This window comes from Vibrio sp. R15-SG3-ISO1B, assembly GCF_059833835.1.
Window position 1 is genome coordinate 1 of the sequence record NZ_JCBDGG010000034.1, and the last position, 115343, is coordinate 115343.

A 115343-nucleotide genomic window follows, 5' to 3' on the forward strand; every position below is an offset into this window, starting at 1 on the left:
TTTGAGGTGAGACTTTCAGGTCTGACCAGGGAATGCGATCGGGATCCGTTACCCTGTTTTCAGAAAAATCGCGGTTGAATTCAGAAAAATGTCATCTCACCAAGGTATCGACGGTGGATAGACTATGCTTTGATGTTATTCGCTTCGTTTCATTTGTATGATGACTCAATCAAGTAAAGTGTGATGCGTGGCACGTTTTTGCCCCATCTGTTTCTCTTTTGTAATTGGTCATACCAATTTGATTGATGTTTTAATTATGAGCTGTTATCAAACTGTGACCGCATTGGTCGTTCTATGATTTGAATCAAATTTTGGCTGGAAGTTGCGTTTTAATTATGTTAATTTCCTCGCCAACATAAAATTGGTATTACCAATTGACTGCAAAGAGAAAGAAGAATAACAACTATGGCTTATCAAAGGATTCGTCAGCCAAAACTCTCCGATGTGATTGAGCAAGAGTTAGAAAGGTTGATTGTGGAAGGTACACTTTCGCCGGGGCAACAACTGCCACCCGAGCGCGAACTGGCGAAGCAGTTCGATGTGTCTCGTCCGTCTATCCGTGAAGCCATCCAGCGCTTAGAAGCGAAACGTCTTTTGACCCGAAAACAAGGGGGAGGGACGTTTGTCAGTGAAACGATTTGGACCAGTTTTTCGGATCCTTTACTCAATCTCCTATCGAGTCATTCTGAGACTCAATTGGACTTGCTGGAAACGCGTCACGCGATGGAAGGGATTGCCGCTTATTTCGCAGCTCTACGTGGTACCGAAGAAGATTTTGCTCGCATTCAGGCTTGTTTAGAGATCATCTCACAAGCGCAGTCCACAAAAGAAGTGGACGCGGAAGCTGCGGCGGTGGTGCAGTTTTTGATTGCCCTAACCGAAGCCGCGCACAATGTGGTGTTGCTGCACATTATTCGCAGCCTTGCGCCTTTGCTTGAGCAGAACGTATTACAGAATTTAAAACTATTACACCGCCGCGATGAAGTGGTGGAGAAAGTAAGTAGACACAGGGCTAATATCGTGGATGCGATTGTTTCAGGCCAACCTGAAAAAGCGCGTGAGATGTCCCATTCGCATTTAGCTTATATCGAAGAAACATTGTTGGATTTGACTCGTGAAGAGTCGCGCAGAGAACGCTCTTTGCGTCGAATTCAGCAAGGTAACGATGCTAACTAAAACCGTTACTTAAATAAGTAGATCCAACCAACAGAAGGATAGATCGCCATGTCTGACATGAAGCATGACGTAGACGCACTTGAGACTCAAGAATGGTTACAAGCTCTTGAGTCAGTAGTTCGTGAAGAAGGTGTAGAACGTGCACAGTACCTACTAGAGCAAGTTCTAGACAAAGCTCGCCTAGACGGCGTTGATATGCCAACAGGCATCACAACCAACTACATCAACACGATTCCAGCGAACCAAGAACCAGCTTACCCTGGTGATACTACGCTTGAGCGCCGTATCCGTTCCATCATCCGCTGGAACGCAATCATGATCGTTCTACGTGCATCTAAGAAAGATCTAGAGCTAGGCGGCCACATGGCGTCTTTCCAGTCTTCTGCTGCGTTCTACGAAACCTGTTTTAACCACTTCTTCCGTGCACCGAACGAGAAGGATGGTGGCGATTTGGTTTACTACCAAGGTCACATTTCACCAGGTATCTACTCACGTGCATTCGTTGAAGGTCGTCTAACTGAAGAGCAGCTAGACAACTTCCGTCAAGAAGTAGACGGAAAAGGTATTCCTTCATACCCGCACCCTAAACTGATGCCTGAATTCTGGCAGTTCCCGACAGTATCGATGGGCCTAGGTCCAATCGCTTCTATCTACCAAGCTCGTTTCCTTAAGTACCTAGAAGGCCGTGGTCTTAAAGATACGTCAGAGCAGCGCGTTTACGCCTTCCTAGGTGACGGTGAGATGGATGAGCCAGAATCACGTGGTGCTATCTCTTTCGCTGCGCGTGAGAAACTAGACAACCTATGTTTCCTAATCAACTGTAACCTACAGCGTCTAGATGGCCCTGTCATGGGTAACGGTAAGATCATTCAAGAACTTGAAGGTCTGTTCAAAGGTGCTGGTTGGAACGTAGTGAAAGTCATCTGGGGTAACAACTGGGATTCACTACTCGCCAAAGATACGACGGGTAAGCTTCTTCAACTGATGAACGAAACCATCGACGGCGACTACCAAACATTCAAATCTAAAGATGGCGCGTACGTACGTGAGCACTTCTTTGGTAAGTACCCAGAGACAGCTGCACTTGTTGCTGACATGACTGATGACGAAATCTTCGCACTTAAGCGTGGTGGTCACGAGTCTTCTAAGCTATACGCGGCATACAAAAACGCGGCAGAAACGAAAGGTCGTCCAACAGTAATCCTAGCTAAGACTGTTAAAGGTTACGGCATGGGTGAAGCGGCTGAAGGTAAGAACATCGCGCACCAAGTTAAGAAGATGGACATGACTCACGTACTACACCTACGTGACCGTCTAGGTCTTCAAGACATCCTAACTGACGAAGCAGTGAAAGAACTTCCGTACCTGAAACTTGAAGAAGGTTCAAAAGAGTACGAATACCTACACGCTCGTCGTAAAGCGCTACACGGCTACACGCCACAGCGTCTACCAAAATTCACTCAAGAATTCATCGTTCCTGAGCTAGAAGAATTCAAGCCACTACTAGAAGAACAGAAGCGTGATATCTCTTCTACTATGGCATTCGTACGTGCGCTAAACGTTCTACTTAAGAACAAGAACATTGGTAAGAACATCGTTCCTATCATTGCTGACGAAGCACGTACATTCGGTATGGAAGGTCTGTTCCGTCAAATCGGTATCTACAACCCGCACGGCCAAACTTACACACCAGAAGACCGTGGCGTTGTTTCTTACTACAAAGAAGCGACTTCAGGTCAGGTTCTACAAGAAGGTATCAACGAGCTGGGTGCGATGTCTTCATGGGTTGCTGCTGCGACTTCATACTCGACAAACGACCTACCAATGATCCCGTTCTACATCTACTACTCAATGTTCGGCTTCCAACGTGTGGGCGACATGGCGTGGATGGCTGGTGACCAACAAGCACGTGGTTTCCTACTAGGTGCAACTGCGGGTCGTACAACGTTGAACGGTGAAGGTCTACAGCACGAAGACGGCCACTCGCACATTTTGGCGGGTACGGTTCCTAACTGTATTTCTTACGACCCAACATTCGCGTACGAAGTAGCAGTAATCATGCAAGACGGTATCCGTCGCATGTACGGTCCAGAACAAGAAAACGTGTTCTACTACCTAACGCTAATGAACGAAAACTACGCAATGCCAGCAATGCCAGAAGGCGCTGAAGAAGGCATCCGTAAAGGTATCTACAAGCTAGAAACTTACACGGGCGACAAAGCGAAAGTTCAGCTAATGAGCTCTGGTACTATCATGAATGAAGTACGTAAAGCAGCTCAAATCCTAAGCGAAGATTACGGTGTTGCTTCTGATGTTTACTCTGTAACGTCATTCAACGAACTCACTCGCGATGGCCAAGATGCAGAGCGTTTCAACATGCTTCACCCAGAAGCGGAAGCGAAAGTACCTTACATCCAAACAGTAATGGGTACTGAACCTGCTATCGCAGCAACTGACTACATGAAGAACTACGCAGAGCAGGTTCGTGCATACATTCCTGCTGAGTCTTTCAAAGTTCTTGGTACTGATGGCTTCGGTCGTTCAGACAGCCGTGAAAACCTACGTCGTCACTTCGAAGTGAACGCAGGTTACGTAGTAGTAGCAGCGCTAACTGAACTAGCAAAACGTGGCGAAGTTGAGAAATCTGTAGTTGCAGAAGCAATTAAGAAATTCGACATCGACACAGAGAAAACAAACCCGCTATACGCTTAATTAAGAAGGTAGATAAGAAATGGCAATCGAAATTAATGTACCAGACATCGGTGCGGATGAGGTTGAAGTTACTGAGATTCTTGTAAGCGTTGGCGACAAGGTTGAAGAAGAGCAGTCTCTGATCACAGTTGAAGGCGATAAAGCTTCTATGGAAGTGCCTGCATCGACAGCGGGTATCGTTAAAGAAATCAAAGTTGCAGAAGGCGACAAGGTTTCTACTGGTTCTCTAATCATGATTTTCGAAACCGAGGCGGCCGGCGCTTCGGGTGCAGCTGACGCTGCACCTGCTCCTGCGGCAGAAGCAGCTCCAGCAGCTCCAGCTCCAGCAGCAGCGGCAGAACTAAAAGAAGTTCACGTACCAGACATCGGTGGTGATGAAGTAGAAGTGACTGAAATCATGGTTGCCGTTGGCGACAGCATCGAAGAAGAGCAATCTCTTCTAACTGTTGAAGGCGACAAAGCGTCTATGGAAGTTCCAGCGCCATTCGCAGGTACTCTAAAAGAGATCAAAGTTGCAGCAGGCGATAAAGTATCGACTGGCTCACTTATCATGGTATTCGAAACAGCAGGTTCAGGCGCTCCAGCAGCACCAGCACCAGCGGCAGCTGAAGCTCCTGCGGCAGCAGCTCCAGCAGCGTCCGGGACGCCGGCCGCAGCGGCAAAAGAAGTGAACGTTCCAGATATCGGCGGCGACGAAGTTGAAGTTACTGAGATCATGGTTGCGGTTGGCGACACAGTGGAAGAAGAGCAATCTCTAATCACTGTTGAAGGTGACAAAGCTTCTATGGAAGTGCCTGCACCATTCGCTGGCACAGTTAAAGAAATCAAGATTGCAGCTGGCGACAAAGTGTCTACTGGCTCACTCATCATGATTTTCTCTACAACGGAAGGCGAAGTAGCGGGCGCAGCACCTGCTCCGGCAGCGGCTCCAGCTCAAGCGGCAGCACCTGCAGCGGCAGCGCCTAAAGCAGAAGCACCAGCGGCAGTAGCTCCAGCAGCTGGCGACTTCCAAGACAATGATGAGTACGCTCACGCGTCTCCAGTGGTTCGTCGTCTAGCGCGTGAATTTGGCGTTAACCTTTCTAAGGTTAAAGGCAGCGGTCGTAAGAGCCGTATCCTGAAGGAAGACGTTCAGAACTACGTGAAAGAAGCGCTTAAGCGTCTTGAGTCTGGCGCAGGTGCAGCCGCATCTGGTAAAGGCGACGGCGCGGCTCTTGGTCTACTCCCATGGCCAAAAGTGGACTTCAGCAAGTTCGGTGAGACAGAAACTCAGCCGCTATCTCGCATTAAGAAGATCTCAGGTGCAAACCTACACCGCAACTGGGTGATGATCCCGCACGTGACCCAATGGGACAACGCTGACATCACTGAGCTAGAAGCGTTCCGTAAAGAGCAGAACGCCATCGAAGCGAAGAAAGACACGGGCATGAAGATCACGCCACTTGTGTTCATCATGAAAGCGGTAGCGAAAGCACTTGAAGCGTTCCCTGCGTTCAACTCTTCTCTATCTGATGACGGTGAGAGCCTAATTCTGAAGAAATACGTCAACGTAGGTATTGCGGTAGATACGCCAAACGGCCTGGTTGTTCCTGTATTTAAAGATGTGAACAAGAAGGGCATTTACGAGCTGTCTGAAGAGCTGATGGTCGTGTCTAAGAAAGCACGTGCTGGCAAGCTCACAGCGGCTGACATGCAAGGTGGATGTTTCACTATCTCAAGTCTTGGCGGTATCGGCGGTACAGCGTTTACGCCAATCGTTAATGCTCCCGAAGTCGGTATCCTTGGCGTGTCTAAGTCTGAAATGAAGCCAGTGTGGAACGGTAAAGAGTTTGAACCGCGTCTACAGCTTCCACTGTCTCTCTCCTACGATCACCGTGTGATTGATGGTGCAGAAGGTGCACGTTTCATTACTTACTTAAACGCGTGTCTGTCTGACATTCGTCGTCTAGTATTGTAATTCATGACTCCCCTTTACCCTCGGTGTAAAGGGGAGTCACTTTTTCTATATTCAGCAGTTCATTCGTGAATTGTTGTCTAGCTCACAGGCTAAATGGATTTACTTTTCACACCATTAACATCTCTGTAAACTGTTGGCGGTCTGAAAATAATATTGAAAAACAAACCATTCGTTGAACGATAGATTCCATACTCACTCAGCCTGTTAGGGATAATGACTACAAGAGGTCAAAATGAGCAAAGAAATTAAAGCCCAGGTGGTAGTACTTGGTGCCGGTCCTGCTGGTTACTCCGCTGCATTCCGTTGTGCAGACTTAGGTCTGGACACTGTTCTTATCGAGCGTTACAGCACCCTAGGTGGTGTTTGTTTGAACGTGGGTTGTATCCCATCAAAAGCGCTTCTACATGTGGCAAAAGTGATCGAAGAAGCGAAAGCTTTGGCTGAGCACGGTATCGTGTTCGGTGAGCCACAAACAGACATTGATAAAATTCGTCTGTGGAAAGAGAAAGTGATCAACCAATTGACTGGCGGTCTTGGCGGTATGGCTAAGATGCGTAAAGTGAACGTGGTGAACGGCTTTGGTAAGTTCACGGGTCCTAACTCGATTGAAGTGGAAGGTGAAGACGGTAAAACGGTCGTTAACTTTGATAACGCTATCGTTGCTGCGGGCTCTCGACCTATCAAACTTCCATTCATTCCGCATGAAGACCCACGTATTTGGGATTCAACGGATGCACTTGAGCTAAAAGAAGTACCAGGAAAGCTGCTGATCATGGGCGGTGGTATCATCGGTCTAGAAATGGGTACGGTATACCACTCTCTGGGTTCTCAAATTGACGTGGTTGAAATGTTCGACCAAGTTATCCCAGCGGCAGACAAAGACATCGTTAAAGTTTACACCAAACGTATTAAGAACAAGTTCAACTTGATGCTTGAAACTAAGGTGACCGCTGTTGAAGCGAAAGAAGACGGTATCTACGTATCAATGGAAGGCAAGAAAGCACCAGCGGAGCCAGAGCGCTACGATGCGGTTCTTGTGGCTATCGGTCGTGTGCCAAACGGTAAACTTATCGATGGTGAGAAAGCTGGGATTGAAATCGACGAGCGCGGTTTCATCAATGTTGACAAGCAAATGCGTACCAACATCCCACACATCTTCGCGATCGGCGATATCGTTGGTCAGCCAATGCTAGCGCACAAAGGTGTGCATGAAGGTCACGTTGCAGCAGAAGTGATTTCTGGTAAGAAGCACTACTTTGACCCGAAAGTCATTCCTTCGATTGCCTACACTGAGCCAGAAGTGGCGTGGGTTGGTAAGACTGAGAAAGAAGCGAAAGCAGAAGGCATCAACTACGAAACGGCTACTTTCCCGTGGGCGGCGTCTGGTCGTGCTATTGCATCTGACTGTGCAGACGGTATGACGAAGCTTATTTTCGATAAAGATACCCATCGCGTTATCGGTGGTGCGATTGTCGGTACTAACGGTGGTGAACTGTTGGGTGAAATCGGCCTAGCTATCGAAATGGGTTGTGATGCAGAAGATATCGCACTGACTATCCATGCTCACCCAACTCTGCATGAGTCTGTCGGTCTAGCCGCGGAAGTGTTTGAAGGCACCATTACTGACCTTCCAAACCCGAAAGCGAAGAAGAAGTAATCCTTCTTAGACTGAAATAGAGAAAAACCGCTGATAAGTCAGCGGTTTTTTTATGCCTGTTCACTTATGCCTATTCACTTATGCCTATTCACTGTGCTCGCTCCTGTACGTTAAAGATCAGGCATAGCGAATAGGCGTAGTTGGCGAGCGTATTACTGATCGCGCTTGTAAATACAGAGCATGTTTAAGTGGCTGTTGGTCAGTTTCTCCATCGCTTCAGTATCTTGAATACGATTGGCTTGAATGAACAGCGAGTAGAACATGCCGTGGAACAGGGTCGCGAGATCGACAGGATCGTGTTTGTCACACACTTCATCGCGTTCGATGGCTTTCACAAACATATTTTGCACCAGCAGTTGGTTGGTGCTGTTGGTGGAGACAAACAGCGGCCAGACTTCATCACGAGTCGAGGCGCTCCATTCGAACCACACTTTGAGCCAGTGACAATCATTGAGCACCAACTCAACCATCGCAGAGGTCAGATTGTGCAGGTTCTCTCTCGCGTGGAGGTCTAGGTCAATATTGTCGGTGAGGAAGTTGGAGAACTGTCTGACGACATAGTTTAGAACGTCATCGACGAGATCTTCTCGGGTAGGAAAGTAATTAAACACCGTCGCCACAGAGACTTGTGCGATCTCTGCAATGTCAGCGTGGCCGCCACGTCCAATTCCGCGGCGAGCAAACACTTCCAAGGCGATTTCCATCAACTGCTGTTTGCGTTTTTGTGGAGAAAGGCGTGTACGGGGTCGTTTCGCTATAGAATCCATAGTTCATTTCCTTGCCAATTGAGTTGTCGTTGTGGGCTGAGCCCTATTTAGTATTTTATTATTTGCCGTAGCATTGATGAGTGTACTGGTGCATATGCTTTGGGTCAACGTTTTGAGGTGATTTAATAATCAATTTTGTTAGTTACTAATATTCCATTTTTATCAGTCCCTGGGTTTTCATCCAAGCAAACGTTTAAGAGTGAGCGCTCAAGTGTTAGACTACGCGCTTGATCATTTAGCAGTACCGGCGAGTCAAACGGCTCGGAACGGGCACATAGGCGCGAATACGCTATCCTTCAGGTACTGGCAAAACGAAAGACGAGATGGGTATGAAACATACAGTAGAAGTGATGATTTCTGAGCAAGATGTTCAGGCGCGAGTAAATGAGCTGGGCAAGCAGATCACCGAGCACTACCAAGGAAGTGAAGACTTGGTGTTGGTTGGATTGCTGCGTGGTTCGTTTGTCTTTATGGCCGACTTAGCGCGCCAGATTGACCTGACGCATCAAGTGGATTTCATGACGGCTTCTAGCTACGGCAATACCATGGAAAGCTCACGCGATGTTCGCATCTTGAAAGATCTCGATGACGACATTAAAGGCAAGGATGTGCTGATTATTGAAGACATTATCGATACAGGCAACACACTCAACAAAATCAAAGAAATTTTGTCGCTGCGTGAACCTAAATCGATCGCCATCTGTACGCTGCTTGATAAGCCTTCGCGTCGCGAAGTCGAGGTGCCTGTGGATTGGATTGGTTTCTCAATCCCGGATGAGTTTGTCGTTGGTGTTGGTATTGACTACGCGCAAAAGTATCGCCATCTTCCATACATCGGTAAAGTGGTACCACAGGAATAAAGTGGTCACACATAAACTGGCAACACGACATTGAACAATGCCCGCGATTGCGGGCATTGTTGTTATTAGGCTATGTGTGTCAATGAACTTAGCGACACAAGAGTTTTTGTTCTGGGTTTAGGATCGCTTCCATCGCTTTCTGATAAGAGTCATCGACCGATTCTCTTGAGCTTGAACGCACGCCCAAATACTCCAGTTTACCGTCGCCAATCCCATACACAACACCGTGGATTTCCACGTCCTGACCGCGCTCCCACGCATTTTGCATAATGGTCGAGTTGCCCAAATTGTACACTTGCTCCGCAACGTTGATTTCACCCAGCTTGTCCGCTTGATCCTCTAACGGCATGCCATCAAGGTAGTGACGATGCTTAAAGTAGAGATCGCGAATATGCAGTAGCCAGTTGTTAATCAGGCCAAGTTGCGGATTGTCGATCGCCGCTTTCACCCCGCCGCAGCCATAGTGACCACACACGATAATGTGCTTCACCTTCAACACATCTACCGCGTATTGCACCACAGACAAACAGTTGAGGTCGGTGTGAATGACTTGGTTTGCCACATTTCGATGAACGAAGAGCTCACCAGAGTACAACCCGGTCAGGCGCTCTGCTGGAACACGGCTGTCTGAACAGCCAATCCACAAGAAGCCTGGGCTCTGTCCTTGTTCCAATTGAGTAAAATATTCAGGTCGCTCGGCTTTGATCGACTCTGACCACTTAGAGTTATTATCAAATAACTGTTTAATCTCTGGCATCTTACTTATCAATCCTAAAAAAATGTTTCATCACTATACATAATGTTACAAATTCATACTCGTAAAAAATCAGTAAAAAGGCACTCATCTGACGAGTTTAGGGATGAAAATACATAAACTTAGTCGAGATCCTAACAAACAGTTATAAAGTAGTCGGAATGTGATACCAATTACTGTTACTGCTGAGGGGTAACATTTGTTAGAGTGATGTTTTTTGCGGCATTTCGCCTCAATAATCTGATTTTTCACGTCAGATAGTAGCATAAATTTTATGGTTATTGGTTTTCCACTTGGTATTCACGCGCTGAAGCTAAGTGGTGAAAGATGTTGTTAAGCATGGAGCAAGGTTGTGCTTGGAAATCGATTTGAAGATATCAATATTAAAGGCGATCTGTTTGGCGGTGTGACCACTGCGATCATTTCTCTGCCACTCGCACTGGCGTTTGGTGTGGCGTCAGGCGCTGGGGCTGAGGCGGGTTTATGGGGGGCGATCATGGTCGGTCTGTTCGCTGCCCTGTTCGGTGGTTCGAATACTTTAATCTCAGAGCCGACGGGTCCAATGACAGTGATCATGACCGCCGTTCTCACCAGCATGATGGCCAAATACCCTGAAACGGGTATGGCGATGACCTTCACCGTGGTGATGATGGCGGGCGCATTCCAGATCTTGATTGGAACATTAAAGCTCGGAAAATACGTCACTTTGATGCCATATAGCGTGATCTCCGGGTTTATGTCGGGTATTGGCGTGATCTTGATTATCCTTCAGCTCTCGCCGTTATTGGGGCATGCCGCCCCTGCGGGTGGTGTGGTTGGGACGCTTTCCGCTTTGCCTGACACTTTGGCCAACATGAAATTCAGTGAGCTGCTTCTTGGAGCGTTGACCTTGGCCATTCTGTTCTTTTTCCCTAAACAGTATCGCAAATATGTCCCTGCGCAGTTGGTTGCGCTTGTGGCGGTGACCTTGCTCTCCGTCGTGCTGTTTGAGCCTGACGCGATTCGTCGGATTGGTGAAATTCCTGCGGGGCTGCCTTCTCTGGTGATGCCGCATATCGATCCCTCGATGCTGGTGGAAATGGTGATCGATGCCTTGGTACTGGGCACGCTGGGCTGTATCGATACCTTGCTGACTGCGGTTATCGGTGACTCGCTCACGCGTAAAGAGCACGACTCCGACAAAGAGCTCCGTGGTCAGGGCCTTGCCAACATGGTCTCAGGTCTTTTTGGTGCTCTGCCGGGGGCGGGCGCAACCATGGGCACGGTGACCAACATTCAAGTGGGGGCACGTTCTCCGCTCTCAGGCGTGATTCGAGCACTGATTTTGGCCTTAGTGGTTTTGGTGGCGAGTGGCTTAACCGAACCTATTCCGATGGCGGTGTTGGCTGGTATTGCGGTGTATGTCGGATTTAACATTCTTGACTGGAGTTTTATCCAGCGTGCGCACAAGGTTAGCTTTCCGGGCATGGCCGTCATGTATGGTGTGATGCTGTTGACGGTGTTTGTGGATTTGATTGTCGCTGTGGGGCTAGGAGTGTTTATCTCCAACATTATCATCATTGAGCGCCTTAGCCGCGAGCAAGCGAGGCAGGTTAAAGCAATCAGTGATGCGGACCAAGACGATGTACCACTGACTGACAGCGAGCGCGCCTTACTCGATAAAGCCAACGGTAAAGTGTTGTTCTTCTATCTTTCCGGTCCGATGATTTTCAGTGTCTCTAAAGCGATTTCGCGTCAACACAGCAGTATCTCTGACTATCAAGCGATGATCTTAGATTTGACTGATGTGCCTATGATTGATGTCACCGTCGGGCTTGCGTTGGAAAACGCCATCAAAGACGCATTGGACGCCAAATGTCAGGTTTACTTGCTCTGCCCGAACGAAAATACCCGTCAGCAACTTGAGAAGTTCCACGTGATTGATCTCGTGCCAAGTGACAACACCTTTAAGTTCCGTTACGAAGCACTGAAAGCCGCGCTGAAACATGTCGATGAGACACCGGAAATCGGTGACTCGATCTAATTGAAATTCGGTGTACGCTCCCCATTCGCCTTACACAGTGGGGAGCTTATCCGGTGCGAATCCACCCTTCCTATCACGTTCCCTCTCCACGCTCTAATTTTTCAGGCTATATGTTTTCGCTATAACTTCTGATTTCTATATTTCCAAAAAAGTCGAAAGGTTTAATTGTAATCAACCGCGTTCGTCGATACACTGATTACCATTCATCGCCCCAATTCTGAGGCGATAAGCAAGACCAACAGGTACAGACAACCATTATGTATGCACTAGAAATAGACCAGCTACGTAAAACGTACGCCGGTGGCTTTGAAGCGCTCAAAGGAATCAGCTTACAGGTCAAAAAAGGGGATTTTTATGCCTTGCTTGGGCCCAATGGTGCGGGTAAATCCACCACTATTGGCGTCATCTCGTCATTGGTTAACAAGACTTCAGGCACGGTGAAAGTGTTCGGATATGACATTGATACCGATCTTGAGCTCGCCAAACAAAACTTAGGCTTGGTTCCACAAGAGTTTAACTTTAACCAGTTTGAAACCGTTGAGCAGATCGTATTGCAGCAAGCCGGGTACTACGGCGTGCCCAAGTCACTAGCCAAAGAGCGGGCGAAAACGTATCTCACCAAGCTCGATTTGTGGGAAAAACGCGCCGAGCGTGCTCGCAATCTGTCGGGTGGCATGAAGCGCCGTTTGATGATCGCCCGTGCGCTGATGCACGAGCCACAACTCTTAATTCTCGACGAGCCGACCGCCGGCGTTGATATCGAGCTGCGTCGCTCGATGTGGCAGTTCTTAAAAGAGATCAACCAAGAGCAGGGTATCACCATTATTCTTACCACGCACTACCTCGAAGAAGCGGAAATGTTGTGTCGCAATATTGGCATCATCAGTAAAGGTGAGTTGATTGAAAACACCACCATGAAATCCTTGCTGAGTAAGCTGACGGTGGAAACCTTTATCTTGGATCTGCAAGAGGGCGTCGACGTTGCGCCATTGGAGGGCGTGATTCGTCAGCAGCTCACGGCGGGCTCTTTGGAGATTGAGATCGACAAGTCGCAAGGTTTGAACGACATCTTCAGTCAATTGAGTGAGCAAGGTGTCACGGTTCAGTCAATGCGCAACAAAGCGAACCGTTTGGAAGAGCTGTTCGTGACCATCGTTAGAGAGGGGGCGAAGTAATGCTTCAGTTGTATTGGACGGCGTTTTGCAGTCTGTTAACCAAAGAGATCAACCGCTTTACCCGTATCTGGGTGCAAACCTTGGTGCCGCCGGCAATCACCATGACGCTCTACTTCATTATTTTTGGCAGCTTGATTGGGTCGCGTATTGGGGAAATGAACGGCTTTAGCTACATGGAGTACATTGTACCGGGTTTGATTATGATGTCGGTCATCACTAACTCCTACTCGAATGTCGCCTCGTCGTTTTTCAGTGCCAAATTTCAGCGCAATATTGAAGAGCTGTTGGTCGCGCCAGTGCCCAACTATGTGATCATTCTAGGCTTTGTGATGGGCGGTGTGGTGCGTGGGCTATTGGTCGGCACCATCGTCACCTTTGTGTCACTTCTTTTTGTTGACCTGCAAGTGGAGCACTGGGGGATCATCATCGCGACAGTATTCATGACCTCGGTGGTGTTCGCTTTAGGGGGATTGATTAATGCCGTCTACGCGAAAACCTTTGATGACATCTCTATCATCCCGACGTTTGTTTTGACGCCGTTAACCTACTTGGGTGGCGTGTTCTATTCGATCAGCTTGTTGCCTGAGTTTTGGCAAGGAGTATCGAAGATAAACCCCATCGTCTACATGGTGAACGCTTTCCGCTACGGATTCTTGGGCGTGTCTGACGTGGGTATTGTCACCTCTTTTGGGGTCTTGAGTGTGTTTGTGCTGGCCTTGTATAGCGTGGCGCACTACCTCGTCACTAAAGGGATCGGCTTGCGTTCTTAAACTGAGATGACTCTTTTAGTAGAACAAAAAAGGTTGGCGAAATGCCAACCTTTTTACGTTCTGCGATTTGCGTACCGACAATTACGCTTTGCTCGACTCGGCGCTCTCGCTGGTCGCTTCATCTTCGTTGCCACTGGCTTCCGATGAGGAGTTTAACTCGACCACTTGGTTGTCGATAAGGCGAGCCTTACCCAAAAAGGCCGACATCAAGATCACCGCTTGGGTGGTCTCTGTGGTGATTGCTTGCAGGGTGCGTGCATCTCGAATGAAGATCTCATCCGGTTGTAGGCCTGCGGCGCGGAGCTGATCGCTCGCATCTTCAATGATCGATGCGTAGTCATCGCGCCCACCACGCATGGCACTGCTGATCCAGCGCATCGTGCGTGCTAATACCGGGGCGAGTTGACGCTCTTCAAGCGTCAGCAAGCCGTTGCGTGAACTCATGGCTAATCCATCCATCTCACGCACAGTCGGTACACCAATAATCTCAATATCCATCGCCAGATCGAGCGTCATCTTACGAATGACCGCCAACTGTTGGAAATCTTTTTCACCAAAGCAGGCAACGTCAGGCTGAACGATGTTGAACAGCTTAGTCACCACGGTCGCAACCCCTTTAAAGTGCCCCGGACGTGAAGCACCTTCAAGAATGGTGGATAAGCCAGGGACATCTACTGATGTTTGTTTATCGAGCCCTTCAGGGTAGATGGTCTCAGGTGTCGGTGTAAAGACTACCTCGACGGCTTCACCGCTGAGTTTGGCTAAATCGTCGTCGAGTGTGCGCGGATAGTTATTGAGATCATCCGCTCTATCAAACTGCATGGGGTTGACGAAAATACTCACCACCACCACATCGGCGTTTTCACGCGCTTTGCGCACTAACGCCAGGTGACCTTCGTGTAAATTGCCCATAGTGGGAACAAAAGCAACCCGACGACCATCACGCTTATACTGTTTGATTTGCTCTCTAAGAGCGGCAATATCAGCAAAAGTTTGCATGGGTTTGATCCTTAAGCAATCGTGTGAGCGTCATCTGGGAACGCACCACTCTCTACATCCTCTTTGTATTTCGCTACAGCTTTACGCATGTCGCCCGTTTCGGCAAGGAAGTTTTTCGAGAACTTTGGCATGTAATTGGCTGAAATACCGAACATATCGTGCATAACGAGGATCTGACCATCGGTCACATTGCCCGCACCAATACCAATCACTGGCACATCACACACTTCGGTAATGCGTCTCGCCAGTTCGGCAGGGACACACTCTAGCAAGATGATCTGTGCGCCCGCTTCTTGCAGCGCAAGCGCATCACGCACCATGCGATCGGCTTTATCTTGCTCTCGGCCTTGCACTTTGAATCCGCCAAAAATATTGACAGATTGCGGCGTTAAGCCAAGGTGCGCGCACACAGGTACGGCGCGCTCAGTCAGCATTTTTACGGTTTCAACTAACCAATCGCCACCTTCGATTTTGACCATGTTCGCCCCGGCACGCATCAGCGTCGCGGCGTTTTCACACGCTTGTTCCGGTGTGGCATAGCTCATGAAAGGCATGTCCGCCATTAGTAGGCAGTTTGGGCTGCCCGCACGTACGCAGCGAGTATGGTAAGCCACTTCATCAACTGTGACTGGCAGTGTACTGGTCGTGCCTTGCAATACCATACCAAGGGAATCACCCACCAAAAGAACAGGCATTTCCTGACTTTCAAATAACTGCGCAAAGCTGGCATCGTACGCCGTCGAGGTGGCGAACTTACGGCCTTCTTGCTTCCATTTCATCAAGTCATTAATCGAGATTTTTTTCATTTTTCTTTCCTTACCATGAGGGTGGCAGGCGCAATCATTAAGACGACTGCCATTGACGCAGGCCGTTTCTGTCTACTTGCTTGAGCAGTTCAGAGAGCCTGGCCCCATCTGGGAGCGTTAAATTTGGTGCGATTTCGGCGAGCGGGTAGAGAACGAATTCTCTCTCTTTCATTCCATAGTGAGGAAGCGTTAATCGCTCGGAATCCATCACCTCATTGCCGTAAAGAATGATATCGAGATCTAAGGTTCTTGGGCCCCAGCGTTCATCTTTACGGACACGCCCTTGAGATTGTTCAATCGCTTGGGTGCAATCGAGCAGTTCAATGGGCGTTAATCCGGTTTCAATCGCCACCACGGCATTGATGTAATCCGGCTGATCTTGTGGCCCCATAGGGCTACTGCTGTAGAGCGCGGAGGTGGCGATAAAGCGCGATTTTGGCAGCGATTTGAGCGCTTCAATGGCCTCATTCGCTTGGGTCACAGGATCAGATAAATTGCTGCCGACAGCAATGTATGCGGTGATCATGACGACGCCTTGCTGCGCTTTTTACGGTTGGTTCTGCGGCGACGTGTTTTTGGCTCGCCGGTCTCATTGGCATCGAGGTCAGCGACCATAGCTTGACGCATATTGCGCCCGGCGTTTTGGAAGGTCTCCCACCATTTGGCCAGCGCTAGGGTGTCCCCTTGCTCGACTTCCCCGCGCATCTCTAGGAAATCAAAGCCAGCGCGGAACTTGTTAAGCTCAAGCAGGCGGAACGCACGCTTGCCATTGCGGCGCGGCATACGCAGTTGCAATTGCCAGATCTCACGAATGGTTGCAGTGTGACGACGAGGAATCGCGATGGTGCGCACTTGCTCATCGAGCACTAGGTTGCTCGCTTCCATAATGGCGTCATACTCAGAGAGCTTTTGCTTTTCCATCAACTGAGCGGCTTTTTCTTGCAACGGGTACCACAGCATCGCCGCGAACATAAAGGCAGGGTTGATGCGCTTGCCTTCCTCAATGCGCTGATCGGTAGAGTCGAGTACCAGATCCAGCATCTGTTCGGTTGGAGACGAGTAATCTTCGGTAAAGTACTGCGCAATGGTCGGGAAGAGTTGCTGGAACAGGTTGTACTCACGCATCAAGTGATACGTCTCTAAGCCATAGCCCGATTGCAGCATCTTGAGTGACTCTTCATACAAGCGCGCAGCAGGGATGTCTTGAAGAAGGTGCGCCAGTTCTTCAATTGGGGCTGCGGTCTCTTCTTCGATATCAAAGTCCAACTTCACCGCAAAGCGGATCGCGCGCAACATGCGCACAGGATCTTCGCGATAGCGTGTGTCGGGATCACCAATCAAGCGAATCAGCTTATCTTCGAGGTCTTCCATGCCGCCCGCGTAGTCGTGAATCGAGTAGTCGCTGATGTTGTAGTACATCGCGTTCACGGTGAAATCCCGGCGCTCAGCGTCTTCATCGACAGTGCCGTAGACGTTATCGCGCAGCAACATCCCTTCTTTCGATTGTTGAGAGACGTTTTTACTTGGCTCTTGGTGATGACCGCGGAACGTCGCTACCTCGATGATGTCTCGACCAAACATGATATGCGCGAGACGAAAACGTCGACCGATTAAGCGGCAGTTTTTAAACTGCTGGCGGATTTGTTCCGGGGTCGCATTGGTCGCGATATCAAAATCTTTGGGGGATTGATTGAGCAGCAGATCGCGAACACCTCCTCCTACGAGGTAGGCGTCATAGCCTGCACCATGAAGACGGTATAGCACCTTCAATGCATTATCGCTGATCTGTTTGCGTGAGATATTATGCTCTTGGCGAGTAATAATATTTAACGAAAGCTGCGGATAAACTTGAGTTTCGTTGGGTGTATCGTCGTTTTTATTCATGTGCTTCTAGCTGTTATTCGGTGTTTGCCTAGTCAGGTTGATGTTCCAATCCGTATGCAGATTGCGTGCTGAGCCTTGATTTTCCTTAGGCATTGCGGTCATGTTCAGCCCAATTCGGCGCGAATTTGCGGCTAATGATAGCCTACGGGGAGCGGTTTGAGAATATGGGTGTGATCTCGATCAGCTGAGGGAGTGCCTCAATCGACCAATTCTCCACGCCCCAAGCGATGATCTCTTCCACGCTCCCAGAGGAGACTTCCGGCGTCATTGGTAAACCCAAAAAGCGCATCGCATCGAGCAGCGCGGGTATCGGGTCTTGTAGGTCAATCGCCGGCGCATGGTTCTGTTTCGATAGCTTTTGCCCGTTCTCACCGATGGCGAGCGGCAAGTGCAAATAGCTCACCGGTGTTTGTCCGAGCAATTTATACAGGCTGATTTGTCTGCCTGTAGGCTCAATCAAATCGGCGCCGCGCACCACTTGAGTCACGCCTTGCTCGATATCATCCAATACTACCGCAAGGTTATAGGCAAAATAGCCATCGCGACGTTTGATAATAAAATCTTCATCTGCGAGCGCGCGTGGGATGTCAATGGTGCCATGTTTGAGGTCGTCAAACTGGTACGTCGGCTGGGACATGGTGAGCCTGACTGCGCACGATGTGGCGTCGTTCAACGCTTTGTCACGGCAAGTGCCCGAGTAAAATCCGCCCGTCGCTTTGATTTGTTTGCGCGTGCACTGACACAAATAGGCATCGCCGCTGCGTCGCCAATGGTCAATTTGCGCTTGATAGACGTCTAAACGCTGGCTTTGGTAAAGGATCTGACCATCCCAATGCAGGCCATACGCTTCTAAGGTTTTCAGGATGAGATCGGCTGCCCCTGGCACCTCTCGTGGAGGGTCAAGGTCTTCGATGCGTACCAGCCACTGCCCTTGCTGCGCTTTGGCTTGAAAGTAACTGCCGAGGGCAGCAACCAGTGAGCCAAAATGAAGCGGGCCTGAGGGGGAGGGAGCAAAACGGCCAATCATATTCGTCATAGATAAAAACCAAAAAGGGAGCCAATGCTCCCTTAATGTATACCCTAAGTGACTAGGATACAGCGGGTGATGCAGGATTAACCTTGCATCTGCTTCTCTTTGATCTCTGCAAGCGTTTTACAGTCGATACAAAGGTCAGCGGTAGGACGAGCTTCTAGACGACGGATGCCAATCTCGACGCCACAAGATTCGCAAAAGCCAAAATCATCTTCTTCGATCTTGTTTAGCGTTTTCTCAATCTTTTTGATCAAGCGACGCTCACGGTCACGGTTGCGAAGTTCTAGACTAAATTCTTCTTCTTGTGAGGCGCGGTCAACGGGATCAGGGAAATTCGCGGCTTCGTCCTGCATGTGGTGCACAGTGCGATCAACTTCTTCCCTGAGCTGGTTACGCCAAGCTGTCAAAATTTTTGTAAAATGAGCCATTTGCTCAGGTGACATGTACTCTTCACCTGCTTTTTCTTGGTATGGCTCAACCCCTGCAATGGCTAGGATGCCTAGCGCTTTTTTCTTTGATTCTGGCATGCAGCATCTCCTACTAACACCTAGTCAACTGCGCTCTGCAGTTAATTTTAAGGCGGGTATCTATAGCAAAAAGAATCAACCGAGGCAAATACTAGAGATGAAACTTACAATCAATGTGAAGGCGACATCATTTTTTGCCCCTAGCACCGAAAATTGAGCGGCTCTACTAGTGCTATCTCATCCTCGTTGAGCGTGGCCTTGTAGCACAAGACTTCCACCCCGTTTTCTATTGCTGTTTTGAGTAATTGTGAATAATCGGCGTCTATATGGTGGGCAGGAGAGACTTTTTCAATACCTGAATGTAAAACGGTGAATAAAAGTACCGCTCTGCTTCCACTTTGTGCCATCTCGGTCAGTTCTCTTAGGTGCTTTTGACCACGTGTTGTCACGGCGTCAGGAAAGTAACCTTGTCCCTTTTGCTGATTCTGCGTTTCATCCAACAGGGTGACACTTTTCACTTCTATATAGCAGTTTGGTTTGGATTGTGCAGAGAGCAAGATATCAATCCGACTATTTTCACTGCCATACTTCTGCTCAGTTTGAAGTCGCTCATAGCCTTGCAGCTCTTTGATGGTGCCATTTTCAATCGCTTCGACAGCCAATGCGTTGGCGCGCGCGGTGTTAATACAGATGCGATGCTGCTGCGCGGTTTGAGTTAGCTCCCAACTGTTGGGGTACTTGCGTTTTGGGTTGTCTGAGGTCGAATACCACACCGGATTACCTGGTGTGGCGCAACCTGTCATTGCTCCTGTGTTGGCGCAGTGAATGGTCCGCTCACTGCCATCGGGCAGGGTGACGTCGGCGAGAAAGCGTTTATAGCGCTGGATGAGTGTGGCGCGTTGCAAAGAGGGGGAAAACTTCATAACTAAGACTTAACAGAGTGAGAGAGTTAGGATCAGTACTGTTTTTATGTACAATTGAGCTCTCAATTAGAGCATAAGGTTTCTCCATTGTCACAACTGCCGATTCAAGACGTGATGCCCGAGCTTCTCGCAGGCGTCGCGCATCACGCTCAACTGATCCTCAAAGCGGCGCCGGGTGCCGGTAAATCGACCTACTTTCCACTGCAGCTGCTCAACGCAGGCATTGTGCAGGGAAAAATCATCATGCTTGAGCCTAGGCGCTTAGCGGTGAGAAATATCGCGCACTATTTGGCGAAGCAATGTGGGGAGCGGGTTGGACAAACCGTCGGCTATCGGATGCGCGGTGAGAGTAAAGTCAGCCAAGCGACACAGCTTGAAATCGTCACCGAGGGCATCTTAACGCGCATGATCCAGTCCGATCCTGAGCTGAGCGGCGTTGATATGATCATCTTTGATGAGTTTCACGAACGCAGCTTGCACGCCGACACCGCGTTGACGTTCTGCCTCGAGATTCAGCAAGCGCTGCGCGATGACTTAAAGCTGGTGGTGATGTCGGCGACGCTCGACCAGCGAGCGCTGCAAACCATCATGCCTGACGCGGCGTATGTGGAATCGCACGGGCGCAGCTACCCGATTGAGTATTGCTACCAGCCCCTTAAGCCGAATCAAGGGCTAGAAGAGGCGATGGCGAAGCAGATCCGCCACCTGATGGCGACCGAGTCTGGTTCGTTGCTGGCGTTTCTCCCTGGCGTTGCCGCTATCCGGCGCGTGGCGCAGCGTCTTGAAGATTTGGGCGAGGGTATCCTCGTCTGCCCTTTATATGGCCAGCTCAGTTTTAACGAGCAGCAAGCGGCGATCGCACCGGCACCGCAACGCAAGGTGGTACTGGCGACCAACATTGCTGAAACCTCACTGACCATTGAAGGCATTCGTCTAGTCGTCGACAGCGGCGTCGAGCGCATTGCCAAGTGTGATAGCCGCACAGGCATTACCAAATTGGAGCAAATCCGGATTGCCAAATCCTCCGCCGAGCAGCGCGCGGGTCGCGCAGGGCGTATTGAGCCCGGACTGTGCGTGCGCCTGTACAGTGAAAGTCAACTGAGTCAGCAGCCGGATGTGCCCGCGCCAGAGATGCAGCATGCCGATCTCTCCGGTCTTGCGATGGAGCTGGCGCAGTGGGGAACACAAGACAGCGATGAGCTGACCTGGGTGACCCCGCCACCCAAAGTCGCGTTGGCGCAGGCGCGTCAATTGCTACGATCACTCGGCCTACTCAACGATCAGGCATTATTAACCGCGCAAGGTCAGCGCGCCTGTACGCTAGGACTGGAGCCGAGACTGGCGGCGATGTTACTCCACAGTGACGAGCAGCGTTGGCAGCAAAGCGCCGTATGGGTAGCGGCGTTACTGGAAGAGCCGGAGCGTCACACGCTCGATTTTCGCACCAGCGTTTGGCGTTTACGCCAAGGCCAACACGGCAAGCAAAAAGTGGTCAGTGCGCGCGCGGCGGCGCTAGCGAAGATGCTCGCCATCACAGCGCCATTGGCGGCGTTAGATGATGCCCTTGTCCCGGTCGCCCTGGCCTGTGCCTATCCTGACCGCATTGCGCAGCAACGCAGCAGCGGCGCCGGTACCTTCTTGCTCGCCAATGGTCATGGCGCAGAGCTTGATGACAGCGAACCGCTCGCCGATGCGCCGTATTTGGTGGTGATTGACTTACTACGCAGCCAATCGGACGCGTCACGTATTCACCTTGCGCAAGCCTGTGATGTCTCGGTGCTTGAGCAGCATTGTCCGTCGTTATTTACTGATCATGACTGGGTTGATTGGAATGAGAAAAAAGGCCGCTTAGTCGCCGAGAAACAGAAGAAGCTCGGCGCGCTCGTGGTGTCTCGAACCGCAATGGCAACGCCAGATAAAGAAAAAATGACACAAGCTTTACTGAGCTATGTACGTCGTAAAGGCTTGTCTGTATTAGAGTGGTCTGATCGCGCGCGTGACACGTTAGAGCGTATTCGCTGCGCTGCGCAGTGGCTGCCAGAGCACGATTGGCCAGATTGCTCTGACGATGGCTTATTGGCGGCTCTAGAGCACTGGCTAGAGCCGTATATGAATCAGGTCACGTCGGTCAAGCAGTTGGCATCGATATCGATAGAGCAAGCGCTGCTGGCCTATTTGGGCTGGCCGTTAAATCAGCAGTTGGACGAGTGGCTGCCTACGCACTACACGCTGCCAACGGGCACACGAGTGCGGATTCGTTATCAAGATGGACAAGAGCCCGTGCTGTCGGTTCGAATTCAAGAAGTGTATGGCGAGCAGACGTCGCCACGCATTGCCGACGGTCGCAAAACCTTAGTATTGGAGCTGCTCTCTCCGGCGCGCAGACCGTTGCAGATCACCCGAGATCTCGCAGGGTTCTGGGCAGGCAGCTACGTGGAAGTACAAAAAGAGATGAAGGGGCGCTACCCCAAACACGTTTGGCCGGATGATCCTGCCAATCATGTGGCAACGACAAAGACCAAGCGGCACTTTAACTGACAGGGCTACTTAACGGTCAGGGCGCGTTAACGGAACTGGGATGGCGTCTGATGGGTAAAGCGCTTGAATTTAGTGCTGAAATAGTTGCTGTCTTTGTAGCCGACTTGAAAGGCAATGTCGGTGATCGACAGGTCAGAGTAATGGAGCAGATCAATGGCTTTATTGACTCGAACACGGTGGACGTAGTTGTTGAACGTGAGGTTAGTGACTTGCTTGATCTTGCGGCTCAGAGTGCGTGACGAGATGTTAAACCGCTCGGAAATGTCGTTGACGCATATCTCTTCACTGTAGTTATTCTGTAACCAGTCGATCACTTGCAAAATGGTGTTGTCGTCGGCGTTGTTATTTTGGGAAGTTAACCGTCCGCGTGACAGCTCAACGATCAACTGCTGAAACAGCGCTTCAGCCATAATGCGAGAATCGACCGAGTTCTGCATCGCTTCTTTTTCGAGTTGCGCCATCAGTTGCTCGGTGCGTTTCAACGTGGCGGTGGAAATCAGCCAACTTTTCTCTTCGGACTCTTCCCTCGGTAGTAGATTTTTCAGCAATGGTGAGTAGGCCAGTCGACTCTTTTTAAACAAGATATTAGTTAGATGGAGGTCATCTACCTGTTCGTACAAGTGACGGTCATTGGGTGAAATAAAGCAAATATGATTCTTTGCGAGATTAGTCGGGATGTCATTAAGAATGTGTTGTCCCGTGCCTTTGGTGACAATGATCAACTCGTGAAAATCATGCGAATGTTCTGGGTAGTTGGGTTGAGGAGCACGGACTTCGGCACACACGGCGGAGTCTGAAGTATGAAAAAAGTCGTCACCGTTTAATTGAAACATTGTTTTACTCCTCTTTGGTTTTTTTTTTTTTTTGTACTCCTTTCATGTTGGAGCAGCAACTCTGGGATAGACAGAATGTGATCTTTAGTGCGCCATGGAAGTCAGAGTGTGATCCTTTTCACTTCTCCATTTTTTGCTCTAATTTCGGAGAAAAAACACAGAAAAGCCGAGAAGTGGAGTACTTCTCAGCCATTTACATCTGTGGCAGCGACGCCGTACTGGCTTAGAGGTTAAAAGTCTCTTTCAGCGCTAGCATATCTTCAGGGCTGACGCCTTGTGGGATAAATCCACTGGCTAAGCACATCAAATAGAGTTTGGCGCCTTTGTTGGCGACATCGACAAAATCGAACGCGGTCAGTGCGTCTTTGCCGGTGGCGACAGCGCCATGTTTTTCCCAAATAGCGACGTCGTGCATCAGCAGCTTATCGCGGGTTCCTTGGGCCATGGTTTGGCTACCCGGCATGCAGTAAGGCACTATGCCAATCCCTCTAGGTACGAAAGCGCGCACTTCTGGCAGCATTTGCCAACAAGCTATGGTGTACGCATCATCGTTTTGCGCAAAATCTGGATGATGGGAAAGTGCGATCAGCTCAATCGGATGCGTGTGAACCACGCATCGGCTATCTCGCCCAGCCTGCTGTTGCGAGATGATGATCTCCACATGAGAGATAAATTCGCTGGTGGGGGCGAAATCTGGATTATTTCGTCCACCCCAAAGCAGATGGTATCCCTGTGCGCTGTCGTCAATGCGCAAAATGCAGCCCGCTGCTTCTGGGTCACGTAACTCACGAATCCGCTCTCCCGTTCCTTTGACAAAAAAGAGATGACCCGCCGCAGCGCTTGGAAAGGCATCACCGCCAATCATAGAGAGCTTCTTATGCGGAAAAGCACTGAGGTCGGGTGGGAGATCGCCAAAAATATCAGTAATGTCGACAGAGATATTACCGCCATTACGCTCTGCCCACTCTCGTTGCCACAGATACTGCGCGACTTCGCTTACTTTGGCGATTTCGTCTTGGACTGCTTGGTTTATGGTCACCGTTTGCATTTGAATTCCTTAATTGATAGTCGTGGTTACGCGAGATAGAAGACCGATTGCAGTGGCACTGAACGAGGTGAATTATCCTCGTTGGTATCCATGACGTCGGCCATGTATCGCCACCACTTTTGGCAGATGTCAGTGTCTGCGATGGCTTGCCATGTCTCTTCACTTCGTACATTGAGGCAGGCAAACAATTGCTCAGTCTCAGGGTGAAGAAAAATGGAATAGTGCTCGGCGCCGTGTGCTTTTAGCGCACGTTCCAGTTCAGGCCACAGTTCATCATGGCGACGCTGGTACTCTCGGGCTTGGCCGGGTTTAAGCTGCATGACCGTGGCGATTCTGATTGCATTGGGCGTCATGGGCTCTCTCACTCTGCATCACGGCGCAGCAGTACGGTTTCCTCGTACTCTTTGATATCGCGTAGCCAATCCAAACCGACAGGAACCTGGTTCATCAAACAGTAGTAATCCCAGACCGCTGCCCATGGCGCGTTGCGGGTCTCTTCTAACAGAGCCAGTCGTGTGGTGTAGTCACCGCTGTTTTCCGCTAGGCGCAGTTGCGTTTCGGGTTCGAGCATCGCTTTGAGCAGCGCTTTGCGCGTATTGCGTGTGCCAATCACCCAAGCGGCAACGCGGTTGATGGACGCATCAAAGAAATCGAGTCCCACATTGACGCGATCAAAGAGCTTGTTGCGAACAATTTCGTTGGCGATGGCTTGGGTTTCATCATCCAAGAGTACGACGTGGTCGCTGTCCCAGCGAATAGGGCGGGTGACATGAAGCAAGAACTCTTTCACATAGAGTGAGCAAGCCGAAATCTTGTCACTGATTACTTCTGTCGGGTGGAAGTGTCCCGCGTCGAGACACAGCAAAATGTCGCGTGTGGCGGCATAGCCCATATAGAACTCGTTGCTGCCTACAGTGTAGGCTTCAGCGCCAATGCCAAATAGCTTGCTTTCGACGGCGTCTTTGTGAAAAGCGCTATCAATCGGCTCGGCGATGATTTCATCCAATGAGGCCATTAAGCGCTGTCTAGGGGCTAAGCGATCGATGGGCACATCTTTCATGCCATCCGGGACCCAAATGTTCATCACTGACGGAGTGCCAAGCTCTTTACCAAAGTACTCAGAGATCTTTCGGCTCGCCTTGCAGTGATCAATCCAGAATTGACGAATCTCAGCGTCGGGGTGAGAGAGGGTAAAGCCATCCTCACTGAGTGGGTGTGAGAAGCATGAAGGGTTAAAGTCCAGCCCTAACTCATTCCGTTTGGCCCATTCAACCCAATTCTTAAAATGCTCAGGTTTGATCTGGTCGCGCGGAACGGGTTGGTCCGATTCTAAGTAGATGGCGTGCAAGTTGAGTCGCTTAGCACCCGGGATCAAACTGAATGCTTTATCGAGATCTTGACGCAATTCTGCGGGTGTACGCGCTCTACCCGGGTAGTTCCCTGTTGCTTGGATACCACCACTGAGTGCTTGCTCTGGGTTTTCAAACCCACGCACGTCGTCCCCTTGCCAGCAATGGATGGAGATGGGAATCTCATTGACTGCTTTTATGACGTTGTCGGTATCAATGCCCATATCGGCAAATTGTTGTTTCGCCAGTTGGTAGGCTGAATGAATCTGTTGTTGAGTTGGCATCAAAGTATCCTCATTGAGTCAAGGCGTCGAAGCGCGCTTGCTGCGCGTCGAGTTGTGAAATCGGTGTCGGTGAAAATTGGGTGAGTTCGAAAGAGTGCGCGATGATCTCGCGCCCATGCTCAATCGAGTGCACCGCGCCAGTGGCAATCAATTGACCCATCATATTGCCCAGTGCCGAAGCTTCAGTCGGATTAGCCAAGACGGGCACTTGACAGGTATTAGCGCACAACTGGTTGAGAAAATGATTGTTGGCTCCGCCGCCCACCACGTGAATGGCGGTCAGAGGTTTGGGCGCTAGATGGTTAAGTTGAGCAAACACTTGTGCATAGCGCAGTGCCAGACTGTCGAAAATGCAGCGCGCAATCTGTGCCAATGTTTGTGGGGTTCCTTGCCCTGTTCGTTGGCAAAAATCGACGATCGCGTGCTCCATGTTGTCAGGGTTGAGGAAGCAGGCGGCGTCCGGGTCAATCAAAAACTCGAATGCGGGGCTTTGCTGAGCCACCTCCACTAACTGAGCGAAGTGATATTCGCTGTGCAGTTTTTGGATGGATTGAATCAGCCACAGTCCCATGATGTTTTTCAAGGTGCGATAGGTGCCACCCGCACCGCCTTCATTGGTCACGTTGGACAGTAGGGCTTCGTCATTCAATGTGGGATGAGCGGACTCGTATCCCATGAGCGACCAGGTTCCTGAACATAAATAGGCGCACGTGTCGGATTGGAGTGGCGTACCTAATACCGCTGACGCCGTGTCATGGCTGGCAATGGACGCGACTGGAACAGTTTTGTACTCACCAATGATCTGGTTAGGCGCTTTCGGCTCCAGAAACCAATCACTTGGAATACCAATGCGATCAAGCAAAGCTTGGCTCCACTGTTTGGTGCGACAGTCAAGCAGTTGGGTGGTGGACGCGTTGGTGTACTCGCAATGCTTGACGCCAGTCAGGCGATAGTTGAGGTAGTCAGGAATCAGCAATAGGGTCGCCACATCGCTGAGTGATTCTTTGGGCAGTACGCACAATTGGTAAAGCGTATTAAAGGGCAAAAATTGGATGCCCGTGGTTTGGTAAAGGGCTTTTCGGTCGAGTGTGTCGGCCAGCAGTTGCTCCATGACACCTTGAGTGCGCGTGTCTCGATAGGAGACCGCAGGGCTGTGCCTTTGACCTTGTTTATCCAGCAGTACAAAGTCGACACCCCAAGTGTCAATACCGATGCTCGCAGGGTGAATCCCACTTTCGAGCACGACGTCGATACCGATACACACTTGTTTAAACAGGGCATCAATATCCCAGCAGTCTTGACCTTGGATTGAAACCAATTGGTTGGTAAATCGATGTTGCTCATCAAGGGAGAGGCGCTGACCATCAAACGTTCCTAGCATGACTCTGCCGCTAGAGGCGCCAATATCAATCGCAATTACGTGTTGCTGCATTATGGATGTCCGTTGTTCTTAATGTGAGAAATTATCGGTAAATCTCTTCTTGAGAGACTTAAAAAAAATGCAGGGGTTGGCGATAAGGTGTCAGGTTTTTCAATATCGATTTGCGTTAGATCACAAAAGCTCACACCTCCGTTTTTTGTGCACAACAGGTGAAAAAAGCCCTGCATGAGCAGGGCAAACATCGCGTTTCGAGGACACGGTAGGTGTTTATAAATAGGTACGTAAATACTCAGAGAGACAAAGGATCGCCATAGCCTGACCATAAGGCATGGAGGTCAATGGGATGTTGCGGTAGTAATCGAGGTCATCGCCCATGGCGGTGCCAAAAGAGACATTGATCAGTTCACCGGATTCGCTGATGTAGTCCTTGATGAGGACATCGACGGCTTTGTTCGCCATTGGGGCGTAGTCGGCAGAAATGTATCGCTTGCGTACGGCTTTTAATATGCCATACGCAAAACCCGCCGTGGCTGACGCTTCCACATAAGAGTGATCGTCATCGAGCAGGGTGCACCACAAGCCACTCTCTTGTTGAGTGCGAGCGAGCATCGCCACCTGACGTTCAAGAATGTGCACCAAGTGACGACGATAAGCGTCATGCTCTGGCAAGTCGAGCAACTCAAGGAAATCAGGGATCACTATCGTGACCCAGCTGTTGCCGCGTGCCCAACGTGCATTGGCAAAGTTATGGTTGCCATCAAAGGTCCAGCCATGGAACCAAGCGCCGGTCTCGCGATCCATAAGGTATTGAATGTGGGTCAGGAACTGATATTTCGCTTCTTCCACATACTCTGGGCGGTCAAGCAGTAGGCCAATCTTGGTGAGCGGCATGACGCTCATCATGAGTGTGTCATCCCACATCTGCTCATTGTTTTCACTGTTGTAAACAATGTGCTGAATGCCACCGCTTTGCGTTTTGGGCATCTGGTACATCACATACTCTGCCCAAGCTTCCAGATACGGGATCAAGGATTGATCTTGCGTCTCTTCATAGCGATAGGCCAAGGTCAAAAATGGGCACACAGTATTGACGTTTTTCGTGGCTTGCTCTTCGGCAAATCGGTCTTCAAACCACTCATCAATAATGTTGAGCACGGTTTGATCATTGGTTTGTTGGTAATACTTGTACATGCCATACAGACCAATACCGTGCGTCCACTCCCAGCCGGCCCAGCCTTTGGTATCTATGGTGCGACCGTCATCAAGATGAAGTAAAAACTCGCCGGTTTCATCTTGAATGTTGATTAAGTTGTTGATCAAAGATTGAATCTTATCGACCACCACTTTTTTCGGGTGTTCACGTTCGATACGGCGAAGGAGTGGGCTTTGTTTTACAGGAAACACTTTCATTTTCATTCCTTAATTCGATTACATAACACCAAGCAGTCTTGGTAAGAATAGAGTGAGTTCAGGGACATAGGTAATCAGCATCAGCATCGCGATAATGGCGATGTAGAACGGGATCAGCGGCTTGATCACCTCTTCGACTTTAACTTGGCCGACGCTTGCCCCGACATACAGGCCACTGCCTACCGGAGGCGTGATGGTACCGATGGCAAGGTTGAAAACCATCAAGATGCCAAAGTGGACGGGGTCAACGCCAATCTTTTGCACAATCGGCAGTAAGATAGGAGTGAATATCAGGATCGCAGGTCCGATATCCATAAAGGCGCCGACAATCAAAATAAACAGGGTGATGACCAGCATGATAATCGCCGGATTATCTGAGATGCCAAGGATCAACTTACTCAGCGCACCAGGGATTCCGGTCATCGACATCGCAAAAGACATCGCTGAAGACGTGGCGAGCAAGAACATGATCACGCCCGTCATGACGAAGGTCTGGATCAAAATCTTCGGCAGATCTTTAAGGGTTAAGGTTCGGTACATCACTAAGGTTAAAAACGCGGTGTACACAACAGCGATCGCTGAGGCTTCGATGGCGGTGAAGATCCCTTGAACGATCCCGCCAACAATGATGACCACCAGCAGCAAGCTTGGGATCGCTTCTCGTGTCACGATCCACGCCGTGCCTTTTTGTAGGGTAAAGAAGTTTGTGTAGTTGTTTCTCTTCGCCACCACATAGGTGATGAGAATACACCCCAGCCCCCAAAGACTGCCCGCAATCAGACCGCCCGCAAACAGCGCTGCAATTGATGTACCGCCACTGGCCAACGCATAAAGAATAAACGCCGTGGTAGGAGGGATGAGCATCCCTGTCGGCGCTGACGCGATATTGACCGCAGAGGCAAAATTACGGTTGTAGCCCTCTTTGGCGCTCATTGGAATCATCACACCACCAATTGAGGTGGAAGCCGCAATGGCTGATCCAGACACGGCACCAAACATCATATTGCCCGCGATGTTGGTGTAGGACAAAGAGCCGGGGATGCGCCCCGTAAACAGCTTGGCAAAGTTGACTAATCGGGTCGCGATGCCGCCGTTATTCATGATAACGCCCGAAAGAATGAAGAAGGGAACGGCCAACAGCGCAAAGCTATCTAGGCTAGAAAACATCTTCTGTGCGGTGGTGAACATCGCAATATCGAACGGAAGAACGAGCATCACGGTCGCGCAGGAGGCAATCACGATGCACAAACCAATCGGCGTACCTAAAACTAGCAGCAAGACAAAAACGCCGATCAATAGGCTCGCTGCGGTGATGGGATCGGTCATGCGGTTTTCCTTGTTGCGCGATCGTTGATAGGCTTCTCTTTGCAAGGAAGAGCGCGAATTTCTTTATGAATATCAAGGATATTGAGCAGGCTGTAAATGATGATCAGCACGCCAGAGAGCGGTAGAGCATAGTAGACCTTACCCATCGACAGTTGCAGCACTGGCGAGATCTGCATCATGGCGTTGCTAGAGACTTTCCAACCGCCGATGATCATGATGTAGACCGAAAAGGCAATGAACACCATTTGGATGACGATGTTCCAGTAACCCGCAATTCGGGCAGGGTAGCGATCAAGAAACAGCGTTAGGCTAATGTGCTCTCGTTTTCCGGCCACATAGGCAAGCCCAATCACCGAGAGCCAAACCAAAGAGAAGCGCAGCATTTCTTCAGAGAAGGTGCTGGGCGTATTAAATAGGTAGCGACTGATCACTTGCCAGCAAGCGACAAAGACCATCACGGTCATCAGTGAGCAACCAAACCATTCGATGGCTTTATCGAGCCACTTTCTTAGCGTATTCATATCAACCTCGTAGGGCAGGAGATAGAAGACTGGCTTCTATCTCCTCGGTTTTAGTTTTGTTCTACTTGTTCGATTTTCTGATAGAGCGAGTAAAGCTCTGGTTTTTTCTTGAGGTTTTCATAGATGGGCTGCACTGCTTGTTTAAAGGGGGCTTGGTCTATTTCGAAGAACTCGACGCCAAAATCTTTGCGCGCAGATTCGGTCGTTTTCGCCATCTCTTCTTGCCATAACTCTTGCTGAAGTGTGATGGATTCATCAATCGCTTCTTGTAGGGCCGCAAGTTGATCTGGGGTCAGCTTTTGTTTGGTGATGTTACTCATGACCACCACGTCAGGGATTCGAGTGTGCATGTCGTAGCTGTAGAATTTGGCCACTTCGCCATGACGGGCGATGGTTAGGGCAAACTCGTTGTTTTCTGCGCCATCAAGAATGCCTTGCTGCAATGAGGTGTACACTTCAGCTTGGCTCATGGCGATAGGTGCGGCTCCGAGGAGCTTCATTGTCTCGATGGACGTTTCACTCTGCATCACGCGGATCTTTTTACCTTTGAGGTCGTCGAGCGTTTTCACCGGTGCTTTGCTCATGTAGAAGCTGCGCGCTCCTGAGTCATACCAACCGACACCGGAGAAGCCTTGCGCTTCTGTTGAACGATAGACCGTGCTCATGACATCCTCGTCTTCCATCACGCGGTAAAAGCCCTTTTTGCTGTCAAAAAGGTAAGGCAATGAAAAAACGCCGTAGAGAGGGGAGAAGCTTTCGAGAAGGCCAGATGAGACTTTAGTGATATCAATGGCACCGACTTGAGCCATTTCAACCAGTTCACGTTCGCCGCCGAGCTGGCTGTCTGGGAAGTATTGAATCGTGACTTCGCCGTTGGTTTTTTCAGCCACAGCATCACCAATGTACTGTAAGGCGGCTTTCACGGGTTGGCTGTTTTCAGCGTAGGCAAGCTTGAGCACGGTGTTTGCGTAAGCGCCTTGCGCAGCCAGCATCAGTGCGGATGCTAAAACGGCTTTGTTGAAGGGGGTGTAGAGTCGGGACATAGTATCCTCCATACATAATGGCTTTTGATTATGTTATTGGTTGGTTGGGTTTATCGTTATTGATTTACGCAGTGTATAGTTGCAGGGCGGCGCGATGTTCACCTTTAAAAATGAGCCAGCTTTATCTGGCCATCGTCAATTTTGCGAGATCGATAGCGCAGCGAGTCACATTTTTACTTTTTGTCTCCCCACGGAGAATGCGCTTGAACGCTGGGCTTTTTTACGCCGAACTGACTTACTGCTGTTTAGGCATACAGCAAAGCGCGATATAGTAAGCGCCAATGCTCAGCAATCCGAATTTAGCTCATGACCAGCAATAAGAAGCCGCGTTCGAAAGGGACAGCCACGAAAAAACGTACGCCAGCGCGAACCGCCTCGAAAAAGCCCTCTTCGCCTAATAAAACACCATTAAAAGCCAGTGTGTTACGAACCCTATGGGGCCTTACATGGAAGCTCGCCTTGGCTGGGTTTGCCTTACTACTGGTGGTGGGCATCTATCTTGATAGCTTGGTTAAACAGAAATTTGAAGGTCAGCTGTTCTCTTTGCCTACGGTGGTGTATGCGCGTATTTTGCATCTCGCGCCGGGTGACAACATTTCGATTCAAGAAGTCCGTAATGAGCTGGATGTGCTCAATTATCGCAAAGTGCGTCACCCTCAATACCCGGGTGAGTATTCCTCTTCTTCGAGCAAGATTGAGCTGATTCGTCGGCCTTTTGAGTTCTCTGATGGCCCAGAGCCTGACCGCCACGTCATGCTGCATTTTGATGCGTCAAGCCTGCAAAGGATCCAATCGTTAGAAAAGCCGGGGGAGTTAGGCTACTTGCGCATTGAGCCGAAAATGCTGGGTATGCTTGAAAAAAATCAAGATGAACAACGACTGTTTATCAAGCGGGTCGATTTTCCGGAAGTGATGATCGACGCGCTGCTCGCAACAGAAGACCGGCACTTTTATCAGCATGATGGAGTGTCACCATTGGCGATCGCGCGTGCTTTGGTGGCCAACGTGAAAGCGGGGCGGACCGTGCAAGGCGGCAGCACTCTGACGCAGCAGTTAGCCAAAAACCTCTTTTTATCGAGCGATCGCACCTTATGGCGCAAAATGAGAGAGGCTTACATCGCCCTGATTCTCGATTATCGCTACAGCAAAGACCGCATTTTGGAAGCGTACCTCAATGAAGTCTACTTAGGTCAAAGCCGCGGTGAAGCGATTCATGGCTTTGGTTTGGCGTCGCGTTTTTATTTCGGCCAACCGATTCAAGAGCTGAGAATTGATCAACTGGCGTTGTTGGTCGGCATGGTGAAAGGCCCTTCGTATTACAACCCACAACGCTACCCTGAGCGGGCGAAAGAGCGTCGAGATCTGGTGCTGCGCTTAATGATGCAACAAGGCACGTTGACGGCGAGCGAGTTTGATGCTGCTGCCAGCCGCCCACTGGATTTACAAGCAACGCCACAAATTGCCAGTCGTCAGCCCGCTTATTTTCAGCAAGTGAGTATTGAGCTCAAAGAGAAACTTGGAGAGCGTTTCCAAGGCGACAGCGGCCTGCGCGTATTTACCTCACTTGACCCTGTCTCGCAGCATCAATTGGAACGCGCCGTGGCCTCTAAGGTAACGCAACTGGCAACCGTGGCGGGCGATGAATTAGAGGGCGCAGCGGTGGCGGTGGATCGACACACCGGCGAAATTCGCGCGATGGTCGGTGGCAAACGCACCGGCTTTGATGGCTTTAACCGAGCCTTGAACGCGAAGCGGCAAATTGGCTCATTGGCAAAACCTGCGGTCTATTTGGCGGCGCTCAATCAGCCGGAAAAATACACCTTAGCCACCACGCTGCATGACAAGCCGATTACGCTCAAGGGCAGTCAAGGTAACGTCTGGTCGCCGCGCAATTACGACCGAGAATATCGCGGTGATGTGCCGCTCTATCTGGCGCTGGCCAAATCGCTCAATGTGCCGACGGTGGAGCTAGGTATGCAAGTGGGCATAGAGAAGGTCATCAACACCTTTGAGCAGCTTGGCGTGCCACGTGAAGAGATTCGCCCGGTGCCTTCGATGTTCTTAGGCTCATTCAGTCTCACCCCGTTTCAGGTGGCGCAAATGTACCAAACCTTAACCAACTCGGGCCGATACGCGAAGCTCTCTGCGCTGCGTTCGGTGTTAAACATTGAAGGGCAGGTGCTGTATGAGTCCCTGCCTAGCGCGTCACAGCGCGTCGATCAACAAGCGGCCTGGCTGACCACTTATGCAATGAAAATCGGCGTTACCGAAGGCACTGGCCGCTATCTCAATAGTCAGTTTTCTCAAGCGGCGCTGGCGGGAAAAACCGGTACCAGTAATGATACGCGTGACAGTTGGTTTGTCGGTGTTGATGGGCGAGAGGTGACCACGATTTGGCTTGGCCGAGACGACAATACACCGACCAAACTGACGGGGTCGAGCGGCGCATTACGTGTCTATGCCGATTACTTATCACAGCGTATTCCGCAGCCATTGAGTCTGCCATGGCCCCAAGGCATCACGACACTAGGTTTTGCTGGGCGAGAGTCGGGCAGCTTGGCGCTGGATTGTCGTAACGACTTTAGGTTGCCCGTATGGGATAACACAGGTCAGCTCAAACAACAGTGTGATAAAGCGTCGGCATCCTGGATCAATCGACTCTTTGACTGGTAAGGTCAGATGGGTTTGTGTATATAATCCGAAATCATTGGTTTTGAAAGGAATTCAAACGTGAAAAAAACGCTTCGCTCCTTGCGCGGTTTTAGCTATCTATGCGCTTTTTTAGGCGGGTGGCCACTCATGGCGACAGCACAGTCAGGACCATCGCTGCTTGATACCGATGTGCCAGCTATTGAGCGCCCTAAAATTGCTGTGGTGCTGGCGGGCGGCGGCGCCAAAGGTGCGGCGCACATTGGGGTGTTGAAAGCGCTTGAAGAGCTGAAAATTCCAGTCGACTACATTACCGGCACCAGTATGGGCGCCTATGTAGGCGGCCTGTATGCTACAGGGATGAGCGCGGATGAAATCGAGAGTTTTCTTTACAGCGTCAATTGGAACTCTGGCTTTGTTGATAAAGTGCCGCGCAGTGAGCGTCGTGTGCGAGATAAAGAGTACGAAGACCGCTACCAACTGACGACCGATTTTGGCCTCGGGATTGGTGAGCTCAGAGCCGCCAAAGGCGTCGTGCAAGGGCAGAGTATGCTGCGTATCTTGCGCGAAACCACAGGCAATCTTCCTCCTTTTACCAGCTTTGATGAACTGGCGATCCCCTATCGTTCGGTGGCGACCGACATCATTCAATTAGAACCTGTCATCTTAAGCAGTGGCTATTTGACCGATGCCATGATGGCGAGCATGTCTGTCCCTGGTGCGCTGCCACCGTATGAAGTGGATGGCAAAATGTTGGTCGATGGCGGGGTGACCAACAATATGCCGGTCGAACTCGCTCGAGCACTCGGCGCGGACATCATTATCGCGGTGGACATCAGTTCGGATTATCGCGCCGAAGAGGAATTTACCAACTTATTTACCGTCGCTTCGCAGTTGTCTAATTATCTTGTAAAGCGCAGTACCCGAGAGCAGACGAGCTTTCTTGCTGAGGGCGATGTCCTTCTGAAACCTGAGGTGGGTCGCTATGGCACCACCGATTTCTCCATCATGCCTGAAGCGTATGTCAAAGGTTATGAGGTCGCCCATGCAGCAAAGGAGCAATTGCAGGCGTTGTCGGTGTCTTCCGCTGAGTACCAACACTATGTGGAGAAAAAACAGCAAGCACGAGCCAAACTCACTTATGTCGATGAGGTGGTGATTGACCGATTGGAGGTGAGCAATAACAGCCCATTCTCCGATGAGGTAATAGCGCAGCGATTGAATCTTGAAAGCGGCGAGCAGTATTCGACTGAAACCTTGGAGCAGAGCATACGCGATCTCTATGTGTTGGATCGGTTTGAGTTGGTGACCTACCAGTTTGATCAGCAAGATGATGACAACGTGCTGCGCGTGAACATCAAAGAGAAATCTTGGGGGCCGAATTTTGTCGACTTTCGTTTTTTCCTTGAAGATGACTTTCAGACCAAAAGCCAGTACTCGATTGGTGTCTCCACCAACTTCACCGGCTTGACGGAGCAAGGAGCCGAGCTAAGAACCAATGTCGAACTGGGCACAGACAAGCTGTTGGAGTTTGATCTCTATTCACCGATCCTCTCCTCTCAAACACTGTTTGGTAACGCGATTGTCAGTTACAAGGAACAGACGCGCAACCTGCCGTTTGATGCCGATGGAGAGTTCGAATTCATTACCGATCCTACCTTAGAGACAACCGAGAATTACCTGCCGGTGAACTATGCCCAGTGGATTGGGGAGCTGGCGATGGGTTATCAGAGCAACTTATGGAGCCAATTTAAGGTGGGCGGGCGCTATACCCACGGTGAAGTGGAAGCGTCGACCTTCTCCTTGTTTGGCACTGGCCGCTATGAGCGCCTGGGTCTGTTTGCCAACTACCGCATTGATACTTTGGACAACTTTGCCCTACCAAACAAGGGAGTTTACCTCGATCTAGGATTCCTAGTTTCTGATGATAGCTCGCAAGACAGTTTGTCGGACATCGATGATACCGTGTACGAAACCACCGTGCGTTGGATAGGTGCGCACAGCTTTGGCCGTCATACTTTAGTGGGAAACTTTGATGGCGCGCTAGTGGAGAGCAAAAAGTCCCAGTTGCTGGTGGATCCTAAACAGTTAGGCGGCTTTCTAAACCTCTCCGGCATCCCGAAAAACAGTCTGGTTGGGCAAAACAAACTCTATGGTAATGCTACTTATCGCTACCGTTGGTTTGATAACGATTTTGGCCTCTTCAGCTCGCCCTTCTACGTCGGCGCGTCATTGGAATATGGCGGTGTGTGGTCAGATCCGGATACAGAAATCAGCCAAGCGCCGATGTATCAAGCAGCCTCGGTTTTTGCGGGGATTGACTCGCCAGTTGGACCGGTGATGTTTGGTTATGGCCGTACTGAACAAAACTACGACTCGTTTTATCTCATCATCGGCAGTTCGTTTAAATAGTGGGATCGAGTCGATATAAATTGTTGTACGGTTTATAGGGTGAATGTGCTTATACTGCATGAAAAAGCATAGAACTTTAGTCTCAAGTTGCTATGTTGGTCAAAATGATGAGATTTTAATTTAACGTTAAATTTGCTATTCTACCGCCCACAGTTTGGCCTCTCTGGCATGATTATTCGATGTTTGGTATCGCACCAATTGAATGACAATATGGCATGGAGCGCCAAGTTTCCAAGGATGTTCACTCCCTTCTTTTCTGAATAAATAGCAATAAAGGGGAGGAACCGCAATGAGAGGAAAAAGTCGTGCTTGAAGCCTATCGTAAACACGTCGAAGAGCGTGCTGCTGAAGGAGTTGTACCTAAACCATTGGATGCCGAGCAAGTTGCCAGCCTAGTGGAACTTCTGAAAAATCCCCCTCAAGGTGAAGAAGCGTTTATTCTTGACCTTCTGGAAAACCGAATCCCACCGGGTGTTGATGAAGCGGCTTACGTCAAAGCTGGTTTCCTAACGGCTGTGGCGAAAGGCGAGGTCTCTTCTCCGCTGGTTAGCCGCGAAAAAGCCGCGCAGCTCCTTGGTACTATGCAAGGTGGCTACAACATCGCGCCGCTGGTTGAGTTCCTTGATGATGAGACTCTAGCCCCCATCGCGGTCAAAGCCTTGTCTCATACACTACTGATGTTTGATGCGTTCTACGACGTGGAAGAAAAAGCCAAAGCCGGCAACAGCTTTGCACAGCAAGTGATGCAATCATGGGCGGATGCAGAGTGGTTTACTGCCAAGAAGAAAGTCGCAGAAAAGATCACGGTTAAAGTGTTTAAAGTGACCGGTGAGACGAACACCGATGACTTATCCCCAGCTCCAGATGCTTGGTCGCGCCCTGATATTCCTGTTCACGCGAAAGCGATGCTGAAAATGGAGCGTGAAGGCATCAACCCAGATCAACCTGGTAGTGTTGGCCCTATCACGCAACTCGAAGAGTTGAAAAAAGACGGCATCCCACTCGCTTACGTGGGTGATGTTGTGGGCACCGGTTCTTCGCGTAAATCCGCGACCAACTCAGTGCTGTGGTTTATGGGCGAAGATATCCCATACGTACCTAATAAACGCACCGGCGGTATCTGCTTGGGTGGCAAAATTGCCCCTATCTTCTACAACACCATGGAAGATTCAGGCGCGCTACCGATTGAATTGAACGTACAACAGATGAATATGGGCGATGTGATCGACATCTTCCCGTACGAAGGTGTGGTACGTAAAGATGGCGAAGAGATTTCTCGTTTCGAGCTGAGCAAAGTGCTGCTTGATGAAGTGCGAGCGGGTGGCCGTATTCCTCTTATTATCGGTCGTGGCTTAACCAGTCGCGCGCGCGCATCGCTCGGTCTTGAAGAGACCGATCTCTTTGCAAAACCCGTTGACCCATCATCGTCAACTAAGGGCTTTACTCTGGCTCAGAAAATGGTCGGTAAAGCGTGTGGCGTTGAAGGTGTCCGCGCAGGTCAATACTGTGAACCTAAGATGACCACGGTCGGCTCGCAAGATACGACGGGCCCAATGACGCGTGATGAGTTGAAAGACTTGGCGTGTCTTGGTTTCTCCGCAGACCTTGTTATGCAGTCATTCTGTCATACCTCTGCGTATCCAAAACCGGTGGATGTGAATACTCACCATACCTTGCCAGACTTCATTATGAACCGTGGCGGTGTCTCTTTGCGCCCTGGTGACGGTGTTATCCACTCTTGGTTAAACCGCATGTTGCTGCCAGATACCGTAGGTACAGGTGGTGACTCGCATACTCGTTTCCCTCTTGGCATTTCTTTCCCTGCCGGTTCTGGCTTGGTGGCGTTTGCCGCAGCGACGGGTGTGATGCCATTGGATATGCCTGAGTCTATCTTGGTGCGCTTCAAAGGCGAGATGCAGCCGGGTATCACCTTGCGTGATTTGGTGCATGCGATCCCTTACTATGCGATTCAACAAGGTCTATTGACGGTTGAAAAATCAGGTAAGATCAATGAGTTCTCAGGTCGCGTACTTGAGATTGAAGGGGTGGAGCACTTAACGGTTGAGCAAGCGTTTGAGCTCTCTGATGCCTCAGCAGAGCGCAGTGCAGCAGGCTGTACGGTCAAGCTCTCTCAAGCGTCAATTGAAGAGTACCTCAACTCAAACATCACCATGTTGAAGTGGATGATCTCCGAAGGTTACGGCGATCGCCGCACCATCGAGCGTCGCATTACAGCGATGCAAGAGTGGTTGGCTAACCCTGAACTAATGGAAGCCGACGCGGACGCGGAGTACGCGCACGTGATTGAGATTGATCTTGCCGAGATCAACGAACCTATCTTGTGTGCGCCAAACGATCCGGATGATGCGCGCCTACTTTCTCAAGTGCAAGGCACTGAGATTGACGAAGTCTTCATTGGCTCGTGCATGACCAACATTGGTCACTTCCGTGCAGCAGGTAAATTGCTTGAGCAATATGGTGGTACCTTGAATACACGTCTCTGGGTAGCGCCGCCAACCAAGATGGACCGCGATCAATTGACCGAAGAAGGCTATTACGGCATCTACGGCCGTGCGGGTGTGCGTATTGAAACCCCAGGGTGTTCACTCTGTATGGGTAACCAAGCGCGCGTAGCGGATAAAGCGACGGTCATGTCGACCTCAACGCGTAACTTCCCGAACCGTTTAGGTACCGGCGCGAATGTGTTCCTCTCTTCCGCTGAGCTCGCGGCAGTGGGCGCTATCATAGGCCGCATCCCTACTAAAGAAGAGTATCTTGAGTACGCGGCGAAGATCAATGCGACCGCGGCGGATACCTATCGCTACTTGAACTTCCACAAGATGGAACAGTACACCAAGAAAGCGGATACCGTGATCTTCCAAGAACCAGCGTAATCACGCTCTAGCGAATATGACAGATCAGCGTCTGCTTCGGCAGGCGCTTTTTTTATCTCTGTTTTTTAGGCTCACGGTGTCGATTTTTAGAGTGTCTGAGGCCGATTTTAGGTATAGTGCGCGCCTTTTCTTCACGACTTTTTCTGGGTAGGTGGTTCAATTATGGAATTTGAATTTATTAAGAATACCTTACTGGGTGACGTCTACGTAAGATCCAGTATGGGGCATGAGGTCTTTGGTCGCTGGCTTCAGGAAGAAATTGGTCAAGACCCCGTCAAACTCGAGAGCATTGATCAGTTGCTAGCCAGTGCGAAAGCTGCGCCTCAGCAAGAGTGCATTTTAGAAGGCCGAGAAATTTCTCTGACAGTTCAAGGTGATGAAGTGTTAGTGGAAGAGAACAGCTTAAAGCATGACTTTGACCTTGGCGCGGAAAGTGAGTTTGAGTTGTATGAGAGCGAGAGCCGTGCAAGCTGCGGTTTGGAAGATTTCGAACAACTGCTCGACCAGTGGAAATCCTTTCTTCGTACAATGTAATGCACCCTATTGGTGAATGAATTCACGGATGCTCTGTTTTTGGGAAGTGCGCGCACCTTTATGGTGCGCGTTTTTCGTTCTACAGGATGGAAATTTAATGTAATTTTATATTTATCAATGGTTTAAAAACTTGGCACGCACCTTGGATTATAGAAAAGCAAAAGGATGACTGCTTCAGAGAGGATGCGATGAAACTTATTAATGCGATTATCAAACCGTTCAAATTAGATGATGTTCGAGAGGCGTTAGCCGATGTGGGCATCGAGGGGATGACTGTATCAGAGGTGAAAGGCTTTGGTCGTCAAAAAGGCCATACAGAACTTTACCGTGGTGCAGAATATCAAGTCGATTTTCTACCCAAAGTAAAACTAGAGATCGCCACTCAGGCTGAAAACGTTGACCGCGTTATCGAAGCCATCACGAAAGCGGCGCACACCGGAAAAATTGGTGACGGTAAGATTTTTGTCTACGACCTAAGTCAAGCAGTGCGTATTCGTACTGGTGAGACGGATGTTGAGGCACTTTAAGAATTCAAAGGACTGGAGATAAACACGATGGAATTATCAACAACAGTAACAGAGTTACGTTACGCACTAGACACCTTTTTCTTCCTCATTTCAGGTGCGTTAGTTATGTGGATGGCAGCGGGTTTTGCGATGCTGGAAGCGGGTCTAGTACGTTCAAAGAACACCACTGAAATCCTAACCAAAAACTTCTGCCTATACGCTATCGCTTGTACCATGTACTTGGTGGTTGGCTACAACATTATGTACGTCGACAACGGCGAAGGCGGTTGGCTACCATCAATCGGTGCGCTGATTGGTACGCAAGGTGAAGGTGCAGACCACTCCCTTGAGTCTGACTTCTTCTTCCAAGTTGTGTTCGTGGCGACGGCGATGTCGGTTGTCTCTGGCGCAGTGGCTGAGCGTATGAAGCTATGGGCTTTCTTGATTTTCGCTGTCGTACTTACAGCCTTCATCTACCCAGTCGAGGGTTACTGGACTTGGGGCGGTGGCTTCCTATCTGAAGCGGGCTTTAGCGACTTTGCAGGCTCTGGTATTGTTCACATGGCAGGCGCAGCAGCAGCATTGGCAGGCGTACTTCTTCTTGGTGCACGTAAAGGTAAATACGGCAAAAACGGTGAAATCTACCCAATTCCTGGTTCAAACATGCCATTGGCAACGTTGGGTACCTTCATCCTATGGTTCGGTTGGTTCGGCTTCAACGGTGGTTCACAGTTGATGGTATCAGATTTCGAGAACGCAACAGCGGTTGGTCAAATCTTCCTAAACACCAATGCCGCAGCCGCAGCAGGTGCCATTGCAGCGCTGTTTGTTTGTAAAACCACTTGGGGTAAAGCAGACCTGACTATGATTCTTAACGGTGCGTTGGCGGGCTTGGTAGCTATCACTGCTGACCCACTGTCACCATCACCACTTTACTCTGTGGCTATCGGTGCGGTATCAGGTGCATTGGTTGTGTTTAGCATCATCGGTCTAGACAAACTTAAGATTGACGATCCAGTGGGTGCTATCTCTGTTCACGGTGTGTGTGGCTTCTTCGGCCTGATGGTTGTGCCACTAAGCAACGGTGACGCTTCATTCGGTGCACAGCTTCTTGGTGCTGCAGTGATCTTCGCTTGGGTATTCGGTGCAAGCCTAGTGGTCTGGGGTATCTTGAAAGCAACAATGGGTATCCGAGTCTCTGAAGACGAAGAGATGGAAGGTATGGACATGCACGACTGTGGTGTTGGTGCTTACCCAGAGTTCGTGACTGTGAAATAAATCACTTTTTAATACAAAGTATGAAGCCCACACTCAGTGTGGGCTTTTTTTGATCTATGCTTCAGGGGCTGAGTAAAAGCACCATAGATACGCTCTGGCTTTTGAGACTGAGTTGATACAAAATTAATCAATATTTGGTTAGGTGTGATACAAGTTGTTACAAATAAAGGGGTTTAAAATCAGCCGTTAACCCGCCTGTATTGCTTATTGATGGATTGTTTTCTAAAGTTTGTTGAATATAATAAACGCATTGATAAACATTATCATTACCATATAAATCTAAAGGATTGACTCGATGAAAAAACTGCTGACTCTTTCTGCATTAGCCTGTGCAACTGTTGCCCCAACCGCGGCTCTCGCTGCAGAAGAAGTAAATGTCTACTCTTACCGCCAGCCTTTCCTTGTTGAGCCGATGTTCAACGAATTTACCAAAGAAACCGGTATCAAAGTAAACGTCAAGTTTGCGAAAACAGGGATCGCAGAAAAGCTCGCTCAGGAAGGAGAGTACAGCCCAGCAGACGTCGTGCTCACTGTTGACATCAGCCGCTTAGCTGAGCTTACCGACAAAGGTCTGGTGCAAGCGGTAAACAGTGACGTGCTTGAGAGCAACATTCCTGCTCAATACCAAGATGAAAATAACGAATGGTTTGCTCTGACGACGCGTACTCGCAGCGTTTACTCTTCGCGCGACCGCGTAGGCAAATTGGGTGAAGACTTCACTTACGCCGATTTAGCCAAGCCAGAGTTCAAAGGCAAAATCTGTACACGTAGCGGTAAGCACCCATACAACGTATCACTGATCTCCTCTATGATTGCTCATGAAGGCGAAGCTGCGACCAAAGCTTGGTTGGAAGGGGTGAAAGCGAACCTAGCACGTAAACCGCAAGGTAATGACCGTGCACAAGTGAAAGCCATTAAAGAAGGTTTGTGTGACGTGTCGCTAGGTAACAGCTACTACCTAGGCGCAATGGTTAACGACCCAGAACAGAAAGCATGGGCTGACGCGGTATACATCAACTTCCCGAACCAAAGCACCACAGGTACACACGTGAACATCTCAGGTATGGCGATGGCGAAATACGCGCCTAACAAAGAGAACGCAGTGAAGCTGATGGAATTCCTTGCGGATGACGTCGCGCAAGAAATGTACGCAGAAGTGAACTACGAATACCCAGTCAAAGCGGGTGTAAAACGTTCAGATCTCGTGGCTTCTTGGGGTGACTTTAAAGCCGATACTCTCTCGCTAGATGAGATCGCCGATCACCACGAAGCAGCAGTGAAACTGCTTGATGAAGTGAAATTTGATCTGTAATTCTGCTCACACAGACCATTAATTAAAGACAACCTCAAGTCTCGCTTTTCTTTGCCGAGCTTGAGGTTGTTTGCTTATAAGGGTATAAATACACCTATACGGTTAAAGGATATGAGATGTATTTGCAACTGCATCTATTCCTCATACAGCCTGATGATAAATAGGCAATGAAAGAAAAATATTATTCATGGAAAACCAGCAGTGGAGCGCTTGCTTTGTTGCTGGTTTTACCGATCTTAGCGATATTCTACACCGCCATCGGCGAGACAGATGACCTCTTTGGCCATCTGATGTCGACTGTTCTCCCAACTTACACTTACAACACTGTGCTGCTAGCACTGGGAACCATGGCATTTTCTCTGCTTTTTGGTGTGCCGAGCGCTTGGCTGATGGCGATGTGTCGCCTGCCCAGTGAGCGAGTATTACAGTGGGCATTGGTCTTACCGCTGGCCATGCCTGCCTATATTGTCGGATACATCTTTACCGATTGGTTTGATTTTGCTGGCCCGGTGCAGGTGTGGTTGCGCGGCGTCACTGGCTGGGGACCGGGTGAGTACTGGTTTCCTGATATTCGCACTTTAAGCGGTGCGGTGGTGGTGCTGTCGTTGGTGCTTTACCCCTACGTGTATCTGCTGTGCCGCGCTGCGTTTATGGAACAGAATGTGTCGCTGTTGCAATCGGCGCGCTTATTGAAGTGCTCCCCTTGGGAGAGCTTTTGCCGCATTTCATTGCCACTGGCACGCCCAGCGATGGCAGTGGGGTTGTCGCTGGTTGCGATGGAGACCATCGGCGATTTTGGTACAGTCAGCTATTTCGCGGTCAATACGTTAACGACCGCGGTGTATGACACTTGGTTAGGCTACTCAAGCTTAACGGCCGCAGCAAAAATTTCCGCCATCATGTTGCTGATTGTGATCTTGCTGCTTAGCGCGGAACGCTACAGTCGACGCAAACAAAAGCTGTTTCAGCAGCAGTTTAATAGCCGTGAAGATTTTCGTTATGTGCTAACGGGTTGGAAGAAGTGGCTGGCCCTAATTTGGTGTTGGGGTTTGGTTTGTATCGCTTTTCTTTTCCCGTTGGGTCAACTGCTGATGTATGCCTACACCTACTTCTCACAAAGCTGGACCGCAGAGTTTCGCCAATTTGCGCTCAATAGTCTCTATGTTTCTATTTCCGCTGCGTTGATTGGTGTGGCGATCGCTTTGGTACTCAACTTCTGCCAGCGGATTACGCCGAGTAAGACCAGCGTCAGTTTTATGCGCCTCTCTTCACTGGGCTATGCGGTGCCGGGCACAGTATTGGCAATTGGTATCATGGTGCCTGTACTCAGTCTCGATCATTTGGTTAATGATGTCGCTAAATGGATGGAGTGGGGACGCCCAGGGTTGATTTTCTCTGGTTCTATGTTTGCAGTTATCTTCGCCATGGTGGTGCGTTTTTCAGCGGTGGCGATTGGCAGCATTGAAAGCAGTTTGAGTAAAGTGTCGCCCTCACTGGATATGGCGTCGCGCACCATGGGGTGTAGCGTCAATCAGATGGTGTGGCGGGTTCACTTCCCACTGGTGCGTCGCGGCGCTTTGATTGCGGGCCTGTTGGTGTTTATTGAGTCGATGAAAGAGCTCAACGCCGCTCTTTTGCTCCGCCCATTTAACTTCGAAACCTTAGCGACCTACGTCTACAATTTTGCCTCCGATGAGAAATTGGAGTTGGCGGCGTTACCCGCCGTATTGTTGGTTCTCGTTGGTCTTATTCCTTTAGTTCTGATCAACCGTTCACTGGAGCACACACACTGATGAGTTGCGCGCTATCTATTGAAAACCTCACTTGTAAATATGACGACCAGACCACGGTACTCGAGTCGTTATCTTTGCGGGTCGAGCATGGTGAAATTGTCTGTCTACTTGGCGCCAGTGGTTGTGGGAAAACGACGTTGCTCAAAGCGATTGCTGGTCTGCTTCCGCTCAGTTCAGGCACCATGAGTCTCAATTGCAACGTGATTGATAATGGCGAGCACTGGTTGCCGCCAGAGCAGCGCAACATCGGTATGATTTTCCAAGATTACGCGCTGTTTCCCCATCTGACGGTAGAACAAAACATTGCCTTTGGTTTGACCGCGCTCTCAGCGCAAGACAAACATCAGCGCGTGGAAGAGATGCTGGAATTGGTGCATCTCAGTGGTTATGGCGATCGCTACCCGCATCAGCTGTCGGGGGGGCAACAGCAGCGCGTGGCCATTGCTCGCTCTTTGGCGTACAAGCCGGACTTGCTCTTGCTTGATGAGCCGTTCTCTAACATCGATACCCAAGTGCGCCATGAGCTGATTGGTGAAATTCGCAAGATTTTCAAAAAGCAGGGCGTCACGGCGATATTCGTCACCCATAGCCGCGAAGAGGCCTTTGCCTTTGCAGACAAAATGGCGGTGATGAACCACGGCGTCATTGAGCAATACGGGACGGCAGGCGAGCTTTACTACCAACCGTCGAGTAAATTTGTGGCGGATTTCTTGGGCGGCGGCAGTTACATCAAAGCCAAGCGCATCTCATCGTCTGAGTTCGAAACCGAACTCGGCGTGATTGAAGCGACCGCGCAACATGAGATCTCTCAAGGCGGCGAATGTGAATTGTTACTTCGTCCACAACATGTCCAGATCAGTGCGACTCAAGAGAGCAGTATCTCGGTGTTAGAGCAGCAGTTTATGGGCGATCACTGCCGTTATGTCATCAATGCGGGTGGTAATCTCTTGCTCGCCAGCTCCCCTGAGCCGTTGATGATTGGCCAACATGTGTCTGTCAAAGTGGATACCCAAGGTGTATTGGCGTTCTAGTCTAGAGCGGACATTCCGACAAAAAAATGCCCGGTATAGTACCGGGCAAATCTTCTTCACCTATAGGGTGGACCCAAGATGGATCGCGATGAAGTCTAGAGTTTGAGGAAGGTTTTCATTTGCAGCACCACTTTTTCAGCCGTGGCTTGGTCTGCCATCTCAGCAAAAATTCGCAGTAGCGGCTCAGTGCCAGAGAAACGTGCGATGACCCATCCACCATTTTTAAACACCACTTTCGCGCCATCTTCGTAGCTGACTTTGTCGATGTCATACTCAAATTCAGGCAGTTGCTTCTCGACGTAGAGGCGATCATACAGCGCCTGTTTTTGCGCCGCTTTAAACGTACAATCTCCTTCTGCGGTATAGGCGTAACCGTAGCGTGAATAGATTTCACCAAGCAGTTCGGAGAGTTTTTTTCCAGTAACGGAGATCATCTCCACCAATAAGCTGGATGCAAATACCCCATCTTTGCCCTTGATGTGACCACGGATGGTCAAGCCGCCTGAGCTCTCTCCGCCGATCAGCGCATCGTGCGCTTCCATCTTGGAGCTGATGTGTTTAAAGCCTACCGGGACTTCATAACACGCTTCACCATGATCTGCGGCGATCTTATCGAGCAGGTGAGTGGTCGCGATGTTACGCACCACCGCACCTTTCCAGCCCTTGTACTCAAGTAGGTAGTAATAGAGCAGTATCAGCACTTCGTTGGGGTGAATAAAATGACCTTTTTCATCAATGATGCCTAAACGGTCGGCATCCCCATCGGTACCAATACCAATGTCGTAGCCTTCTGCTGCGACCAGATGTTTGAGGCGATATAAGGTTGCAGCGCTAGGTGAGGGCATCAGCCCGCCAAAATCGGGGTTCTTGCCATCGTGAATCACATCCACATCGCAGCGCCCGTTAATCAAAACGGTTTGCAAAGCGTTCTTCGCGACACCAAACATCGGGTCGATGAGAACGCGTAAGTTGGCTTTTTTAATAGCTTCAATGTCGATGAAATCGATGATGGAATCGACAAACTCGTTCATTGGATTAATGAGCTTAATACGCTGGCTATCAAGTGCCTGCTCAAACTCCATGCTCAACACATCACCTTGGCTGAGGGTTTCAATTTGCGCTTCGATCTTTTGTGTGATCACTTCATCGGCGTCGCGGCCACCTTCGATGAACACCTTGATACCATTGTAATCCGCTGGGTTGTGCGAGGCGGTGATGCATGCCGAGTAGGCGCAATTCATCTGCTTGGCCTTGAACATCACGATAGGGGTGGGCACAAATTTGTCGATAAAACTCACGCAGATCCCGTTCGCTGCAAGCACTTCAGCAAACCAGCGGCCCGCTTTATCGGAGAGAAAGCGGCGGTCATAACCAATCACGAATCCGCGGTCGCTGACCTGTTCGTGATTGATGATATTGGCCAGCGCTTGGGCAACAAGGCGCACATTGTCTTTTGTGAACGCTTCACCAATAAACGCACGCCAACCACCGGTGCCAAATTTAATTGCTGAACTCATAGTTGTTTTCCTTTCTATCAAGCCCAGAGCGGCGCAAGGACGCTCTGGGCTGACTCGTTATCCCAATACCACGACCACTTGGTTGACAGAGCCTTGAGGCTGAACCGGAACCACACCCTCGACGGCTTGGCCGTTCACCGTGATGGATTGAACCCCTTTGCTCACCGAATTCGGATTGTCGACTTTGATGTGATAAGTGGCACCTAGCCACTCACGCGTCACCTCAAAGCCCGGCCAATCGGTTGGTATACACGGGGCGATGGTTAGGCCATCAAAGCCACTGCGCACACCCAAAATAAAGTTGGTGACCGCAAAGTAAGCCCAGCCTGAGGTGCCGGTTAGCCAAGGGTGGTTGGCGCGGCCATGATCTTGATGATCGCGCCCCATAATAAATTGCACGTAGGAATAAGGTTCAGCGACACGTTTCTCGATGATGTCGTTTTGGTTGTATGGGTTGAGCGCATCGTAGAACTTCATCGCACGATCGCCGCGGCCCAGTTTGGCCTCTGCGACCCAAGCCCAAGGGTTAGGGTGTGAGAAGATGGCGCCGTTTTCTTTCACGCCCTGGTAGACGCGAGTAACAAAACCGATGTCGTCATTAGGGGTAGCGAACGATGGCGAGTTGAGATGCAAGCCGTATTCGGAGAACAGGTGTTCATCAACCGCGTCCATGGCACGCTCGCCACGCTGCTGCGAGACTGCACCAGAGAGGACGGCGAGGGTGTTCGACTCCAGATGAACACGGCCTTCTTTTTGCTGCGCAGTACCAATTTTGTCGCCATTTTTGGTCAAGCCGCGAATGTACCAACCGCCTTCGTCGTCCCAGAGGTGAGTTTCACACGCTTCACGGACGTTCGCCGCCATTTGGCTGTATTTCTCCACATCCTCCTCTTTACCAAGGAACTTGGCCAAGTCGATGAACTCTTGCAGTGCCCAGAAATGGAGGAAAGAGACCATCGATGACTCGCCGCCACCAAGGTTGAGACAGTCATTCCAGTCAGCGCGCAGGCCTTTACAGATACCCGTTTGACCAACGTACTCAGCCGAGAAGTCGAGCGCGGCTTTCATGTGCTCATAGACGCTGGCTTCGCCGCCATCGGCATACGGAATGGTTTCATCAAAAAATCCGTGCTCGCCCGTTTCCATCACGTATTTACAGATGGTCGGCACTAACCAAAGGTGATCGTCAGAGCAGGTATCTTCAATGCCATGGATCTTATCTTCATCGGAAGGGGTTGGAACCACTGTGGGTGATTTGGAGGGTTTTACATCCGCTTTTTCAGGATCGAACCAGTCAGGATCAAACAAGTGCAGACCGTATCCCGCTTTGACCTGACCGCGAAGCAGATCAACAATGCGCTTGCGCGTCATTTTCGGGTTAGCGTGTGGGACGGAAATCGCATCCTGAGCCGTGTCTCGATAGCCCAACCCAGTACGTCCACCCACTTCAATAAAGGAAGCGAAACGTGACCAGACAACACAGGTCTCGGCTTGGTACAGCGTCCAAGTGTTGATCATGGTATCCAGACCTTCGTTCGGCGAGCGGACTTGGAACTTGTTACAGCGCTCGTCCCAGTGCGCTTTGATGCCGGCAAAGGCGCGATCGATCTCACTCACATCTTGGTATTTGGCGCGCAAACGCTCGCCATTACCTTTTCCGATACCCAGCAAGTAGGCGAAACGCACTTCTTCACCCGGTGCAAGCGTGAACTGTTTGTGCAGTGAGCCACAGTGGTTGTAACAAGTTTGCGCGCTGTTCGAGCAGCGTCCTTGCTCGACGGCAATCGGATTGGCTTCGTCACGATAGAGACCAAGGAAACGATCGCGTTGACCATCATACGAGTCTGGATCGAAGGTGGAGGCGAGGTAATAGAAGCCTTCAAAGTCGTTGGTGTTGTAGTAGAGATCATACTCAATCACGCCGTCACGGTATTCGGTGCCCGCAGAGTAAAGTGACATCTGGTGGTTTTGATTGTCCGATTGAATATGGCTAAATGAGAATTCGACGAACGAAAACGCGCTGATCGTGCGTGGCGTATCTGAGGCGTTTTTGATCACCACATCCCAAATTTCAACGTCTTCGCCTTTCGGTACAAATAAGGTTTTGGTCGCGCTAATGCCACTGTACTCACATTTGAATTTGGAGTAAGAGAGGCCGTGGCGCACTTCATAGGTCGCTTCGTCTAAACTCTTCGCAACCGGCTGCCATGAGATAGACCAGTAATCACCGCTGACATCATCGCGCAGATAGACGTAATGCCCAGGGCGATCAAAGCTGGCATTGGGGCGGAATTTGGTGACGCGATTGTACTCAGGGGAGTTGTAGAAAGAGTAGCCGCCCGCATTGTGCGAAATGACGGTACAGAACTTTTCTGTGCCTAAGTAGTTAGTCCATGGTGCAGGGACGTCTGGTCGAGTGATGACGTATTCACGATGTTCGTTATCGAAATAGCCGTATTTCATGTGTCTTTCCTTTTAACAAGTTACCAATCAGTAACCAAATCTAAGCTAGTGAAAACTGTAAGTAGTGATTCAATGGGTTAAGTTCATCGCCAGGATTTCGGGTCTCTCACCAGTGCTATCCGACGCTCATTTTTTCGTCTCGTCACCTCGTTGTTTGGGTGCTTGAGGTTTTGGCGAGTGAGGTTTAGCGCTAGAGCTTGCAGCTGTTCGCCAAGGCGCTCTATAGGCCACCCCTTGTTTGTCGAGCAGCGGTAAGTGGGCGTTGAGTCGCGCAAGGTAGTCCAGCCAATCGCGCTGGTGTTTTTCACTCCAGCCCGCTTCAGCAAGCGCGGTTAGGCGTGGGAAAATCATGTAGTCCATGCGTGCAGGCTCGGTGACAATTTCGCTCCACAGCGCACATTGAATGCCTAAAATTCGACGTCGAATTGGGTCGTTGTCGGCGATGTCAGCCAGTGGCTCGTAGCGATACGCCTTTTCAAGCGGGATCACGTTGGCCCAATCGACCCCCGGCTCTTCAGGGGCGTAATCTTGGCTCATGTCGAGATAGGTGCTTTGACCAGGCTGTAAGATGACGTCAAAGCCTTGTTTGGCGCAGTGCAATGCAGCGTCCTCACTGAGCCAAGAGTAGATCACGGTATCTTTGCTCACTTTGTCACCATGTTGCGCTTCTTCCCAACCGACCATTCGTTTACCTAAGCTGCGTAACTTGCGCTCGGCGTAACGCAGCAGATGACCCTGTAGCTCTTTGCTGCTTTGGTAGCCGTGCTCTTTCATTAGCGCGATGCACGCTGGACTCTCTAGCCACACTCCTTGTGGCACTTCGTCGGCGCCGATATGCACCCAAGGAGACGGGAAAAGCGCCGCCACTTCCTCTAGTACCGCGTCTAGAAACGCATAGGTACCTGGCAGAGCGGGGGACAACACGTTGTCGCTGTAATGCTGGATACTGCGGTAGTTTGAGCGATCGCTGGCGTCATACAGCCATTCCGGTAGGGATTGGATCGCTGCTCGGCAGTGGCCTGGAATATCAATTTCAGGGATCACTGTGATGCCGCGTTCTGTGGCATAGTCGATCACGGCGGCGATCTCTTCTTGGCGGTAGTATCCACCGTAGCGCTGCCCTAGATGACTAAATTGCGCTTGTAACGCCAAATCTGGACCGCGAAACGCCCCAATCTCAGTTAATTGAGGCAAGGATTTGATTTCAATACGCCACCCTTCGTCATCGGTAAGGTGCCAATGGAAGGTGTTGAATTTGTAGTGCGCCAGCTGGTTGATGAGGCGTTTGATCTGCGCCACCGAGTAAAAATGGCGCGCGCAATCTAGCATCATGCCGCGATAGCCAAAACGGGGTTTATCGCTGATGGTGACTAGCGGTACGGCGAGCCCATTGCCTTGTTTCGCGGGTCTGATGAGCTGCAGCAAGGTGGCGCTGGCATGGATAAAACCGACGTCCGAGCCGGATTCAAGCTGCACACCATGATGAGTCACGGTTAAGTGGTATTCCCCCTCATCAAGTGTTGGGTTCGAGCGAAAGAGGATGTCACTTTGCCCAATCGTGTGCACCTCAAAATCATGCAGTGTGGCTAGCTCTTGTTGCAGCCAAGTAGCGCCGCGTTCTGCCAATGCGGTTTGCAAGGTGATTTGGCTGTGTTCAGAGAGACGATATTCGTCCTCTTTGAGTGCTAGAGCATTGGGCTTTGGAATCAGAGCCAAGGGCGCTGACGGCAGCTCTGAGCGGGCTGGGATCTCGGCGCGCTCGCGGTAGGGCGAGGCGAGCGCGATCGGCGAGACATGCACCGCGTGTGTTTGATGTTGCTCAAGGTCGATCAGCAGCGCATCTTTTAGTCCATCAGTATAAAAACGTAGCGGCGCGGTTCTGATGCTAAATTCGCAATAAAAGTGTTGGTTAGCGGTTAACGTGTCGACATCTGGCGTTAAAGTGCAAAAACTCCCAATCTGCACAATCTGCCCGTGGCTGACACTGCTTGGCTGAATGTAGCGATCAAGAATGAACTGTAACTGCCAAGCGGGCAGGTCTTGATCGGTTAAGTTGTGCAAGGTGAGGCCAAATCGGCAACCTTCTTTGCTCTCATTGAGCACCGCAAAATCCACTCGATAACTCATTGTGCACCTTCGTGTTGAATGTCGCTCAGTCTATAAAGGTTGTGCTCAGGTTTACCTGCAAACATCAGTGCCCCTTCGATGGCGTCGAACTTAGCAGGCACAATCAGACTTCTCATCGGTGGCGATAGCCACGCTTGCATGCGCTCCGCGACACCGCCCATCAAACAGATGCGCGTCGCGCCTCGGCGGCGTAACGCTTGCAGCCACATTTCGATATCGTCACGGGTTTGCTGTAAGAGTGCTTGTGCCAACGGGCATCCTTCATCGGCGAATTGAAATATCTGAGGAGAAAACTGACCATAATCGCGCGGCAGCGCTTGCTTTGACCAGGCAACAATCGCATCGATGTCATGGTGAAAGTGTGTCATCACGTAATGGTAGAGCGGTGTTTTGGGCTCAATGTCATCATAGGCGAGCAGCACTTTTTGGATCAGCCTTAGCCCCATCATCGCGCCACTGCCTTGATCGGAGATGGGAAACTCACGGCCACCGACCACTTTCTGCTCACCACCGTTGATCAATAGGCCGCATGAGCCTGTACCAGCAATCAGAATGGCACCATCTTGGCCGTCATGCGCGCCAAGACAAGCGCCATAGGCATCCGTATTGAGGACGATGGAGGCGAATGGGTGAGGCTGCTCCATCATCGCAAACCATGCAGACTTTTGCTCCGCGCCCGCGAGGGCAAGGCCAAGGTGCATGCGTGTGAAGTCAGCGCTCGTCAACTCGGCCTGCGTGGCTGCTGTCGTGACAGCATCGACAATGGATGTCAGGGCAGATTCGATGCCAAGTAAAATGTTAGCGCTGCCGCTTTTTCCCTCGCCAAGTAAGCGTCCCTGCGCATCTCGAATCCGTGCTCGGCACGAGGTGCCGCCGCCATCAATGCCGACATATAAATGGGTCATTGCGCTTGCTCCTTTGAGAACGGGTGAGTTTGAGAGAAGCGACGCGCCTGGTGACAAATGGCGAGCAGATACCACGCCGCATGAGGAATCCACTGTTCGCCCCAACGCCAGTTTTGCAGCATGTCATCACATTGAGGGGACGGATTGAAGGCGATGTCTCGTTCATCATCAAATCCGCTGGTAATGCCGTTACAAATCCCCCCTTTGGCGTTAAAAAAGCCCAGCTCAGGCAGGTAGTCTGGGTTGTTGTGACCTGCGCCATCAAGCATGCAGAGATCAAATGGGTTCAAGCCTAAAATCCAGCTCAAACAGTCTTCTGCAAAGCTATCCAATTGCTGACACTGTGCCGGGTTATCAAGGTGGCGCTGAGCGATATGGGCCATGCTCGCGAGAGAGCCGAGCCGCGCGTTTTCGCCCTGCCACCAGTAGCCAGTTTCATTGTCATGGGGAACGAAGAAGCGGGCGCTTTTCTCCTCTGACAGAGGCTTAGTGTATTGGCGAGGGTAACCAAAGGGATTGTGCACCGCTTGTGTGATGGAGAGTTCAAATCGGACTGCTTGTTCAATCACACGCTGGACGCTGTCTCGCTGCGCTGCATCGGTTTCAATATCCAGATAGCGACACAAGCTGATCACTGGTAATCCTGCGTCACTGGCGTGAAAGTAGGGGCGTGAGCCATCGTGATTCGCGGACCAGAAATGGCGCTGATCGTCATCGCTGTATTGACGTGCCATCAGTTTGTTGGCCCACTCTTGGCTTTGTTGCAAATAGCGTGTCTGTTTTGTGGCGCGATAGAGCTCGCAACAGGCCAGTAATGCACAGTACTCATCGATGATGTTTTCAACGCCATCGTCTAAGTACTCGCGGTTGTGTGAGATAAGGTGCCAATAGCCTTTTTCCGCTGTCGCCAAGTAGTCGTTGGGTCGATATTCTCCGCCTTGCTCGCGCTGCGCCGCGGCAGCGAGTGCAGCAATCGCGATGCCGCCACCTTGACGAAATCCAGCTTGAAAGTCCGAGGACTTATGGCCCAATTGTGTCGCATAGGCGCAAATATGGCGTTTGCTGGTCTCTTTTGACCACTGGTCAAACACCGTCATGTAAAAGTAGCCATCAGGATGTTGCATTCGCACTAAAAAATCGGCGCCGTGCAATGCTTCTTCTGCCATTCTCAGGCGAGTAAACGCAGGGACGGAATCGAGCGTTTGCAGCTGCTCTAAGCCATTGAATAGGTTCCACACGACCATGGGAATCTGCTGTGGATTGAAGTGATTAGCGTAGGATAGATGGCTGAGGTATTTGCTGACATCGCCGGAGGCGTCATACCAGCCGCCGTGGACATCCGCGTACGCCTCATGGCCGTAAAGGGGCACGTGGCGATCTTGCTGATCAAACACACCTGTACAACGCTGAGACTTAAAGTAGTGCAGCACATCGGACAGTGTGGCGCTGAGCAAGTGTTGATGGCGAATCTCGAAAGTGTGGGAGCGGACGGCGTCGTCTGCGCTCAACTCGTTATCTCTCGAGGTCTCTTTTTTTAACGTATCTTTGTTCAACCTATCAATGGCCAAGTAGAACTGGCCGATTTGATCAAAATTGGAAAACGGAATGCGAAAAAAATGCCCTTGGTGCCAATGGTCAACGGTGCCACCGGGCTCGGTTTGATAGGTGGCGAGCGTTTGATGACTCTTCGCGCACACAAGACGAGCAGTGGGGAGCGTCTCTAGTGCGTGGTTTGTCATCAGTACCGCCTGTTTTGGACCAAGGGCTTCATAACCAAGATGGTTAGTCAGTAGCAGCATTCTGTTCTCCGAACGTGGTATGTCTTATGCCGCGCAAGCGCGGGTATTCAAAGTGTTCATCACAGCCAAGGAGCGCCCTTGGCTGCGTTTTTGGTGCGATGGCTGTTTAAGCGCGATTAGTGCTCAAACAGATAGCAACGTACAAAGTGGTTTTCAGACAGTTGAGTGACCTCAGGTAATTGCTCACGGCAGCGCTCAGTAGCGTGCTCACAGCGCCCTGCAAATGGACAGCCGGTTGAGACGGGCGTCCAAAGCGGAATCTCCCCTTTATTGCCTTTGAGCTTCTCGTGAATCGATTTACTCGGATCGGGCACCGCAGAAACCAGCAGCTGCGTGTAGGGGTGTTGAGGTTTATGGATGATCTCTTCGGTATCGCCCCACTCGACCATGTGACCCACGTACATGACCGCCAGATCTTCGGCGATGTAGCGAGCTGTGGCGATGTCGTGCGTGATGTAGAGCAGTGACATCTGTTTATCGAACTTCATCTCTTCCATCAGGTTCAATACCCCGGCACGAATCGACACATCGAGCATCGAGGTCGGTTCATCGGCAAGTACAACCTCAGCGCCAACGGCAATATTACGCGCCAAGTTGACCCGTTGGCGCTGACCACCGGAGAGCTGGTGCGGGTATTTTTCTGCGGTCTCTTTCGGCGGAATAAGGCCCACTTGTTCCAGCAGATCGTACACTCGCTCTTGCAGTTCTTTTTTGTTGCCCGGCGTGACTTTTTTATGGATCAGCAAGGGACGGGCAATGTGGTGGAAAATATTGTGTGTTGGGTTGAGCGAGCCAAATGGGTCTTGCCAGACCATTTGTACCCCTTCGCGATAACTCATTAAGTCCGATTTTGACTTGATGGTTTGAATGTCACGGCCTTTGTAAATGATGTCGCCGGAGGTTGGCGCATACATTTTGGCGATCATTTTCGCGGTCGTGGATTTACCCGAGCCGGATTCGCCCACCACCGACAAACCGCGGCTTTTGTACATTTTGAATGACACGTCGTTGATCGCGCGCATCATAGGTTGTTGCAGTGCATTGCTATTGATCGGGAAATCTTTGACCAGATTTTTTCCCTCAATCAACAAGTCGCCATATTCTGTGCTCATAATGGTCTCCAATGAAATTCTTCAGCTTCTCAATTCGTTACAACTTTGCTTGCGCAATGGGCTCACCGTATAGGTGGCAGTTTGAGAAACGACTTGGCTCGATTTCTCGCAGTGAGGTCGCTTTGCGGGTGCAGGTGTCATGGACACGATCACAGCGCGCTTGGAAGCGACAACCTTGCGGTATCTCCAGCAAGTTGAGTGGGTTACCAGGAATGCCCGTCAATTTGGTTTTCGGCCCGGTTAATGGAGGGAAAGAGCTACCCAACCCCTTGGTGTAAGGGTGGTATGGACTTTCAAGAATTTGTTTTGAAGGTGCGACTTCAATCAGTTCACCGGAATACATGATGCCGATACGGTCTGAGAACTCGACCATCAGGGACAAATCATGAGTAATGAACAAAATAGAGAAACCGAACTCCTCTTTCAGCGCGTAGATCTTTTGCAAGATTTCGCGTTGCACCACCACATCAAGCGCGGTGGTAGGCTCATCCATGATGATCATTTTCGGATTCAACGCGAGAGCGATCGCAATAACCAGACGCTGACGCATGCCACCAGAGAACTGGTGAGGGTAGTCGGTCAGGCGACTTGGGTGAATATCGACGATCTCCAACAAGCCTTCGGCGCGGCGTCTGGCTTGTTCACGCGTCATATTGGTGTGGCGCATGATCACATCGCAAAACTGCTCTTCCATGGTCAACACGGGGTTGAGTGCGTTCATGGCGCTTTGGAAGACCATCGACATCTCGCTCCAGCGGAACGACTGCATTCTGTCATCGCTGTATTTGAGGATGTTTTCACCGTTGAAGATCACCTCGCCACCGGTAATAAACGCGGGCGGCTTGTGCAGACGCATGAGCGAGAAAGCGACAGTGGATTTACCACAGCCCGATTCGCCGGCGAGACCGAAGACCTCGCCCGGAGCAATATCGAAGCTGACATCATTACAGGCGCGCACGTCACCGGCGGCTGTGATGTAATCAACGCATAAGTTGCGGATAGAAATGAGAGGTGCTGTCATGATTATTTGTCTCCGCTCCAGATTGCAGGTTGAGGTTCGAGCTCAGGTTTACGCTCTTTCTTGTCTTGCTCGGCTAGTTTCTTCCAGCGCTTCATACCTTTGTGGGAACGAAGTTGCGGGTTAGCAATTTCATCAACAGCAAAGTTAAGCAGGGCAAGGCCAGTCACAAGCAGTACAAGCGCCGCACACGGAGCCAGCAGTTCCCACCAAGCGCCAATCAGCATCGAGGAGGAAGTCTGGACGTTGTAGAGCATGATGCCCCAGCTGACCGTGTTCGGGTCACCAAGACCTAGGAAGGAGATGGTCGCTTCCATCATGATGGCGTACATCACTGAGCCAATGAAGCTGGCGCCAACAATGGGGATAAGGTTTGGCAAAATCTCGACGAAAATGATGCGCCAAGAGGACTCACCCAACACTTCCGCTGCTTTGACGAACTCTTTCTCACGCAATGCTAAGGTTTGCGAGCGTATCACCCTCGCGCCCCACGCCCAGGCGGTAAAGCCGATAATGAGCGCAATCGTTAGCGGGCCTGCTTCACCGATGAAGGCGGCAAGAACAAACAGCAATGGGTATTGTGGGATGACCAGCATGATGTTCATTGCGGCAGTGAGGAAGTCATCAATGCGGCCACCAAAGTAGCCTGCAGAGATACCGATGATGGTGGCAAGAAAGCAGACGGTGATCCCTGCGCCAAAGCCAACCGCCAGTGAAACGCGAGCGCCGTGGACAAACTGAGACCAAACATCGCGGCCCATACGTGTGGTGCCCATGACATGATCCGCCTTTTTCGACATGATCAGCGTGCGGCGATCCGTGGCGAGGTTTTCAGCCACCCAACCTTCAGGGTTGCTCTGCGCAGCTTTAACCACAAAAGAGGGGTACTCATGCGGGTTGCCCGAACGTTTGTCTGGCGCATGCTTGGTCAGCATGGGCGCAGCGAGGGCGATAAATAGGAACAGGCTCAAAATAATGCAGCCAACGAGCGCAATCGGGTTGCCAACGATCAGTTTAAAGAAACCTTTCATGATTATTTCCCTCCCTTACGTAGGCGAGGATCGAGCACGACATACAGCATGTCGGCAAGAAGGTTAAAGAACAGCATAAACAACGTCATGATCAGGAGCTGACCTTGCAGCACTTGGTAGTCACGCGCTTTGATGGCGTTAAATAGAACAGAGCCAAGACCGGGGTAGTTGAAGATGATTTCGATGATCAACTGGCCACCGATAGCCATACCCAATGCCATCGAAAGTGCGGTAACACTTGGTAAGAGCGCATTACGTGCCGCGTAGTTGAAGACCACTCGGTTCTCGCTCAGTCCTTTTCCTTTCGCCATGGTGATGTAATCTTCGGCGAGCAGGTTGATCATGTTGTTACGCATGTTGACCAAGAAGCCACCGATCTGAACGATAGAGGCACAAAATAGGGGCAGAACCGCGTGATAGGCGACATCTTTAATAAAGGCCCAGCTGGTCCAGTCGGGAATGGTGCCTGCGGTATAGGCATAGCTTGTCGGGAACCATTTCAAGCCGATGGCGAAGACAAACATGGCGATCATGGCGATGACCACTTGGGGCACCGCTTGGATGATCAGCATGCCTGGCGTGACAAACGCATCGTATTTGCTGCCTCGTTTCCAGGCGGCGAAAATGCCCAAGATAGAACCGAGTGAGAACGAAATCACCACCGCGGTACCCGCGAGAAACAGTGACCAACCAAAGGCACTGCCGAGTAGCTTGTTCACCGATAGTGGGTAGAACTGAATCGAAGTACCCAGCTCCCAGCTCAGAATGTTTTTCATGTACGCGTAGTACTGAGCGAGATAGCCGCCTTCGACAAAGCCGAGTAGCTCTTTCATAGCAGCGATACGCTCAGGCGTCACTTGAACCGATGCATTGGCAAACATCATGGTGACGGGGTCGCCTGGCATGGCGCGCGGAATAATAAAGTTTAACGTCGCAGCAACGAGCAAAGCGACAAAATAAAAGGACAAACGTCTTAAAAAGTAACCCATAACTCACACCTTACTTATCCAGATTTTTCCTGTTTCTGGTTTCAGGTCGCTCAAGCAAACCGTAAAATTTTGAGCGAAAAATCCCCTGACGACGGGCGCCATAGCTTTAACAACTTAAAGTTTTGGGGATTAAGCGGCGTACGGATGCACGCCGCAAAGACAAAGCAAACTCACTTATTTCACTGGTTTTAGGTCCAGTACGTGAAGTAGACGCTCTGGGATACCAGCCCAAATGTTTGGACGGCCTTTTGGATTCTCTTCGTTCCACCAGCCAGTGAAGCGAGTGGTGTTGTATTGGTACATGTAAGCACCAGACATCACAGGAATCGTCACTTGGTCAGCGGCAATGATTTGCTGGATACCGTGAGCGATCTCTAGCTGCTCATTTTTGTCCGCTGTTTTGTAGAAGCTATTGAGTAGTCCATCTAGCTTGTCGTTTTTGTAGAAGTGCATCGCGAAGCGCGGCATACCTTCACCCGATTGCAGTGCTGAGTTGTACGCACTGTTCCAGTAAGTGTATGGGTCTGCACCGTGGAAGTAGTTGGTGTACGCCACATCGTATGTCCCTTCAAGCATGGCTTGGTTGTAGACAGAGAAGTCTGGAGTACGTGCACGGGCTTTGATGCCCACTTCTGCGAGTTGTTCAACCGCAAGCTGTACTGTGTTGTTAAAGTCGGTCCAGCCGTTTGGTGATTGAATCAATAGTTCAAACGATTTGCCTGATGGCGTGTCGACAAAGCCATCTTTGTTGACGTCTTTAAAGCCCGCTTTCTTCAGAAGTTCTTTCGCACCTTCCACATTGTACGTGTTGTAGCCTTTGTACTTGTTGTGAGTGCTCTCATCAGACCAAGCTTCAAACGCGTAACCCAGACCAGAGGCAAAGTCATTCACTGTACCGCCGCCGTAGAACGCGATGTCGATGATGGTTTGACGATCCAGTGCCATTGAGAACGCACGACGGAAATCAACATTCGTCAACGCTTCGTTTTTGGCAGGATCTGGGTTTTTGTAGTTGACGACAAACGCTTGTGTGCCCGCTGGCGGGTACCAGTATTGGTGATTCGGACTTGCTGCTGCGTACGTGCGATCGATGTCTGGAATGAAGGATGATGTCCAGTCCATCTCACCGTTCACGACTTTACCTAGGAATTGGTCGTTATTCGCGATTTGTGGAACGCGTAGACAGTCAACCTCTAAGTTGTCGGCATCCCAGTAGTTAGGGTTTGCACACTGAATGTAGAGCTGAGCGGTGAAGGTGTCGATTTCAGTAAATGGACCTGAACCTACAGGGTTTTCGTTAGTAAATGTCGCAGGATCTTTGACGTCTTTCCACACGTGCTCAGGGACAACAGGCACTTTTGCAATTTCGTAAGGAACGTTTGAGTTCGCTTCCGTTAGGCGGAATTTCACTTGGTAGTCGTTGATTTTCTCAACGCCAGTAACCCAAGAGTTGATACCGCTTTGGTCCAGTTCAGGTTTGTTTTTCACTAGGTTGAAAGAGAACACGACGTCGTTCGCGTCAAATGTTTCGCCATCAGACCATTTCACGCCTTTACGAATGTCAAAAGTGACGCTCATTAGGTCGTCTGACATCTTGTACGCTTCTGCCAAACGGAACACAGGTGTGTTGCCGTGCATCTCATTGAAGACAACGAGTGGCTCATACATGAAGTCTGTTGTGGTGTGAAGGTTGGTCGCACCTAGGTACGGGTTGAAGTTACGAACAAAGGTCGTGAACTCTTTAGGGTGGACGGTTAGCTCACTGCGCTCTGCCGCTGTTGCTACTGATGCAAAACCTGTAGTTGCAGTTGCGATAATCGCGGTTGCTAGTGCTGTTTTCTTAATGTTGGCAAGCATAGCTGTTCCTTACTATTTGCTTTCATTTCACAATGGTTGGAATGTCATCAATTGATAAACACTCACTAAGGCCTACCTCAGATTGGTGCTGACCAAGACGGAGGACCTAGTCAGCCAGAGTGGCCTGTAGGCCTTAGGCACAGTAAGAAAACACCGGAAGCGGAAAACGTGCAATCCTCTTTCCCGTTAAAAACGTTAAAACCAATCAATGACTCGTTAAAACCGTTAAAAAACACAGTAATTGTTTTAAATTTAATCAATTTTTTGCTTTGAAGTCTATCGCAGAAAAGCGCCATGCTTGGTGTGTTTGTAAGTGCATACTATCGCGTAGGATCTTTTAATAAATTCTTTTTGACGGGGCTTGCTTTGATTGAGATCTTGGTCACGTGCCCAGATTTGGGTTAATTTACCCCGTTAATTATAATCTGCCGTTCTGTTGTGATTGGCTTCGCAAACTTCCGTAATAATTCCTTCTTGCCGGTATTTGAACGTGTTAATCGTCGATATTTTGCCGCATCACACGAGAGAAATAACCTGGCTATCATGGTTTTTTTACGCCGTGTAGTAACTATTTGAGGCGTGAGGAAGGGTGTTTTTCAGGGCAGAAAAAAGCCCGCTAGGCAGCGGGCTCAATCAGCTTAGTTGGTCAATAAGTGATGCAATTTATCGCGCAATTCTTCGATATGTTCGCGCTGTGGACTGCGTTCCTGGCAGTGCTCCAAGATGTAATCGAGCGAGCTTAATACCGTGCGCCAGCGTGGCGTTTTAGGCAGTGTTTCAACTCGTAGGTATTTGTCTAATGTACGAGTTTGCAGTGTGCTGCGGTCTAAATAGACGCGCCACAACCCACTTTGTTCAGCGAAGGCGAATTTCGTCTGACCGGTCACGCTCTCCCAATAGTCTAACGCTTGAGTCATGGCATCGACCAAGACTTCGCGCATCAGATCTTGCTTGGATTTATTGTCACCGCTGACGCGCTCGGCTAAACGAGTAAATTCGCCACCGAGCTCTTTGAGTTCTTGCAGTTTGGCCTTGTCGCCTTCAAAGGCAAAGGTAGAGAGTGCCTCAATGGCCGTCTCTAGGTTGTGGATACGAGTGGCATTGACACTGCCACCCACATTGAAGATGTACATGGCGCGCAGGTCGGAGCCCTCAGGCATACGCAGGATGTCGGCGGAGATATGCTGACGAACATCTTCTACATAGACATCGATAGTGCCGCAGTAGTGATCTTGTTTGACACTAAGGTATTTTGGCGCAATAAGCTCGTCTGCGTTTGAGCGTTTGAGCTGCTCCGCAGAGCGGCGGAAGAGGCGTGAAGCCGCTTCATTGGCAAAGCGCACTTTGCCATCTTCACGCACACAAATGATGGCTTCAGGGGCCGATTCAAGTTGCTCGAGCAGTCGTCCTTGCGTTTCCAGTAAGCTGGCTTCGACCGCTGCCCGTCGTTTTAACTCGATTTGCAGCTGCTGGTTCTCTTGTCGACGCAGCTCCGCTTTACTGGCGGTCAAGTGGGCTTGAATGCGCGCCGCCAACTCTTGCTTGTTGAAAGGTTTGGATAGGTAGTCATTCGCGCCCGCATTGAAGCCTTTGACGCGATCGTCGCTTTGGTTAAGCGCCGTCAACATGATCACCGGCAGCGCGGCGTGGTCGTATTGTTGACGCACTTTTTCACACACCTGATAGCCGTTCATTCCGGGCATCATGATGTCGAGCAGCAACAGTTGTGGTGGCTCTGCATCCAAGGCTTCCAACGCTTCTTGGCCATCTTTCGCGCAGCGTACACGATAGCCTTCAAGGCGCAGGAAGCTATCAAGCACCCGCAAATTGACCGGTTCATCGTCGACCACCAGTAGCAACTGACCGTCTGGATTTTCTGGCAAACTCGATATTTCAGGCAGCTCGATCTCAGTATTATCAGGCGCTTTAAAGTGAGGCAGTACGGTCTGATTGGCTTGGGCAATTTGTTCGTCGCTTGCCACCGGGAGTGTAAAGCTGAAGGTCGTCCCCACCATGGGCTGGCTGCTGACGTACAGATTGCCGTGCATTAAATCGATCAATTGACGACTGATCGACAGACCAAGCCCCGCCCCTTGGCGGTATCGATGGGCGTCACTGCCTGCTTGAATGAGTGGCTCAAAAATGTGTTCCAGTTGATCGGCGGGAATACCTTGACCGGTATCTACCACTTGCACGCGTATTTGATCATCCACCACGCTGGCTGAGATAACGATCTTCCCTTCGCTGGTGTATTTGATGGCATTGCCAATTAGGTTATAGAGCACCTGTTCGAGGCGTTGCGGATCGGCACTGACCCAAACCGGCTCAACAGGGACCTGATTGATGATTCGAATCGGTTTGTTGCCCAGTAGGTGCGATGAGAGCTCAAGCACTAAGCGAGTGGCAGAAGAGAGATCTACCGCGCTGGTTTCTATATCGAGATTGCCATAGCGCATCTTATGGTAATCGAGCAGATCGTCGACCAAGGTCGCGAGACGCTGGCCGCTGCTGATGATGATCTCTAGCTGATATTTATGATCTGAGGTGATCGGGCCATTAGCGCCCGAGATCAGCGCTTCGGCGATGCCAACCATGCCATGCAGCGGCGTTCTGAGTTCATGAGAGGTGGTGGCTAAAAACTCATCTTTGAGTTTATTGGCGAGCTGTAACTCTTCATTTTGCTTTTTGATCAGTTTCAGATGGCTTTCGAGCTCTTCATTTTGCTCTTTAATTAACTGAATTTTCTCTCGAATGGAGCGCTGCATGCGCTCGAAACTGACCGCAAGTCGGCCAATCTCATCTTTACGGTTGGTGTTGTTAATGTCCGCTTCTAAGTCACCCGCCGAGACTTTTTCCGCCGACCAGGTCAGTTGCAGCAGCGGCGAAGTGATGAAGTTGGACAGGTAATGTGAGGCGACGACAACTAAGACGATGGCACCTAACATGGCGAGAATAAACAGGGTTTCTAACTGATTGACGCGAGCAAAGGCGACCTTCATCGGCACTTCAACCACCATAGCCCAATGAATGCCGTTGACTTCAATCGGTGTGTACGCGGCAAACATCGACTCGTTATTGGCATTGGTGTAGGTGCCAACGGCATTTTCCCCGCTTAGGGCCAAATTGACCACCTCAAGGCTTTTTTCGACCTCGCTCTCATCGTAAGAGAGGGTGCGCGAGCGGTGATCTTGGCCGACCAATAAGGTTTTGATTGCCACCTGATTGCTTTTGTCCGCGATGAGTTTGGTGATGCCATTATTGGGGAGGCGAAACATCGCATAGCTGTGTAGGTAGCCTTGTTGAACAATGGGTGCACCAAACCACGCCACCATGCGACCTTGTTCGAGAGAAAAGTCAGAGATAATCACCGGGGTGTAATCTTCGTTGGTTTTGCGTCGTTCGGTCACTTGCTTGCGCAGGGCTTGAAAGGTTTTACCGAGATTTTGGTCTTTGTAGCGGCCGCTGAGCAGGTTAGTGCCGTAGTTGTCGTGCTTGTAAATGGAGTAGGTGACATTACCTTCGCGGTCAACCAGCAGAATATCGTCAAAGTCGGAGCGTTTGAGCAGCTCTAGGTACGCCCAATGGTAGCGTTTGTGCAGTAGGCGATAGCGCTCTGTACCTGTGTAGACACTTGACTGAGGCAAAATCGAGGTTTTTATTTGATCACCGGAGCCAGGAATATAGCGTTTTTGTGCGTACTCGCGTGCTTGTTCAATATCCAAGCCCAAGCTTTGAAAGGCGTTGACTAAGCCGTAAAAGCGACCACCACTGGCGTAGGCCAGTTCTGAGCGAACAAAGCCCATGACTTCCGATTCTTTGGCGTAGAGGTAATCCTCAACCTGCTGCTGTTTGGTATCGCGCACTGAGGTGAGGTGGTAGGTGCTTTGCTCTTGCAGATCTTTGGTATGAGATTGGAGAAAAAAGATGGCCATCAAAGTCAACGGCGTGATGCTCAGTACCAAAAATGCCAACATTAACGTGTTTTGAAGACGCTTAAATCTTTGCTTTTTATACAACTTAAACATGTCGTGGGGGCTTATGGCTAAAAACGTTAATTTCTTAAACTGACAAATTTAACGAGTTTTTTTACTTTGACAAGTAAGTTGCCCGCAAAGCGTGGTTAGCGGCGCATTTTCAACGAAAAGAGGACAAAATAGCCCAACTTCTGAGCGAGGTTGGGCGAGATAGGCTAGCGTTTGGCGTGATAAATAGCGAACTTGTTGGTCTTATTTAGTGTCTCGCATTTACCGAAGGCGGCATCGATAATCGGCGGGTACTTGAGAAAGCTATTGGCGACAATAAACAGCGCCCCTTGGCGATTAAGGTGAGTGGGCGCTTGCTCTAGTAAGGTCTCGGTTGCGCTGTAACTGGTATCAAGGCCTGAGTGGAACGGTGGGTTGCTGATGATAAATTGATAGTCATCATCGGTATCAGAGTAGATATCGGACGCAAACACACGCCCGGTTAAACCATTGGCCGCTAAGGTCGCTTGGCTTGACGCCACGGCAAGGGCGCTGATGTCACACATCTCTAGCTCTATACCAGGGTTGAGTGCAGCCATCACGCTGCCAATCACGCCCGCGCCACAACCAAAGTCGAGTACTTTTCCGCTGAGTGGCGGCAGGGTATCAAGCAGCAGTTGGCTGCCAATATCAAACTCACCGTGACTGAATACCCCAGGCAAACTGTGGATCGTCAGGCGCGTCTCTTGGTAGCTCACTTCATAGCGCTTAAACCAAGCGTCCAATTGAAACGCTGGGGGAGTTTGTGTGCATTGACCCCAATAGAAGGAGCAGCGGCGTGCTGAGTCATATTTGCGGATTGTGCCGTAGGGCTTGAACATCTTTTCGATGCTTTTAATGCCTGAGCGATTTTCCCCAACAACGACGATTTCGCACCCTTCGCCCAATTGGGCCATCAACATTGCCAGTAGGTATTCTGCTTCCGCTTTGGCTTTTGGCCAGTACAGCAGCACTAAATCCGCTGGCGCTTTATTCTCGTCTTTGGGTTCGTATTGCACGCCAAACTGACAATCTATGGTGGTATGCGCACTCAACTGGCGATAGTAGCCATAGTGGGTGGTGAATACGGTGACCGATTGGCAGTGGTTGGCCAATTCAATGGGAAAGAGATCTTCGGATTCTCCTGCCACTAAGACGTGTTTACCTTCAAAGTAAGCGAGTTGACGTTGGGCAATTTGGCTAGGCGCGATGTAAGCAGACATAATGAGCTCTGACGGAAAAAGACGGGGGATTTTCGCACAATCCCCCGATGATACCAAGCGCCCAGTCATACTAAGCATTAGACGTGAGGTCAGTTTTGATCTTGGCGGTCGAGAAAGTCTTGAAACTCTTCCTCATAGATGTTGAACAACACCATGGTCACGGCAAAGATCAGCGGACCGTAGATTAAGCCAATCAAACCAAATAGATGGATGCCGCCAAGCAGGGAGAAAAAGATCATGAGCGTGTTCATCCCCGCGCTGCCTTGCATCAGCAAAGGTCTGAGTAAGTTATCGATGGAGCCCACCACCGCAACGCTCCACACCGTGAGGAAAATCGCCCAAGTGGTATCGCCACTTAAAAATAGGTAGCTCACGGCAGGAATCCAAATCAGGGCAGTACCGACGACGGGGATAAACGATGCAAACCCCATCATGGTGCCCCAGAACAAACCCGGGAATCCCGCCAACCACATGCCGATGCCGCCTGCTACCCCTTGCGCAATAGCGGTTAAAAACGATCCCATCACCGCCGATTTGGATACCTGTTCTATCTCATCAAGCAATTTGTCTTCTTGGCTGCGTGAAAGCGGCAGGATATGACGAATGGCGCCAATGATCTTCTCGCGATCGCGCAACAAGAAAAACAGTACAAACAGCATGAGGAAGAAATCCATCAAGAAGGTTGTGGCATCACCTAAAATTTTCGCGCTGATGCCGACCAAGTTGGAGCCAAAACGGGTGGCAAACTGGCCCACTTTTTGGGCGATTTGCGAGGGCTCAATCGCATCAAAGGGGAGGTAGTTGTTGACGATAGATAAGCCTTTGACAACCCAAGGATGCTCAAATAACGCTTGAATCCCACCTTGCGTGACCCATTGATAGACGTTTTGTGAAAAGGCCGAGCCTTGCTGTACAATCGCAGCAAACACAAACAGCAGAGGGACGACGATAATGAAGGTCAAAATCACGCAGGAGAGTAGGGCGACGACATTGTTGTGCTTGGGCATTTTACGCTCAAGAGCCTGATGAATCGGCAACATGAGGATGGAGATGATAAACGCCATGACGATGGAGTTGACGTAGGGTTCGACTAACAGATAGCACGCAAATCCGGCCGCTAACAAGGCGAGGATCAATACCCAATGACTCGAAGTGATGGTAACTTTGTTTGACACGATGACGTCCATTTATGCAACAAGGTAGTCGTATAATGGCGTTAAACCCTTCAAGCTTCAATCACTAACGTGCACAGCGCCAGTTAAGGTGGCGATGTAAGGAGAAAAATGATGGGCTGTTGTAATAATGAGAACGGTGATTGCCCTACACGAGCAAAGCGTCGTGGACTTTCTTGGTTTGGTCTGTTTATACTCGCGCTGGTGGTCACCGTGCTCTTCTTTTGGCGATGATTCTACGGGCATAAAAAAGGCTGCGCGATGCAGCCTTTCTCTTTGCCTTTCATTAGGACCGCAATGCCGCCTAGATGCGATTAGGCTTCTTGCGCAAGCTGAGCGAAACAGCGATCCGCCGCTTCAAGCGTTGCTTCGATCTCTTTGCTGCCGTGAGCGAGAGAGGTGAAGCTCGCTTCGAACGCCGATGGGGCAAGGTAGACGCCGTGTTCTAACATCAAGTGGAAGAAGCGCTTGAAGCGCTCGATGTCACAGCGCGTCACATCTTCGTAGCAGGTGATGCGTTCTTGATCGGTAAAGAAGAAACCGAACATGCCGCCCACTTGGTTGACCAACAGCGGAATGCCGTGCTCGGCAGCCAACGCTTTAAAGCCGTCAGCCAGCTGCTTGGTTTTTGCCGCTAGGCGTTTTTCATTGCCCTCTTCACGCAGAACCGACAAACAGGCGTAACCCGCTGCCATCGCGACTGGGTTGCCGGACAGTGTGCCCGCTTGGTAAACCGGCCCTGTTGGCGCAATGTATTGCATGACGTCTTTGCGGCCACCAAAGGCGCCCACAGGCATACCGCCACCAATCACTTTACCCAGTGTGGTGAGGTCTGGCTTGATGTTGTAGTGGCCTTGTGCGCCGCCAAGGGCAACGCGGAAACCTGTCATGACCTCATCAAAAATCAGCAAGGCACCTTCTTGATCACAAATCTCACGCAGCCCTTCATGGAAGCCATCAACAGGTGGAATACAGTTCATGTTGCCTGCCACAGGCTCAACGATAATACAGGCGATCTCACCTGGGTTGGCTGCAAACAGTTCGCGTACAGAATCAAGGTCGTTAAACGTTGCTGTTAGGGTGTGCTTGGCAAAATCAGCCGGTACGCCAGGCGAGCTTGGTTGACCGAGTGTCAGCGCACCAGAGCCCGCTTTGACCAGCAAGCTGTCGGCATGACCGTGGTAGCAACCTTCAAACTTGATGATTTTGTCTCGGCCTGTGAAGCCACGTGCAAGACGAATCGCACTCATGGTTGCTTCAGTACCCGAGCTGACCATGCGCACTTGTTCCATTGATGGCACCAACTCGCTGACCAATTCCGCCATGGTGATTTCCATTTCCGTCGGCGCGCCAAAGCTGAGACCGCGCTGCGCTGCGGTGATCACGGCATCACGAATCGCCACATGGTTGTGACCAAGAATCATTGGACCCCAAGAGCCAACGTAGTCGATGTACGCTTTGCCATCCGCATCAAAAATCAAAGGGCCATCGGCTCGCTCGATAAAAATCGGTGCTCCGCCCACGCCATTAAACGCACGAACAGGAGAGTTCACGCCGCCTGGGATTGTTTGCTGTGCCTTTTGATACAGTTCGGCTGATTTGGTCATTGGGATATCCTCTTCTGATTGCTCGGACCAATTTGCCTCGCATTGTACCTGCCCCACTGATGCGATTAAAACGCTTTCCACCACAGAACGGGGAGTTTTTCATCACGAAGCGGCGAAATTGTTAAAAATACTCGGGCAAAGATGGTGAATACTTGAACGCTTCACTCAGGTATTAGATAATCGTGGCTATTATATAAAGATGAACCATCCAGCGCGAAAGCTGTTGGGTTGACACGAGTGAGAGAGGTCATCGTGAGCGAAGTAAATATCCCACTAACATTTTCTGATGCCGCAGCGAAGCGAGTTGGTGCTCTGATTGCAGAAGAAGAAAACCCAAACCTAAAACTGCGCGTCTACATCACCGGGGGCGGCTGTAGCGGCTTCCAATACGGTTTCACTTTTGATGAGAGTGTTAACGAAGGCGACACCACCATTGTGAATAGCGGCGTGACCTTAGTGGTGGATCCGATGAGTTTGCAATACTTGGTCGGTGGTCAAGTTGACTATACAGAAGGGTTGGAAGGCTCGCGCTTTTTCGTTAATAACCCGAATGCGACTACGACCTGCGGTTGTGGTGCGTCTTTTAGCGTGTAACCCATACTCCTTTTCCTACCGACAAAGGCTGCCGATTGAGCAGCCTTTGTTTTTTTAGCATGGTTTTATGAGAATGCTTTTGCCGGTTTGATTTTATCGCTGACAATCCCGTATAACGGGGCGTTTTCCTGAAACTGAGATCTCAGCTAAATATCCTTGTCACACTGTTTTCTTTTTATGTGGTTAATTTATATCCTAAATTAACACGACAAAATAAAACTCAAAGGACTGTCATGGCTAGATTCTCTCTGTTGCGGTTTTTCGCGGTCAGACCCTACTTGGTGTCACTGATGATTGTGATCGGATTATCGGTCTGGTTAGGTATGGGGGCGACTAATGCAGACGAAGCTGAAACAGCCAGTGCGGCGCCGCCCATCCCTCTTGCTAAGGTCTCTTATCAGACATTCGAGGCGCAAAATACCCACAAGACCATTGAATTGTATGGACGCACTGCACCGAACAAGCAAGCACGTTTAGGGGCAGAGATTGCCGGTAAAATCGTCTCACTTCAGGTTGAGAAAGGTCAGTCAGTCACCCAAGGTCAGGTCATTGCGCTGATTGATAAGGCCGATCTCGGAATCCAACTCGAACGAGCGCAGGCAATGTTGCAAGTGCGCGAGAAAGAGTACAAAGCTGCGCAATCGCTCAAAGACAGAGGGCTGCAAGGGGAAGTGGCATTTACCACTGCTCAAGCGGCGCTGGTGGAAGCCAAGGCAATGGTCAGCAATGTCAAAACCTCATTGGCGAACACATCCGTGCGTGCGCCGTTCAATGGCATTGTGGATCACCTCTTTATTGAACAGGGGGATTTTGTTGGTATTGGCGACCCCGTGGCGACCTTGATTGATCTTGAGCGATTGGTCATCGAAGCGGATGTGAGCGAGCGGCATATTCGCGATCTGTCTCTCGATCAAGAAGCGCAAGTGAGCTTAATTCATGGCGACCAGTTGGTTGGCAAGATCCGCTATATCTCCCGTGTCTCTTCCGCCTCTACCAATACGTTTCCGATTGAAGTCGAGCTAGAAAATCCTAAGCAAGCGATCCCCGCAGGTGTAAGCGCAGAAGTGACCTTAAACCTAGCGGAGCAATTGGCGGTCAAAGTGACGCCGGCTATGTTGGCACTCGACGAAGCTGGCAATTTGGGCGTGAAGACCTTGCAGGGTAAGCGGGTGAAGTTTGTCCCGATTCAATTGGTTAAGGCAGAGCAAGATGGCGTATGGCTCACGGGCCTAGGTGAGCGGGTTGACATCATTACTGTTGGGCAAGGGTTTGTGCGTGACGGTGATGAAGTGAATGCGGTGGCGCGACCATCCTCTTCAGACTCTTCCACCTCACAGCAATAGGGGCGCACTATGTTATCCGTGATTGATGCGGCGCTGTCGCGTACGCGTACCATGTTGGTGTTGTTGCTGTTTATTTTGGTCGCTGGTGTGATGACTTATGTCACCATCCCTAAAGAGTCGAGCCCTGACATCACCATTCCTATTATCTATGTGTCCGTCGGTCACCAAGGCATTTCGCCCACCGATGCGGAGCGCTTATTAGTGCGCCCAATAGAGCAAGAGCTGCGCGCCATTGAAGGGGTCAAAGAGATGACCTCAACCGCATCAGAAGGGCATGCGTCAGTGATGCTGGAATTCAGTGTCGGTGTGGATTTAAACAAAGCAATGGCGGACGTACGTGAAGCGGTGGATTTAGCCAAACCTAAATTGCCCGCAGACAGTGATGAGCCTACGGTCAACGAAGTGACATTGGCCTCTGAAGAGCCCGCGTTGACCGTGGTGCTGTATGGCACCGTACCTGAGCGAACCATTGTTCAAATCGCCCGTCAGCTACGAGATAAGCTAGAGAGCTATCGACAGATTCTGGAAGTCGACATTGCCGGGGATCGCGAAGACATCGTCGAGATCATTGTCGATCCCTTATTGATGGAAAGCTACGGGCTAGATCAAGCGGATATTTATAACCTGATAGCGCTGAATAACCGCGTGGTCGCTGCCGGTTTTGTTGATACGGGCTATGGCCGCTTTTCGGTCAAGGTGCCGTCGGTGTTCGACTCATTAAAGGATGTGCTGGAGCTGCCGGTCAAAGTCGATGGCAAGCAGGTGATTACCTTTGGCGATGTGGCAACGGTGCGCCGCGCATTTCGTGACCCAGAGAGTTACGCTCGGTTAGATGGCAAATCGGCCATTGTGTTGGATGTGAAAAAGCGCGCTGGAGAAAACATCATCGATACTGTGGCACTGGTCAAAGCCGTGATGAGTGAAGCGCAGCAACGCGATGAGTGGCCAAGCAATCTGCTGGTCAAATACACCTACGACCAGTCTGATGATGTCAAAATGATGCTCAATGATCTGCAAAACAACATCATGTCGGCGATCATTTTGGTGGTGATAGTGATCATCGCCATTCTTGGTGTGCGAACTGCCTTGCTGGTGGGGGTGTCGATACCGGGCTCGTTTCTAACTGGTTTGTTGGTGCTGTCAGTGTTTGGCCTCACGGTCAACATTGTGGTGCTATTTTCGCTGATTATGGCGGTGGGCATGTTGGTCGACGGAGCCATTGTGGTCACCGAGTTCGCTGACAGACGGATGCAGGAAGGGACGCCAAGGCGCGATGCGTATCGTGATGCGGCTAAACGCATGGCGTGGCCCATCACAGCGTCGACGGCGACCACCTTAGCGGCGTTTGCACCGCTGCTGTTTTGGCCAGACATTACCGGCGAGTTTATGAAGTATCTGCCTTTGACCTTGATCGCTACCTTAGCGGCCTCTTTGGCAATGGCACTGCTGTTTGTCCCTGTGCTCGGCAGTTTGATTGGACGTCCACAAAATGTGACGAAAGCGCAGCGAGAGAAGATGGTTGCGCTGCACGAGGGTGATTTTAGCCAAGCGACCGGTATTACTAAGCTGTACTATCACACGCTGGATATTGCTCTAAAACATCCGTTGAAAATTCTGCTCAGCGCCATTTTGCTCTCGGTGGGGGTGGGCTTTGCGTACTCAAAAGCAGGCTTAGGGGCTGAGTTCTTCCCTGAGGTTGATCCGCCATTTTTCACGGTGAAAGTACGTTCGTATGGTGATCTCTCATTGGATGAGAAAGACGTCATCATGCGCGATATCGAAGCGGTGATGCTGGGTCATGATGAGTTTGAAAGCGTCTATACCAAAACCGGTGGCGATGATGAAATTGGCCAGATCCAAATCACACCAGTGGATTGGCAATACCGTCGTAAAGTCAAAACCATTATTGAAGAGTTGAAAGCGCAAACCGATCACTACGCCGGCGTTGAGATTGAGTACAAATTTCCCGATGCGGGCCCGCCAGTTGAGCACGATTTGGTGATCGAAATGTCCGCGCGAATCCCGACCGAACTCGACTCAGCGGCCAAAGTGGTCCGTCATTGGGCCGATGGCTATGAGGCTTTCACTAACGTCAGTGATACCTCCAGTAAAGAGGGGATTGATTGGCAAATTGATATCCGCCGTGATGATGCGTCACGTTTTCTTGCGGACGCTACGCTGGTGGGCAATACGGTTCAGTTTGTTACCAATGGTCTCAAATTGGGTGATTACTTGCCCGATGATGCGAACGAAGAGGTCGATATCTTAGTGCGCTACCCAGCAGAGAAGCGCGATATTGGCCGCTTTGACCAATTGAAAGTCAAAACCGCGGCAGGCATGGTGCCGATCACTAACTTTGCCAGCATTATCCCGAATCACAAGCAAGATACGATTCGCCGTATTGACGGCCACCGAGTAATCAACATCTTTGCCGATATCCGTGAAGGCTACAACTTGGCGCTGGAATTGCCTAAAGTGAATCAAGCGTTAGCCAGTTTGGATTTACCTTCCGGTGTTGAGTTTAAAATTCGCGGGCAGAACGAAGAGCAAGAAAACTCATCGGCCTTCCTTCAGCAAGCCTTTATGGTGGCGCTGGTGGTGATGGCGCTGATTTTGATCACCCAGTTCAATAGCTTCTACCAAGCGTTTTTGATCCTCAGTGCGGTTCTTTTCTCCACGGTAGGCGTGTTTGCTGGGTTGATCGTGTTCCAAAAACCGTTTGGCGTCATTATGTCGGGCATTGGTGTGATAGCGTTGGCGGGTATAGTGGTGAACAACAACATTGTCTTGATTGATACCTTCAATCAGCTGCGCAAACGTGGCTTGGAAAAACGCGAAGCGATCTTGCGCACCGGCGTACAAAGGCTGCGTCCGGTGATGTTGACCACAGTCACGACCATTCTTGGCTTGCTGCCTATGGTGCTGGAAATGAACATTGATCTGCTCAATCAGAAGATCGAGTTTGGCGCGCCGAGTACGCAGTGGTGGTCACAACTCGCGACAGCGGTAGCCGGAGGTCTGGCCTTCGCAACGGTATTAACCTTGGTGCTGACGCCGTGTTTGTTGATGCTCGGCCGCGAGCACAAAATTGAAGAGTAACGCCATACAAGCGTAACGCTATACATGGTAGCGATAACAAAAACGGGCTGCATCGCTTTCGGATTTTCCTAAAGCGATGCAGCCCGTTTTTCTTGTTCACTTAACGAGTGGCTAACAGCTCACCATAGCGTTCGAGTTTATCTAAGCGAATCTTGGCGTTGGCAATAAAGGTGGTTTTCTCTTTACCCGTTAACGACTTTGATTGCGGCAGTTTGACCGTTCTTGGGTTTTTGTGCACGCCATTGACCAAAAACTCATAATGTAAGTGCGGCCCCGTCACACGGCCAGTACCACCGAGCGTACCCACGGTTTGCCCTTGTTTTACGCGCTGCCCGGTTTTGACTTTGCGTTTTTGCAGGTGCAGGTACTTAGTGATGTAGGTGTTGCTGTGCTTGATAAAGACGTAGTTGCCATTGAACTGGTTATAGCTGGATTTAATCACTACACCATCACCAGCGGCCCATATCGGCGTACCGACAGGCGCGGCGTAATCGGTGCCGCGGTGAGCACGTACCTGTCCGGTAACCGGATGGCGACGCGTTGGGTTAAAGTTAGAAGAGACACGGCGAAAATCGAGCGGTGAGCGCAAAAAGGCTTTTTTCATCGCCCGGCCATTTTCATCGTAATAGTTGCCCGTGTGGTCATCTAAAATCGCCGTGAAGTTATCACCTTGGTTGGTAAATAGCGCAGCGATGATTTTACCTCGTCCGACAATTTCCCCTTCGACCACTTTCTCTTGGTAAAGAATCTTAAAGCCGTCGCCTTGGCGGATATCGAGGGCAAAGTCGATGTCCCAACCAAAAATCCCCGCCAGCTCCATGATTTGGTTGGCGGTTAAACCGGCGCTGACCCCTGCATTCCAAAAGTTAGAGGTAATAGTCGCTTCGGCGTAGTTGTATTTATAAAAGACTTCTTTGACATCAAGACTTGAACGAAAGCCGTCTTCAGAGCGGGTGATCAGGAATGATTCGTACGGGCTCAGCTCGCGTTTGATTTGCACCAGTTGGTTGTTTTCATCAAAGCCAAATAGAAACGCATCGCCGGGGCGTACTCTTGTAAGTTGTTGCTCTATCTCTTTATTGGTGGAGGTGAGTTCATACAGCAATCGAGAAGAGAGGCCAGCACGCTGAAAGAGCAGTGCCATGCTGTCGCCAGAGCCAATGGTGTGTTTGTCCCAACGAAGAATCAATGGCGGACCGATCACAGTGTCGATCTCTAACGCGGTGGCATCAATCGCGATAGGGTAAGGCGTACCTATTTGGTAGCGCTTGTCATCCTGACGCAAATCCTGAGGTGTGGGAAGAAACAAGGCAACCACAATTAGCGCGCTAAACAAAGCGATAAAAGCTCGGTGAAACCAAGGAAGTCGAGCGAAAAGAGACAACATCGTTTGTCCGTTCTAAAAAATTCGAGAAAAAGCCTAGCTGTTTAGTCTAACTGGTTTCAAAAAGCATCGCTATTCAAGTAAGATGGGAAATTATCAAATTTTTGCCAAATCTGTGGGAGTGAACAAGAATGGCGAGCATTGAAGCTGCACTAGCGGAGATTAAGCGCGGTGTTGAAGAGCTAATTCCAGAAGAAGAACTGATTGCTAAGTTAAAAGAAGGGCGTCCACTACGCATTAAGTTGGGCGCTGATCCCACGGCTCCCGACATTCACTTAGGCCATACGGTTATCCTAAACAAGCTGCGTGCGTTCCAAGAGCTAGGCCATGATGTGACCTTTTTGATTGGTGATTTTACCGGCATGGTGGGTGACCCAACCGGGAAGAACACCACACGTCCACCACTGACTCGTGAAGACGTACTGCGCAATGCAGAGACCTACAAAGAGCAAGTATTCAAGATCCTCGATCCTGCCAAGACCAAGATTCAGTTCAACTCTGAGTGGTTATCTGAGCTGGGTGCTGAAGGTATGATCCGTCTTGCCGCGCAGCAAACTGTGGCGCGTATGCTTGAGCGTGATGATTTTAAAAAGCGCTACACAGGCGGTCAGCCAATCGCGATTCACGAGTTCATGTATCCACTACTGCAAGGTTACGACTCGGTGGCGATGGAGACCGATGTTGAGCTAGGTGGTACGGACCAAAAGTTTAACCTGCTGATGGGACGTGAGCTGCAAAAAGCGCACGGACAAAAACCGCAAGTTGTGCTGACCATGCCACTGCTGGTGGGCTTAGATGGTGAGAAGAAGATGTCTAAGTCGGCGCACAACTATATTGGTGTCAGCGAAGCGCCAAGTGAGATGTTTGGTAAGATCATGTCTATCTCTGATGATCTGATGTGGAGCTACTACGAGTTGTTGTCGTTCCGTCCTCTTGAGGAGATCGCGCAATTTAAAGCCGACATTGCTGCGGGCAAAAACCCACGTGATGTCAAAGTCTTGTTGGCGAAAGAGATCATCGCCCGCTTCCATAGTGAAGCTGATGCGGATGCCGCTGAGCAAGAGTTTGTTAACCGCTTTGCTAAAAATCAGATCCCAGATGAGATGCCGGAGTTTACCTTTGACGCTGGTACGCCTGTTGCCAACCTGCTTAAAGACGCCGGTTTGTGCGCTTCTACTTCAGACGCGATGCGTATGGTGAAACAGGGTGCGGCGAAAATAGAGGGTGAGAAGGTCGCGGACGCGAAATTCGCACCTGAAGCGGGCACTTACGTATTCCAAGTGGGTAAGCGTAAGTTCGCACGTATCACGATTGAGTGATGGGTTTTGGTTCCTAGTTCCTAGCGACTAGTGACAGAGGGCAAAACGAGTGGAAAAAGCGTCGATATTCGGCGCTTTTTTATTGCCTGTAATGATGGCTTGGCGCCAGGTATAGGGCAAATCTATCGGGCTTTTTAACACGATTTTGACTGATTTTTTCTGCCTGTTTTGCTACACTCTCGCCGCTGCCAATTTGGTGGTTTTTTTGGAGATTTTTATGAACACTACCGACCATCCCCCTAGTATCAAAGGGGAAAAATAATCCGCTGTCGGTATGGCCTCCATTTGCTCTACCTCGGTGGTAGAGTCCTGTTTCCTTTCTCGCGTTTTTCTCCTCACAGCATTTTCGCTTATTCATACTAGTTACGCATTTCTCATGCGTGATGGTCGTTACCTTTTTGCCAATCGGGAGATTCGCCATGACGGTAATGAGCAAACCTTTTGTAGACACACAATCACACTTTTCTCGTGAAGAGATTGGTGCCGCTCGCAGCGCGTTTTTGCAATACGAGCAAAGTCATCAGCTTCATCTGTTGACAGTAATGCCGATTGAAGAGGCGGTGGCCATTTTACACCACTGCACCATCGGTTACGTTCAGACCTTGATTTCAAAACTTGAGCTTCAAGGGCATGACAAACTGGCGCGTCACTATGCGCACCAACTGGGTCTTATCCACTCGGAAGTAGAAACCGGGGATAGCTATCTGAGTACCTCGGTGCTGGAGCACGTGAAGCAGCGTATCGGTTGGATCATCGCGTTGGCCCTACTCGGGATCGTCTCTGGGTTGATCATCGCCCAATATGAAGACACTTTAAGCCAGCTAGTGCTACTGGCGGTGTATATGCCTGTCATCGCGGCAGCAGGGGGCAATACCGGCACCCAAGCGGCGACCTTGGTGATTCGAGCGTTAGCGACGGGAGAGCTGCGTAAGCGGCAATGGCTGTTAGTACTGTGGAAAGAGAGTCGCGTGGCACTGTGCCTCGCGTTGGCGATTGCTCTGGTGATGGTTGGCCGCATTTTGTTGTTCAGCGACAGCGCCTCAGCCGGCGGGTTTGACATTGACCTAATTGCGCTCGCCATTGCGGTGGCTTTGTTTATCCAAGTCACCCTATCAACGACGTTAGGCGGTGTACTGCCGATTGTCGCTCGGGCTTTCAAGTTGGATCCGGCGGTACTTGTCAGCCCGGTGTTGGCGTCGATTGTTGATATTTCGGGGATGTGGATCTATTTCACTGTGGTTAACGCGTTCTTAGGGATTGCCTGACTGAAATTGACTACGTCTTGATAAAACAAGGTTTCAAACTGGGTAATAGCCGCGGGGCCTCTTGGGGCGTTGCGGCTCTCCTCTCCCGGGTGGTAATCGGCCACAAACTGAATAAATAGCGTGGTCGGTGTACCATGCTCATCAAGCCCAAAGCCAGCCATATTCATGCTGCCGTAAATCGAGCCACTTTTCGCCACCAATGCGCCCTTGATGGGGGATTGACGCATACTGCGTCGATATTGCAGTGTGCCATTTTCACCTGACTTGGGCATGGCAGCGATCAGGTTTAAGTCTTCATCGTGTTGCCAGATGTAGCGAAGCACCTTCGCCATCATGGCTGTCGTGATGCGATTGTTGCGTGACAATCCTGAGCCATCGGTCATGGGGACATCGGTTAAATCAATGCCGGTATGGGCGAAGATAATCTGCTTAATCGCCTTGGTACCATTACTGAAACTGCCCGGTTGAATGTAGAACTTCGCGCCCAATGTTTTAGTCAGGTTATCTGCAATCAAGTTGTCGGATTTGGTCAACATGGTGGCAATCAAATCGGATAGCGGCGCAGAGCGGTGAGTGGCGATACGCTGAGTGTCTGCCGCTGGCGGTTGGCCAATACGAACCTGCCCTTTAAGTGTAATGCCGAGCGCGCGCAGTTGCTGACTTACCATGCGTTGAGTGTAAAGCTCTGGATCTTGCACCGCGAATTTGAGCGGCAGCGGTTTCTCACGCTGGGTTAAGCACCCCTGAAGCTGGTAGTGGTTTTCGGGCGAAGAAAGCAGCTCCAAATCACACTGTGTGGCTTGTTGTTCGGTTTGGCTGACCGACTTAGCGCTTGATGTGACGTAAATCGGGTACTGCTCAGGCACATAGACACGTGTTTTGCCATCGTCTTGGGTATAAATCGACGCATAGACACAGTTTTCATCCAGTGAAATAGCGCTAGCCGGCGCGCTGTAGCACACACCTAAGCTATCCCAAGGCCAGCCGACGGCTCGGTCATAGCCGGTAAACGCTCGGTTATCGAGCCAAAGATCTCCTTTAATCTCAGTATGGCCATCGCGTTTGGCGAGAGCGAGCAGATTGTTGAGATCTTGGCTCATCAGAGTTGGGTCACCACTAAACTGAATCACCCAATCTTGATCGGCTGTCGCAAGGTGAGTCTCAAAACGGAAGTTGTCGTCAAGCTCTAGCTTGGCCGCGAGCGCCGTGAGCAGTTTCAGTGTGCTGGCTGGGGGAAAATATTGGTCTTGGTTGTCGGTGACGAGCGCAGTGTCTCTCTCCACTAAGCTTTCAATTCTTAACGCACTACGACTGCCAACGGGCAGATGAGAGAGTGGGGGATAAGGCTGCGCAGTAGGCGCTGAACTCGGGGTAATATTGGCATGCGCGCTAGGGGCCACGAATAGGCACAATGACAGAGAGACAAGGGAGCGAAGAAGAGAAGTCATATCAAAACACCGATTAAGAAACGAGTGTCAGTATAACTGCAAACAAAACTGCCAGCTACGTAGCTGGCAGTAAATACTTGAGACCTATTAATTGCGAAAGCGCTAAAGATTAAAAGGTGTAGTATACGCCAGCGAGGGCAAGCTTATCTTCATCGCCTTTGTTGTTATCTACGTTATCGATACCTGTGTATTCCACAAACGCAAGTAGATTTGCAGAAATTGCGTAGTCAGCACCGACTGTGTACGCTTTTACGTCGTCATAGCTGCCTGATTGATCTGTGTCTTTATTTTCAACAGAACCGAGCGATGTGTATAGACGAAGAGCTTCGATTTGGTAAGACGCAGCAATACCTAGAGCTTCGTGATCTTCGCTATCGATCTCATCGATTACATAGTGGGCTGCAATATTAAAGTCGCCAATGCCGTACCCTACTTTGACACCCCATAGGCTATTGTCTCCGTTTGTTGACGTATCATATGAGCTACGGTTACCTTGGTCTTGGTATGTCGCACCCAAATTGAAGCCTGCAATATCGTATGAAGCTGATAGACCAAATACAGTGTCAAGATCGCGCTCTTGGTTTAAGTATGCGTCCGCAACAAGAGTCAAATTATCAATAGAGTATTTGGCCGCAATACCGTGTCCCTTTGATTCGAAGCGATCTGCTACATCGTCAACATAACCGTAACCTTCATTTGTGTTATCGATCAGAATAGCATTAACAGATTTCGCGTAGTCACCTGGTTCTCCAACAGCAAAACCAAAGTTATTGCCAAGCTCAAGGCCTACATATGCGTCATCAGCACTAAAGCTATTTGCATCGTTGTCACCTGGCATGAAGCCGTTTCCGGTTTCAACTTCGAATGAACCGAAAACTGCGACAGTGTCATTGAGTTGGTGACGAGCATCGATCTGGATCTTGGCCCATAGGTCGATGTCTGCATCGTATTTGGTGTTTTGAGTTTCAACCTTGCTCAAATACGCGTCGATTTCACCAGATAGAGATAGAGATGAGGTGTCCGTTTTATAGATGGTATTTGCATTTGCGCCAGTTGCCACTGCTGCTGCAGATACTGCTAGAGCGATTAGAGTCTTGTTCATCTTATTTAGTCCTAATTTACTGTCCATAAATTTTATATGCGAGTGATGTCACTTGCGTGTTTATCCTCGTACGCATTCCCAGAGGACTCAATGTTCATACTTAAGAAAAGGCGGATAAATATGAAATACTGATTTGAGTCGCCAGAGCAATTCGTGCTCATGTTGTACCGTCAAAGTTCCCCTGAGCGGTAGTAAAACGATATAAAAACCGTTTTTGAACACTGTTTTATTGAGGGTAAAAAAATATCAAGTTATTGATTTGTTGTGATTTTTACCTTTTTGTTTGGGTGTCGAAAAAAACGAAAAATTTATCATTTTTTATCTTGATTGTCGGATTTTTGACCGCTGCAAAAATCTGGTTCTGGTGTTGGTTTGGTTGCATATGTGTGCATTAAGAGTGTGATCTCTCATGTACGATGAATTAAGATGATTTCGTTGCCAAGTTTGTTTACACTAGAACAAACCGATTGATTGAATCCCTACCTAGTCCTCGTGATTAGGTAGTTTTGTTTTGTCCAAAGAATGCTTTGGAATGAGGTAATAATGGAAAAAGTCCCAATGACACTGCGTGGCGAAAAGCAGCTACGTGAAGAACTCGACCGACTCTTGAAACTTCGCCCACAAATTTCTGAAGCGATTGCTGAAGCTCGTGAGCTTGGCGACCTGAAAGAAAACGCTGAGTACCACGCGGCTCGCGAAGAGCAAGGTATTTGTGAAGCGCAGATCCGTGATATCGAATACAAGCTGTCGATCGCTCAAGTGATCGATGTCACTAAGATGGAAAACACAGGCAAAGTGATTTTCGGCTCAACGGTCACACTGATCGATTGCGACACTGAAGAAGAAAAAACCTACCAAATCGTCGGTGACGATGAGGCTGATATCAAAGCGGGTCGCATTTCTGTCAGCTCTCCGATTGCTCGTGGCTTGATTGGTAAGATGGAAGGCGATGAAGTCGTGATTGCAACCCCAGGTGGTGAGCGCGATTTCGAAATTGATCGTGTTGAGTACCTTTAGTTGAGAGTATCTAAGTTAGTTGAGAGAATATAAGTCAGCAGGATGCTCGCTGAGCAACGACTTGAGCCAACCGCTCATCGGTGTGTTCAGAAAAGGTTTCAAGCAACAAAAAAGGTCGCAGCGCGACCTTTTTTGTTGGATTCAATACTCTACATTGCAATGAGTACAGCGGGTGTACCCAAACAGTGTGCCTACTTAAGTGCGTCTACCTAAGTTTTATCTATATAAGTAAGAGGGAGCGTGAACCTTGGTGTGGCAAGTGACTTGTCCGCCGTGATGGAGTACCCATCGGCTCGGACGAGATTACTTGCGTGGAAGTTCGATTTTACGATCTTCAGATTGACGGAACAGAACAAGCGTTTTACCAATCACTTGGACTTTCTCTGCTTCTGTTTCACGCACGATGGCGTCGACAATCAGGTTTTTGGTGTCACGATCTTCAGAGGCGATTTTTACCTTGATCAGTTCGTGGTAGTTGAGAGCAATGTCGATTTCCGCTAGAACAGCTTCCGTGAGTCCGTTCGCGCCGAGGAGCACAACTGGTTTTAAGCTGTGTGCTAGGCCCTTAAGATGCTGCTTTTGTTTGGTGCTTAGGTTCATTACGCGGCCAATTTTCTTTAATATTAGGGTTGAAAAGCCCTATTTTAACGCCATCTATGGTGGAAGACTATCATTTATTGAGCGATGGTTAATTATCAAGCGGGCGGGAATGATCGAAAGATGAGTTTCCTTGCTCCAGAGTAAGCCGCAATAGGGTTTCCCTATTACAGCAATAGCTCCTATTTACGTCTTATTAGGATTAGAATGAGTAAACAAAAGCATTCGGCCAGTTCTGGTCGATGGTTGAAAGAACACTTCGACGACAAATATGCCAACGAAGCGAGAAAAAAAGGCTATCGCTCTCGCGCTTATTTTAAGATGGAAGAGATCCAAAGCAAAGATAAGCTACTAAAACCAGGCATGACTGTGGTGGATTTGGGCGCTGCGCCCGGTGGTTGGTCTCAATATGCTGCTAAAATAGTGGGGGACAGCGGGCAAATCATCGCGTGTGATTTGTTGCCGATGGATCCGATCGCTGGGGTGAGCTTTCTGCAAGGGGATTTTAGAGACGATGCCGTGCTCGAAGCCCTGCTAGAGCGAATCCAACCGTCTATGGTCGATGTGGTGATGTCCGATATGGCGCCGAACATCGCTGGTAATAACTCAGTGGACCAGCCAAGAGCGATGTACTTGGTTGAGCTCGCGTTAGATATGTGTCGACAAGTTCTAGCACCCAATGGTAGCTTTGTCGTCAAGGTTTTTCAGGGCGAAGGCTTCGATCAATACGTGAAAGAAGTCCGAGATTTGTTTAAAACCGTAAAAGTAAGAAAACCAGACTCATCGCGAGCACGCTCACGTGAAGTCTTCATCGTGGCTACTGGCTACAAAGGCTAATCAAGCTGGCCGCTAGTTACAAAGGTTAACTATTTGCTCTTTTTCGCAGCGGTTAACACTGTAGCTACAGTTTTCAAACTGTAGTACCCTACCTTTAATTACAATTAGTTATCGAGAGGCTGACACCTTGAGTGACATGGCAAAAAATTTAATTCTGTGGCTAGTGATCGCCGTAGTCTTGATGTCGGTATTCCAAAGCTTTGGGCCGGGAGAGAGCAACGGACGAGCAGTAGATTACACCACGTTCGTACAGGAAGTTGGCCAAGGCCAGATTCAGGAAGCAACATTTAAAGACGGCGAAATTACCTTCGTTCGTCGTGGCGGTGGCTCTCGTTATGTGACTTACATGCCCGTCTACGATCAAAAACTCCTCGATGACTTGATCAATCAAAACGTGAAGGTGCAAGGTACGCCGCCGGAAGAGCAAAGTTTGCTCGGTACTATCTTCATCTCATGGTTCCCAATGATCTTACTGATTGGTGTGTGGATTTTCTTCATGCGTCAAATGCAGGGCGGTGGCGGAAAAGGCGCGATGTCCTTCGGTAAGAGCAAAGCTCGTATGATGAGCGAAGAGCAAATTAAAACCACCTTTGGCGATGTGGCAGGCTGTGATGAAGCCAAAGAAGACGTCAAAGAGCTGGTGGATTACCTGCGTGACCCGAGTCGCTTCCAAAAGCTGGGCGGTAAGATCCCAACGGGTGTGTTGATGGTCGGTCCTCCGGGTACGGGTAAAACCTTGCTGGCGAAAGCGATTGCCGGTGAAGCCAAAGTACCGTTCTTTACCATTTCTGGTTCTGACTTTGTCGAAATGTTCGTCGGTGTCGGTGCCTCGCGTGTTCGTGACATGTTCGAGCAAGCGAAGAAAGCAGCTCCTTGTATCATCTTTATCGATGAGATTGATGCGGTAGGTCGTCAACGTGGCGCAGGTGTGGGCGGTGGTCACGATGAACGTGAGCAAACCCTGAACCAAATGCTGGTTGAAATGGACGGTTTTGAAGGCAATGAAGGCATTATTGTTATCGCTGCGACAAACCGACCAGATGTACTGGACCCAGCCTTGTTGCGACCAGGTCGTTTTGACCGTCAAGTTGTCGTGGGCTTGCCAGATGTACGTGGCCGTGAGCAAATTTTGAAAGTTCACATGCGTAAAGTACCGTTGGCGGGTGATGTAGAACCTTCATTGATTGCGCGTGGTACACCGGGCTTCTCGGGTGCTGATCTTGCTAACCTCGTCAACGAAGCAGCATTATTTGCGGCGCGCGGTAACAAGCGCAATGTCTCTATGGTGGAGTTCGAGCTGGCAAAAGACAAAATCATGATGGGGGCGGAACGCCGCTCTATGGTGATGTCTGAAGAGACCAAAGCGTCTACCGCTTATCACGAGGCAGGTCACGCCATCGTTGGCCGTCTTGTCCCTGAGCATGATCCAGTATACAAAGTGTCGATCATTCCACGTGGACGTGCGCTTGGTGTGACCATGTATCTGCCAGAGCAAGACCGAGTCAGTATGTCTCGTCAGCACCTTGAGTCGATGATTTCGAGCTTGTATGGCGGCCGATTGGCGGAAGAGCTGATTTATGGCCCTGATAAAGTCTCGACAGGCGCATCGAATGACATTGAACGTGCGACTGACATTGCGCGCAAGATGGTGACGCAATGGGGCTTCTCGGAGAAGCTAGGGCCATTGTTGTACGCTGAAGATGAAGGTGAAGTGTTCCTAGGACGCAGCGTAACGCAAACCAAGCATGTGTCTGATGATACCGCCAAGCTGATTGATGATGAAGTGCGCAAGATTATCGACCGCAACTATGACCGTGCGAAGAAAATCTTGGAAGACAACATGGACATCATGCATGCGATGAAAGATGCGCTGATGAAATACGAAACCATCGACGCGGGTCAAATTGATGACCTGATGGAGCGTAAAAGCGACATTCGTGAGCCTGCAGGATGGGGAGATAACGCCTCAAACAAGAGTGCAGCCGAGCCTGTCCAAGCCGATGAAACGGTGGAAAACAGTAGCAGCGAATCAGCTGAAAAAGCGCAACCTGCTGAAGAAGGCACTGAGAAAAAAGACTCAGAATAATTTCTGTTAATGACCAAACCCCGAGGCAACTCGGGGTTTTTCTGTTTATGATGATTCTAAAAGCAAACAATAAAATCCTCGATCTCTCCACACCTCAGGTGATGGGGATCCTTAATGTTACGCCCGATTCGTTTTCTGATGGCGGCCAGTTTAACTCCTTAGAGCGCGCTCTAGAGCAAGCGCAGCGTATGATAGACGCCGGTGTGACCATCATCGATATCGGTGGTGAATCCACGCGTCCAGGGGCTCCGGACGTGAGTTTGGACGAAGAGCTTGCGCGCGTGGTACCTATCATCCAAGCGATTCGCGCCCGCTCTGATGTGTGGATCTCTATTGACACCAGTAAAGCACAAGTCATGGCGCAAGCGATAGCGGCAGGTGCGGATATCATCAATGACGTCCGTGCGCTGCAAGAGCCAGGAGCGCTAGAGGTAGCGGCTCAATCTGGGCTGCCGATTTGTTTGATGCATATGAAAGGCCAGCCGCGCACCATGCAAGCAAACCCGAGCTATGATGATCTCTTAGTGGAGGTGGGCGAGTTTTTGCAAGAGCGCATGCAAACTTGTCAGGCGGCAGGGATTGATAAAGCGCAGCTGATCCTCGATCCTGGATTTGGCTTTGGCAAAACCCTTGAACACAACTATCATATGCTCGCGCATCTTGAGCAGTTCCACCGTTTTGGTTTGCCTCTCTTGGCGGGCATGTCACGTAAATCGATGTTATTTAAACTGCTCGACAAAGCGCCGGCTGAATGCATGGCGGCGAGTGTCAGCTGCGCGACAATCGCAGCGATGAAAGGGGCGCAAATTATTCGTGTGCACGATTACGAACAAACGCTTGATGCCATGAAGGTGGTTGAGATGGTCAAAGCGAACCATTCACCTTCTGCGGCGATAAAATAAAAAGATAAGGACTCACCATGTCTGATAAAAGACGTTATTTTGGAACCGATGGGGTACGCGGCAAAGTTGGCCAATACCCCATCACCCCTGATTTTGTATTGAAACTCGGTTGGGCGGCTGGCCAAGTATTGGCAAAGCAAGGCACGAAAAAAGTCATCATTGGCAAAGACACGCGTATTTCTGGTTACATGCTAGAGTCAGCCCTTGAAGCTGGCCTTGCTGCTGCAGGTTTGAAAGCGACCTTTACCGGCCCAATGCCTACGCCAGCGGTGGCTTATCTGACACAAACTTTCCGTGCTGAGGCAGGCATTGTTATCTCTGCATCGCACAACCCATATTACGACAACGGGATTAAATTTTTCTCATCAGAAGGCACCAAGCTGCCCGATGAGGTAGAGCTCGCAATTGAAGCGGAGCTCGATAAAGAGATTGAGTGCGTAGAATCGGCCATGCTGGGTAAAGCGAGCCGCTTGAACGACGCAGCAGGGCGCTACATTGAGTTTTGTAAAAGTACCTTCCCGTCGTCATTGAGCTTAGCCGGGCTAAAAATTGTCGTCGATTGTGCTAACGGCGCGACTTACCATATTGCGCCAGCAGTCTTTAGTGAACTCGGTGCTGAAGTGATCGCGATGGGTGTGGAGCCGAATGGCACCAACATCAACCATGAAGTCGGTGCGACCGATGTGCGTGCGCTGCAAAAACGTGTTGTCGAAGAGCAAGCTGCGCTGGGTCTCGCCTTTGATGGTGATGGCGATCGCATCATCATGGTGGATCATCTGGGCAATAAAATTGATGGTGACCAAATTGCTTACATCATTGCGCGAGATGCGTTGCGTCGTGGTGAATTAAAAGGCGGCGTGGTTGGCACTTTGATGACCAATTTGGGCATGGAAAATGGCCTCAAGGCGTTAGGGATTCCTTTCGTTCGTGCGGCTGTCGGTGACCGCTACGTGATGGAGCAGTTGATCGAAAAAGGCTGGCGTATTGGTGCGGAAAACTCTGGCCACGTTATCTTGCTTGATAAGGTGACCACTGGTGATGCGATTGTCGCAGCGCTGCAAGTGTTGGCATCAGTGGTGGGCAGTAAACTCACTTTGAACGAGTTGTCGCAAGGTATGACACTGTACCCGCAAGTGTTGGAAAACGTGCGTTTCTCGGGCGACTCTAACCCGCTAGAAGCGAAAGCCGTACAAGAGAGTGTGGCACAAGTTGAAGCCGAACTTGGTGATAAAGGCCGCGTGCTACTGCGTAAGTCGGGCACTGAACCTTTGATTCGCGTTATGGTGGAAGGCGAAGATGCTGAGCTGGTTCAAGCGAGCGCCCTCAAAATTGCCGATGCGGTGAAAGCGAGCTTTTAATCGCTCTCGCGTGTGAAGATTTTCCCGACCAAGTGGCTAGCTTCACTTGGTCGGGAAGCCCAAATGATGCCTTTCTGCGCATTAGTCCGTTTTGATTAACCGATTCTCATCAACCCCGTTTACTCATGAATCCGTTTGTCATGAATAAAGGATTACGAACCGATATGTCTTTGTTAAACACTGGCTATCTCCATGAGATGGGCATTGATACCTACCAACTTGAGCATCCCTCCCGTCTTCATGGCGTAGAGCTTAGCCCTATTACACTGGATGATGACTGCTGTTTGTTGTTGGTATCACCTGTACTGCCTCAAGGCAGCGACGCCCTGTTTTTGCAAAAGGTGTTGCAAGCGATGTCATTGACCCTTGAACATGTGCGCCACGTTTATCCTCATCAGGTGATGGCCGTTAATAGAAAGGCGTTGACATGGGTTTGGTATGCCGGTTGTGATGCTCACCAATTTGAGGGCGTGAAAACCTTGGTGTCGCCAGAGTTAGCTGCGATTGATGGTAATCAAGTGGAGCGCCGCGCTTTGTGGCAGCAAATCCAAACGGCTCTCAAAGGAGAATAACATGGCACTGGTTCCATTAGCGCCAACGCACCTTGATGAGGTGTATCGCATTGAGTGTGCCGCGCATTCACATCCTTGGTCTGCCAACTTGATTAACGCCATTGAGAGCCGCGGTGCGTGCCATCATGTGCTTGAGGTGAGTGGCGAGGTTGTGGGCTATTTTTACGCGCAGAATATTGTGGGTGAGGTGACGTTACTGAACATTGCCGTCGATCCCGCCAAGCAAGGACTGGGCTTTGGCCGAGTGCTTATTGAAGGCTTCTTGTCGATGTGTGAGGGCGAGGGTGCTGATAGCGCTTGGCTTGAAGTACGAGAAAGTAACCAGGTGGCGTTAGCTCTCTACCAAGAAGTTGGCTTCAATGAGATTGACCGTCGCGTCAACTATTACCCAACGAGCAAGGGTAAAGAAGACGCTATCATCATGAGTTATCTGTTTTTCTAAGCTTTTTTGCTTCAGCTGATGACTTTATTAACGCTGAGCGAACTTCGCGTCTTCCAGTAGTTCTAGCGGGTAATAGTTGGCCTCGAAGCGGCTTTTCAGCTCACTCGCTGGCAGAGGCTTATCGAAAATGTAACCTTGGAATTGTTCGCAACCCAGTTTTTTCAGCGTCTCCAACTCGTATACATCTTCCACCCCTTCTGCGATGACTTCCAAGTTCAAACGCTGCGCCGTCATGATGATGGTATCGACAATCGCTTGGTCACTTTCGTCTAAATGCAGTTGGGTGACAAATGAACGGTCAATTTTAAGTACGTCTACCGATAAATGCTTTAAGTAGCGCAGTGATGAGTAGCCGGTGCCAAAGTCATCAATCGAGGTTTTGAGATTAAACTCTTTGAGTTTAACCATCTTTTGAATCGCGCCTTCCACATTCTCGAGCAGCAAGTTTTCAGTGATTTCCAGTTCGATGCACTCTCCACTGATCCCTGCTTGCGCTAAGGCTTCATTGATGTGATCAACGAAGGACTCTTGCGCGAACTGAAGCGGACTGATATTGATCGCCAAGCGGCGGAAAGTGTCTGGCAAGATGCCCTGTTTTTTCCACTTGGCATACTGGTAGCACGCTTCCTCAATAATCCAATTACCGATTTGAAGGATCTGGCCGGTCTCTTCCGCGACCGGCATAAACACGCCCGGAGGCAATAGCCCTTTTTCGGGGTGGTTCCAGCGAATTAAGGCTTCAACCCCGATAATTTGATGTTTATCACTGACCTGAGGTTGATAATAGAGTTCAAGCTGTCCTTTATTGATTGCCTCATGCAACCCCTTTTCAATCTCTAGGAAGGATTCGACTTGCGCCTGCATTTCAGGCTCGTAGAAGGTGTACTTGTTCTTACCTGCCACCTTGGCGCGGTACAAGGCGGTATCCGCTTGGCGCAGCACGTCAATGTTGGTACAGGCGACCGAAGGAAAGGTCGCGATACCCACACTGACGGTACAGTAGAGTTGGTGATCATCAATCGAATAGGGGTTTGAGATCAGTGCAAGCAGCTGCTGAGCTAAACTTTTGGTTTGCTCTGGGCCCACGTTGGGCAGCAAGATCGCAAACTCATCGCCGCCGATCCTCGCCGCGGTGTAGCCTTTTTGCTGCCACGAGACAATACGCTTGGCGATCGCTTTGAGCAGTTGATCCCCTATGGTGTGACCGAGCGAGTCATTGATGGTTTTAAAACGGTCTAAATCCAAGTAAAACAGCGCGCCGGTTTGATTGTTGTGTACCGCTTGGTCAATAGACTTGCCTAGGGTTTGCATCAATAAGCTTCGATTGGCCAACCCAGTGAGCGAGTCGTAGTACGCGAGCTGATTGAGCTTCGCTTGCGCGACTTCACGGTCTTGCCATAGGGAATGGAAGGTCTTGGCAAGGTGACCGAGCTCATCGTTACCTTGAAGCGGAGGAGGCGTGGTCGCACTGTGCTGGTCATTGAGTGAGCGTACCCAATTAAGCAGAGTAATTAGTGGTTTAGACAGTTTTTTGTAGAAAAAGATCAGCAAAATAGTGGTCAGCAAAATATTGCGCAGCAAATCAAACAGTAAGATTTTGCTGGTTTTGGCGATAAACTCGCGCGCAATGCTGATGCCGTTCACGGAGAAGCTGAGTGAGCCTACCACAACATGAGAGTTTGGCTGATGGAGATCGGTCTGATAGACCGGCGATGTCGGCGTGAGATAAGTCGCCACCAGTTCAGCAAAATCCCCTTGGCGTGTCACGCTGCGCTCATTACGGGTCAGGGTATCGCCAAAGTCATCGATGATTTCCACACGGTAGATGGCGTTATCCATCATCAGCGTTGAGGCCACTTGCTCGGCCAACAACTGGTTAAGATGATAGGCCGCTTGACTCGCATTAGAGTAATTTTGCAGCAACTTGAACTGATAGTGATCTTCGATACGTTGCTGCTCTTTCGATACATCAACAAAAATCTGATACAAGCTGAAGCAGACGCCCAGCAGGACAGATACCAAAAACACCGTTTTTGCTTGGCGGATGGCTAACGAATTGATCTTTATAGTCTCGGACATAGCTTCTACTTGTGAGATGTACTTCTTAAGTTATAGCTCATATTTATTGATAATCTAATCTATCGACGAAAAGCGTGACTTTTCAATTCATCTTTTTGTATGAAGTTGCTGATTGCATCAATATAAGCGAGAATACCGCGCAAAATAGAATCGAACCCAGAGTGGTTTAGGCTCGGTATGACCGAGAAAAACGGCTTACAGATAGTTAAGAAGACCTGTTCATGTCAAATACCCCATTTCTAAGCGAAGTGTCTAAACGTAGAACATTCGCGATCATCTCGCACCCCGATGCGGGTAAAACCACCATTACTGAAAAAGTGTTGTTGTTCGGACGCGCCATTCAGACCGCCGGTACGGTTAAAGGACGCGGCTCCGCTCAGCATGCCAAATCAGACTGGATGGAGATGGAAAAAGAGCGTGGCATCTCCGTGACCACCTCTGTGATGCAGTTCCCGTACAACGAATGTTTGGTGAACCTTCTCGATACCCCAGGGCACGAAGATTTCTCGGAAGATACCTACCGTACGCTGACCGCTGTTGACTCATGTCTGATGGTGATTGATGCCGCGAAAGGTGTCGAGGATCGTACCCGCAAGCTGATGGAAGTGACGCGTTTACGTGATACCCCAATCGTGACCTTCATGAACAAGCTTGACCGTGATATTCGTGATCCTATGGAGTTGCTGGATGAGGTCGAAAGCGAACTGAATATGGCGTGCGCACCAATCTCATGGCCGATTGGCTGCGGTAAAGAGTTTAAGGGTGTTTACCATATTCACCGTGACGAAACGATTCTTTACGCAACAGGCCAAGGCCACACGATTCAAGAGCAGCGCATCATCAAAGGGCTAGATAACCCAGAGCTAGACGCAGCTGTCGGCAGCGAATTGGCGGAGCAACTGCGTGAAGAGCTCGAATTGGTCATTGGCGCTTGTCCTGAGTTTGAGCAAGAGCTGTTCCTTGCCGGTGAATTAACGCCTGTGTACTTCGGTACCGCGTTAGGTAACTTCGGCGTTGATCATATGCTTGATGGTCTGACTGAGTGGGCTCCGGCACCGATGCCGCGTGAAGCCAATGAGCGTAAAGTTGAGGCTTCAGAAGAGAACTTCAGTGGATTTGTGTTTAAAATCCAAGCCAATATGGACCCGAAACACCGTGACCGCATCGCCTTTATGCGTATCGTGTCGGGGACATACAAGCAAGGCATGAAGATGAACCACGTTCGTCTTGGTAAGCAAGTGAACATCTCGGATGCGGTGACGTTCATGGCGGGCGATCGTTCTCGCGCTGAAAACGCCTACGCAGGTGACATCATCGGTCTCCATAACCACGGCACCATCCAGATTGGTGATACCTTCACTCAAGGTGAAGCACTGAAGTTCTCGGGTATTCCAAACTTCGCTCCTGAGCTGTTCCGTCGTATTCGTTTGCAAGATCCTCTTAAGCAAAAGCAGTTGCTCAAAGGCTTAGTACAGCTTTCAGAAGAAGGGGCAGTGCAGGTATTCAGACCTTTGCAGAACAACGACTTGATTGTAGGCGCCGTCGGTGTCCTTCAGTTTGATGTGGTGGTTGCGCGCTTGAAAGCAGAATACAACGTGGAAGCGATTTACGAAGGGGTTAACGTGGCGACTGCACGTTGGGTTGAGTGTGAGGATGGTAAGAAGCTCGACGAGTTCCAGCGCAAGAACCAAGTCAACTTAGCCCTCGATGGCGGTGACAACTTAACTTACATCGCACCAACCATGGTTAATCTGAACCTGGCCAAAGAGCGCTTCCCGGATGTGGAGTTCCGTGCCACTCGTGAACACTAATCCCACGCCTTGAGACTGGAAAAAGTCGCTGAAGTGATCAGCGGCTTTCATTGCGCAGGCCTTGAAGGTCGACGATAAAAAAGGGTTGATGCATACACATCAACCCTTTTTCCGTATATCTAAGCGATAGCCTTACTTTTTCTTGCTGGCGCTCTTTTTCTTCGTTTTAGTCACGCTTTTCTTCTTGTCGTCTTTTTTCTTGTTCTTTTTCTTAAACACCGGTTTTTTGTGTTTTGGACGTAATTCTTTAATAAAGCGCTCTTTGATCTCTTCTTTCACGTAGCGAGCGACGCGATCCATCATGGGTTGATCGTGTGCTTCCACCAGTGAGACTGCGTTACCTTTCTTGCCTGCGCGTGCGGTACGGCCAATGCGGTGCAGGTAAACATCTGCGCTGCGTGGCAAGTCAAAGTTGATCACATGGCTGACATCCGGAAGGTCAATACCACGCGCGGCGACGTCGGTGGCGAGCAGTACGTTGACCGTGCCATCGCGGAATCGCGCAATGGCGTTGTTGCGGCGATCTTGTGGCATTTCGCCTTGGATCCACGCACAAGGGATCTGCGCTTTTTCCAGTTCGCCACGTAAGTCCGCCAAACGTTCGCGGGTTTTTAAGAAGATGATGCTACGTTGAGCTTGCTCGGTGATAATGGTTTTGAGTAGCGCTAGTTTGTGCTCCATATCATCCGCACGGTGATACCACTGAGCGATTTTCTTACGTTCGCGGCGTGATGGCTCGGCATCAATTTCCGCCGGATTCGTCAATAGATCAGCAGTGAAACCTTCCACACCTCGGCCTTCGAGCGTGGCAGAAAAGAGCAGAGTTTGTTTACGCCAACGACATTCATTTGAAAGGCGGTCAACCGTTGGACCAAAGCCCATGTCGAGCATTCGGTCAGCTTCATCGAGGATTAACCATTCAATTGCTCGACAATCAAATCGCTCCGCATTGATGTATTCCATTAAGCGGCCCGGGGTTGCCACAACGATATCTTGGGTCTTTTTCAAAATGTCGGCGTGCTCTTCATATTGAACGCCACCAGTAATGGTGAAGATGTTGAGATTGGTGTTTTTTGCTAAAGCGCGCGCTTGATCTGCCACTTGCATTGCCAGTTCACGTGTCGGCGTTAAGATCAGCACGCGTGCAGGCCCAGGTTTACGGCGTGGGAAATCTTGCAAATATTGCAGAGCGGGTAGCACGAACGCCGCTGTTTTACCTGTTCCTGTGGGCGCAGACGCGAGAATATCTCGACCATCAAGGGCGTGTGGAATTGCTTCCGCCTGAATCTGGGTTGGGCGGCTGTAACCCATCTCTTCGATGGCTTCGAGTAGATTGTTGTCTAGCTCAAGTTCGGCAAAATTTTTGATCACTCTGGTCTCTCCACAAGCGCACGAAATGGTTTTTATCCCTTTATTTTGACCTCAGGGATAACAAAGGTCGCATAGTATAGTGTCTTTGGTGATAAGGATCACACCTTAATTACGGCATCTTTAAATAAAACGCTCTCGTCAGGGCGACAAAATCTACGCTGTACTCAGCTCCGTCATGGATCAGCAGTGATTGATATTGGCACTCACCTGCGGTGTGTTGCAGTTCAAACATCAGGCGACTGACGGGTTTGTTGGCTGTGGTGCGCACTTCACACCGCCTTCTTAACGACCACCCCATATTCTGCGCTAACTCGATAAACGCTTCCCCTTCCACTTGAGGCAAGATGAAACTGGCGGTGCCAAGAGGCGCGAGCAGTTGCTGACATCGTCGCAATAAAGGTTCGTGTGCCAATGTATCGGCATGCCTTGCGATGGCGCGAGCGGGCGCTTTGGCAGACTCGCCAGTGGTGAAATAGGGCGGATTACAAATAATCGCGTCAAAAGAGTCTGGGAGTTCGGCGCTGAGGATATCACCTTGAAGAAGACGTAATCTGCTGTTCCACGGACTGGCGCTGAAATTACTTTGAGCGGCGCAAATGGCGTGATGGTCAATATCTATCGCGCATATCTGTGCATCTGGGTTGCGCTGAGCGCACATCAAGGCTAATAGCCCCGTTCCAGTGCCGATATCGAGTATTTGATGTGCGTGCTCTATCTGCGCCCACGCGCCGAGCATGACACCATCGGTACTGACCGGCATCCCCGATTGTCCAGACTGAATAGAAAACTGTTTAAATGAAAACGCTTTAGTGGCTTTGATGGTCATTGGAATCTTATGTTGTCATTGAATGTTATGGTGGTGACTTCAGTGGTTGTTAATGATGTGTATGGTTTTTTGTTCTTCTTGTTGTGGTGCTGTTGGTGATTTTGATTGGTATTAAAATCCAATTTTCACTCCTCAACTAGTGATTACTGCTGTATATCTGAGTGTACTCTAAATTTATATGGTGTTTTTCGCCATTCGGTTGCGAAAGCGACACGGTTTGTTCATCATGCGCGCCTTATTTTAAAGATTGAGTGGGTCAATGACATCACTCTCCATTCACAACATCGATATCTCCCATCAGGTTATGGGGTAGCCGAGTTTACTCGATACTGCCGTCATAGTCGCATTGGGAACAGAAGTATAAGAAGGTTCTCTCGTGAATCAGAGTTTAAAAATCACAGATATTCTTGCGCTCGGCTTCATGCTGTTCGCGTTTTTTTTAGGTGCGGGTAACATCATCTTTCCACCGATTGCCGGTCAGTTTGCAGGCGACAATGTGTTCCCTGCAATGATGGGTTTTCTCGCGACGGCTGTTGGTTTGCCACTGGCAACGATCATTGCGATCGCCGTAGCCGGTGGTTCATGGGATCATCTGACAGAGCATTTGCCAAAGCGCGCTGCTGTGGTGATGGCGGTACTGATTTTCGTCATTATCGGCCCAGCGTTCGCGGCTCCTCGTACTGGTTTGGTTGCCTACGAGATGGCGATCAAACCCTTCTTGGCTGACGCCGCGCAAATGCAGTTGACCATGTTCTCCATTCTCTTTTTTGCGGTTGCGGTGTTCTTTGCTTGGTCTCAAGGCAAACTGATTGATGTGATTGGTAAAGTGCTGACGCCGGCGCTGTTTATTGGCCTGATTGTCTTGGCCGGTGCGGTCTTTATTGCTCCTCAAGGAGAGATTTTAGCGGCGCAAGGTGAGTATTTAACTCACCCATTGCAAAAAGGATTTCTGGAAGGCTATAACACCATGGATACCTTTGGCGCCTTGATGTTTGGGGTGTTGATTGTTGATGCGCTGCGCCAAAAAGGTATCACTTCACAAAAAGCGACCTCAAAATACCTGATCAGTGCAGCCTGCATTGCCGCTGTGGGACTTGCGTTTGTTTATATCTCACTCTTCTACCTCGGCGCGACCAGTTCTGCAGTTGCAGCAGGAGCGGACAATGGTGGTGTAGTGTTAAGCTTGTATGTTCAAGCGCTGTTTGGTCCGTACGGTCAAGTGGTTCTCTCTGTCATCGTGTTGCTGGCGTGTTTGACGACGGCGATCGGCCTTATCTCTGCGTGTTCTGACTATTTCAGCTCGCTCACTCCGCTCTCTTATAAGCAGTGGGTGATCATTAATGGTGTGGCGTGTGCTGTGGTGGCGAACGTCGGCCTGGCTCAACTGATTGCCCTTTCAGTACCTGTGCTGTTTGCGCTATACCCGGTTGCTATTGCTCTGATTGCGTTGACCTTTATGCGTAGCAAGCTCGCGAATCCAGCTATGGCATATCGTGTGGTGATTCTTGTTGCTTTGCTGTTTGCGCTTATTGATGCCGCTAAGGTGGCAGGGTTGGATATGTCAGCACTGAGCATGTTGCCGCTTTTTGATGTCGGCATGGGCTGGTTGCTGCCAACGGCGGCGACGATGGTGTGCATGATGTTCATCGGCCAATCTGAGCAAACGTCACTGGCACAAGACAACGCCTAACCGCTCGTATTTCTTTGCGCTGAATCCCTTGTCATACCCTGTGTGACAAGGGATTGTTGTTTATGGCGCACTGCCAGTCCTGTTCAAAAAATTCCTGTATCTTCGTCACACTTTTCAGTACAATTCTTCGGTTAAATTCTACTCATCAATGTTGAGCAAACATGTTTGAAATCAATCCAATTAAAAACCGCTTACAGGACGTGTCTCAGCGCACTTTAGTCCTGAGGGGGTATCTTTGACTATGACGCCAAAAAAGAGCGTCTAGAAGAAGTCAACGCAGAACTGGAACAACCAGATGTCTGGAACGAACCTGAGCGCGCACAAGCGTTAGGTAAAGAGCGTGCGGCGTTAGAAGCTGTCGTGGAAACCATTGATCAGCTCGACCAAGGGGTTGAAGACGTTGATGGTTTACTTGAGCTTGCGGTCGAAGAAGACGATCAAGAAACCTTCGATGAAATCGAACCCGAGCTTGCGGAACTAGAAGCGAAGCTTGAGCAGCTTGAATTCCGTCGTATGTTCTCTGGCGATCACGATGCGTCTGATTGCTATATCGACCTGCAATCTGGTTCAGGCGGTACTGAAGCGCAAGACTGGACGTCGATGATGCTGCGTATGTACTTGCGCTGGGCAGAAGCCAAAGGCTTCAAAACCGAAGTGATCGAAGTGTCAGAGGGTGAAGTGGCGGGCTTGAAAGGCGCGACGGTGAAAATCTCTGGCGAGTATGCTTATGGTTGGCTTCGCACTGAAACCGGCGTGCATCGTCTAGTCCGTAAATCGCCGTTTGACTCTAGCGGCCGCCGCCATACTTCGTTTGCTTCTGCGTTTATCTACCCAGAGATTGATGACAACATCGATATCGACATTAACCCTGCGGATTTGCGCATTGACGTGTACCGTGCGTCCGGCGCGGGTGGTCAGCACGTTAACACCACCGAATCGGCGGTACGTATTACTCACGTACCCACCAACACGGTCGTGCAATGTCAGAACGATCGCTCTCAGCACAAGAACAAAGATCAGGCGATGAAGCAGTTGCGCGCTAAGCTCTTTGAACTTGAGATTCAAAAGCAGAATGCAGAGAAGCAGGCCAACGAAGACGCGAAGTCTGACATTGGTTGGGGCAGCCAGATTCGTTCTTACGTCCTAGATGACTCGCGCATTAAAGATCTGCGTACCGGGGTAGAAAACCGCAATACACAAGCGGTACTGGATGGCGATCTAGACAAATTTATTGAAGCTAGCCTGAAATCAGGCCTGTAAGCTTTTCACCGACACTCAGAAACGAAACAGGATACATCGAAAATGACTGATGCTGTTCAAAACGAAAATCAACAAGACGTCCTTTCACCTGAAGAAAACAAGCTGATTGCTGAGCGCCGCGCGAAGCTGGACGCTATCCGCAAGAGCTGCAAGGCAAATGGCCATCCTAATGACTTCCGTCGTGATGCACTAGCGGGCGATCTACAAAAAGAGTTCGGTGAGAAGAGCAAGGAAGAGCTAGAAGCGCTCAACCACGTGGTGGCGATTGCTGGCCGTATTATGGCTAAGCGTGGTCCGTTCCTTGTGATTCAAGAGACATCTGGCCGTATTCAAGCGTATGCGGCAAAAGACGTACAAAAGCACCTTAAAGAGCAATACCAAGGTTTGGATATTGGTGACATCATCGGTGTCAAAGGCGCGCTGCATAAATCCGGTAAAGGCGATCTTTACGTGAATATGGAAGAGTACGAATTGCTGACCAAGGCGCTTCGTCCACTGCCAGAGAAATTCCACGGTCTGACTGACCAAGAGATGCGTTACCGCCAGCGTTACGTTGACCTGATTGTCAATGAAGATTCACGCCAAGCCTTTATCATTCGCTCTAAACTTGTTTCTGCGATCCGGAACTTCATGAGCTCAAAAGGCTACCTTGAAGTGGAAACGCCAATGATGCACGTCATCCCTGGTGGTGCGACCGCTCGTCCATTCGTGACGCACCACAATGCGTTGGATATCGACATGTACCTACGTGTGGCGCCAGAGCTGTACTTGAAGCGTCTCGTTGTGGGCGGTTTTGATCGCGTATTTGAGATCAACCGTAACTTCCGTAACGAAGGTCTCTCGCCACGTCACAACCCAGAATTCACCATGATGGAATTCTACCAAGCGTACTCTGACTATAAAGATCTGATGGATCTCACTGAAGAGATGCTCAGCACAGTGGCAATGGATGTTCTTGGTTCTACTTCTATGCCTTACGGTGATGAGACGGTAGAGTTTGGTGGTACGTACGCTCGCATGAGTATGTTTGAAGCTATCAAGCACTACAACCCAGATCACGCTGAGATCCAAGCACTAACAGAAGCGGATCTGCAAGATCGCGAGAAAATGGTCGCGATTGCTAAATCTGTTCACGTTGATGTTGAACCGTTCTGGACGTGTGGTCAGCTACTTGAAGAGATCTTCGGTGAAACGGCTGAACCTCAACTGATTCAGCCAACCTTTATTACCGGTTACCCGGCGGATATTTCGCCTCTGGCTCGCCGTAGCGATGACAACCCGTTCTTTACTGACCGTTTCGAGTTCTTTATTGGCGGCCGCGAAGTGGCGAACGGTTTCTCTGAGCTTAACGATGCAGAAGACCAAGACGCACGCTTTAAAGCGCAAGTGGATGCGAAAGATGCTGGTGACGATGAAGCCATGTATTACGATGCAGACTACATCACGGCACTTGAGCACGGCTTGCCACCCACAGCGGGCCAAGGGATTGGTATTGATCGCCTAGCGATGCTCTTTACCAACACGCACACGATTCGTGACGTGATTCTGTTCCCAGCCATGCGTCCGCAAGCGCAATCTTAATCGGATACGCGATTGACGGTAAAAACCACCTTCGGGTGGTTTTTTTATGTCTGGCTAAGGTGAAAAGAGAAAGAGTAATAAATTATGTGAATGTTTTTTAGATCTGTATCTCAAGCTCATATGTAAGATGTGGCATTATCTGAATAGTCTTAACATTAAGACAGACACTCTGCGAGAGTCTCTATAATGTAACTAACCAGTGTCGCATTTTCGATGAGTGGGTGTTATTTGAATGGTCTTAAGGGGCGAGATTGTTCCTCTTATATATTTGCCATCCAGCCTTACTCACCGCTGGCGAAACCGCCGATAGCAGTGGCACAGTAGTAGAATAATAGTGATAAGGAATAGCGTCATGGGAAATCAATTCCGCATGGATTCCGTTCCGGGATCGTTAGTGGTCGTAGGAGGAACGTATGAGCCCTGGTTGTCAGTGCTGGAACAAGTTGGCTGGCGGTGTACCCAAGTCGCGGATTTAAGAAAAGCCGATAGTCTGTTCAACGAAACCGGGCCTTGTATCGGTATTGTCGATTTAAGTCATGATGAGTTTAGTCTCAATGGCATTGCGAATTTGGTGAGTAATCATAAGCAGGTACGTTGGCTCGCCTTTATTCGTGAGTCACAGCTGAGCTCCGACACCATCTGTCAGTTTATCGTCAACTTCTGTATTGATTTTTTCACCGCTCCGATCCCTGATGCGCAACTGCTCAGCACCATAGGTCACCAGTTAGGGATGCTTAAGCTTGAGCAGAAGGTATGGCCTTACTACGGCAACAATAGTGATATGGGGCTGATTGGTGACTCTATTCCAGTCAAACGCCTACGCGATCAGATTAAACGCATCGGGCCTACCGATGTCAGCATTCTGATTTACGGTGAAAGTGGTACGGGCAAAGAAACGGTGGCCAGAGCGGTACACAAGACCTCCTCAAGAGCCAACAAAGAGTTTGTTTCCGTCAATTGTCGAGCAATGTCGGAGAGTCGGATTGAAAGCGATCTGTTTGGTCTTCAACGTCATGACAGTGATGAGCCTTGTTTGCTGGAAAAAGCCCATGGCGGAACCGTGTTGTTGAACGACATTCTCACCTTGCCCAAATCTCAGCAAGTGAACTTACTGCGATTCTTGCAAGAGGGGACGATAGAAACCAAAGAGGGCCCAAAAGAAGTTGATGTGAGGATTCTTGCCGCGAACTCAGCGGATATTGAGAAAGCCTTGATTGATGGAGACTTCAATGAGGAGCTTTATCATTACATCAATGTGCTGCGTATCAACGTTCCGAGTTTAAAAGAGCGTGCCGGGGACATTGCGATTTTGGCGCGTCATTTCTTGCAGGAGTACTCTAAGGAGTACAACGCCCAAGCGCGCAGTTTTACTGAAGAGGCGTTGCGAGAGCTCACACGTTATCATTGGCCTGGTAACGTGCGGGAGCTGATGAACCAGATTAAGCGCGTGGTGCTGATGTCCGACAGTGTGATGCTAGACGATCAGCAATTGGATCTCCCTAAACGCACCGACGGTAAACGAAGTTTGAAAAGTATCCGTGAGCGAAGTGAGCGTGATGCGCTGTTGTTGGTGCTTGAATCCCATTCGGGACAAGTGTCGATGGCGGCCAAAGAATTGGGTGTATCACGTGCCACTATGTATCGTTTATTAAACAAGCATAATTTGATCAGTGACGCGACTGTTTAATTGATTGTTTTGTAAATAAAAAGCCATGCTTCGATTGCATGGCTTTTTGCTATTGGCTCAACAGGATCTGCCATCTATAAGATATTCACAGTTTGAATATCTTATATTCAGGGAGAATAAAAACATGATTCAGTTGAAAAACGTGTTTTTAACTTTCCATTAATAAATCGGTTGATTAATCATCCTTGGTGGTTAGAATTTAACCATGAGCTCAACGCTCTACACACCCAACGGATTCTTTATTTTTGCTAGGAGGCGCACAATGACACATTTCATCATGACACCCGTGTTTACCCTTTGTGCCTCTGACGCCGTTAGCGCCGCGATGATCATGACAGATTGGTCTCACACCCTATCTATGTCTGATATCGCCCGAAAACCGGCCCGCACACAATAACGTATCCGTATCCTTTTTCTTTTAATTGGCTGCGGAAATGCAGCGAATTAAAAGTGATGGATCACACGACTCTTTCCTCATTTTTGCTTCCATGTGTTTCCCCAGCAACGTATAGACTGGAGATTTCTCATGAGTCATTCTGTATATCTAAAACTTGCTACCCTACTTGTTAAAGCGGACTTGAGCCGAGAAGAGCGAGCTTGGAAACGAAAAATCAGACGCAGTGCGCACCATATCCCATGGGAGAACGCGCACCTGCTAAGAGATATTGGTTTGGAAAGCGACGGTCGTCCGATTGGCCTCAGTGAACCTGCCCACGTCAAAGCCGAGCGCCGTATTCGTCATCTTCGTCGTGTGCTGAGTGCGCGAATACCGACGTAACGTTAGGGGCTGGCGGTGATGACCGTCAGCCCCTAAAACTGAGCAAAAAACCGACCGTGAAGGTCGGTTTTTACGTTTGTACGCCAGTGCGGTGGATACGTCCTTATGGGCAAGGATTGGAATATTGAATGCCAATGGCTTGCAAGCCATCAAGCAGTTCAGGGCTTAAAGTGATATCGAGACTGTCAATATTGGATTTCAACTGTGTCAGGCTGGTGGCACCGATAATATTGGAGGCGACAAACGGTCTTTGATTGACGAAAGCCAATGCCATCTGCGCGGGATCCAGCCCATGTTCACGCGCCAGCGAGACGTATGCCTGTGTAGCGGCGATCCCTTGTGGCGTAAAGTAGCGCACAAAGCGTTCGTACAAGCTGCAACGGGCGCCTGTAGGTTTGGCACCATCAAGGTATTTACCACTCAAACAGCCAAAGGCGAGCGGGGAATAGGCCAGAAGTTGCACGCCTTCGAAATGGCTGATTTCAGAAAGACCGACTTCAAAGCTGCGATTAAGTAAATTGTAGGGGTTTTGAATCGAAACGATCCGTGGCAACTCATGCTTCTCTGCGAGTTTGAGCAGCGACATCACTCCCCAAGGTGTTTCGTTAGAGACGCCGATATAGCGTACTTTTCCTGCACGGACCAATTCCGCCAAGGCTTCTAGGGTTTCGATCAGGGTGACTTCCTGCTGCTGATCCGGATAAGGGTAATTGAGCTGACCGAAACAGTTCGTCTGACGCTGAGGCCAGTGGATTTGATACAGATCGACATAGTCGGTTTGCAAACGCTGCAAGCTATCATCAATAGCTTGGTGAATGTTACGCCAATCGAGCCTCATGTTGTCACGGATATAAGGCACGCTACGTGGACCGGCGACTTTGGTCGCTAAAATGACTTTCTCACGCTTACCTGATTGTTTGAGCCAGTTGCCAATATAGGTTTCGGTTAACCCCTGGCTTTGCGCTTTGGGCGGTACCGGGTACATTTCGGCGGTATCAATAAAGTTGACGCCACGCTCTAAGGCATAATCTAGCTGACTGAATGCGTCTTGCTCTGTGTTCTGTTCACCAAAGGTCATGGTTCCAAGAGCAATCTGACTGACTTCGAGAGATGAGTGCGGTAACTTGTTGTATTGCATGAACCTTCCTAGTTTCCAGTGGAGATAAGTCCAATATAGGGCAAGGTGTGGCTGGTGGATATAGGGTTTATTAACAATTTCGCAAGATTCTGCGTCTTGACTATGTTTAAGAGATCCAGGTCTTTAAGGGATGAAGGTGCGCGATGCAAAAAGTTCAGTTAGATAAATGGATCCACGGCGATCACAAAGAGAGTTATCAGCCACCCAAGGTGTTCGTTATCGGATGTTCCGATGTATCGCAATACTTGTTAGCGGTGGAATACAAGCATAAGCTCGAACCCATCAGAGAAGGAGAAGAGCCCCTTCATTTTGATTCGATAGAGCAGGTGAGAGAGGCGCTGTTGAAACTCGGTGTTGAGCGCGCCTACTTAAGATTGCACAACACCTATGATGAGTGTGGCTCGGGCAGTGGACCTCGTTTTCACGATGTGGCGTTGTCGCTCACGACGCATTGAGCTGGCGCTAAATAAAATGACGAGCGAGTATGTTGGCGGTAAATTGCGTACGCAAGTAAAAGCCGCGAGGTAGCGTCTTGATGCGTTTTCCTGTTGCGCCGTAGGCGTCGGTTGAGACTCGACTGTTGGCGGCTTTCGGTCTGATTTGCAGGACTTCACCGTGCTTAGCGGTAATGTGGCTGACTTGGCCAAGTACGATCATCTCCATCAGCTCTTCCCAGTCCGCTTGCAGTTGACGTTCTTCTTCGACACTTGGCGACCACAAAAGCGGGGAGCCAACACGCCGCTCTGGCAGTGGAATTTCTCGTTCCCCCTCAACCGGCACCCACAATACCCGTGATAACTTGTTTCTTACGTGGCTGTTTTCCCATGTTAAACCATGCACTCCCGTTAAAGGGGCGACACAAACAAAGGTGGTTTCCAGTGGCTTACCGCTATAACTGATGGGAATGGTCTTAAGTTCAATCCCGAGATGCTCAAAGTCTTGTTGTGGTTTGCTGCCTGCGGTAGCGCCTAAATGCCATTCCAGTAATTGACCGACCCAGCCTTTGTCACGCTGTAGATTTGCCGGCACCGTCATCTGGGCTTCCTGGGCGAGTTCTGCAAAGGTGAGCCCTGCGATTTGGCTAGCTCGTTCAAACAGTTCTTGCTCGGAGTGTGGGGCTGGTTTCATCAATACGATTCCTTAAGGTTGGTGAGACATTGTATCGAATCCATTCGAGCGATGAAATCTTGCTTGGGATCCCAAGTGGTGAAAGATCCTACTAAATAGACTTATCCACAGATTTTCATCGCCACTAAGCAATATTTTTAATATCTGGATCAATTAACAGGGGTTTGAGGGCTATTTTAGGCTTGATTTCTGCGGTTGTTGTTATTTTACACCTTGCTTGTGTGGATAAAGTGTCCTGTGGTGGATCTTTAACCGATCTGTGTTGTGCGTGAAATATGTCAGATAAAAAGGGATTGGTAATAACTTTCTTTCTTCTATTGCATTGTTTTTAAATGATTTTGTGGCGTAGCGTTCTTTCTGTTTTATTTTGCTAGGTGAGACTTGGCGGGAAAATGATCAGTTGAACCGAGATTCTTCACATAGTTATACACAGAAAAGGTGAATAAATGTGGGCCATGTCTCACAACTGTGTGAATAACTGTAGGGTTGACCGAAAAATATGCAGAGTAGGTGCGTGACGCCATAAATTGAGTGTGAGTCACAATAGGAAGTTTGCTCCGATTGGGGATATGTGGAAAAATCACTGTAATAAAAGATTTTACTAGAGGGTGGCCAGTGATAGATGGCGATGGTTACCGCTTAAATGTGGGAATTGTAATCTGTAACAACCATGGTCAGGTATTCTGGGCTAAACGATACGGACAACATTCTTGGCAGTTTCCTCAAGGGGGAATTGACGACGGTGAGACTCCCGAGCAAGCAATGTATCGGGAACTGTATGAAGAAGTGGGTTTAACAAAGAGTGATGTCACCATAGTGGCAACGAGTCGTCATTGGTTAAGGTATAAATTACCCAAACGGCTGGTTCGATGGGACTCAAAACCTGTTTGTATCGGGCAAAAACAGAAATGGTTCCTCCTGCGGCTAGATTGTGATGAAGCAAAGATCAATATGCAGCACGGGAGTTCCCCTGAATTTGATGGTTGGCGTTGGGTAAGTTATTGGTATCCGGTGCGACAAGTGGTTTCTTTCAAGCGTGATGTGTATCGCCGCGCAATGAAAGAGTTCGCCTCGATGGCAATGCCGTTCAAAGAACGCAGGACGAAAGGCAAACGTAAATACAAAAGAGGATAGACATGCTGTCTCAACTAAGGGAAATAGTTGAACAAGTTTCTAAGGTCGATGATGTGCATCAGGCCTTAGATGTATTGGTTAAGCAAACGTGCAACGCGATGAGTACGGAGTGTTGTACTGTCTATCTTGCAAATGAAGAAATGCAGCGCCTTGAGCTGATGGCGACTCAAGGTCTGCGCTTTAAAGGGGATAAAATCCATATCCGCTTTGAAGAGGGCTTGGTAGGTTTGGTCAAGCGCAGTGCTGAGCCGCTCAACCTCGCTGAAGCCTCCAAACATCCGGATTTCAAATACTTCTCCGAGCTCGGTGAAGAGATTTATCACAGCTTCCTTGGCACACCGATTATCCACCGTAAGCAAGTGTTGGGTGTTTTGGTGGTGCAGCAAAAGACGCCGCGTCAGTTTGACGAAATGGAGGAGTCCTTCCTTGTTACCCTAGCGGCGCAGCTTGCGGTAATTATTGCCCATGCTCAAACCCAAGGTCATTGGCGATTAGAGAAAAAGCAGCAAGCGATTCGAGGACTGCCTGCCTCAAGTGGTGTGGCCATTGGTGAGTTCTGGTGGGACGATACTCAGCCAGAGTTATCTGAGGTCTACCCAGCCTCGACACTGGATATCGAACGAGAGCAAGAGTGGCTCTTACTGGCGATTGAAGAAGCGCTCGGCGATTTTCGTCGTATGCGTAAAAAGCTCGACAGCGAAATCAACAAAGACGCTTTAGCCATTTTTGACCTCTTTACTCATTTGCTTAACGACCCCATGTTGCGCAAAGATCTCAAGTCGCAAATCCAAAAAGGCGATAGAGCTGACTGGGCGTTGAGACAAGTGGTCGAGTCCTACTCGAACCGTTTTGCCCGCATGTCGGATCTCTATCTACGAGAAAGAGCACAAGACATTCGCGAGCTGGGTCAACGCTTACTGTTTTTCTTGCACAATACCGACAAAGAGCAGCAATTGATTGAGCGCCCAATCATCCTCGTGGTGCGTGAACTGACCGCTTCTCTGCTCGCCTCTATCCCTAAAGACAAGTTACTGGCGGTGATTGCCTTAGAGGGCGCGGCGAACTCGCACGCCGCGATTTTGTCGCGTGCGCTCGGTATTCCGGCCGTGATGGGCGTAAACCTCAATCTCAAAGCGATCAATGGTAAGCAGGGGATTGTCGACGGTTACAGCGGTAAGATTCTGATTTCACCGAGCAAACAGTTACTGAGAGAGTATCGAGCGCTGGTCAACGAAGAGGCGGAGCTGTCTAACTTGGTCAATCAGACCATTCAAGCTCCGGCTTGCACTCAGGATGGTGAACGAGTGGAAGTGATGCTCAATGCTGGTCTGAGCGCAGACACCAACATTGCCATCAATCAGGGCGTTGATGGGGTTGGCCTCTATCGAACCGAAATTTCTTTTTTGCTTCAGCACCGGTTTCCCTCGGAAGAAGAGCAAACCCAGCAGTATCAAGCGGTACTCAATAGTTATCCAGATAAACGAGTGGTGATGCGCACGCTTGATATCGGCGGGGATAAAGCTTTACCCTATCTGCCGATTGAAGAGGACAATCCATTTCTTGGTTGGCGCGGTATCCGTTTTACCTTAGACCATCCCGATATTTTCTTGATGCAGATACGCGCGATGCTACGCGCGAGTACGACGCATCATAACTTAAGTATTTTGCTACCAATGGTATCAGGGGCGCAGGAGTTGGATGATGCCATCACGCTGATTGAGCGGGCTTATCAAGAAGTCAAACTGCTCGATGAGCGACTGAGCATGCCGCAAATTGGCGTCATGATTGAAGTGCCTTCGATGATTTATCTGCTTCCGATGATTGCTGAGAAAGTCGATTTTGTCTCTATCGGGACGAACGACTTAACTCAATACCTGTTGGCGGTGGATCGCAATAACTCACGCGTGGCCGATGTCTACGAATCTATGCATCCATCGGTGGTGATGGCTCTGGATCACATTCGCCGTACCTGCGATGAGTTAGGCATTCCGGTGTGCATCTGTGGTGAGTTGGCGGGCGATCCGATCGGGGCGATGTTGATGGTGGGGTTGGGGTATCGAAGCCTGAGTATGAATACCTCGAATGTCGCTAAGATCAAATATCTCCTCAGACATACTCAAGTCGATGAGCTGCAACATTTGGCGCAAAATGCGCTGTCACAAGCTTATGGAAAAGACATCTATGCTATGATGCAGGCCTTTTTTGAGCAGAAAGGTTTTGCCGGCTTTATTCGCGCAGGTAAACGATAGGATAGGCAGTGTTTGTAGTATTTCTTGGCTTATTGCTGGTACTCGGTGCCTTTGTCGGCATGATGGCTGGCTTACTTGGTATTGGCGGCGGTTTGATTGTCGTCCCCTCGTTGCTTTTCTTACTCCCATTGGCGGGGATTGATCCTGATATCGCCATGCACATGGCCCTCGCGACCTCGCTTGCATCGATTATCATCACTTCCGGCTCATCGGCCCTCAACCACTTTAAACTCGGTAATGTCGATATGTTCGTCATCAAGTGGCTGATGCCCGGTGTGGTGATTGGCGGCTTTCTTGGCGCGCACGTCGCAGAGTGGATACCGGCCGCTTACTTACCCAAAGTGTTTGGAGGCATTGTTCTGATGCTCTCTTTGCAAATGCTGTTTTCTCTCAAAGCCACTCAAACGAGAGAAATGCCAGGGCAGGCGGCAACGTTCTCGACGGGGATGGGGATTGGTGTGGTGTCGAGTCTGGCCGGGATCGGTGGTGGGTCATTGTCGGTACCGTTTCTCAATCGTCATGGGATTGAAATGAGAAAAGCGGTCGGGTCGTCATCGGTCTGTGGCTGTGTATTGGCCATCTCGGGCATGTTGGGGTTTATTCTTAACGGCATGCAGACACAAGCACTGCCCGCAGGCAGCCTGGGCTACGTCTATTTACCAGCCTTAGTGGCGATCGCCTCCACCTCAATGTTGACCACTCGTTTTGGCGCGACATTAGCGACCAGTATGCCAACCACGAGGCTGAAAAAAATATTTGCACTGTTTTTAATGTTCGTTGCGGGAACTATGCTACTGTGACGCACTCTCAACTTCTATCTTGAACTCATTGAACACCACAAGAGAATCTCTCCTATGTCCCAGGGATATCTAGACTTTCCAAATATTGATCCGGTATTACTCTCCATTGGCCCACTCTCTATCCGTTGGTACGGTTTGATGTACTTGGTGGGATTTGCTTTTGCTCTTTGGCTAGCGAACCGCCGCGCAGATAAGCCCGGCAGTGGCTGGACACGAGAGCAGGTGTCCGATTTGCTATTTGCTGGTTTTCTCGGTGTGGTCATTGGTGGCCGAGTTGGCTATGTGCTGTTTTACAACTTTGACCTCTTCCTTCAAGACCCGCTCTATCTGTTTAAAGTATGGACCGGCGGTATGTCATTCCACGGTGGCCTGCTGGGTGTCATTAGCGCGATGTTCTGGTACGCGAAAAAGAACGGTCGAACCTTCTTCGGTGTGGCCGACTTCATCGCCCCGCTGGTGCCGTTTGGTCTCGGTATGGGCCGTTTAGGTAATTTTATGAACAGCGAGCTGTGGGGGCGTGTGACGGATGTGCCTTGGGCGTTTGTCTTCCCAAATGGTGGTCCACTGCCGCGTCACCCGTCTCAGTTATACGAAATGCTGCTCGAAGGCATAGTGCTGTTCTTTATTCTCAACTGGTTTATTAAAAAGCCGCGTCCGCTTGGCGCTGTATCAGGGCTCTTCCTTGCCGGTTATGGTACCTTCCGTTTCTTGGTCGAGTACGTACGTGAACCTGATGCGCATTTGGGCCTCTTTGGCGGGTTTATCTCTATGGGGCAAATATTGTCTCTACCAATGGTGATCATTGGCGCCTTGATGGTCGCTTGGGCATATCGACGTGGGCTTTATAAAGACGAATTACCACAACAAACGAAGTAAGGATTGGCTGTGAAACAGTATTTAGATCTTTGTCAGCGCATCGTTGACCAAGGAGAATGGGTAGAAAATGAGCGCACGGGCAAGCGTTGCCTAACGGTGATCAATGCCGATCTCACTTATGATGTGGCGCAAAATCAATTCCCACTCGTGACCACTCGTAAGAGCTTTTGGAAAGCCGCTGTGGCGGAGCTGCTTGGATACATCCGAGGGTATGACAATGCCGCCGATTTTCGTCAGCTAGGCACAAAAACTTGGGATGCCAATGCCAACTTAAATACCGCTTGGCTTGAGAACCCTTACCGCAAAGGTGACGATGACATGGGACGCGTCTATGGCGTTCAAGGTAGAGCTTGGGCCAAACCCGATGGCGGTCATATTGATCAGTTGCGAAAAATTGTCGATGACCTGACTCGAGGCGTGGATGACCGCGGTGAAATCCTCAATTTCTATAACCCGGGTGAGTTTCACATGGGCTGTTTACGTCCGTGCATGTACAGCCACCATTTCTCTCTGCTTGGGGATACCTTGTACCTCAACAGCACACAGCGTTCGTGTGATGTACCGTTGGGTCTGAATTTTAATATGGTTCAAGTGTATGTCTTCTTGGCGATCATGGCGCAAATTACGGGCAAGAAAGCCGGACAAGCCTACCACAAGATTGTCAATGCACACATCTACGAAGACCAGTTAGCCCTAATGCGAGATGTTCAGTTGAAGCGTGAACCTTTGGCCGCGCCCACGTTCCACATCAACCCAGAGATCAAAACCTTGGAAGATTTGGAAACGTGGGTCACCTTGGATGACTTTTGGGTGGAAGGGTATGAGCACCATGACCCAATCCACTATCCGTTCTCAGTGTAATAGCCATTCGCACTGTAATGATTAACAAGAAACCAGCGTACTCGCTGGTTTTTTTGTATAAAAAAAGCCCTCAACCGAGGTCGAGGGCTTAGTATGCGATGGCAAGTGTGTTTAGGTTGTCAGTGCAAGGATCGCGCCTGGTAGGACTAAAAATACTGTCACCAAATAGGCGGCGACGACCGCTTTGTTCTTCACCGCCATGTCTGAAATCATGTCGGCGGCTTTGACCGGTAGCTCACGTAAGAACGGAATACCGAATATGAACACGGTGGCCAATACGTTAAATGCGAGGTGCACCAAGGCAATCTGCAGTGCAAAAACCGCGAACTCACCCGAGGCTGCCGTTGCAGCAAGCAAGGCTGTGATGCAAGTACCGATGTTCGCACCCAGAGTGAATGGGTAGACGTCACGGACTTTCAACACGCCAGAGCCTACAAGCGGTACCATCAAGCTGGTCGTAGTAGATGAAGATTGAACCAGTACGGTCACTACAGAGCCAGACACGATGCCGTGGATAGGACCACGACCGATAGCGCTCTTCAAAATCTCACGAGCACGGCCAACCATCAAGCTCTTCATCAATTTACCCATAACGGTAATGGCCACGAAGATGGTCGCAATGCCTAGAACAATCAATAGCACCCCACCCATGGTATCGCCAAAGGTTGCCAACGGCTCCTTGACGGCATTCACAACAGGCTTAGTGATAGGTTTGATGAAGTTCAAGCCTTTCATGCTCATGTCGCCCGTTGCAAGGAACGGAGAGACCAACCAGTGGGAGATTTTCGCAAGAATGCCAAACATCATTTCCAACGGAAGGAATATCGCAACGGCAAGCAGGTTGAAGAAGTCATGAATCGTGGCACTGGCGAACGCACGTTTGAACTCTTCTTTATTGCGAATGTGACCAAGAGAGACCAAGGTGTTGGTGACTGTCGTACCAATGTTGGCACCCATGATCATTGGAATGGCGGTCTCAACAGGCAAACCACCTGCCACCAAACCGACAATAATAGAGGTGACGGTACTTGAGGATTGGATCAAGGCGGTGGCCGTCAAGCCAATCATTAATCCAGCAATAGGGTGTGACGCAAATTCAAATAGGACTTTAGCTTGATCGCCGGTTGCCCATTTAAAGCCGCTACCTACCATAGAAACAGCAAGTAGTAGTAGGTATAACATGAATGCCAAGTTAGCCCAGCGTAACCAGCGAGTCGTACTCGAGATTGGTGCTGCTGTAGTAGTAGCTTGGTTCATAATTTTCTCCGTGGACCGTTTAATACTTATTGGTCGGTTGTTGAAATTGAGGCTGATGTTAGAGAGGAAATATTTCAGTAATATTACATTTCTATGTAATGCGGTCTTTTTTGAGGGATAGCGAGGCTTATCGGTGTAATTCTTACGTTACGATTTGGTTAACTCATTGAAAATTATTAATTATTTCCGCATTGATAAAACTGTGCACGAGCGCATTTTTTGACAAAAAATTCAACTGAACGGCTTTCTCTCGTCAGATTTATGACAGAATAGTGTCATAAAGTTATTGTAAAATTTCGGTATTAGTAGTGAAGAGTCAGTGATCATTCGGTTTTGACGAGTTATTGTTGTCATCAACGAGTTTTGATATAACCCATATCTATTGTGCGCTTATTGAAGTTGTTCCCCCTATGTCTCATTTGAACTATAACCACCTCTACTATTTTTGGATGGTGTGCAAACAAGGCTCAGTGACGAAAGCTGCAGATGCCTTGTTTTTAACGCCGCAAACGGTCACTGGCCAGATCAAAGCGTTAGAAGAGCGCATGGATGGAAAGTTGACTAAGCGCAACGGACGCAGCATCGAGCCCACTGAACTGGGTCAATTGGTCTATAAATATGCGGACAGGATGTTTGGTCTAAGCTATGAGATGTTGGATATCGTCAATTACAGCCAACGTTCCAACCTGCTGTTTGATGTGGGGGTAGCGGATGCGCTCTCAAAGCGTTTGGTTAGCAAGATCCTGATGACCACGGTGCCGCAAGATAACAGTATTCATTTACGCTGCTTTGAATCGACGCATGAAATGTTGCTTGAGCAATTGTCGCAGCACAAGTTGGATATGATTTTGTCTGATTGCCCGGTGGACTCAAGCCAAAGTCCAGGTCTGTACAGTAAAAAACTGGGTGAGTGCAAGATGAGCTTTTTCTGCAGTGGCCAAGTGGCTGGGGCGAGTTTTCCCAGTGTGTTAGAGCATCGAAAACTGTTGATCCCCGGTAGTCGCACGGCAATGGGGCGCAAAGTTCTGCAATGGTTTGATCGTCAGGGTTTACAACCGAATATTTTGGGCGAGTTTGATGACGCTGCGCTCATGAAGGCGTTTGCTCGTTATCATCAAGACGTGATCTTTTTGGCGCCTTCTTTATATGTCTCGGAAGTGGATAGCGATCTGCCGCTGCAACACATCGGTGATATTGAGGAGCTAAAAGAAGAGTACTACGTGATATTTGCTGAGCGAATGATTCAACACCCGGCGGTGAAAAATGTGTGTGACGCAGATTTCAATTCTTTGTTTAATTTATAACCTTGCCTAAATGAGAATAGATTACTGTTCTTATTTAGATTACTATCAGCAGCCTGCGGCAAATGGGCCGAAACAGCGATAAAAGAGTATCACGTGCGGGAAGTGAGGGCTTCTTTGCTCATCGGGTTTAGGGGTAGGTAGTGATGAATCTGGAAGAGATGGAAAAGAACTCTGCTCAAGCAGTTGTCTTACTCAAAGCGATGGCGAACGAAAGACGTTTGCAGATTTTGTGTCTTTTGCATAACCAAGAGCTGTCGGTTGGGGAGCTATCCGCGCAGTTGCAGCTAAGTCAGTCTGCGTTATCTCAGCACTTAGCGTGGCTACGTCGTGATGAACTCGTGGTGACGCGCAAAGAAGCGCAGACGGTGTATTACACTCTTCACAGCGAAGAAGTGAAGAAGATGATCGAGCTGTTGCACCATCTTTACTGTTCTTGATGCATGGATTACCACAAGAACTGGTGTAAGGTTCGACAAATTTCAGATATAAAAAAACCGGCAATAGCCGGTTTTTTCTTCACTGGGAAATCAGAGTTCTATTATAGAGCTTTGATTGCAGCAGCGAAACGAGACTTATGACGAGCAGCTTTATTCTTGTGAATAAGGCCTTTAGTTGCCATGCGGTCTAGGATTGGTGTAACTGCAGCAAATGCTTCAGTTGCAGCAGCTTTGTCGCCTGCTTCGATAGCAGCAACAGTTTTCTTCATGTAAGTGCGCATCATAGAACGACGGCTAGCGTTGTGCTGGCGACGTTTCTCAGCTTGGATAGCGCGCTTCTTAGCAGATTTACTATTTGCCAAGGGTCTAACTCCCAAAAACTTTAGTTCGGTGACAATTTAAGGGCGAGGAATATCCCTCATTTGCGCCTAAATGTCAAATGATTTGTGCAAAAACCCATCGCAGCCAAACAAATTTTGGATTAGAAAGGTCTTCACGGTTAAGATGGCGGGGATTCTATCAGTATTTTTTTTTCAATGCTAATACTAATCTGCTCTCAATGAGTTATTCCCTAATAACCCAAGCACTGAATTGTTAGTATGAGCGAGTTCTTGAGGTAGTCGTGAGTAAACGTCTCTTAAAATCAGGCATGATTGTCAGTGCTATGACATTGATTTCTCGAGTGTTGGGCCTTGTGCGCGACGTCGTGGTCGCAAATTTGATGGGGGCAGGGGCGAGTGCTGATGTCTTCTTCTTCGCCAATAAAATTCCCAACTTTTTACGCCGCTTGTTTGCTGAAGGCGCGTTTTCTCAAGCCTTTGTGCCGGTATTGACCGAATATCACGCCACTGGTGATGAGGAGAAAACCCGCCAACTGATTGCCCGCGCGGCCGGAACGCTCGGCGTCATTGTTTCTATTGTGACACTGCTTGGTGTGTTGGGCTCGGGTGTCGTCACGGCTCTGTTTGGTTTTGGCTGGTTTCTCGATTGGCTGAGTGGCGGACCATCGGCAGAAAAATTTGAGCTGGCCAGTCTGATGCTCAAAATTACCTTTCCTTATTTATGGTTCATCACCTTTGTTGCGCTGTCTGGCGCGATCCTCAATACGCTCGGTAAGTTTGCGGTCTCCTCTTTTACCCCGGTGTTTCTCAATGTGATGATCATCGCTTCGGCGTGGTGGATCGCCCCTCAATTGGCGCAGCCTGAAATTGGCCTGGCGATTGGGGTGTTCTTGGGCGGTCTAGTCCAGTTTCTTTTTCAACTGCCGTTTCTTATTAAAGCCGGTGTGATGGTCAAGCCCAAGTGGGGATGGCGTGATCCCGGGGTCGTGAAAATTCGCACCCTGATGATCCCTGCGCTCTTTGGGGTATCGGTCAGTCAAATCAACTTGTTGCTTGATACCTTTATTGCCAGTTTTCTTCAAACAGGCTCGATCAGTTGGCTTTACTATTCGGATCGATTGCTGGAATTTCCTCTCGGCCTGTTTGGTATTGCCATTGCGACCGTTATTTTGCCGGCGCTATCTCGCAAGCACGTTGATGAGCAGCGTGAAGGATTTGCCCACACCATGGATTGGGGGGTAAGAATGGTCACGCTACTTGGGATCCCGGCAATGCTAGGGTTGATGGTGCTGGCCAAACCGATGCTGATGGTGCTATTTATGCGCGGTGAGTTTTCAGCGCAAGACGTCCAGTTTGCCTCGCTGTCGCTGGTGGCGTATGCCTCAGGGTTGCTGAACTTTATGCTTATCAAGGTGTTAGCTCCTGGTTACTACTCGCGTCAAGATACCAAAACGCCGGTCAAATACGGCATCATCGCCATGGTCTCCAACATGGTGTTTAACGCCATTTTTGCTTGGTTTTATGGTTATGTGGGCCTTGCTATGGCGACCGCGCTCTCTGCGTTTGTCAATATGGCGCTGCTCTACCGAGGCTTGCATCGCGCGAGGGTCTATCAATTGACCAGTAGAACGTGGTGGTTTGTTGGCAAGCTTATCGTTGCCGGCGGTTTGATGGTCGCGGCGATAAGTTCACAACTGGACAGTATGTCGGTGTGGCTGGATTGGAGCCTTAGTGAGAGAGTGGTGTCACTGGCGTTGTTAATCGGTCTTGGCGCAGGGGTTTACCTATTGTCACTACTGGTGATGGGCGTGCGAGCAAAAGATTTAAAAGCAGCGACAGAGTAACGCGGATTAGTATATAATCCGTCAGTTTCACGCTTTAGTAATCACAAATACACAGGTTTTATCAACGTCCAATGGAATTAATTCGAGGGATTCATAACATCAAAGCCCAGCATTATGGGTGTGTGTTGACGATAGGAAACTTCGACGGCGTACATTTAGGCCATCAGGCTGTGCTGCGTCAAGTGTCACAACAAGCGAGCATGCTAGGCTTGCCGTCAACCGTGATGACTTTTGACCCGCAACCATTGGAGTTGTTTGCCAAGCACAATGCGCCAGCGCGTTTAACGCGTCTGCGTGACAAATTTGTCCAGTTAAGCAAATTGGGCCTTGAGCGACTGCTATGCGTGAACTTTAATCAAGAGTTTGCCAACCTGACGGCTGACGAGTTTATTAGCGACTTGTTGGTCAAGCGTTTGGGTGTTAAGTTTCTGGTCGTAGGCGATGATTTTTGCTTCGGTCGCGGCCGTCTTGGTAACTTTGAGATGCTGAAACAAGCGGGTAAAACCCTCGGTTTTGAAGTGGTGAGTACGCAAAGCTTTTGTCTGCAAACCGACCGTGTCAGCAGCACCTTGATTCGTGATGCGCTTGCAAAAGATGACT

Annotated in this window: 90 protein-coding genes and 1 pseudogene (1 of these 91 running past the window's edge); 47 read left to right on the top strand and 44 right to left on the bottom strand. The window is 49.7% G+C overall.

The window, feature by feature from the left end; translation table 11 throughout:
- The first annotated feature begins 405 nt into the window (after positions 1-405).
- From pdhR to lpdA, 4 genes are all read left to right on the top strand, one after another.
- Entirely contained in the window at positions 406-1176 is a 771-nt protein-coding gene (pdhR, locus tag AC6R0S_RS10065; RefSeq protein ID WP_334553897.1) for a pyruvate dehydrogenase complex transcriptional repressor PdhR, read from the top strand.
- 48 nt (positions 1177-1224) lie between these two features.
- Positions 1225-3888: a pyruvate dehydrogenase (acetyl-transferring), homodimeric type gene (gene aceE, locus AC6R0S_RS10070; RefSeq protein WP_487902114.1), complete on the top strand. Its 2664-nt coding sequence runs from the start codon at positions 1225-1227 to the stop codon at positions 3886-3888.
- A 19-nt stretch (positions 3889-3907) separates the two neighbouring features.
- On the top strand, positions 3908-5845 hold the full coding sequence (gene aceF / locus AC6R0S_RS10075; RefSeq protein ID WP_500637838.1) for a pyruvate dehydrogenase complex dihydrolipoyllysine-residue acetyltransferase: 1938 nt from the start codon (positions 3908-3910) through the stop codon (positions 5843-5845).
- Positions 5846-6077: 232 nt separating this feature from the next.
- Positions 6078-7502, top strand: a complete 1425-nt coding sequence (lpdA, locus tag AC6R0S_RS10080) for a dihydrolipoyl dehydrogenase (RefSeq protein WP_334553903.1) — start codon at positions 6078-6080, stop codon at positions 7500-7502.
- A 152-nt stretch (positions 7503-7654) separates the two neighbouring features.
- Here the strand turns inward: lpdA and AC6R0S_RS10085 are convergent, their stop codons facing one another.
- A complete protein-coding gene (locus AC6R0S_RS10085) occupies positions 7655-8269 on the bottom strand; it encodes a LuxR/HapR/OpaR family quorum-sensing transcriptional regulator (protein WP_487902112.1) in 615 nt (204 codons plus the stop codon).
- A gap of 329 nt (positions 8270-8598) precedes the next feature.
- Here AC6R0S_RS10085 and hpt point away from each other — a divergent pair, with 329 nt between their 5' ends.
- On the top strand, positions 8599-9129 hold the full coding sequence (hpt, locus tag AC6R0S_RS10090; RefSeq protein ID WP_334553906.1) for a hypoxanthine phosphoribosyltransferase: 531 nt from the start codon (positions 8599-8601) through the stop codon (positions 9127-9129).
- A gap of 88 nt (positions 9130-9217) precedes the next feature.
- On the opposite strand, the gene can is transcribed toward hpt, so the two are convergent.
- On the bottom strand, positions 9218-9886 hold the full coding sequence (gene can, locus AC6R0S_RS10095) for a carbonate dehydratase (protein ID WP_334553908.1): 669 nt from the start codon (positions 9884-9886) through the stop codon (positions 9218-9220).
- 349 nt (positions 9887-10235) lie between these two features.
- On the opposite strand from can, the gene AC6R0S_RS10100 reads away from it, so the two are divergent.
- The 3 genes from AC6R0S_RS10100 to AC6R0S_RS10110 all read left to right on the top strand — a co-directional run bounded on the left by AC6R0S_RS10100 (position 10236) and on the right by AC6R0S_RS10110 (position 13851).
- Positions 10236-11906, top strand: a complete 1671-nt coding sequence (locus AC6R0S_RS10100; protein WP_500630134.1) for a SulP family inorganic anion transporter — start codon at positions 10236-10238, stop codon at positions 11904-11906.
- Between the two features lie 257 nt (positions 11907-12163).
- Complete coding sequence (locus tag AC6R0S_RS10105; RefSeq protein ID WP_500637839.1) at positions 12164-13081, top strand: ABC transporter ATP-binding protein; 918 nt, start codon at positions 12164-12166, stop codon at positions 13079-13081.
- Positions 13081-13851 (top strand): ABC transporter permease, encoded by a 771-nt coding sequence (locus AC6R0S_RS10110; protein ID WP_500637840.1) that lies wholly within the window; start codon positions 13081-13083, stop codon positions 13849-13851. Before AC6R0S_RS10105 ends, AC6R0S_RS10110 begins: the two co-directional genes overlap by 1 nt.
- Positions 13852-13932: 81 nt before the next feature.
- Here the strand turns inward: AC6R0S_RS10110 and panC are convergent, their stop codons facing one another.
- The 7 genes from panC to sfsA form a co-directional block, all read right to left on the bottom strand.
- Entirely contained in the window at positions 13933-14850 is a 918-nt protein-coding gene (gene panC / locus AC6R0S_RS10115; protein ID WP_500637841.1) for a pantoate--beta-alanine ligase, read from the bottom strand.
- Positions 14851-14861: 11 nt separating this feature from the next.
- Positions 14862-15656, bottom strand: coding sequence for a 3-methyl-2-oxobutanoate hydroxymethyltransferase (gene panB / locus AC6R0S_RS10120; RefSeq protein WP_334553917.1), 795 nt, complete (start codon positions 15654-15656; stop codon positions 14862-14864).
- Between the two features lie 37 nt (positions 15657-15693).
- Complete coding sequence (folK, locus tag AC6R0S_RS10125; RefSeq protein WP_500630132.1) at positions 15694-16182, bottom strand: 2-amino-4-hydroxy-6-hydroxymethyldihydropteridine diphosphokinase; 489 nt, start codon at positions 16180-16182, stop codon at positions 15694-15696.
- Entirely contained in the window at positions 16179-17540 is a 1362-nt protein-coding gene (pcnB, locus tag AC6R0S_RS10130) for a polynucleotide adenylyltransferase PcnB (RefSeq protein WP_500637842.1), read from the bottom strand. The genes folK and pcnB overlap by 4 nt, the downstream gene beginning before the upstream one ends.
- A 142-nt stretch (positions 17541-17682) precedes the next feature.
- A complete protein-coding gene (gluQRS, locus tag AC6R0S_RS10135) occupies positions 17683-18576 on the bottom strand; it encodes a tRNA glutamyl-Q(34) synthetase GluQRS (RefSeq protein WP_500637843.1) in 894 nt (297 codons plus the stop codon).
- A 77-nt stretch (positions 18577-18653) separates the two neighbouring features.
- The gene (dksA, locus tag AC6R0S_RS10140; RefSeq protein ID WP_500630129.1) at positions 18654-19100 is read right to left on the bottom strand and encodes an RNA polymerase-binding protein DksA; all 447 of its coding nucleotides are present in this window, start codon (positions 19098-19100) and stop codon (positions 18654-18656) included.
- Positions 19101-19240: 140 nt separating this feature from the next.
- Positions 19241-19963 carry a DNA/RNA nuclease SfsA gene (gene sfsA, locus AC6R0S_RS10145; protein WP_500637844.1) on the bottom strand — a complete coding sequence of 241 codons (723 nt, stop codon included), beginning with the start codon at positions 19961-19963 and terminating at the stop codon, positions 19241-19243.
- Positions 19964-20017: 54 nt separating this feature from the next.
- On the opposite strand from sfsA, the gene hrpB reads away from it, so the two are divergent.
- Positions 20018-22501 carry an ATP-dependent helicase HrpB gene (gene hrpB / locus AC6R0S_RS10150; protein WP_500637845.1) on the top strand — a complete coding sequence of 828 codons (2484 nt, stop codon included), beginning with the start codon at positions 20018-20020 and terminating at the stop codon, positions 22499-22501.
- 26 nt (positions 22502-22527) lie between these two features.
- Here hrpB and AC6R0S_RS10155 read toward each other — a convergent pair whose 3' ends face one another.
- The 9 genes from AC6R0S_RS10155 to AC6R0S_RS10195 form a co-directional block, all read right to left on the bottom strand.
- Entirely contained in the window at positions 22528-23334 is an 807-nt protein-coding gene (locus AC6R0S_RS10155) for a helix-turn-helix domain-containing protein (RefSeq protein ID WP_500632750.1), read from the bottom strand.
- A gap of 223 nt (positions 23335-23557) precedes the next feature.
- A complete protein-coding gene (rhaD, locus tag AC6R0S_RS10160) occupies positions 23558-24382 on the bottom strand; it encodes a rhamnulose-1-phosphate aldolase (RefSeq protein ID WP_500637846.1) in 825 nt (274 codons plus the stop codon).
- Positions 24383-24408: 26 nt separating this feature from the next.
- Positions 24409-24735, bottom strand: coding sequence for an L-rhamnose mutarotase (rhaM, locus tag AC6R0S_RS10165; protein ID WP_500637847.1), 327 nt, complete (start codon positions 24733-24735; stop codon positions 24409-24411).
- Positions 24736-24743: 8 nt separating this feature from the next.
- On the bottom strand, positions 24744-26015 hold the full coding sequence (locus AC6R0S_RS10170) for an L-rhamnose isomerase (RefSeq protein ID WP_500637848.1): 1272 nt from the start codon (positions 26013-26015) through the stop codon (positions 24744-24746).
- A 10-nt stretch (positions 26016-26025) separates the two neighbouring features.
- Complete coding sequence (gene rhaB, locus AC6R0S_RS10175) at positions 26026-27447, bottom strand: rhamnulokinase (RefSeq protein ID WP_500637849.1); 1422 nt, start codon at positions 27445-27447, stop codon at positions 26026-26028.
- A gap of 216 nt (positions 27448-27663) precedes the next feature.
- Positions 27664-28806 (bottom strand): beta-galactosidase BglB, encoded by a 1143-nt coding sequence (gene bglB / locus AC6R0S_RS10180; RefSeq protein ID WP_500632746.1) that lies wholly within the window; start codon positions 28804-28806, stop codon positions 27664-27666.
- An 18-nt stretch (positions 28807-28824) separates the two neighbouring features.
- Complete coding sequence (locus AC6R0S_RS10185; protein WP_500632745.1) at positions 28825-30132, bottom strand: TRAP transporter large permease; 1308 nt, start codon at positions 30130-30132, stop codon at positions 28825-28827.
- Positions 30129-30653 carry a TRAP transporter small permease gene (locus AC6R0S_RS10190; protein ID WP_500632744.1) on the bottom strand — a complete coding sequence of 175 codons (525 nt, stop codon included), beginning with the start codon at positions 30651-30653 and terminating at the stop codon, positions 30129-30131. The genes AC6R0S_RS10185 and AC6R0S_RS10190 overlap by 4 nt, the downstream gene beginning before the upstream one ends.
- Before the next feature lie 50 nt (positions 30654-30703).
- A complete protein-coding gene (locus tag AC6R0S_RS10195; protein ID WP_500637850.1) occupies positions 30704-31696 on the bottom strand; it encodes a TRAP transporter substrate-binding protein in 993 nt (330 codons plus the stop codon).
- A 306-nt stretch (positions 31697-32002) separates the two neighbouring features.
- Between AC6R0S_RS10195 and mrcB the strand changes: the two genes are divergently transcribed.
- The 9 genes from mrcB (at position 32003) to AC6R0S_RS10240 (ending at position 46105) form a co-directional block, all read left to right on the top strand.
- Positions 32003-34369, top strand: a complete 2367-nt coding sequence (mrcB, locus tag AC6R0S_RS10200; RefSeq protein WP_500637851.1) for a penicillin-binding protein 1B — start codon at positions 32003-32005, stop codon at positions 34367-34369.
- A gap of 126 nt (positions 34370-34495) precedes the next feature.
- The gene (locus tag AC6R0S_RS10205; RefSeq protein ID WP_500630127.1) at positions 34496-36757 is read left to right on the top strand and encodes a patatin-like phospholipase family protein; all 2262 of its coding nucleotides are present in this window, start codon (positions 34496-34498) and stop codon (positions 36755-36757) included.
- Between the two features lie 305 nt (positions 36758-37062).
- A complete protein-coding gene (acnB, locus tag AC6R0S_RS10210) occupies positions 37063-39651 on the top strand; it encodes a bifunctional aconitate hydratase 2/2-methylisocitrate dehydratase (RefSeq protein WP_500629318.1) in 2589 nt (862 codons plus the stop codon).
- A 162-nt stretch (positions 39652-39813) separates the two neighbouring features.
- A complete protein-coding gene (locus tag AC6R0S_RS10215; protein WP_500630126.1) occupies positions 39814-40185 on the top strand; it encodes a YacL family protein in 372 nt (123 codons plus the stop codon).
- A gap of 188 nt (positions 40186-40373) precedes the next feature.
- Positions 40374-40712 carry a P-II family nitrogen regulator gene (gene glnK / locus AC6R0S_RS10220; protein ID WP_334553954.1) on the top strand — a complete coding sequence of 113 codons (339 nt, stop codon included), beginning with the start codon at positions 40374-40376 and terminating at the stop codon, positions 40710-40712.
- Between the two features lie 27 nt (positions 40713-40739).
- Complete coding sequence (locus AC6R0S_RS10225; protein WP_334553955.1) at positions 40740-41969, top strand: ammonium transporter; 1230 nt, start codon at positions 40740-40742, stop codon at positions 41967-41969.
- Positions 41970-42264: 295 nt separating this feature from the next.
- Positions 42265-43281: a Fe(3+) ABC transporter substrate-binding protein gene (locus tag AC6R0S_RS10230; RefSeq protein ID WP_500637852.1), complete on the top strand. Its 1017-nt coding sequence runs from the start codon at positions 42265-42267 to the stop codon at positions 43279-43281.
- 167 nt (positions 43282-43448) lie between these two features.
- Positions 43449-45074, top strand: a complete 1626-nt coding sequence (locus AC6R0S_RS10235) for an ABC transporter permease (protein WP_500632741.1) — start codon at positions 43449-43451, stop codon at positions 45072-45074.
- Positions 45074-46105: an ABC transporter ATP-binding protein gene (locus AC6R0S_RS10240; RefSeq protein WP_487902098.1), complete on the top strand. Its 1032-nt coding sequence runs from the start codon at positions 45074-45076 to the stop codon at positions 46103-46105. Before AC6R0S_RS10235 ends, AC6R0S_RS10240 begins: the two co-directional genes overlap by 1 nt.
- A 95-nt stretch (positions 46106-46200) precedes the next feature.
- On the opposite strand, the gene AC6R0S_RS10245 is transcribed toward AC6R0S_RS10240, so the two are convergent.
- The 14 genes and pseudogenes from AC6R0S_RS10245 to hemL all read right to left on the bottom strand — a co-directional run bounded on the left by AC6R0S_RS10245 (position 46201) and on the right by hemL (position 68926).
- On the bottom strand, positions 46201-47622 hold the full coding sequence (locus AC6R0S_RS10245; RefSeq protein WP_500632740.1) for a phosphoglucomutase/phosphomannomutase family protein: 1422 nt from the start codon (positions 47620-47622) through the stop codon (positions 46201-46203).
- Positions 47623-47679: 57 nt separating this feature from the next.
- Positions 47680-50085: a glycoside hydrolase family 94 protein gene (locus AC6R0S_RS10250; RefSeq protein ID WP_500637853.1), complete on the bottom strand. Its 2406-nt coding sequence runs from the start codon at positions 50083-50085 to the stop codon at positions 47680-47682.
- Positions 50086-50292: 207 nt separating this feature from the next.
- Positions 50293-52212 (bottom strand): annotated as a pseudogene (locus tag AC6R0S_RS10255) (beta-N-acetylhexosaminidase); the annotation flags it as partial.
- Entirely contained in the window at positions 52209-53117 is a 909-nt protein-coding gene (locus AC6R0S_RS10260; protein WP_500637854.1) for a glucosamine kinase nucleotide-binding domain-containing protein, read from the bottom strand. The pseudogene AC6R0S_RS10255 and the gene AC6R0S_RS10260, both read right to left, overlap by 4 nt.
- The gene (locus tag AC6R0S_RS10265; protein ID WP_500637855.1) at positions 53114-54916 is read right to left on the bottom strand and encodes a glycoside hydrolase family 9 protein; all 1803 of its coding nucleotides are present in this window, start codon (positions 54914-54916) and stop codon (positions 53114-53116) included. The genes AC6R0S_RS10260 and AC6R0S_RS10265 overlap by 4 nt, the downstream gene beginning before the upstream one ends.
- A 116-nt stretch (positions 54917-55032) precedes the next feature.
- Positions 55033-56028 carry an ABC transporter ATP-binding protein gene (locus AC6R0S_RS10270; RefSeq protein ID WP_334553970.1) on the bottom strand — a complete coding sequence of 332 codons (996 nt, stop codon included), beginning with the start codon at positions 56026-56028 and terminating at the stop codon, positions 55033-55035.
- Between the two features lie 37 nt (positions 56029-56065).
- Positions 56066-57049 carry an ABC transporter ATP-binding protein gene (locus tag AC6R0S_RS10275; RefSeq protein WP_334553972.1) on the bottom strand — a complete coding sequence of 328 codons (984 nt, stop codon included), beginning with the start codon at positions 57047-57049 and terminating at the stop codon, positions 56066-56068.
- A 2-nt stretch (positions 57050-57051) separates the two neighbouring features.
- The gene (locus AC6R0S_RS10280; RefSeq protein ID WP_334568393.1) at positions 57052-58077 is read right to left on the bottom strand and encodes an ABC transporter permease; all 1026 of its coding nucleotides are present in this window, start codon (positions 58075-58077) and stop codon (positions 57052-57054) included.
- Between the two features lie 2 nt (positions 58078-58079).
- Positions 58080-59066 carry an ABC transporter permease gene (locus AC6R0S_RS10285; RefSeq protein WP_334553976.1) on the bottom strand — a complete coding sequence of 329 codons (987 nt, stop codon included), beginning with the start codon at positions 59064-59066 and terminating at the stop codon, positions 58080-58082.
- 174 nt (positions 59067-59240) lie between these two features.
- Positions 59241-60923, bottom strand: a complete 1683-nt coding sequence (locus tag AC6R0S_RS10290; RefSeq protein ID WP_334568394.1) for an ABC transporter substrate-binding protein — start codon at positions 60921-60923, stop codon at positions 59241-59243.
- Between the two features lie 638 nt (positions 60924-61561).
- On the bottom strand, positions 61562-64948 hold the full coding sequence (locus tag AC6R0S_RS10295; protein WP_500637856.1) for a response regulator: 3387 nt from the start codon (positions 64946-64948) through the stop codon (positions 61562-61564).
- A 164-nt stretch (positions 64949-65112) separates the two neighbouring features.
- Positions 65113-66147 (bottom strand): 16S rRNA (guanine(1207)-N(2))-methyltransferase RsmC, encoded by a 1035-nt coding sequence (gene rsmC, locus AC6R0S_RS10300; protein ID WP_500637857.1) that lies wholly within the window; start codon positions 66145-66147, stop codon positions 65113-65115.
- Between the two features lie 89 nt (positions 66148-66236).
- The gene (locus tag AC6R0S_RS10305) at positions 66237-67322 is read right to left on the bottom strand and encodes an AI-2E family transporter (protein ID WP_334553983.1); all 1086 of its coding nucleotides are present in this window, start codon (positions 67320-67322) and stop codon (positions 66237-66239) included.
- Positions 67323-67633: 311 nt separating this feature from the next.
- A complete protein-coding gene (gene hemL / locus AC6R0S_RS10310; RefSeq protein WP_500632733.1) occupies positions 67634-68926 on the bottom strand; it encodes a glutamate-1-semialdehyde 2,1-aminomutase in 1293 nt (430 codons plus the stop codon).
- Between the two features lie 252 nt (positions 68927-69178).
- Between hemL and erpA the strand changes: the two genes are divergently transcribed.
- The 3 genes from erpA (at position 69179) to AC6R0S_RS10325 (ending at position 73962) form a co-directional block, all read left to right on the top strand.
- Positions 69179-69520 carry an iron-sulfur cluster insertion protein ErpA gene (erpA, locus tag AC6R0S_RS10315; protein WP_038137912.1) on the top strand — a complete coding sequence of 114 codons (342 nt, stop codon included), beginning with the start codon at positions 69179-69181 and terminating at the stop codon, positions 69518-69520.
- Positions 69521-69753: 233 nt separating this feature from the next.
- The gene (locus AC6R0S_RS10320; RefSeq protein ID WP_500637858.1) at positions 69754-70863 is read left to right on the top strand and encodes an efflux RND transporter periplasmic adaptor subunit; all 1110 of its coding nucleotides are present in this window, start codon (positions 69754-69756) and stop codon (positions 70861-70863) included.
- Between the two features lie 9 nt (positions 70864-70872).
- The gene (locus tag AC6R0S_RS10325) at positions 70873-73962 is read left to right on the top strand and encodes an efflux RND transporter permease subunit (RefSeq protein WP_500632731.1); all 3090 of its coding nucleotides are present in this window, start codon (positions 70873-70875) and stop codon (positions 73960-73962) included.
- Between the two features lie 100 nt (positions 73963-74062).
- On the opposite strand, the gene shyC is transcribed toward AC6R0S_RS10325, so the two are convergent.
- The gene (gene shyC, locus AC6R0S_RS10330; protein WP_500637859.1) at positions 74063-75349 is read right to left on the bottom strand and encodes a peptidoglycan DD-endopeptidase ShyC; all 1287 of its coding nucleotides are present in this window, start codon (positions 75347-75349) and stop codon (positions 74063-74065) included.
- A 128-nt stretch (positions 75350-75477) separates the two neighbouring features.
- On the opposite strand from shyC, the gene tyrS reads away from it, so the two are divergent.
- Complete coding sequence (tyrS, locus tag AC6R0S_RS10335) at positions 75478-76665, top strand: tyrosine--tRNA ligase (RefSeq protein WP_500637860.1); 1188 nt, start codon at positions 75478-75480, stop codon at positions 76663-76665.
- A 79-nt stretch (positions 76666-76744) separates the two neighbouring features.
- On the opposite strand, the gene AC6R0S_RS10340 is transcribed toward tyrS, so the two are convergent.
- Entirely contained in the window at positions 76745-77023 is a 279-nt protein-coding gene (locus tag AC6R0S_RS10340; protein ID WP_500637861.1) for a hypothetical protein, read from the bottom strand.
- A gap of 61 nt (positions 77024-77084) precedes the next feature.
- Here AC6R0S_RS10340 and AC6R0S_RS10345 point away from each other — a divergent pair, with 61 nt between their 5' ends.
- On the top strand, positions 77085-77930 hold the full coding sequence (locus AC6R0S_RS10345; RefSeq protein ID WP_334568401.1) for a magnesium transporter: 846 nt from the start codon (positions 77085-77087) through the stop codon (positions 77928-77930).
- On the opposite strand, the gene dacB is transcribed toward AC6R0S_RS10345, so the two are convergent.
- Together dacB and AC6R0S_RS10355 are read right to left on the bottom strand one after the other, a co-directional pair.
- Positions 77891-79378 carry a serine-type D-Ala-D-Ala carboxypeptidase gene (dacB, locus tag AC6R0S_RS10350; protein WP_500632729.1) on the bottom strand — a complete coding sequence of 496 codons (1488 nt, stop codon included), beginning with the start codon at positions 79376-79378 and terminating at the stop codon, positions 77891-77893. The two genes, AC6R0S_RS10345 and dacB, sit on opposite strands and share 40 nt — an antisense overlap.
- Positions 79379-79487: 109 nt before the next feature.
- Entirely contained in the window at positions 79488-80480 is a 993-nt protein-coding gene (locus AC6R0S_RS10355) for a porin (RefSeq protein ID WP_500632728.1), read from the bottom strand.
- Between the two features lie 543 nt (positions 80481-81023).
- Here AC6R0S_RS10355 and greA point away from each other — a divergent pair.
- Positions 81024-81497, top strand: coding sequence for a transcription elongation factor GreA (greA, locus tag AC6R0S_RS10360; RefSeq protein WP_500626631.1), 474 nt, complete (start codon positions 81024-81026; stop codon positions 81495-81497).
- A gap of 303 nt (positions 81498-81800) precedes the next feature.
- Here greA and yhbY read toward each other — a convergent pair whose 3' ends face one another.
- Positions 81801-82097: a ribosome assembly RNA-binding protein YhbY gene (gene yhbY, locus AC6R0S_RS10365; protein WP_334554002.1), complete on the bottom strand. Its 297-nt coding sequence runs from the start codon at positions 82095-82097 to the stop codon at positions 81801-81803.
- A 204-nt stretch (positions 82098-82301) separates the two neighbouring features.
- Here yhbY and rlmE point away from each other — a divergent pair, with 204 nt between their 5' ends.
- The 6 genes from rlmE to rimI all read left to right on the top strand — a co-directional run bounded on the left by rlmE (position 82302) and on the right by rimI (position 88291).
- Positions 82302-82931, top strand: a complete 630-nt coding sequence (gene rlmE / locus AC6R0S_RS10370) for a 23S rRNA (uridine(2552)-2'-O)-methyltransferase RlmE (RefSeq protein WP_334554004.1) — start codon at positions 82302-82304, stop codon at positions 82929-82931.
- 136 nt (positions 82932-83067) lie between these two features.
- Positions 83068-85017, top strand: a complete 1950-nt coding sequence (gene ftsH / locus AC6R0S_RS10375) for an ATP-dependent zinc metalloprotease FtsH (protein ID WP_500630112.1) — start codon at positions 83068-83070, stop codon at positions 85015-85017.
- Positions 85018-85067: 50 nt separating this feature from the next.
- Positions 85068-85919, top strand: a complete 852-nt coding sequence (folP, locus tag AC6R0S_RS10380) for a dihydropteroate synthase (protein WP_500632755.1) — start codon at positions 85068-85070, stop codon at positions 85917-85919.
- A gap of 17 nt (positions 85920-85936) precedes the next feature.
- Positions 85937-87277: a phosphoglucosamine mutase gene (glmM, locus tag AC6R0S_RS10385; protein WP_500637862.1), complete on the top strand. Its 1341-nt coding sequence runs from the start codon at positions 85937-85939 to the stop codon at positions 87275-87277.
- A 164-nt stretch (positions 87278-87441) separates the two neighbouring features.
- Positions 87442-87849, top strand: coding sequence for a DNA polymerase III subunit psi (locus AC6R0S_RS10390; RefSeq protein ID WP_500637863.1), 408 nt, complete (start codon positions 87442-87444; stop codon positions 87847-87849).
- A 1-nt stretch (position 87850) separates the two neighbouring features.
- The gene (rimI, locus tag AC6R0S_RS10395; RefSeq protein WP_500632725.1) at positions 87851-88291 is read left to right on the top strand and encodes a ribosomal protein S18-alanine N-acetyltransferase; all 441 of its coding nucleotides are present in this window, start codon (positions 87851-87853) and stop codon (positions 88289-88291) included.
- A 27-nt stretch (positions 88292-88318) separates the two neighbouring features.
- Here rimI and AC6R0S_RS10400 read toward each other — a convergent pair whose 3' ends face one another.
- Positions 88319-90370 carry a putative bifunctional diguanylate cyclase/phosphodiesterase gene (locus AC6R0S_RS10400; protein ID WP_500637864.1) on the bottom strand — a complete coding sequence of 684 codons (2052 nt, stop codon included), beginning with the start codon at positions 90368-90370 and terminating at the stop codon, positions 88319-88321.
- Positions 90371-90591: 221 nt separating this feature from the next.
- On the opposite strand from AC6R0S_RS10400, the gene prfC reads away from it, so the two are divergent.
- A complete protein-coding gene (gene prfC, locus AC6R0S_RS10405) occupies positions 90592-92181 on the top strand; it encodes a peptide chain release factor 3 (protein ID WP_500637865.1) in 1590 nt (529 codons plus the stop codon).
- A gap of 132 nt (positions 92182-92313) precedes the next feature.
- Here prfC and srmB read toward each other — a convergent pair whose 3' ends face one another.
- Both srmB and AC6R0S_RS10415 read right to left on the bottom strand, forming a co-directional pair.
- On the bottom strand, positions 92314-93552 hold the full coding sequence (srmB, locus tag AC6R0S_RS10410; RefSeq protein ID WP_500637866.1) for an ATP-dependent RNA helicase SrmB: 1239 nt from the start codon (positions 93550-93552) through the stop codon (positions 92314-92316).
- A 109-nt stretch (positions 93553-93661) separates the two neighbouring features.
- Positions 93662-94378 carry a tRNA1(Val) (adenine(37)-N6)-methyltransferase gene (locus tag AC6R0S_RS10415; RefSeq protein WP_500637867.1) on the bottom strand — a complete coding sequence of 239 codons (717 nt, stop codon included), beginning with the start codon at positions 94376-94378 and terminating at the stop codon, positions 93662-93664.
- 376 nt (positions 94379-94754) lie between these two features.
- On the opposite strand from AC6R0S_RS10415, the gene brnQ reads away from it, so the two are divergent.
- The 6 genes from brnQ to AC6R0S_RS10445 all read left to right on the top strand — a co-directional run bounded on the left by brnQ (position 94755) and on the right by AC6R0S_RS10445 (position 101374).
- Positions 94755-96068 (top strand): branched-chain amino acid transport system II carrier protein, encoded by a 1314-nt coding sequence (brnQ, locus tag AC6R0S_RS10420; RefSeq protein ID WP_500630106.1) that lies wholly within the window; start codon positions 94755-94757, stop codon positions 96066-96068.
- Between the two features lie 161 nt (positions 96069-96229).
- A protein-coding gene (gene prfB, locus AC6R0S_RS10425) for a peptide chain release factor 2 (RefSeq protein WP_334554024.1) occupies positions 96230-97328 on the top strand; the annotation gives its coding sequence in 2 pieces (ribosomal slippage) (positions 96230-96304 and positions 96306-97328; 1098 coding nt in all).
- Positions 97329-97370: 42 nt separating this feature from the next.
- Complete coding sequence (lysS, locus tag AC6R0S_RS10430; RefSeq protein ID WP_334554026.1) at positions 97371-98909, top strand: lysine--tRNA ligase; 1539 nt, start codon at positions 97371-97373, stop codon at positions 98907-98909.
- Positions 98910-99261: 352 nt separating this feature from the next.
- Entirely contained in the window at positions 99262-100596 is a 1335-nt protein-coding gene (gene vpsR, locus AC6R0S_RS10435; protein ID WP_334554028.1) for a cyclic-di-GMP-binding transcriptional regulator VpsR, read from the top strand.
- Positions 100597-100858: 262 nt separating this feature from the next.
- Positions 100859-100993: a hypothetical protein gene (locus AC6R0S_RS10440; RefSeq protein WP_334554030.1), complete on the top strand. Its 135-nt coding sequence runs from the start codon at positions 100859-100861 to the stop codon at positions 100991-100993.
- Between the two features lie 129 nt (positions 100994-101122).
- Positions 101123-101374 carry a DUF1127 domain-containing protein gene (locus AC6R0S_RS10445; RefSeq protein ID WP_487901849.1) on the top strand — a complete coding sequence of 84 codons (252 nt, stop codon included), beginning with the start codon at positions 101123-101125 and terminating at the stop codon, positions 101372-101374.
- Between the two features lie 103 nt (positions 101375-101477).
- On the opposite strand, the gene AC6R0S_RS10450 is transcribed toward AC6R0S_RS10445, so the two are convergent.
- Positions 101478-102512: an NADP(H)-dependent aldo-keto reductase gene (locus AC6R0S_RS10450; protein ID WP_500627998.1), complete on the bottom strand. Its 1035-nt coding sequence runs from the start codon at positions 102510-102512 to the stop codon at positions 101478-101480.
- A 143-nt stretch (positions 102513-102655) separates the two neighbouring features.
- Here AC6R0S_RS10450 and AC6R0S_RS10455 point away from each other — a divergent pair, with 143 nt between their 5' ends.
- Complete coding sequence (locus AC6R0S_RS10455; protein WP_487901851.1) at positions 102656-102967, top strand: DUF6482 family protein; 312 nt, start codon at positions 102656-102658, stop codon at positions 102965-102967.
- Positions 102968-102974: 7 nt separating this feature from the next.
- Here AC6R0S_RS10455 and mutH read toward each other — a convergent pair whose 3' ends face one another.
- On the bottom strand, positions 102975-103640 hold the full coding sequence (gene mutH / locus AC6R0S_RS10460; RefSeq protein ID WP_500637868.1) for a DNA mismatch repair endonuclease MutH: 666 nt from the start codon (positions 103638-103640) through the stop codon (positions 102975-102977).
- Positions 103641-104255: 615 nt separating this feature from the next.
- On the opposite strand from mutH, the gene rppH reads away from it, so the two are divergent.
- Genes rppH through AC6R0S_RS10485 form a run of 5 tightly spaced genes read left to right on the top strand, consistent with a single transcriptional unit; the run spans position 104256 to position 109560 of the window.
- Complete coding sequence (rppH, locus tag AC6R0S_RS10465; protein WP_500630102.1) at positions 104256-104774, top strand: RNA pyrophosphohydrolase; 519 nt, start codon at positions 104256-104258, stop codon at positions 104772-104774.
- 2 nt (positions 104775-104776) lie between these two features.
- Complete coding sequence (gene ptsP, locus AC6R0S_RS10470) at positions 104777-107023, top strand: phosphoenolpyruvate--protein phosphotransferase (protein ID WP_487901853.1); 2247 nt, start codon at positions 104777-104779, stop codon at positions 107021-107023.
- An 8-nt stretch (positions 107024-107031) separates the two neighbouring features.
- On the top strand, positions 107032-107823 hold the full coding sequence (locus AC6R0S_RS10475) for a sulfite exporter TauE/SafE family protein (RefSeq protein ID WP_500637869.1): 792 nt from the start codon (positions 107032-107034) through the stop codon (positions 107821-107823).
- 54 nt (positions 107824-107877) lie between these two features.
- Positions 107878-108699: a prolipoprotein diacylglyceryl transferase gene (gene lgt / locus AC6R0S_RS10480; protein WP_334554044.1), complete on the top strand. Its 822-nt coding sequence runs from the start codon at positions 107878-107880 to the stop codon at positions 108697-108699.
- A gap of 9 nt (positions 108700-108708) precedes the next feature.
- Positions 108709-109560 (top strand): thymidylate synthase, encoded by an 852-nt coding sequence (locus tag AC6R0S_RS10485; protein WP_500632715.1) that lies wholly within the window; start codon positions 108709-108711, stop codon positions 109558-109560.
- 111 nt (positions 109561-109671) lie between these two features.
- Here the strand turns inward: AC6R0S_RS10485 and AC6R0S_RS10490 are convergent, their stop codons facing one another.
- Complete coding sequence (locus tag AC6R0S_RS10490; RefSeq protein WP_487901857.1) at positions 109672-110817, bottom strand: Na/Pi symporter; 1146 nt, start codon at positions 110815-110817, stop codon at positions 109672-109674.
- A 410-nt stretch (positions 110818-111227) separates the two neighbouring features.
- On the opposite strand from AC6R0S_RS10490, the gene nhaR reads away from it, so the two are divergent.
- Entirely contained in the window at positions 111228-112121 is an 894-nt protein-coding gene (nhaR, locus tag AC6R0S_RS10495) for a transcriptional activator NhaR (protein WP_500630098.1), read from the top strand.
- A 143-nt stretch (positions 112122-112264) separates the two neighbouring features.
- On the top strand, positions 112265-112558 hold the full coding sequence (locus AC6R0S_RS10500; RefSeq protein ID WP_334554121.1) for an ArsR/SmtB family transcription factor: 294 nt from the start codon (positions 112265-112267) through the stop codon (positions 112556-112558).
- A 101-nt stretch (positions 112559-112659) separates the two neighbouring features.
- On the opposite strand, the gene rpsT is transcribed toward AC6R0S_RS10500, so the two are convergent.
- Positions 112660-112920, bottom strand: a complete 261-nt coding sequence (gene rpsT / locus AC6R0S_RS10505; RefSeq protein ID WP_004744855.1) for a 30S ribosomal protein S20 — start codon at positions 112918-112920, stop codon at positions 112660-112662.
- A gap of 260 nt (positions 112921-113180) precedes the next feature.
- Between rpsT and murJ the strand changes: the two genes are divergently transcribed.
- Entirely contained in the window at positions 113181-114743 is a 1563-nt protein-coding gene (gene murJ, locus AC6R0S_RS10510) for a murein biosynthesis integral membrane protein MurJ (RefSeq protein ID WP_500637870.1), read from the top strand.
- Between the two features lie 71 nt (positions 114744-114814).
- Positions 114815-115343 carry the 5' portion of a bifunctional riboflavin kinase/FAD synthetase gene (gene ribF, locus AC6R0S_RS10515; protein ID WP_500637871.1) on the top strand. 407 nt of this gene lie beyond the right edge of the window, so the window shows 529 of its 936 coding nt (coding positions 1-529); the start codon lies at positions 114815-114817; its stop codon lies beyond the right edge, outside the window.

Bases quoted from the DNA above. Each gene is read 5' to 3' on its own strand.
- pdhR (WP_334553897.1), top strand. From the start codon at position 406: ATGGCTTATCAAAGGATTCGTCAGCCAAAACTCTCCGATGTGATTGAG.
- aceE (WP_487902114.1), top strand. From the start codon at position 1,225: ATGTCTGACATGAAGCATGACGTAGACGCACTTGAGACTCAAGAATGG.
- aceF (WP_500637838.1), top strand. From the start codon at position 3,908: ATGGCAATCGAAATTAATGTACCAGACATCGGTGCGGATGAGGTTGAA.
- lpdA (WP_334553903.1), top strand. From the start codon at position 6,078: ATGAGCAAAGAAATTAAAGCCCAGGTGGTAGTACTTGGTGCCGGTCCT.
- AC6R0S_RS10085 (WP_487902112.1), bottom strand. From the start codon at position 8,269: ATGGATTCTATAGCGAAACGACCCCGTACACGCCTTTCTCCACAAAAA.
- hpt (WP_334553906.1), top strand. From the start codon at position 8,599: ATGAAACATACAGTAGAAGTGATGATTTCTGAGCAAGATGTTCAGGCG.
- can (WP_334553908.1), bottom strand. From the start codon at position 9,886: ATGCCAGAGATTAAACAGTTATTTGATAATAACTCTAAGTGGTCAGAG.
- AC6R0S_RS10105 (WP_500637839.1), top strand. From the start codon at position 12,164: ATGTATGCACTAGAAATAGACCAGCTACGTAAAACGTACGCCGGTGGC.
- AC6R0S_RS10110 (WP_500637840.1), top strand. From the start codon at position 13,081: ATGCTTCAGTTGTATTGGACGGCGTTTTGCAGTCTGTTAACCAAAGAG.
- panC (WP_500637841.1), bottom strand. From the start codon at position 14,850: ATGCAAACTTTTGCTGATATTGCCGCTCTTAGAGAGCAAATCAAACAG.
- panB (WP_334553917.1), bottom strand. From the start codon at position 15,656: ATGAAAAAAATCTCGATTAATGACTTGATGAAATGGAAGCAAGAAGGC.
- folK (WP_500630132.1), bottom strand. From the start codon at position 16,182: ATGATCACCGCATACATTGCTGTCGGCAGCAATTTATCTGATCCTGTG.
- pcnB (WP_500637842.1), bottom strand. From the start codon at position 17,540: ATGAATAAAAACGACGATACACCCAACGAAACTCAAGTTTATCCGCAG.
- gluQRS (WP_500637843.1), bottom strand. From the start codon at position 18,576: ATGACGAATATGATTGGCCGTTTTGCTCCCTCCCCCTCAGGCCCGCTT.
- dksA (WP_500630129.1), bottom strand. From the start codon at position 19,100: ATGCCAGAATCAAAGAAAAAAGCGCTAGGCATCCTAGCCATTGCAGGG.
- sfsA (WP_500637844.1), bottom strand. From the start codon at position 19,963: ATGAAGTTTTCCCCCTCTTTGCAACGCGCCACACTCATCCAGCGCTAT.
- AC6R0S_RS10155 (WP_500632750.1), bottom strand. From the start codon at position 23,334: ATGTTTCAATTAAACGGTGACGACTTTTTTCATACTTCAGACTCCGCC.
- rhaD (WP_500637846.1), bottom strand. From the start codon at position 24,382: ATGCAAACGGTGACCATAAACCAAGCAGTCCAAGACGAAATCGCCAAA.
- rhaM (WP_500637847.1), bottom strand. From the start codon at position 24,735: ATGACGCCCAATGCAATCAGAATCGCCACGGTCATGCAGCTTAAACCC.
- AC6R0S_RS10170 (WP_500637848.1), bottom strand. From the start codon at position 26,015: ATGCCAACTCAACAACAGATTCATTCAGCCTACCAACTGGCGAAACAA.
- rhaB (WP_500637849.1), bottom strand. From the start codon at position 27,447: ATGCAGCAACACGTAATTGCGATTGATATTGGCGCCTCTAGCGGCAGA.
- bglB (WP_500632746.1), bottom strand. From the start codon at position 28,806: ATGAAAGTGTTTCCTGTAAAACAAAGCCCACTCCTTCGCCGTATCGAA.
- AC6R0S_RS10185 (WP_500632745.1), bottom strand. From the start codon at position 30,132: ATGACCGATCCCATCACCGCAGCGAGCCTATTGATCGGCGTTTTTGTC.
- AC6R0S_RS10190 (WP_500632744.1), bottom strand. From the start codon at position 30,653: ATGAATACGCTAAGAAAGTGGCTCGATAAAGCCATCGAATGGTTTGGT.
- AC6R0S_RS10195 (WP_500637850.1), bottom strand. From the start codon at position 31,696: ATGTCCCGACTCTACACCCCCTTCAACAAAGCCGTTTTAGCATCCGCA.
- mrcB (WP_500637851.1), top strand. From the start codon at position 32,003: ATGACCAGCAATAAGAAGCCGCGTTCGAAAGGGACAGCCACGAAAAAA.
- AC6R0S_RS10205 (WP_500630127.1), top strand. From the start codon at position 34,496: ATGGCGACAGCACAGTCAGGACCATCGCTGCTTGATACCGATGTGCCA.
- AC6R0S_RS10215 (WP_500630126.1), top strand. From the start codon at position 39,814: ATGGAATTTGAATTTATTAAGAATACCTTACTGGGTGACGTCTACGTA.
- glnK (WP_334553954.1), top strand. From the start codon at position 40,374: ATGAAACTTATTAATGCGATTATCAAACCGTTCAAATTAGATGATGTT.
- AC6R0S_RS10225 (WP_334553955.1), top strand. From the start codon at position 40,740: ATGGAATTATCAACAACAGTAACAGAGTTACGTTACGCACTAGACACC.
- AC6R0S_RS10230 (WP_500637852.1), top strand. From the start codon at position 42,265: ATGAAAAAACTGCTGACTCTTTCTGCATTAGCCTGTGCAACTGTTGCC.
- AC6R0S_RS10235 (WP_500632741.1), top strand. From the start codon at position 43,449: ATGAAAGAAAAATATTATTCATGGAAAACCAGCAGTGGAGCGCTTGCT.
- AC6R0S_RS10240 (WP_487902098.1), top strand. From the start codon at position 45,074: ATGAGTTGCGCGCTATCTATTGAAAACCTCACTTGTAAATATGACGAC.
- AC6R0S_RS10245 (WP_500632740.1), bottom strand. From the start codon at position 47,622: ATGAGTTCAGCAATTAAATTTGGCACCGGTGGTTGGCGTGCGTTTATT.
- AC6R0S_RS10250 (WP_500637853.1), bottom strand. From the start codon at position 50,085: ATGAAATACGGCTATTTCGATAACGAACATCGTGAATACGTCATCACT.
- AC6R0S_RS10260 (WP_500637854.1), bottom strand. From the start codon at position 53,117: ATGACCCATTTATATGTCGGCATTGATGGCGGCGGCACCTCGTGCCGA.
- AC6R0S_RS10265 (WP_500637855.1), bottom strand. From the start codon at position 54,916: ATGCTGCTACTGACTAACCATCTTGGTTATGAAGCCCTTGGTCCAAAA.
- AC6R0S_RS10270 (WP_334553970.1), bottom strand. From the start codon at position 56,028: ATGAGCACAGAATATGGCGACTTGTTGATTGAGGGAAAAAATCTGGTC.
- AC6R0S_RS10275 (WP_334553972.1), bottom strand. From the start codon at position 57,049: ATGACAGCACCTCTCATTTCTATCCGCAACTTATGCGTTGATTACATC.
- AC6R0S_RS10280 (WP_334568393.1), bottom strand. From the start codon at position 58,077: ATGAAAGGTTTCTTTAAACTGATCGTTGGCAACCCGATTGCGCTCGTT.
- AC6R0S_RS10285 (WP_334553976.1), bottom strand. From the start codon at position 59,066: ATGGGTTACTTTTTAAGACGTTTGTCCTTTTATTTTGTCGCTTTGCTC.
- AC6R0S_RS10290 (WP_334568394.1), bottom strand. From the start codon at position 60,923: ATGCTTGCCAACATTAAGAAAACAGCACTAGCAACCGCGATTATCGCA.
- AC6R0S_RS10295 (WP_500637856.1), bottom strand. From the start codon at position 64,948: ATGTTTAAGTTGTATAAAAAGCAAAGATTTAAGCGTCTTCAAAACACG.
- rsmC (WP_500637857.1), bottom strand. From the start codon at position 66,147: ATGTCTGCTTACATCGCGCCTAGCCAAATTGCCCAACGTCAACTCGCT.
- hemL (WP_500632733.1), bottom strand. From the start codon at position 68,926: ATGACCAAATCAGCCGAACTGTATCAAAAGGCACAGCAAACAATCCCA.
- AC6R0S_RS10320 (WP_500637858.1), top strand. From the start codon at position 69,754: ATGGCTAGATTCTCTCTGTTGCGGTTTTTCGCGGTCAGACCCTACTTG.
- AC6R0S_RS10325 (WP_500632731.1), top strand. From the start codon at position 70,873: ATGTTATCCGTGATTGATGCGGCGCTGTCGCGTACGCGTACCATGTTG.
- shyC (WP_500637859.1), bottom strand. From the start codon at position 75,349: ATGTTGTCTCTTTTCGCTCGACTTCCTTGGTTTCACCGAGCTTTTATC.
- tyrS (WP_500637860.1), top strand. From the start codon at position 75,478: ATGGCGAGCATTGAAGCTGCACTAGCGGAGATTAAGCGCGGTGTTGAA.
- AC6R0S_RS10340 (WP_500637861.1), bottom strand. From the start codon at position 77,023: ATGAATAAGCGAAAATGCTGTGAGGAGAAAAACGCGAGAAAGGAAACA.
- AC6R0S_RS10345 (WP_334568401.1), top strand. From the start codon at position 77,085: ATGACGGTAATGAGCAAACCTTTTGTAGACACACAATCACACTTTTCT.
- dacB (WP_500632729.1), bottom strand. From the start codon at position 79,378: ATGACTTCTCTTCTTCGCTCCCTTGTCTCTCTGTCATTGTGCCTATTC.
- AC6R0S_RS10355 (WP_500632728.1), bottom strand. From the start codon at position 80,480: ATGAACAAGACTCTAATCGCTCTAGCAGTATCTGCAGCAGCAGTGGCA.
- greA (WP_500626631.1), top strand. From the start codon at position 81,024: ATGGAAAAAGTCCCAATGACACTGCGTGGCGAAAAGCAGCTACGTGAA.
- yhbY (WP_334554002.1), bottom strand. From the start codon at position 82,097: ATGAACCTAAGCACCAAACAAAAGCAGCATCTTAAGGGCCTAGCACAC.
- rlmE (WP_334554004.1), top strand. From the start codon at position 82,302: ATGAGTAAACAAAAGCATTCGGCCAGTTCTGGTCGATGGTTGAAAGAA.
- ftsH (WP_500630112.1), top strand. From the start codon at position 83,068: ATGGCAAAAAATTTAATTCTGTGGCTAGTGATCGCCGTAGTCTTGATG.
- folP (WP_500632755.1), top strand. From the start codon at position 85,068: ATGATTCTAAAAGCAAACAATAAAATCCTCGATCTCTCCACACCTCAG.
- glmM (WP_500637862.1), top strand. From the start codon at position 85,937: ATGTCTGATAAAAGACGTTATTTTGGAACCGATGGGGTACGCGGCAAA.
- AC6R0S_RS10390 (WP_500637863.1), top strand. From the start codon at position 87,442: ATGTCTTTGTTAAACACTGGCTATCTCCATGAGATGGGCATTGATACC.
- rimI (WP_500632725.1), top strand. From the start codon at position 87,851: ATGGCACTGGTTCCATTAGCGCCAACGCACCTTGATGAGGTGTATCGC.
- AC6R0S_RS10400 (WP_500637864.1), bottom strand. From the start codon at position 90,370: ATGTCCGAGACTATAAAGATCAATTCGTTAGCCATCCGCCAAGCAAAA.
- prfC (WP_500637865.1), top strand. From the start codon at position 90,592: ATGTCAAATACCCCATTTCTAAGCGAAGTGTCTAAACGTAGAACATTC.
- AC6R0S_RS10415 (WP_500637867.1), bottom strand. From the start codon at position 94,378: ATGACCATCAAAGCCACTAAAGCGTTTTCATTTAAACAGTTTTCTATT.
- lysS (WP_334554026.1), top strand. From the start codon at position 97,371: ATGACTGATGCTGTTCAAAACGAAAATCAACAAGACGTCCTTTCACCT.
- vpsR (WP_334554028.1), top strand. From the start codon at position 99,262: ATGGGAAATCAATTCCGCATGGATTCCGTTCCGGGATCGTTAGTGGTC.
- AC6R0S_RS10440 (WP_334554030.1), top strand. From the start codon at position 100,859: ATGACACATTTCATCATGACACCCGTGTTTACCCTTTGTGCCTCTGAC.
- AC6R0S_RS10445 (WP_487901849.1), top strand. From the start codon at position 101,123: ATGAGTCATTCTGTATATCTAAAACTTGCTACCCTACTTGTTAAAGCG.
- AC6R0S_RS10450 (WP_500627998.1), bottom strand. From the start codon at position 102,512: ATGCAATACAACAAGTTACCGCACTCATCTCTCGAAGTCAGTCAGATT.
- AC6R0S_RS10455 (WP_487901851.1), top strand. From the start codon at position 102,656: ATGCAAAAAGTTCAGTTAGATAAATGGATCCACGGCGATCACAAAGAG.
- mutH (WP_500637868.1), bottom strand. From the start codon at position 103,640: ATGAAACCAGCCCCACACTCCGAGCAAGAACTGTTTGAACGAGCTAGC.
- ptsP (WP_487901853.1), top strand. From the start codon at position 104,777: ATGCTGTCTCAACTAAGGGAAATAGTTGAACAAGTTTCTAAGGTCGAT.
- lgt (WP_334554044.1), top strand. From the start codon at position 107,878: ATGTCCCAGGGATATCTAGACTTTCCAAATATTGATCCGGTATTACTC.
- AC6R0S_RS10490 (WP_487901857.1), bottom strand. From the start codon at position 110,817: ATGAACCAAGCTACTACTACAGCAGCACCAATCTCGAGTACGACTCGC.
- nhaR (WP_500630098.1), top strand. From the start codon at position 111,228: ATGTCTCATTTGAACTATAACCACCTCTACTATTTTTGGATGGTGTGC.
- AC6R0S_RS10500 (WP_334554121.1), top strand. From the start codon at position 112,265: ATGAATCTGGAAGAGATGGAAAAGAACTCTGCTCAAGCAGTTGTCTTA.